This window comes from Streptomyces sp. NPDC058663 (genome assembly GCF_042716745.1).
Taxonomy (GTDB): Bacteria; Actinomycetota; Actinomycetes; order Streptomycetales; family Streptomycetaceae; genus Streptomyces.
On record NZ_JBHXRV010000017.1, the window covers coordinates 52,711 to 146,889 of the forward strand.

Sequence of the window (94,179 nt, forward strand, 5' to 3'; positions counted from 1 at the left end):
GTACCGGTCGCCCGCCTGGCCGCCGCGCTCGGCGAGGACACCGGCCCCGCGGCCACCGTCCGCCAGGGACCCGGCCGGGCCCCGCTCCTGCCGCTGATGCGCAGGCTGCTGGCGCGCGGCGGACGCACCGCCCAGTACCACCAGTCCCTGACCCTGACCCTGCCCCCGACCACCGAGGAACACCTCACCGAGGCCCTCGGGGCGGTGCTGGAGCGGCACGAGAGCCTGCGGATGCGGACCCTGGGCGCCGACGAGTTCGAGATCCGGCCCGTCGGACCCGAGGGCGCCACCGCCCTCGCCCGCACCCACCTCACCCGCATCGAGGTCCCCGCCGGCGCCACCGGGGCGGACCTCACCGCCCTGGTCGCCGACCGCACCTCCGCCGTCCGCGACCTGCTGGACCCGGCCGCCGGACGGATGCTGCGCGCCGTCTGGTTCGACCGCGGCACCGCGCTCCCCGGCAGGCTGCTGCTCGTCGTCCACCACCTGGCCGTCGACGGCGTGTCCTGGCGGATCATCGTGCCCGACCTCGTCCAGGCCTGGGAGGCCGCCGTGGCGGGACGCGCGAGCGGCCTGCCGCCGGTGGGCACCTCCTTCGCCCAGTGGGCGCACGACGTCAGCGCCCTGCCCACCGACGACGCGGACCACTGGCGCGAACTGCTCGCCGCGGGCGACCCGCAGCTCGGCTCCCGCGCCCTGGACACCGCACTCGACCTGCGCGGCGACGCCGGCCGGCTCACCCTGCGGCTGCCCGCCGACGTGAGCGCCGCGGTCCTCGCGGCCCTGCCCGCCGCCTTCCACGCCACCCCCGACGACGTGCTGCTGACCGCACTGGCCGCCGCCGTACCGCTGTGGCGCGGCGACCGGGAAGGACTGCTGGTCGACGTCGAGAGCCACGGCCGCCACGAGGAGCTGGTGCCCGGCGCCGAACTCTCCCGCACCGTCGGCTGGTTCACCGTCACCCACCCCGTACGGCTCGACACCGCACCGGCAGGACCCCAGGCCGTCCTCGACGGCACCGACGCCGCCGCAGACGCCGTGCGCGCCGTCAAGGAACGGCTGCGCGGCACCCCCCGCGAAGGCGTCGGCCACGGCCTCGCCCGCTACACCGACCCCGCCACCGCACCGCTCTTCGACGGCCTCCCGGAAGCACAGATCGGCTTCAACTACCTCGGCCGGGTCACCCTGGCGGGCGCCCTGAGCGCCGGCTGGGAACTGGCCGAGGTGGGCGCCGACGACGCCCCCGAGGTACCGCTCTCGCACGTCGTGGAGGTCAACGCGGCCGCCCACGAAGGCCCGCAGGGCCCCGAACTCGTCGCCACCTGGACCTGGGCCCGCGCCCTGGTCGACGACGCCGGGGCCGCCCGCCTCGCCGAACTGTGGTTCACGGCGCTGCGCGGCCTCGCCGCCTACGGCGAGCGCCCGGGAGCCGGCGGCCACACCCCCTCCGACCTGCTGCTGCCCCTGGAGCAGGCGGAGATCCGCGAACTGGAAGCGGCCGGCGACGTCGCCGAACTGCTGCCGCTCGCCCCGCTCCAGGAGGGCCTGCTCTTCCACCACCAGTACGGCGAAGGCGCCGACGACCCCTACGTCTCCCAGCTCAGCGTCGCCCTCACGGGCCCCCTGGACCGGGACCGGCTGCGCGCCGCCGCCACCGAGGTGCAGCGCCGCCACCCGGCCCTGCGCGCCGTCTTCCGCCGCACCTCGCACGGCACCCCCGTACAGGTCGTACTGGCCGACCCGCCGCTGGACCTCACCGAGGTCGAACTCTCCGGCACCGACACCCTCGACGCGCTGTGCGAGGCCGACCGCAGGCGCGGCTTCGACATCACGCGGGCACCGCTCATCCGCTGGACACTCGCCTCCGCAGGCGACTGCCACACCCTGGTCGTCACCGCCCACCACAGCGTCCGCGACGGCTGGTCGATGCCCGTCGTGCTCGGCGAGCTGATGTCCCACTACCTGGGCGAGCAGCTGCCGCAGGCCCGCCCGCACCGCGAGTACCTGGCCTGGCTGGCCCGCCAGGACCGCGAGGCGGCCGCCGCCGCCTGGCAGGACGCCCTGGCGGGGCTCGACTCGGGCACCCTGCTGGCGCACGGCCCCGCCCCGGCAAGGCAGCGTCCGGGACAGCACGACGTCGTCGTCGACGGGCTCGACGCCCAGGCCGCCGCCCGCCGGCTGGGCGTCACCGTCAACACCCTCGTGCAGACCGCGTGGATGCTCCTGCTGGCCCGCCTCACCGGCCGCGACGACGTGGTCACCGGCACCACCGTCAGCGGGCGGCCCGCGGACCTGCCCGGAGTGGCCGGCATGGTCGGCCTGTTCATCAACACCCTCCCGCTGCGGGCGGCCCTGCGCGCCGACGAGCCGGCCGGCGACCTCGCCCGCCGCCTCCAGCTCGAACAGGCCCGCCTGGTCGAGCACCACCACCTCGGCCTCGTCGACATCCAGCGGGCCGCCGGACACGGCGAACTCTTCGACACCTCCATGGTGTTCGAGAACTACCCCCTGGACACCGACGCCCTGCGGGACGTCGCCCGCCGGGCAGGACTGGAGGCCGGCGCCGTCGGCCACCACTCCGTCACCCACTACGCCCTCGCCATGGAGGCGAGCACCACCGCCGAAGGACTGCACCTGCGCCTGCACCACCGCCCCGACGTGCTGTCCGCGACGCGGATCGCCGAGATCGGCCGGCTGCTGCGCAGGGTGCTGCACACGCTGGTCACCGAGCCCACGACCCCGGTCGGCCGGATCGCCGCCCACGGCGCGGCCGCCCGCACCGCCCTGCTGGAGCTCGGCCACGGCGCCGCGGCCGCCCAGGACCCGCGCTCCTGGCCCGAGCTCTTCCTCGACCAGGCGCACCGCACCCCCGACGCACCCGCCGTGGTCTCCGACAGCGGCACCCTGACCTTCCGCGACCTGTCCGTCCGGGCCGGGGCACTCGCCCGGATCCTCGCGGACGCCGGGGTCGACGCCGAGCAGCGGGTGGCGATCGTGCTGCCCCGCTCGCCCGAACTGGTGGTGGCCCTGCACGCGGTCGCCCTGGCGGGCGGCGCGTTCGTCCCCGTGGACCCCGCCCACCCGGCGGAGCGGATCGCCCAGACCCTCACCGACGCCACCCCCGTCCTGGTCCTGACCACCTCGGACGTCGCACTGCCCGACACCGGCACCCGCCGCCTGGACCTCGACACCCGCGACCTGACCGCGGAAGGACCGGTGCCCGACCGCACCTTCCGCGCGGACCAGGCCGCGTACGTCATCTACACCTCCGGCTCCACCGGCCGCCCCAAGGGCGTCGTGGTCACCCACGGCGGCATCCCCTCCCTGGCCCGCGCCCAGCGCACCGCCTTCGGCCTGACCGAGGACAGCCGGGTCCTGCAGTTCGCCTCGCCGAGCTTCGACGCGTACGTCTCGGAGGTCGTCGTCACCCTCCTCGCGGGCGTCCCCCTCGTCGTGGCGTCCCGCGACGAACTGCTGCCCGGCGCCCCGCTGGCCCGCACCATGGCCGCCCACGGCGTCACCCACGCCACCCTGCCGCCCGCCGCCCTGCGCGAGATGAGCCCCGAGGACCTGCCGACCCTGCGCGGCCTCACCGTCGCCGGCGAGCAGTGCCCCCCGCAGGTCGCCGAACTCTGGTCGGCGGGCCGCCGCATGATCAACGCGTACGGGCCGACCGAGACGACCGTCTGCGCCACCATGAGCGCCCCGCTCTCCGGCCCCGGCGTCCCGCCCATCGGCTGCGCCCTGCCGGGACAGGCGGTCCGGGTCCTGGACCCGCACCTGCAGCCCGTCCCGGTCGGCGTCACCGGTGAGCTGTACGTCGCCGGGCCCGGTCTGGCCCGCGGCTACCTCGACCGGCCCGCACTGTCCGCGACCCGCTTCGTCGCCGACCCCTTCGGCGCCCCGGGCAGCCGCCTCTACCGCACCGGCGACCTGGCCACCTGGCGCGAGGACGGCCAACTGGTCTACGCGGGCCGCGCCGACCGGCAGATCAAGCTCCGCGGTTTCCGCATCGAACCGGGCGAGATCGAGGCCGCCGTCGTCCGCAACGCGGAGGTCGCCGCGAGCGCCGTCGTCGTCCGCGAGGACCGCCCCGGCGACCGGCGCGTGGTCGCCTACGCGGTGCCCGCACCCGGCGCCACCGTGCTGCCCGAGGTGCTGCGCGCCCGGCTGCGCGAGTGGCTCCCCGACCACATGGTGCCCGCCGCCGTCGTCGTACTCGACCGGCTCCCGGTCACCGTCAACGGCAAGCTGGACGAGGCGGCCCTGCCCGCCCCGCAGCTCGCCGCCCCGCTCGGCCGCGAGGCCGCCACCCCGGTCGAGGAGCTCCTCGCGGGTGTCTTCGGCGAGGTGCTCGGGGTGGACCGGGTCGGCGTGGACGACTCGTTCTTCGACCTCGGCGGGCACTCCCTGCTCGCCATGCGGCTGGTCGCCCGCGCCCGCGCCGTGCTCGGCGTGGAGCTCGGGGTGCGCGAGGTGTTCGAGACGCCCACCGTCCGCGAACTCGCCAGGGCCGCCACCGGCGTCCCCGGCGGGCGGACGGGCGCACCGGGCTCGCTGCCCCGCCCCGAGCGGCTTCCGCTGTCGTACGCCCAGCAGCGGCAGTGGTTCCTCGACCGCTTCGACGGACCGAACAGCGCCTACCACATCCCGATGGCGCTGCGGCTGACCGGCGACCTCGACGAAGCGGCGCTCACCGCCGCCCTCAACGACCTGATCGGCCGTCACGAGAGCCTGCGCACCCTGATCGCGGAGGACGAGGAGGGCCCGTACCAGCGGATCGTGCCCGCCACGCTCGACGTGGAGCGCACCGACGTCACCGCCGAGGCCCTGGCCGCGGCCCTGGCCGAGGACATCGCCCGCCCCTTCGACCTGACGGCCGAAGTGCCGGTCCGGGCACGGCTGTTCGCGGTCGTCGCGGAGGAGCGGGAGGAGTCTCCTGCGGGGCCCGCACAGGCCCGGCAGGAGTCGTCCCCGAGGTCCGCACAGGCCCGGGAGGAGTCTCAGGCCGGGGAGGAGTCCTCCCCGCAGGCCGCGCAGGCCGCGGGGTCCGCACAGGCCCGGGAGGAGTCCTCCCCGCAGGCCCCGAGGTCCGCACAGGCCCGGGAGGAGTCTCCTGCGGAGTCCGCGCAGGCCGCCCAGGCCGCCCAGGCCCGGGAGTACGTCCTGCTGGTCGTGGTCCACCACATCTCCGGTGACGGCGCCTCCGTGCCGGTCCTCGCCCGCGACCTCGTCGCCGCCTACCGCGCCCGCCTCGCGGGCACCGCCCCCGAGCTGCCCGCGAGCGCCGCGCAGTACCCCGACTTCGCCCTCTGGCAGCGCGACGCCCTCGGCGACGAGGACGACCCCGCCTCCGTCCTCGGACGCCAGCTCGACCACTGGCGGACCGTGCTCGCCGGGCTGCCCGAGGAACTCGCCCTGCCCACCGACCGGCCCCGCCCGGCAGCCGGACCGCACCGCGCCGGCCGCCACCGCTTCGAGCTGCCCGCCGCCCTGCACGGCGAACTGACCCGGCTCGCCCGGGAACTGCGGGCCACCCCGTTCATGGTGGTGCAGGCCGCGCTGGCCGCCCTGCTCTCCCGAATGGGCGCCGGCACCGACATCCCGATCGGCTCCCCGGTCGCGGGCCGCTCCCACGAAGCCCTGAGCGACGTGGTCGGCCTCTTCGCCAACACCCTCGTCCTGCGCACCGACCTGTCCGGCGAGCCCACCTTCGCCGAACTGGTCGGGCGGGTGCGGGAGGCCGACCTGGCCGCCTTCACCCACCAGGACGTGCCCTTCGAGCGGCTCGTGGAGGCACTGCGCCCCGAGCGCTCGGCCGGCCGCCACCCGCTCTTCCAGGTGGTCGTCGAATGGGGCGACGACGAGATGCGCGCCCTGGAGTCCCTGGAAGGGCTGCCGGGCCTGGCCGTCGAACCGCTCCAGCTGACCTCCGACACCGCCAAGTTCGACCTCGTCCTGCACCTGCGCCCGCGGCTGACGCAGGAGAACGCCCCCGCCGGGATCTCGGCCGGCCTGGAGTACAGCGCCGACCTGTTCGACGCGCGGACCGTCGAGGAACTGGGCGAGCGCCTGGTACGGCTGCTCGGCCAGGCCCTCGCCGACCCGGCGGCGCCCGTCGCCGACCTCGACGTGCTCGCCCCCGAGGAGCGCCGCCTGCTCGCCACCGACTGGGCACACACCCCGGCCGGCCCGGCGGCCCCCGTCGCCGCCGACGACTCGATCGTCCGCCGCTTCGAGGCCGTCGCCGCCGCCCGCCCCGACGCCGTCGCCGTCACCGGCGAGGACGAACACGGCGCACCCGCCGCCCTGACCTACCGGGAACTCAACCGGCGGGCCAACCGGCTCGCCCGCCTGCTGACCGAACGCGGCGCGGGACCCGAGCGGTTCGTCGCCCTGGCACTGCCCCGGGTGACCGACCTGGCCGTGGCCGTCCTCGCCGTCCTCAAGTCCGGGGCCGGCTACCTGCCCGTCGACCCCGCCTACCCCGCCGAGCGGGTGGCCCTCCTCCTCGGGGACACCCGGCCGGCCGTCACCGTCGCCACCCGCGTCACCGCCGCCGCACTCGGCGGCGACGACACATGGCTGGCCCTGGACGACGACAGCACCACCGCCGCCCTGGCCCGTCAGGAGGACACCGACCCGGCGCCCGCCGCCGCAGCCGACCACGCCGCCTACGTCATCTACACCTCGGGCTCCACCGGCATCCCCAAGGGCGTCGTGGTCACCCACCGCAACGTGCTGCGGCTCTTCGACTCCACCGACCACTGGTTCGGTTTCGGCGCCGACGACACCTGGACCCTCTTCCACTCCTACGCCTTCGACTTCTCCGTGTGGGAGCTGTGGGGCCCGCTGCTGCACGGCGGCCGCCTGGTGGTCGTCCCGCACGCCGTCACCCGCGAGCCGGCCGCCTTCCTCGACCTGCTGGTGCGCGAGAAGGTCACCGTCCTCAACCAGACCCCCTCCGCCTTCCACGAGCTGATCCGCGCCGACGAGGCCGCCGGCGGCGCCCCGCTCTCACTGCGCACGGTCGTCTTCGGCGGCGAGGCCCTCGACCCCGCCCGCCTGCTGCCCTGGTACGAGCGGCACGCCGACGACGCCCCCGCCCTGGTCAACATGTACGGCATCACCGAGACCACCGTGCACGTCACCTACCGCAGGCTGAGTGCCGAGCAGGTGCGCGCCGGAGTCGTGGGCGCCATCGGCACCGGCATCCCCGACCTCGGGGTGCACGTCCTGGACGAGCGGCTGCGGCCGGTGCCCGTCGGCGTCGTGGGCGAGCTGTACGTCTCCGGCGGGGGAGTGGCCCGCGGCTACGCCCACCGGCCCGGCCTCTCCTCGACCCGCTTCGTCGCCGACCCGTTCGGCGCGCCGGGCACCCGCATGTACCGCGCGGGCGACCTGGCCAGGCGCCGCGCCGACGGCTCACTGGAGTACCTCGGCAGGGCCGACGCCCAGGTGAAGCTGCGCGGCTTCCGCATCGAGCTCGGCGAGATCGACGCGGCCCTGCTCGCCCTGGCGCAGGTGGCCCAGGCGGCCGTCGTCGTACGGGAGGACAACCCCGGCGACCGGCGGCTGGTGGCCTACGTGGTCACCGAGGGCGAGACAGGACCCGGCACGGGGGAGCAGCTGCGCGAGGCGGTGGCCGGGGCGCTGCCGTCCCACATGGTGCCCTCGCACGTCGTCGTGCTCGAGAGGCTGCCGCTGACCGTCAACGGCAAGCTGGACCGCAAGGCGCTGCCCGCCCCGCAGGCCCCCGCCCGCAGCGCGGGCCGCGCCCCCGCCACCCCGGCCGAGGAACTCCTCGTGGACGCCTTCGCCGAGGTGCTGGGCGTCGACCGGGTCGGCGTCGACGACTCCTTCTTCGACCTCGGCGGCCACTCCCTGCTCGCGATGCGCCTCACCGCCCGGATCCGGGCCGCGCTCGGCGTCGAGATCGGCGTACGCGAACTCTTCGAGGCACCCACCCCGGCCGCGCTGGCCCGCCGCAGCGCCGGGGCGGCGGGCGCCGGCCTGCCCGCCCTCACGGCGCGCCCGCGCCCCGAGCGCATCCCGCTCTCGCCCGGCCAGCAGCGGCTGTGGCTGCTGGACCGGCTGACCGGGCCCGGCGCCACGTACAACATCCCGATCGCACTCCAGCTGACGGGCACCCTGGACGTCGGCGTCCTGCGCGAGGCCCTCGGGGACGTGGTGCGCCGGCACGAGAGCCTGCGCACCCTGATCGAGGACCCGTCCGGCAACGGCACCGACGCCCGGCTGCGGATCCTCCCCGAGGCCCCCCTCGACCTGCCCGTCCTGCCCGTGCACCCCGACGACCTCGCCGGGCGGATCGACGCGGGGGCGGCGGCGGGCTTCGACCTGACGGCCGAACTGCCCATCCGAGCACGGCTGTTCGCGGTCGGACCCGAGGAGCACGTGCTGCTGGTCGTGGTCCACCACATCGCGGGCGACGGCACCTCCATGCCGGTCCTGGCCCGCGACCTGGCCACCGCCTACACCGCCCGCTGCGCCGGAGCGGCCCCGGCGTGGGCACCGCTGCCCGTGCATTACGCCGACTTCGCCCTGTGGCAGCACTCCCGGCTCGGCGACGGCGCCGAAGGCAGCGAGATGCAACGCCAGCTCGACCACTGGCAAGGGGTGCTGGCGGGACTTCCGGAGGAGCTCACGCTGCCGGTGGACCGGCCCCGCCCCGCGGTCGGCCCGCACCGCGCGGGCCGGCACGCCTTCGCCGTGCCGCGGGAACTCTACGAGCGGGTCGGCGAGGTCGCCAGGGAACTGCGGGCCACCCCGTTCATGGTGGTGCAGGCCGCGCTGGCGGCCCTGCTCTCCCGCCTCGGCGCAGGCACCGACATCCCGATCGGCTCCCCGGTCGCCTCCCGCGGCGACGAGGCACTGGCCGACGTGGTCGGATTCTTCGTCAACACCCTCGTCCTGCGCACCGACCTGTCGGGCGAGCCCACCTTCGCCGAACTGGTGGAGCGGGTGCGGGAGGCCGACCTGGCCGCCTTCGCCCACCAGGACGTGCCGTTCGAGCGGCTGGTGGAGGTCCTGCGCCCCGAGCGTTCGGCCGCCCGCCACCCGCTCTTCCAGGTGGTGCTCAGCCTGGACAGCTCCGGCGGCACGGCCCTCGCGCAGCTGGCCGCCATGCCCGGACTGACCGCCGTGCCGCGCCAGGTGGACCCGACGGTGGCCAAGTTCGACCTCACCGTCACCCTCACCGAACGCCTCGGCGAGGCGGGCACCCCCGTCGACTGGAGCGGCGCCGTCGAGTACAGCGCCGACATGTTCGACGCCGCCACGGTGGACCGGATCGCCCGCCGCCTCGTCTCCCTCCTCGACGCCCTGACCGCCCGCCCGCAGACCCCCGTCTCCGTCCACGACGTCCTCGTGGACGGCGAGCGCGAGCAGATCCTCGGCAGCTGGCTGGACACCCCCGCCCCGCTCCCCGCGACCACCGTGCCCCGGGCCCTGGCCGGGCACCTGGCCGCCGACCCCGGCGCACCCGCGCTCCGGTGGGCCGGCAGCACCCTCAGCCGCGCCGAACTGGACGCGCGCGCCAACCGGTTCGCCCACACCCTGGTGCGCAGGGGAGTGAGGCCCGAGGCCCGCGTCGGCGTCCTGATGGAACGCTCCGACGCCCTCGCCGTCACCCTGCTGGCCATCGTCAAGGCGGGCGCCGCCTACGTCCCGCTCAGCACCGCCAACCCCGACGAGCGCCTCGACTGGCTCCTGGACCAGGTCCAGGCCCCCCTGCTGATCGTCGACGAGGCCTGCCGGGCCCGCGCCGAGGGCCTGGGCACCGACGCCGCGCTGGTGCTCGCCGAAACCGGCACCGACGGCATGCCCGACACCTGCCCCGCCGTGGACATCGCCCCGGAGAACCTCGCGTACGTGATGTTCACCTCGGGCTCCAGCGGCCTGCCCAAGGGCGTCGCCATCACCCACGGAGACCTCGTACAACTCGCCCAGGACCGCTGCTGGGACGGCGTCACCGACCGGGTGCCGCTGCACTCCCCGCACGCCTGGGACGGCTCCATCCTGGAGTTCTGGGTGCCGCTGCTGCGCGGCGGGCAGGTCGTCGTGGCACCGCCCGGCGACCTGGACGTGGCCGACCTGCGGGCACTGATCGAGGACCACTCGATCACCTCGCTGTTCCTGACCGCGGGACTCTTCCGGGTCCTCGCCCAGGAGATCCCGGAGGTCTTCGCCTCCGTCCGCCAGGTCGCCACCGGCGGCGACGTCGTCTCGGGCACCGCCGTCCGGCGGATCCTGGAACACGCCCCCGGCCTGCGGGTCGTCAACGCCTACGGGCCGACCGAGGTCACCGTGATGGCGCTGTCGCACCGCGTCGACGCCGCCGACCTCGACGCCCGCTCGCACAGCGTCCCCATCGGCCGCTCCCTGGACGCCATGCGCCACTACATCCTCGACGACGCGCTGCGGCCGGTGCCGCCGGGCGTCACCGGTGAGCTGTACGCCGCGGGCACCGGCCTGGCCCGCTGCTACTGGAACCGCCCCGACCTCACCGCGGGCCGCTTCACCGCCGACCCCTACGGTGCCCCCGGCACCCGGATGTACCGCACCGGGGACCTGGCCCGCTGGACGTCCCGCGGCCTCGTCGAATTCGCCGGACGCGCCGACGAACAGGTCAAGCTGCGCGGCTTCCGCATCGAACTCGGCGAGATCGAGGCGGCCCTGGCCGCCGCCCCCGGCGTCACCGCCTGCGCCGTGATCGTCCGCGAGGACCGGCCGGGGAACAAGCGCCTGGTCGCCTACACCGTCGCCGGCGACGGCTACGACCGGGCCGCACTCGGCGCCCACCTGGGCCGCACCCTGCCCGACTACATGGTCCCGGCCGCGATCGTCGAACTGACCGAGCTGCCGCTGACGCCCATCGGCAAACTGGACCGCAAGGCCCTGCCCGCCCCCGAGTTCGGCACCGCCGAAGGCCGGGCAGCCGAAGGCGCCGAGGAGGAGATCCTGGTCCGGCTGTTCGCCGAGACCCTCGGCCTGCCCGAGGGCTCCGTCGACCCCGACGGCGCGTTCTTCGACCTCGGCGGCGACAGCATCATGGCCATCCAGCTGGTCAGCGCCGCCCGCAGGGAAGGACTGCGGATCACCGGCGCCGACGTCTTCACCCACCGCACGGTCGCCGAACTGGCCAGGGCGGCCGCCGCGGCCGTCGACGCCGAGGAGGGCGAGAGCGACGAGCCCGTCGGCACCCTGCCCGCCTGGCCGATGCTGCACTGGCTCGCCGAACGCCGCGCCCCGATGGACCGGTTCAACCAGACCACCCTCCTGCGCGCACCCGCCGCCCTCGACCTGCCGAAGCTGCACGCCGTGGTGCGGGCCCTGCTGGAACGCCACGACAGCCTGCGCCTCCAGGTCTCCGTCGCCGACCCTGACGACGCCACCACCTGGACCGTCGAGGTGCACCCCGCCGGCGCCGTACGGGCCGAGGACCTGGTGCGCCGGATGGACGCCAGGGACCTCACCGAGGACGAACTGTCCGAGGCCGTACGGGTCCACGGCAAGGCCGCCGTCGGCAGGCTCGCCCCCGACGACGCCGCCATGGTCGAGATCGTCTGGTTCGACCGGGGCGAGGAGAGCGGTCTGCTCCTGGTCGCCGTCAACCACCTGGCCACCGACGGGGTGTCCTGGCGGATCCTGCTGCCCGACCTCTACCAGGCCTGGCAGGAGGTCCTGGCCGGATCGGAGCCCCGCCTGGGCTCCGGCGGCACCTCCCTGCGCCGCTGGGCCCAGCGGGCCGCGGAGCGCGCCGCGGAGCCGCGCACCCTGGCCGAACTCGACCACTGGACCGGCACCCTGCGACGCGCCCCGCGCCCGCTCGCCGCCCGCCCCCTGGACCCCGCCACCGACGTCCTGTCCGGCGCGCGCACCCTGCGCCGCACCCTGCCCGCGCAGACCACAGGACACCTGCTCACCACCGCCCCCGCGGTGGTCGGCGCGGGCGTGGACGACGTCCTGCTGGCCGGCCTGGCCATGGCCGCGGCCCAGCACCGCGGCGACGCCCACGCGCCCGTCCTCATCGACGTGGAGAGCCACGGCCGCGACACCACGGGCACGCTGGACCTCTCCCGCACCACCGGCTGGTTCACCGCCCTGTACCCGGTCCTGCTGGACACCGGCGGCGCCGACCTCGCCGAGGCCTTCGGCGCGGGAGCCGCCGCGGGCACGGTCCTCAAGCACGTCAAGGAACAGCTGCGGGCCGTCCCCGGTGAGGGCCTCGGCTACGGGATGCTGCGCCACCTCAACCCGGAGACCGCCGCCGCCTTCGAGGGACTGGCCGGCGCCGAGATCGGCTTCAACTACCTGGGCCGGTTCATCCCCGGCGAGAGCGGCGACTGGTCGGTGGCCACCGGCCTGCCCCGCCCCGACGGCGAGGACCCGGCGACCCCGCTGGCGCACGCCGTCGAGATCAACGCCTATGTCGAGGAGAGCGAGGAGGGACCCCGGCTCGGCGCCAAGTGGTCCTGGGCTCCCGGAGTGATCGCAGAGGAGGACGTACAGGCCCTGGCGGACGGCTGGTTCGAGGCGCTCACCGCGCTGGCCGGCTACGCGCAGCGGCCCGACGCGGGCGGCCTGACCCCGCACGACGTGGGGCTTATAGAGATCACACAGAGCGAGATCGAAGAGTTCGAGGACGAACTGGCCTCGGACTGGGAGAATTGAAGTGGCGCGAACCACCCGCACCGTCGAAGACATCCTGCCGCTCTCCCCGCTCCAGAGCGGCCTGTTGTTCCACAGCGTCTTCGACGAGGCGACGCCTGACATCTACACCGTCCAGTCGACCTTCCACCTGGCCGGCCCGCTCGACGCGGGCCGGGCCAGACAGGCCGCTGAGGCGCTGCTGCGCCGGCACGCGAGCCTGCGGGTGGCGTTCCGGCAGCGCAAGGACGGGGAGTGGGCACAGCTCGTCGCCGCCCGCTACAAGCTGCCGTGGACCGAGGTCGACCTCAGCCACCTCCCCGCGGAGGAGGCCGACACCGAGGCCCGCCGGGTCACCCTCACCGACCGGGAGACCCGCTTCGACATCGGGCGCCCGCCGCTGATCCGCTTCACCCTGATCAGGACGGACGAGCTCAGCCACCGGCTGGTGTTCACCATCCACCACACGGTGCTCGACGGGTGGTCGCTGCCGACCCTGCTCAAGGAGTTCCACAGGCTGTACGTCTCGGGCGGCGACGCTCGGCACCTGCCGTCGGTCGCCCCCTACCGCGACTACCTCACCTGGCTCTCCCGCCAGGACGCGGACGCCGCCCGCGCCTCCTGGGACGGCATGCTGGCGGATCTCGCCGCCCCCACTCTGGTCGCGGGCACCGGCGAGCACACCCCGCAGGACCCCGGGCGGCACGAGTTCGCTCTCACCGAGGAGCGGACCGCGGCGCTGACCGCGCGCGCCCGCGCCGCCGGAGTCACCGTCAACACCGTGGTGCAGGCCGCCTGGTCGCTCGTGCTCGCCGGCCTCACCGGCACCGACGACGTCGTCTTCGGCGTCACCGTCAACGGCCGCCCGGCCGAACTGCCCGGCATCGAATCCATGGTCGGCCTGTTCATCAACACCCTGCCGCTGCGGATCAGGCTGCGCCCCGAGGAGAGCGCGGGCGAGCTGCTGAGCCGGGTGCACCACGCCCAGGCGGAACTGATCAACCACCAGTACGTGGGGCTCTCCGAGATCCAGCACCGCACCGGGCTCGGCCCCCTCTTCGACACCTCCGTCGTCTTCGAGAACTTCCCCTTCGACTCCGCGCCGGCCGTCTCCGCCGACGCGGATCCGCTGCGTGTGGTGCGCGCCGAGAGCCACTCCGCGAACCACTTCCCGCTCAGCCTCGTCGGGATGCCGCAGGACTGCCTGCGCTTCAAGCTCTTCCACCAGCGCGACCTCTTCGACGACGAGGCGGCGGCGGAGATCTCCGAGCGCTTCCGTACCGTCCTGGACACCCTTCTCGACGCACCGGACCTGCCGCTGGGCCGGATCGACGTGATCGGCGCGGCACAGAGCGCCCTCGCCCTGGAGGCCGCGGCGGGCCCCGCGACGGACCCGGCCGCCCGCGCCACCCTCCCCGAGCTCTTCACCGCCCAGGCCCTGGCCACCCCCGACGCGCCCGCCGTGCGCGCGGGCGGCCAGGTGCTGACCTACCGTCAGCTCGACGCGCGTGCCAGCTTCGTGGCCCGCGAGCTCGTCGCGCGCGGGGCGGGCCCCGGCCGGAACGTGGCCGTCCTGCTGCCGCGCGGCACCGACCTGGTGGTGGCCCTGCTCGGCGTCGCCAAGTCGGGCAGCGCCTACGTACCGCTGGACCCCGAGCACCCGGCCGACCGGATCGCCGCCGTCCTCGCCGACGCGGACCCGCTGCTCGTGCTGACCGCCCCCGGCACCGCACCCGACGGCGCCCTCGACGGCATCGCCACCCTGGCGGTCACCGACGAGGAGGCCGCCTCCCACACGGCCGCCCCGCACCCGCACGACCCCGCCTACCTGATCTTCACCTCGGGCTCCACCGGCCGCCCCAAGGGCGTCGTCGTCGAACACCGCTCGGTGGGCGCCTACCTCGCCCGCGCCCGCCACGCCTACCCGGACGCCGCCGGCCTCACCCTGGTGCACTCCTCCGTCGCCTTCGACCTCACCGTCACCGGCCTCTACACCCCGCTCGTCTCCGGCGGCTGCGCCCACCTGTCGGACCTCCCGGACGCCGTCGGCGGCCCCCGCCCCACCTTCCTCAAGGGCACCCCCAGCCACCTCGAACTCCTGGACACCCTCCCCGAGGAGGTCTCCCCCTCCGGGACCCTCGTCCTGGGCGGCGAGGCCCTGCGCGGCGAGGCTCTGCACGGCTGGCGCACGGCCCACCCCGACGCCACCGTGATCAACGCCTACGGCCCCACCGAAGCCACCGTCAACTGCCTGGAACAGCGCATCGAGCCCCGCGCCGAGCTCGCCGACGGCCCCGTCCCCATCGGCCGCCCCTTCGCCGGTACCCGCGCCTACGCCTTGGACGCCGCCCTGCGCCCGGTCGCCCCCGGCGTCCCCGGCGAGCTGTACGTCGCCGGAGTGGTGCTGGCCCGCGGCTACCTCGACCGGCCCGGCCTCACCGCCGAGCGCTTCGTCGCCGACCCCTACGGCCCGGCCGGGACGCGCATGTACCGCACCGGCGACCTCGTCCGCCGCAGCCCCGACGGCACCTTCGTCTACGCGGGCCGCGCCGACGACCAGATCAAGCTGCGCGGCTTCCGCATCGAGCCGGGCGAGATCGAGACGGCCGCGTCGAACCACCCCGACGTCACCCGCGCCGTCGTCCTCGCCCGCGAGGACCGCCCCGGCGACATGCGCCTGGTCGCCTACGTGACCCCCGCCGCGGTCGACACCGACGCCCTGCGCGCCCACCTCGACCACGCCCTGCCCGGCTACATGGTCCCGGCCGCGATCGTCGCCCTGGACGCCCTGCCGCTCACCCCCAACGGCAAGGTCGACCGCAAGGCCCTGCCCGCCCCGGAGGAGACCGCCACCGCGCTGCCCGTCCAGCGGGCCCCGCGCGACCCCCGCGAGGAACTGGTCCGCGACCTGTTCGCCGGTGTCCTCGGACTGTCCGCCGTCGGCGCCGACGACGACTTCTTCGACCTCGGCGGACACTCCCTCCTCGCGATCCGCCTGGTCAGCCGGCTGCGCGCGACGCTGGGCGTCGAACTCTCCGTCAAGCACCTGTTCCAGAACGCCACCCCGGCCGGCCTGGTCCGCTCCCTCGCCGAGGCCGGCGAGGCCCGCCCCGCACTCCTGCGCCGCGAGCGCCCCGAGCGCATCCCCCTCTCGTACGCCCAGCAGCGGCTGTGGTTCCTGCACCGCATGGAAGGCCCCAACCCGGTCTACAACCTGGCCTCCGCACTGCGCCTGGACGGCCCCCTCGACCACGGGGCACTGCGCGCTGCCCACGCCGACGTCGTCGCCCGCCACGAGAGCCTGCGCACCGTCATCGCCGAGGACGAACAGGGCGCCCACCAGCGCGTCCTGGCCGACGTGCACCCCGAGCTGCACCACGTGCGCTGCACCGAGGACGAGCTGACGGACCTGCTCGCCGAGCACGCCCGCCACCCCTTCGACCTGGCCACCGAAACCCCGCTGCGGCTGTACCTGTTCGAGCTTGCCGAGGACCGCCACGAACTGCTCGTGCTGCTCCACCACGTGGCGGGCGACGGCTGGTCCACCCCGCTGCTCACCCGCGACCTGACCCGCGCCTACGCGGCCAGGGCCGCCGGGGACGCCCCCCAGTGGGCCGAACTCCCCGTCCAGTACGCCGACTTCTCCCTCTGGCAGCACGAACTGATGGGCTCCGAGGACGACCCGGCCAGCCGGTCCGCCCGCCAGCTCGCCTTCTGGCAGGAGACCCTCGCGGACCTCCCCGAGGAACTCGCCCTGCCCACCGACCGGCCGCGCCCCGCCGTCGCCTCCTACCGGGGCGACAACATCGCCCTCAGCATCCCCGCCGACCTGCACCGCACCATCGCCGAGCAGGCCCGCGCCGCCGACGTCACCGTCTTCATGCTCGTCCAGGCCGCCCTCGCCGTCACCCTCTCCCGGCTCGGCGCCGGCGACGACATCCCGCTCGGCTCGCCGGTCGCCGGCCGCCTCGACGAGGCGCTCGACGACCTCGTCGGCGACTTCATCAACACCCTGGTACTGCGCACCGACGTCAGCGGCGACCCCACCTTCACCGAACTCCTCGCCCGGGTACGGGAGGCCGACCTGGCCGCCTGGTCCCACCAGGACCTCCCCTTCGAGCGGCTGGTCGAGGTACTCAACCCCACCCGCTCACTGGCCCGCTCCCCGCTGTTCCAGACCCTCCTGGCGTTCAACAACACCGCCGCCCGCGACGAGGGCTCCCAGGCCGACGCAGCCGCGGGCAAGGCCCTGCTCGGCGAACTCACCGTGTCCGCACGCGGCGGCGTCGGCAGCGGCGTCGCCAAGTTCGACCTCGCCTTCAACCTCCGCGAACACCTCACCGCCGACGGCGCAGCCGACGGCATGACCGGCATCCTCGAGTACGCCGGCGACCTCTTCGACCACTCCACCGCCGCCCGCCTGGGGGAGCGTTTCCTCGCCGTCCTGGCCCGCCTCGCCGCCGCGCCGGGCACCCGGGTCGGCGCCGTCGACGTACTCCTCGAAGGGGAGCGGCCCGCCGCCCTCACCGGCCCCGCCGACACCGCCCGCCCCCTCCAGGAGCGCTGGTTCCTCGACCGGTTCGAGGCGCACGCCCACGTCCACCCCCACGCCCCCGCCGTGCACGCGGGCGACACCACGCTCAGCTACGCGGAGCTCAACTCCCGGGCCAACGCCATGGCCCGGCTGCTGACCGAGCGCGGCGCCGCCCCCGAGCGGTTCGTCGCGGTCGCCCTGCCGCGCACCGCCGACCTGCTCGTCACCCTGCTCGCCGTCCAGAAGTCCGGCGCCGCCTACCTGCCGCTGGACACCCACTTCCCCGCCGACCGCATCCGCCGGATGATCGCGGACGCCGCCCCGGCCGTCCTGGTCACCACCGGCGAACTGCTGCCCGCCCTGCCCGACGTCCCGGTGCCCACCGTCCTCACCGAGACCGCCGGCCTCACCGCGTACGACGACGCCGACCCGCAGCTCCGCGCCGCCGGCAGCAGCGCCGCCTACGTCCTGCACACCTCCGGCTCCACCGGCGTCCCCAAGGGCGTGGTGGTCCCCCGCTCCGCCCTCGACAACTTCCTGCGCTCCATGGCCGACCGGTGCGCCATGACCCCGGCCGACCGGCTGCTCGCCGTCACCACCATCGGCTTCGACATCGCCGCCCTGGAGCTGTACCTGCCGCTGGCCACCGGAGGCAGCGTCGTGCTCGCGGGCCCCGACACCGTCCGCGACCCCGACGCGCTGCGCGCCGCCGTCACCGCCCACTCCATCACCGTCATGCAGGCCACCCCGACCCTGTGGCGGGCCGCCACCGGCAAGGACGCCTCCTTCCTCGGCGAGGTCCGGGTACTGGCGGGCGGCGAGGCGCTGCCCGCCGACCTCGCCACCGTACTGACCGCGTCCGCCCGCTCCGTGCTCAACGTGTACGGGCCCACCGAGACCACCGTCTGGTCCACCGCCGCCCCCGTCACCGACCCCGCCGCCGTCCACCTCGGCACCCCGCTCGACAACACCGGCGTCTACCTGCTCGACGACCGGCTGCGGCCCGTCCCGCCGGGCGTCCCCGGCGAGCTCTACCTGTCCGGCGCGGGCCTGGCCCGCGGCTACCTCTCCCAGCCGGGACGCACCGCCGAACGCTTCGTACCCGACCCGTACGGCGCCCCCGGCACCCTGATGTACCGCACCGGCGACCTGACCCGCCGCACCCCGCAGGGCCGCCTGGAGTACGTCGGCCGCGGCGACCAGCAGGTCAAACTGCGCGGCTTCCGCATCGAGACCGGCGAGATCGAGACCGTGCTCGCCGCCCACCCGGACGTCACCGCCGCCGCCGTCGCCGTGCGCCCCGGCGCCAACGGCGAACCCCGCCTGGTCGCGTGGACCGCGGGCGACGCCGACCCCCTGGTGCTCCGCGCCCACCTGGCCGCTTCCGTCCCCGAGTACATGGTCCCCGGCGCCTTCGTCACCCTCGACGAGCTCCCCCTCACCGCCAACGGCAAGCTGGACCGGGGCGCCCTGCCCGACCCCACCGAGACCCAGGACACCACCGGCAGGCCGCCCCGCTCCCCGCAGGAGGAAATCCTCTGCGGCCTCTTCGCCGAGATCCTCAACCGCCCCCGGATCTCCATCGACGACGACTTCTTCGTCAGCGGCGGCCACTCGCTGGCCGCGATGCGCCTGGTCGGCCGGATCCGCTCGGTCCTCGACGTGGACCTGCCCATCAGCATCCTCTTCGAGGCGCCCACCGTCGCCGCCCTCGCCGCCCGCCTCCCCGGCGCCGCCGCGACCCGGGCCCCGCTGGTGGCAGGACCCCGCCCCGACCGCATCCCCGCCTCGCCCGCCCAGCAACGCCTGTGGTTCCTCGGCCGGTTCGAGGAGGCGGGCAGCGCCACGTACAACGTGCCCGTCGTCCTGCGGCTGACCGGAACCCTCGACGAGGACGCCCTGCGCGCCGCGCTCGCCGACGTCGTCGCCCGCCACGAGACCCTGCGCACCGTCTTCGCCGAGGACGCCGAGGGCCCCCACCAGATCGTCCTGGACCCCCTTCCCCTCCCGCTGGACGTCCGCCCCGCCACCGAGGAGGAGCTGCCCGCCCTGCTCACCGCGGCGGCCCGCACCGGCTTCGACCTCGCCCGCGACCTGCCGCTGCGCGCCCACCTGTTCGCCCTCGCCCCCGACGAGCACGCCCTGCTGCTGGTGATGCACCACATCGCCGGCGACGGCGGCTGGTCGGTCCCGCTGCTCGTCAAGGACCTCACAACCGCCTACGCCGCCCGCCGCAGCGCCGCCGCCCCCGCGTGGCGGCCGCTCGCCGTCCAGTACGCCGACTACACGCTCTGGCAGCGCGAGGTGCTCGGCTCCGCCGACGACCCGGCCAGTGAACTGGGCCGCCAGCTCGCCCACTGGCAAGGCGCCCTCGCGGACCTCCCCGAGGAACTCGCCCTGCCCACCGACCGCCCCCGCCCCCGCCGGGCCTCCGGCCAGGGCGCCGAACTGCGCTTCGACATCCCCGCCGAACTGCACGGCGCCCTGGAGACCCTCGCCCAGCAGCACCGCGCCAGCCTCTTCATGGTCGTCCAGGCCGCCCTCGCCGTCACCCTCTCCCGGCTCGGCGCAGGCGACGACATCCCGCTCGGCACCCCCAGCGCGGGCCGCGTCAACGAGTCGCTCGACGGCCTCATCGGATTCTTCGTCAACACCCTCGTCCTGCGCACCGACCTCTCCGGCGACCCCGCCTTCACCGAGGTGCTCGACCGGGTGCGCGAGAGTTCACTGGCCGCGTACGCCCACCAGGACGTGCCCTTCGAGCGGCTGGTGGAGACCCTCAACCCGGGCCGCTCGCTGGGCCGCCACCCCCTCTTCCAGACCATGGTCACCTGGAACAACGCGGACCACGACACCACCGGGTCGCTCGCCAAGGACCTGCCCGACCTGCGGATGCGCATCGGCGAGGTCGCCTCCGGGGTGGCCACCTTCGACCTCCTGTTCGCCTTCACCGACCTGCGCACCGAACGCGGCGCCCCCGACGGGCTCGCCGTCCGCCTGGAGTACGGCACCGACCTCTACGACCCCGCGACCGCGGAGCTGTTCGCCACCTCCCTGCTCGCGGCCCTCAATGCCGTCGCCGCCGACGCCGCACGCCCGGTGCACCGCATCGACGTCACCCCCGGGGCCGCCCCAAAACGGCTGCTCGCCGCGTCCCCGGCCGCCCGCACCCACCGGCCGCTCGCCGAGACCCTCGCCGAACAGGCCGCCCGCACCCCCGACGTGGTCGCCGTCACCGACGGCCAGAGCTCCCTCACCTACCGGGAGCTCCTGACAGGGGCCCACGCCCTGGCCGCCGAACTGCGCCGCCGGGGACTGGGCCCCGAGGACCGGGTCGCCGTCGCCCTGCCCAGAGGCACCGGCCTCGCCCTCGCCCTGGCCGCCACCCTCACCACCGGCTGCGCCTACGTACCCGTCGACCCCGAACTCCCGGCGGAGCGCGTGGAACTGATGCTCCGCGGCACCGCACCCGGGGCACTGATCAGCACCGCCGCCGTCGCGGCGCACCTCCCCGCCACCGGCGTACCGCTCCTCCTCGTCGAGGACCCGCTGCCCCCGGCGACGGCGGACGAGGCGTACGGACGGGCCCTGCCCGACCACCCCGCCTACGTCATCTACACCTCCGGATCCACCGGCACCCCCAAGGGCATCGTGATGCCGCACCGGGCACTGGCCGGACTGCTCGACTGGCACGAGCGGGCGGTACCCGGCGCACCGGGCACCGTGGTCGCCCAGTTCACCGCCGTCGGATTCGACGTCTCCGTACAGGAGATCCTCGGCGCGCTGCTCAGCGGCAAGACCCTCGCGGTCTGCCCCGAGGACACCCGCCGCGACCCCCGCGAACTGGCCCGCTGGCTGCAGGAGCACCGGGTGGCCGAGCTGTACGCGCCGAACCTGGTCATCGACGGGGTGCTGGAGGCGGCCCGCGAGTGCGGCGCCGACCTCTCCGTGCTGCGTCACCTCGTCCAGGCGGGCGAGGCCCTGACCCTGCGCGAGCCCGTCCGCGCCCACCACACCGCCCACCCCGCCGCCCTCCTGCACAACCACTACGGGCCCGCCGAGACCCACGTCGCCACCGGGTGGACCCTGCCCGCCGACGTGACCGACTGGCCGGCCACCCCGCAGATCGGCCACCCCGTCGACGGCGCCCGCGCCTACGTCCTGGACGCCGGCCTGCTGCCGGTCCCGCCCGGGGTCACCGGCGAACTGCACCTGGCGGGCGACCCGCTGGCACGCGGCTACCTCGGCCGCCCCGACCTCACCGCGGAACGCTTCGTCGCCGACCCGTTCGGTCCGCCGGGCGCCCGCATGTACCGCACCGGCGACCTGGCGAAGCGGACCGCCGACGGCGAGTTGCACTACGTCGGCCGGGCCGACCACCAGGTCAAGATCCGCGGCTTCCGCATCGAGCCCGGCGAGATCGAGGCCGTCCTGGCCGCCCGCGAGGACGTCCTGCGGGCCGCCGTCGTGGTCCGCGAGGACCGCTCCGGCGACAAACGCCTGGTCGCGTACGTGGTCCCGGCCACCCGCGGCACAGCGGCCCACGCCGCCTCGGACCGGAGCGAGCCCGCCCACGCCACCTCCGCCCAGGACTCCTCGGACCGGAGCGAGCCCGCCCAGACCCCGTCCGCCCACGCCCCCTCCGGCCGGGGCGCCGCCGCCCCGGCGCCCGGCACCGCCGAGCTGCGCGCCCACCTCGCGGGCCGGCTGCCCGCGCACATGGTCCCGGCCGCCTTCGTCATCCTCGACGAGCTGCCGCTGACCCGTACCGGCAAGCTGGACCGTGCCGCCCTGCCCGCCCCGGCCCACGAGGCCGCCCTCGTCCGCGCCCCGCGCACCCCGCGCGAGGAAACCCTGTGCGCGCTGTTCGCCGAGGTCCTCGGGACCCCGGCGGTCGGCATCGACCAGGACTTCTTCGACCTGGGCGGGCACTCCCTGCTCGCCACCCGCCTGGTCGCCCGCATCCGCTCCGTCCTCGGCGCCGAACTCGCCGTACGGGGCCTCTTCGAGGAGCCCACCCCGGCCGGCCTCGCCACCCTCCTGGACACCGCCGAAGGCGCCCGCCAGGCCGTCACCCGCCGCGAGCGGCCCGACCGCATCCCCCTCTCCTACGCCCAGCGCCGCCTGTGGTTCCTGCACCGCATGGAGGGCCCCACCGCGACGTACAACATGCCCAGCGCGCTGCGCCTGACCGGCGACCTGGACCACGACGCCCTGTGGGCGGCCGTCGGCGACGTGCTCGCCCGCCACGAGGCGCTGCGCACCGTCTTCGCCGACGACGCCGACGGCGGCCACCAGGTGATCCTCACCCCGGGCGACGCGCTCTCCCGGCTGGGCGCCCAGGCAGCCGTCACGGTGGCGCCCCGGGCCCTGGAGGAAGAGCTCGCACGGGCCTCGGCCCGGCCCTTCGACCTGGCCGAGGAACCGCCGCTGCGGGTCACCGTGTTCCGCACCGGCCCCGGCGAGCACGTCCTGCTGCTGCTCCTGCACCACATCGCCACCGACGGCTGGTCGGCCCCCGTGCTCGCCAGGGACCTCACCTCCGCCTACGCCGCCCGGCACGCGGGAGCAGCCCCCGACTGGGCCGAACTCCCGGTCCAGTACGCCGACTTCACCCTCTGGCAACAAGAGCTGCTCGGCTCCGAGGACGACCCCGACGGTGCCGTCCCGCGGCAGCTCGCGCACTGGCGGGACGCCCTCGCGGGGCTGCCCGAGGAGCTGACCCTGCCCACCGACCGCCCCCGGCCCCCGGTCGCCTCCCACCGCGGCGACACCGTGGCCTTCACCGTCCCCGCCGACCTGCACGCCGGCCTCGCCGGCCTCGCGGGCACCCACCGGGCCAGCCTCTTCATGGTCGTCCAGGCCGCCTGGGCCACCCTCCTCTCCCGGCTGGGAGCGGGCGAGGACATCCCCCTGGGCACCCCGATCGCGGGCCGCACCGACGAAGCCCTGGACGACCTGGTCGGGTTCTTCGTCAACACCCTGGTCCTGCGCACCGACCTCTCCGGCGCACCCGCCTTCACCGAACTGCTCGGCCGGGTGCGCGAGAGCTCGCTCGCCGCGTACGCGAACCAGGACGTGCCCTTCGAGCGGCTCGTCGAGGTGCTCAACCCGGCCCGCTCGATGGCCAGGCACCCGCTGTTCCAGACCGCGCTGATGTGGAACAACAACGACGACCTGCTGCCGGACAACGTGGCGGGCCGGTTCCCCGGCCTCACCGCACGGCCCCTGCCGCTGGGCTCCGGGGTCGCCAAGTTCGACCTCACCCTCGCGCTCAAGGAGGCCCACGCACCCGACGGCGCCCCGGCCGGCCTGCACGGGCACCTGGAGTTCGCCACCGACCTGTTCGACCGGACCACGGCCAAGGAGCTCGTGGAGCGGTTCGAGCGCGTCCTGCGCGCGGTGGTGGCCTCGCCGGACACACCGGTGCGGGACGTGGACGTGATGGCACCGGGCGAGAGGGAGAAGGTACTGAATGAGTGGAACGACAGTGGCACCCGGATTCCGGCGAGTTCGCTCCCGGAGCTCTTCGAGGCGCGTGTGGCGCTCTCACCTGAGGCGACTGCTGTGGTCTTCGGTGGCGTGGAGGTCTCCTACCGGGAGCTGAACGCGCGGGCCAATCGGCTGGCGCGCCAACTGGCGGCACGCGGGGCGGGCCCGGAGCAGCTGGTGGCCGTGGTGCTGCCGCGCTCGGTGGACCTGCTGGTGGCACTGCTCGCGGTGCTCAAGTCCGGTGCCGGATACGTCCCGGTGGACCCGGAGTTCCCGCAGGAGCGCATCGACTACATCCTTGCGGACGCCGACCCCGTACTGACCCTGACCGCAGCCGACCTCGCGGAGACCAACCCCGACACGTACGCCGACGACGACCTGGCACTCCCCGGCCGCTCCGCCGACCACGTCGCCTACGTCATCTACACGTCGGGCTCCACCGGCCGCCCGAAGGGGGTGGCCGTGCCCGGCGGAGCGCTGGTCAACTTCCTGACCGCGATGCAGGACCGCTTCTCCCTGACCCCGGCCGACCGGCTGGTCGCGGTGACCACGGTCGGCTTCGACATCGCCGGACTCGAACTCTTCCTGCCGCTCCTGCACGGCGCCCGCGTCGTCCTGGCCGACAAGGACACCGTCCGCGACACCGGCGCGCTCGCGGCCCTGCTCACCACCTCGCACGCGACGATCGCCCAGGCCACCCCGAGCCTGTGGCACGCGCTCGCCGAGACCGGCGGCATCCCCGCCGGACTGCGCGTCCTGGTCGGCGGCGAGGCCCTGCCCGCCCAGCTCGCCACCACCCTCACCGCCCAGGGCCGCCAGGTCACCAACCTCTACGGCCCGACCGAGACCACCATCTGGTCCACGGCCGCCACCGTCCCCGCCACCGGCGAAGTGTCCATCGGCGGCCCCGTCGCCAACACCCGGGCGTACGTCCTGGACGCCGGGCTCCGCCCGGTCCCCGTGGGCGTCGCGGGCGAGCTCTACCTCGCGGGCGCCGGTCTGGCCCGCGGCTACCAGCACCGCCCCGGCCTGTCGTCCGAGCGCTTCGTCGCCGACCCGTACGGGCCGGCCGGCACCCGCATGTACCGCACCGGCGACCTGGTCCGCAGGCGCGCCGACGGGCAGCTCGACTACCTGGGCCGCACCGACTTCCAGGTCAAGGTCCGCGGCTTCCGCATCGAACCCGGCGAGATCGAGGCGGCGGTGGCCGGCCACCCCGACGTCGCCCGCAGCGCCGTCGTGGTCCGCGAGGACCGGCCCGGCGACAAGCGCCTGGTCGCCTACTTCGTGCCGGTACCGGGGGGCGCCCCCGACGGGGACGTCCTGCGCAAGCACCTCTCCGCGGTACTGCCGGACTACATGGTGCCGTCCGCCTTCGTCACCCTGGACGCCCTGCCGCTGACCCCCAACGGCAAGCTGGACCGCGCCGCACTGCCCGCCCCCGACTACGGCAGCCCCGGCGAGGGCCGCGCGCCCGCCACCCCGCAGGAAGAGGTCCTCTGCGGCCTGTTCGCCGAGGTGCTCGGCGTCGCCCACGTCAGCGTCGACGACGACTTCTTCGCCCTCGGCGGGCACTCCCTGCTGGTGAGCCGCCTGGTCGCCCGGGTCCGCTCCGCCCTCGGCAAGGAAATGAGCTTCCGGAGCTTCTTCGAGAAGCCCACCGTCGCCGCCCTGGCCGCGAGCCTCGCGCAGACGAAGGCCACCACCACCCGCCCCGCGCTCCGCCGCCGGACCGGGACCACCGGCAACACCGGTAACACCGGGAACAAGGAGAACTCGTGACCACGCTGTCCTTCTCGCAGCGCCGCCTGTGGTTCCTCAACCAGCTGGACGGCCCGAGCGCGATCTACAACATCCCCACCGCCCTGCGGCTGACCGGCTCGCTGGACCGGGAGGCGCTGCGCGCCGCCCTCGCCGACGTCGTCACCCGTCACGAGACCCTGCGCACCGTCTTCGCCGAGGGCCCCGAAGGCCCCCGGCAGGTCGTCCTGGACGCCGCCGCGGCCGCTCCCGGCCTGCCCGAGACGCACCTCGACGAGGCCGGGCTCGAGACGGCCCTGGCAGCGGCCACCCGGCACGAGTTCGACCTGCTCGCCGAGACCCCGCTCCGCTGCACCCTGTTCACGCTCGGCGCCGGCGAGCACGTCCTGCTGCTGCTCCTGCACCACGTCTCCGGCGACGGCTGGTCGGTCCCCGTACTCGTCCGCGACCTGCTCACCGCGTACGCCGCCCGGCACGCCGGGCACGCCCCCGGCTGGGAGGAACTCCCGGTCCAGTACTCCGACTTCACCGTCTGGCAGCAGGAGCTCCTGGGCTCCGAGGACGACCCCACGAGCGTGATCTCCCAGCAGCTCGCGCACTGGCGCGCCGCCCTGGCCGACCTCCCCGACGAGCTGGACCTCCCCACCGACCGGGCCCGCCCCGCCACCGCCTCGCACCGGGGCGAGACCCTGCCCTTCGCGGTGCCGGCCGACGTCCACACGGCCCTCCTGGAAGTGGCCCGCGCCCACCGCGCCAGCCCGTTCATGGTCGTCCAGGCCGCCCTGGCCGCCCTGCTGTCCAAGCTGGGCGGCACCCAGGACGTGCCGATCGGCACCCCGATCGCGGGCCGCACCGACGAGGCTCTGGAAGACCTCGTCGGGTACTTCGTCAACACCCTCGTCCTGCGCACCGACCTCTCCGGCACGCCCACCTTCCGCGAGCTCCTCACCCGCGTCAGGGACGCCGACCTGGCCGCCTACGAGCACCAGGACGTGCCCTTCGAGCGCCTGGTGGAGATCCTCAACCCGCCCCGGGCGATGGCCCGCCACCCCCTCTTCCAGACCCTGCTGACCTGGAACGACAACGACCAGCGGCAGGCCCGCAGCGCGGCCGCCCAACTCCCCGGACTGACCGTCTCGGGCCACACGGCCGAGACCCGCACCGCCCGCTTCGACCTCTCCTTCACCCTCGAGGAGCGCCAGGACGAGGCCGGTGCCCCCGACGGCCTCACCGGGGCCCTGAACTACAGCACCGACCTGTTCGACCGGTCCACCGCCCAGGACATCGCCGAGCGCTTCGCCCGGCTGCTGGCCGCCGTGGTGACCGCGCCCGACACCCCCGTGGCCTGCCTGGACCTGCTGTCCGCGCAGGAGCGGCACCGGGAGCTGGAGACCTGGAACGCCACGGACCGTACGATTGCGGGCGATTCGCTCCCCGAGCACTTCGCGGCACAGGCCGCCCGCACCCCCGACGCCCCCGCCGTGGTCTTCGGTGGCGTGGAGGTCTCCTACCGGGAGCTGAACGCGCGGGCCAACCGGCTGGCGCGCTGGCTCACCGGGCGCGGGGCGGGCCCGGAGCGGCTGGTGGCCGTGGTACTGCCGCGCTCGGTCGACCTGCTGGTGGCACTGCTCGCGGTGCTCAAGTCCGGTGCGGGTTATGTGCCGGTGGACCCGGAGTTCCCGCAGGAGCGGATCGACTACATCCTTGCGGACGCCGACCCCGTACTGACCCTGACCGCAGCCGACCTCGCCGAGGCCGAGCTGAGCGCCCATGCGTCCGACGACGTGGCGGTGCCCGCCAGGTCGTCCGACCACGTGGCGTACGTGATCTACACGTCGGGCTCCACCGGCCGCCCGAAGGGGGTGGCCGTGCCCGGCGGGGCGCTGGTCAACTTCCTGACCGCGATGCAGGACCGGTTCTCCCTGACCCCCGCGGACCGGCTGGTCGCGGTGACCACGGTCGGCTTCGACATCGCCGGACTCGAACTCTTCCTGCCCCTGCTGCACGGCGCGTCCGTCGTGCTCGCCTCCCGCGACGCCGTCCGCGACGCCCCCGCACTGGCCCGCCTCCTGACGGAGTCGGGAGCCACCGTCATGCAGGCCACCCCGAGCCTGTGGCACGCGCTCACCGAAGCCGGCCCCCTCCCCGCCGGACTGCGCGTCCTGGTCGGCGGCGAAGCCCTGCCCGCCCAGCTCGCCCGCACCCTCACCGCCGAAGGCCGCCAGGTCACCAACCTCTACGGCCCGACCGAGACCACCATCTGGTCCACGGCCGCCACCGTCCCCGCCACCGGCGAAGTGTCCATCGGCGCCCCCGTCGCCAACACCCGGGCGTACGTCCTGGACGCCGGACTGCGCCCGGTCCCCGCCGGAGTCGCGGGCGAGCTCTACCTCGCGGGCACGGGCCTGGCCCGCGGCTACCACCACCGCCCCGGCCTGTCCGCGGAGCGCTTCGTCGCCGACCCGCACGGCCCCGCCGGCACCCGCATGTACCGCACCGGCGACCTCGTGCGCAGGCGCGCCGACGGCAGCCTGGAGTACATCGGACGCACCGACTTCCAGGTCAAGGTCCGCGGCTTCCGCATCGAGCTCGGCGAGATCGAAACGGTCCTCGCCGACCACCCCGACGTCGCCCGCAGCGCCGTCGTCGTCCGCGAGGACCACCCCGGCGACAAGCGCCTGGTGGCCTACGCGGTGCCGGCGCCCGGCCGCCCGGCCGACCACGCCCAGCTGCGCAAGCACGTGAGCGCCGCACTTCCCGAGTACATGGTGCCCTCCGCGTTCGTCACCCTGGACGCCCTGCCGCTCACCCCCAACGGCAAACTGGACCGCGCCGCCCTGCCCGCCCCCGCGTACGGTCTGGAGAGCGCGGGCCGCGCCCCGCGCACCCCGCAGGAGGAGATCCTGTCCGGCCTGTTCGCCGAGGTCCTGGGCATCGCCCGGATCAGCGTCGACGAGGACTTCTTCGCCCGCGGCGGCCACTCCCTGCTCGCGCTGCGCCTGATGACCCGGATCCGCTCCACCTTCGGGGTGGAGATCCCCGTCCGGCAGCTCTTCGAGACCCCGACCGTCGCCGGCCTGGCCGGCCTGATCGGCACCGGCGACGCGGCCCGTACCCCGCTCACCGCGGTGCGGCCCCGCCCGGAGCGCATCCCCGTCTCGTTCGCCCAGCGCCGCCTGTGGTTCCTGGGCATGCTGGAGGGCCCGAGCGCCGCCCACAACATCCCCACCACCCTGCGGCTGTCCGGCTCCCTGGACCGGGAGGCACTGCGCGCCGCCCTCACCGACGTCGTCACCCGCCACGAGACCCTGCGCACCGTCTTCGCCGAGGACGCCGAGGGCCCCCACCAGATCGTCCTCGCCCCCGAGCGGGCCGTACCCGAGCCGCTGGTCGTCAGCACCGACGAGAGCCGCCTCACCGGGGAACTGCAGCGGGCCGCCCGCACCGGCTTCGACCTGGCGGCCGAACCGCCCCTGCGCACCCACCTGTTCGAGCTCGGCCCCGACGAGCACGTCCTGATGCTGCTCGTGCACCACATCGCGAGCGACGGCGGCTGGTCCACCCCCGTCCTGGTCCGCGACCTCACAGGCGCCTACGCGGCCCGCTGCGCAGGCGGAGCCCCCGCCTGGACGCCGCTGCCCGTCCAGTACGCCGACTACACCCTCTGGCAGCGCGAGGTCCTCGGCTCCGAGGACGACCCCGGCAGCCCCGTGTCGAAGCAGCTCGACCACTGGCGCGAGACCCTCGCGGGACTGCCGGAGGAACTGGGCCTGCCCACCGACAGGCCCCGTCCCGCCGAGGCAACCTACCGGGGCGACACCGTGCCCCTCACCGTCCCGGCCGCACTCCACCAGCGCCTGGAGACCCTGGCCCGCGACCACCAGGCCAGCCTCTTCATGGTCGTCCAGGCAGGCCTCGCCGCCCTGCTCGCCAAGCTCAGCGGCACCACCGACATCCCCATCGGCACGCCCATCGCCGGCCGCAGCGACGAAGCCCTGGAAGACCTCGTCGGGTTCTTCGTCAACACCCTCGTCCTGCGCACCGACGTCTCCGGCGACCCCACCTTCACCGACCTCCTCGCCCGCGTCCGGCAGACCGACCTGGCCGCCTACGCCCACCAGGACGTGCCCTTCGAGCGCCTCGTGGAAGCGCTCAACCCGGTCCGCTCGATGGCCAGGCACCCGCTCTTCCAGACCATGCTGGCCTTCAACAACGTCGACCAGCGGGCGGCCCTCGGCGAGGGCAGGCTCCCGGGACTGACCGTCACCGGCAGCCAGGTCACCACCGGCGTCGCCCAGTTCGACCTGCTGCTCGCCGTCGCCGACGGCCGCACCGACAACGGCACCCCCGCCGGACTGACCGGCCACCTCGAGTACAACCTCGACCTGTTCGACAAGGCCACCGCCGAAACCCTCGTACGACGCCTCCTGCGTCTCCTGGAAGCCGTCGCCGGCAACCCGGAACTGCCGCTCGGCCAGGTCGACCTGCTCGACGACGAGGAGCGCGCGAAGATCCTCGGCGACTGGCTCGACACCGCACGCGAGATGCCCCGCGCGACCCTGCCTGCCCTCTTCGAGGCCCAGGTGGCCCGCACCCCCGACGCGCCCGCGGTGCTCTTCAAGGACCGCACCCTGACCTACGCCGAACTCAACACCCGGGCCAACCGGCTGGCCCACCTCCTCACCGAGCGCGGCGCGGGCCCCGAGGACTTCGTCGCTCTCTCCCTGCCGCGCACCGAACTGACCCTCGTGGCCGTCCTCGGCGTCCTGAAGGCGGGTGCCGCCTACGTCCCGGTCGACCCCGACTACCCGGCCGACCGCATCACCCACCTCCTCGGCGACTCCGCCCCCGGCCTGCTGCTCACCTCCACCGACGCCCTGACCCGGCTGCCGGGAACGGGCCCCGAGCGCCTCGTCCTGGACGAGGAGGACACCCGGGCAGCGCTCTCCCGGCAGTCCGCGCACAACCCCGCTGACAGCGACCGCACCGCGCCCCTGCTGCCCGCGCACGCCGCCTACGCGATCTACACCTCGGGCTCCACCGGCCTGCCCAAGGGCGTCCTCGTCCCGCACGAGAACGTCGCCGACCTGGCCGCCTGGGCGGCCGGGGAGTTCGGCCCCGAAGGCATGGCCCACGTGGTGGCCTCCACCTCGCTCAACTTCGACGTCTCCGTCTTCGAGATGTTCGGACCCCTGCTGTCCGGCGGCACCGTCGAAGTGATGCGCGACGTCCTGGAACTCGCCGACCCCGCCCACGCGGGACGCTCGTTCGGCCTGATCAGCGGCGTGCCCTCGGCGATGGCCCAGATCGTCGGGGACGGTGGCCGGCTGGTCACCGCCCGCGAGGTCGTCCTGGCCGGCGAAGGCGTCTCCGCACACGACGCGAACGCCGTCGTGCGCGCCGTCGGCGCCCGCAGGTTCGCCAACATCTACGGCCCCACCGAAGCCACCGTCTACGCCTCCGCCTGGTACACCCGCGACGAGATCACCTCCGTACCCCCGATCGGCGCACCCCTGCGCAACACCCGCCTCTACGTCCTGGACGCGGCACTGCGCCCGGTCCCCGTCGGGGTGCGCGGCGAGCTCTACATCGCAGGACCCGGCCTGGCCCGCGGCTACCACCACCGCCCCGGCCTGTCGTCCGAGCGCTTCGTCGCCGACCCGCACGGCCCCGCCGGTACCCGCATGTACCGCACCGGCGACCTGGTCCGCTGGAGCGCCGACGGGCAGCTCGACTACCTGGGCCGCACCGACTTCCAGGTCAAGGTGCGCGGATTCCGCATCGAGCCCGGCGAGATCGAGGCCGTCCTGAGCGCCCACCCGGACGTGGCCCGCACCGCCGTCGTGGTCCGCGAGGACAGGCCCGGCGACAAGCGCCTGGTGGCGTACGTGGTCCCTGTTCCGGCCGCCGCCGGCAAGGACCTCGAAGGGGCCCTGCTGCGCGGTCACCTGGCCGCCGCCCTGCCCGCCCACATGGTGCCCTCCGCGTTCGTCGCCCTGGACACACTGCCGCTCAACCCCAGCGGCAAGCTGGACAGGGCCGCCCTGCCCGCCCCCGACTACACCGGCCAGGAGGAGGGACGCGCCCCGCGCACCCCCCACGAGGAGCTGCTGTGCGGGCTGTTCGCCGAAGTGCTCGGCGTACCCCGGGTCTTCCTCGACGACGACTTCTTCACCCTCGGCGGCCACTCCCTGCTCGCCACCCGCCTCGCCGGCCGCATCCGCAGCACCCTCGGCGAGGAACTGACCATCCGGCAGTTCTTCGAGACGCCCACCGTCGCCGGACTCGCCGCCGTCCTCGGCGACGGCGGACCCGCCCGCACCCCCCTCGCCGCCGGGGCCCGCCCCGGGCGGATCCCGCTCTCCTCCGCCCAGCAGCGCCTGTGGTTCCTCGGCCGGTTCGAGGGCCGCAGCCACACCTACAACGTGCCCACCGGCCTGCGGCTGACCGGCAGCGTGGACACCGACGCCCTGCGCGCCGCCCTCGCCGACCTCACCGCCCGCCACGAAACCCTGCGCACCGTCTTCGCCGAGGACGCCGAAGGCCCCTACCAGACCGTCCTCGCCCCCGAGGCGGCCAGACCCGGCCTCCCGCTGATCCGCACCACCGAGGCCGAACTGGCCGGCGCGCTGGAGAAGGAAGCCACCTACGGCTTCGACATCGGCGCCGAACCCCCGCTGCGGGCCGCCCTGTTCCAGGTGGGGCCGAAGGAACACGTCCTGCTGCTCCTGGTCCACCACATCGCCACCGACGGCTGGTCGATGCCGCTGCTGGTCCGCGACCTCACAGGCGCCTACGCGGCCCGCTGCGCAGGCGGGGCCCCCGCCTGGACGCCGCTGCCCGTGAGTTACGCCGACTACACCCTGTGGCAGCGCGAACTGCTCGGCTCCGAGGACGACCCGGGCAGCCTCGCCTCCCGCCAGCTCGCCCACTGGAAACAGGCGCTGTCCGACCTGCCCGAAGAACTGGACCTGCCCACCGACCGGCCCCGCCCCGCCGTCGCCTCCTACCGCGGAGACACCCTGGACGTCGAGATCCCGGCCGCCACCCACGCCCGGCTGGCCGCGCTCGCCCAGGAACACCACGCCAGCCTCTTCATGGTGGTGCAGGCCGCCCTGGCGACCCTGCTCGCCAAGCTCAGCGGCACCGAGGACATCCCCATCGGCACCCCCATCGCGGGCCGCACCGACGAGGCCCTGGAGGACCTGGTCGGCTTCTTCGCCAACACCCTCGTCCTGCGCACCGAAGTACGGGCCGAGATGAGCTTCGCCGCCCTCCTGGACCGGGTGCGCGAAACCGACCTCACCGCGTACGCCCACCAGGACGTGCCCTTCGAGCGGCTCGTGGACGTCCTCAACCCGGCCCGCTCGATGGCCCGCCACCCCCTCTTCCAGACCATGCTGACCTTCGACAACGTCGCCGCCCGCGGCACCGCGGAGGCGGCCGGGGCCGCCGGGATGCCCGAACTGGCCGCATCCGGCCAGGGAGTCGGCACCGGAGTCGCCCGCTTCGACCTGATGTTCCGGCTCGGCGAGAGGCCGCCCGCCGACGGCGCACCCACCGGGATCGCCGGCGTACTGGAATACGCGGGCGACCTCTTCGACCGGTCCACCGCACGCGCCCTGGCGGACCGCCTGGTCGCCGTCCTGACCGCCGCCGCGGCCCGCCCGCACGCCCCCGTCGGCTCCCTCGACAGCCTGCCCGCCGCCGACCGCGACCGGCTGCTGGTGCAGTGGAACGACACCGCCCGCACCCTGCCGGCCGGCCACCTGCCCGCACTGTTCCGGGCACAGGCCGCCCGCACCCCCGGCGCCCCCGCCCTCACCTTCGAGGACAGCACCCTCGACTACCGCACCCTCGACACCCGCTCCGACCGGCTCGCCCACGCCCTGGCCGCCCGCGGCGTCGGCGCCGAGGACCTGGTGGCCGTGGCGCTGCCCAGGACCGCCGGGATGGTCACCGCCCTGCTGGCCGTCCTCAAGACCGGTGCGGCGTACGTGCCGATCGACCCCGAGTACCCGGCCGACCGCGTCGCCTACATGCTCGCCGACGCCGCACCCGTACTCCTGCTCACCGACCAGGAGACCGCCGCCGCCCTGCCCGCCTCCACCGCCCCCGAGGTCCCGCGCCTGGTCCTCGACGACCCGGCGACCGCACGCGCCCTCGATGAGGTCACCGACACCGAACTGGCACAGGTCCGCGCCCTCGCCCCGCCCCACCCCGAACACCCCGCCTACGTCATCTACACCTCAGGCTCCACCGGCCGCCCCAAGGGCGTCGTCGTCGGCCACGGCAACCTGCTCAACCTGCTCACCGCCATGCGCGACCACCTCTCGCTGACCGCCGACGACCGGCTGCTCGCCGTCACCACCATCGGCTTCGACATCTCCAACCTGGAACTGTGGACCCCGCTCGCCCACGGCGCCCAGCTCGTCCTGGCCGCCCGCGAAACCGTCAAGGACCCCCTCGCGCTCGCCCGGCTCGTCGAGGAGTCCGGCGCCACCGTCCTGCAGGCCACCCCGACCACCTGGCAGGGCCTGGTGACCGCCCGCCCCGAGGCCCTGCACGGGCTCACCAAGCTCGTCGGCGGCGAAGCCCTCCCCGGCCCCCTCGGCCGCGCCCTGCACGACCTGGGCGGCAGCCTCACCAACGTCTACGGCCCCACCGAGACCACCATCTGGTCCACCGCGGCCGTCCTCACCGCCGACACCTGCGAACGGCCCCCCATCGGCCGCCCCCTGGACAACACCCAGGTGTACGTCCTGGACGGCGGACTGCGCCCGGTCGCCCCCGGCGAGGCGGGCGAGCTCTACATCGCGGGCACCGGAGTGGCCCGCGGCTACCTCCGCCGCCCCGGCCTGAGCGCCGAACGCTTCACCGCCGACCCCTTCGGCCCCCCGGGCACCCGCATGTACCGCACCGGCGACCTGGTCCGCTGGACCCCGGACGGCATCCTCGAATACATCGGCCGCACCGACCACCAGGTCAAGGTGCGCGGCTTCCGCATCGAACTCGGCGAGATCGAGTCCGCCCTGACCGCCCACCAGGAGGTCGCCCAGGCGGTCGTCGTCGCCCGCGAGGACACCCCGGGCGACAAACGGCTCGTCGCCTACGCCGTCCCCGACCGGGACACCGGCCGCGACACCGAGCAGGAGGCCCGCCAGGTCCAGGAGTGGGAGGCCGCCTACGACGCCCTCTACGACGCGAGCGGCGCCGACACCTTCGGCGAGGACTTCGGCATCTGGCGCAGCACCTACACCGGCGACCCGATCCCGCTGGCGGAGATGCGCGAATGGAGGGCCGGCACCGTCGAGCGGATCCTCGCCGGCCAACCCCGCCGGGTGCTGGAGATCGGCGCGGGCACCGGCCTGATCCTCGCCCACGTGGCCCCGCACTGCGAGAGCTACTGGGGCACCGACCTCTCGGGCGCCGTCGTCGAACGGCTCCGCCGCGAAGTCGCCGCACGCCCCGACCTCGCCGGCCGGGTCACCCTCACCACCCAGGCCGCCCACGACACCGAGGGCCTGCCCCCCGGCACCTTCGACACCGTCGTCCTCAACTCGGTCGTCCAGTACTTCCCGAGCGCCGACTACCTCACCGAGGTCCTGACCAAGGTGAGCGCACTGCTGGCCCCCGGCGGCACCGTCTTCGTCGGCGACGTCCGCAACCTGCGCACCCTGCGCGCCCTGCGCGCCGCCGTGGCCCTCCAGGGCCAGGACCCGGCGGACCGGCGGACGGCCGACACCGACCAGCTGCGCGCCGAGACCGAGCGCACCGCGAGCCGCGAGAAGGAACTGCTGCTCGCCCCCGAATGGTTCACCGCACTGCGCGACACCCTGCCCGCCCTGGCCGGCGTGGACCTGCGGATCCGGCGCGGCACCCACCACAACGAACTCACCCGCCACCGCTACGACGTCGTCCTGCACACCTCCACCACCGCCGCCCAGGACGTCACCGACGCCCCCGCCCTGGCCTGGGGCGAACAGCTCACCGGCATCGAGGACCTGGCCGCCCACCTGACCGGGACCGCCCCCCGCCTGCTGCGCGTCACCGGCATCCCCAACCGCCGGGTGCTCGCCGAGGCCGAAGCCGTCCGCACCCTGTTCGGCCAGGACCCCGCCCCCGCCGCCGCACCCCTCGACCCCGAGGAACTGCACGCGCTCGGCGGGCGCACCGGCTACCGGGTGGCCCTCACCTGGGCGGGCGCGGACGCCGACGACGAGGCGGGCGCACTCGACGCGGTCTTCGTCGCCACCCACCCGCACGTCGCCCCCCACCCGCACGGCGCGGACCACCCGCACGGCACCACCGGCGCCGACACCGCCCGCGGGAGCGCCCCCGGCACCGCCGACGGGCTCGCACTGACCGGGCTGCACCGGACGGTCCCCGACGGCCGCCCGCACGCCAACGACCCCGCCCGCTGGCGCGGCGAGGCCGCACTGGGCGCCACCCTGCGCGAGCGCCTCAAGGAGCGGCTGCCCGCACACATGGTGCCCGCGGCCGTCGTCACCCTGGACGCCCTCCCGCTCACCCCCAACGGCAAGGTCGACCGCAAGGCGCTCCCGGCCCCCGACTTCACCGCCAGGACCGCCGGCCGCCCGCCGACCACCCCGCGCGAAGAACTCATGTGCGGCCTGTTCGCCGAGGTGCTCGGCCTCGCCAGGGTCGGCCTCGACGACAACTTCTTCGAGTGCGGCGGACACTCCCTGCTGGCCACCCGGCTGGTCGGGCGGGTCACCGCCGTCCTGGGCGTCGAGGTGCCGCTGCGCCGGCTCTTCCAGGCCCCCACCCCCGCCGAACTCCTCACCGCGCTCGACCCCGACGACGCCCAGGACGGGCACGGAGTCCTGGTACCGCTGCGCGCGTCGGGCGAGGGCACCCCGCTGTTCTGCGTCCACCCCGCCGCCGGACTCAGCTGGTGCTACCTGGGACTGCTCACGCACCTGGGCCCCCAGTACCCGCTGTACGGGCTCCAGGCCCGCGGCACCGACGGCAACGACGTCCTGCCCGCCTCGATCGAGGAGATGGCCGTCGACTACGCCGACCAGATCCGCCTGGCGCGCCCCCAGGGCCCCTACCGGCTGCTCGGCTGGTCGGTCGGCGGCACCGTCGCCCACGCCGTCGCCGCCGAACTGGAGCGCCGCGGCGAGCAGGTGGAGCTGCTGGCCATCCTCGACGCCTACCCGGTCGCCGACGCCGTCGGCTCCCAGCCCCCTGGCGAGGCCACCATCGTCGCCCACAACCTGCGGGCGATCGGCTTCGACTTCCACGAGAGCGAACTCACCGCCGAGACCTTCCCCATCGACCGCTACCGGGCCTTCCTGGCCCGCGAGAACAAGGTGATGGCCCGGTTCGAGGCGCACGAGATCCTCGCCATGAAGGACGTCTACGTCAACAACACCCAGCTCATGTGGTCGCACACCCCGGGCCACTTCAGCGGCGACGTCCTGTTCGTCACCGCCGAGCGCGACCGCGGGGCACTCGCCCTGGAACGCGGCCACCGGGCCTGGGAACCCCACGTGGGCGGAGTGGTCGACAACCACTCGGTCGACTCCGACCACGAGGGTCTGATGACCAGGCCCGGCCCGCTCGCCCAGGTCGGCAGGCTGCTCGCCGCACGGCTGGCAGCCCTCGACACCGCCGCCCCCGAGGGCCCGACCGTACGTAGAAACACCGTAGAGGCCGCGCCCAGGCTCGGCGCATGACCACAACGGACGAGAGCACGGCTGCGGCGCCCCCCCTGCGCCGCAACCGCGACTTCCTCCTGTTGTGGACGGGCAACTGGCTGCAGTTCTTCGGCGCCCGCATGAGCGGCGTCTGCTACCCGTTGCTCGCGCTCCAGATCTCCGGCGGGTCGGTCCGGGCCGTCGGCCTGGCCTCCGCAGCGGCGGTGCTCCCCTTCGCCGTCGTACAGCTGCCCGCCGGAGTTCTGGTCGACCGCTGGAACCGGCGCACCGTGATGCGCGTGTGCGCCGTCGGCCGGACGCTGGCGCTGGGCACGGTGGCCGTGACCGTCCTCCTCGACGCGCTCGCCCTCGGCCCGCTCCTCGCCCTGATCGCCGTCGACGTCTCCCTGTCCATCGTCGCCCACCTCGCCGAACGGGCCGCGATCCGTACCCTCGTCCCGGCGGCCCAGCTCACCACCGCGCTCTCCCAGAACGAGGCCCGCGTCCGGGTCGCCGGCCTGCTCGGCGGCCCGGCAGGCACCGTGCTGTTCACCTGGGCGCGCTGGAGCCCCTACGCCGGCGCCGCCGTCGGCGCCCTGTCCGCGGCCGTCGGACTCCGGTTCATCCGGGCCGACTTCCGGCCGAAGGCCAGGGCGGAGCACCGCCGCATCCGTGACGACCTCGCGGACGCCCTGCGGTGGCTGCGCGGCCAGCACGTGCTGCGCGCGCTGCTGCCCGTCGTCACCCTGGCCGCCGTACTCCTCCAGGTGGTCTCGCTCGCCCTCGTCGTGATCCTCGTCAAGGAACAGGGCCACCCGGAGTCCACGGTGGGCCTGGTGCTCGGCATCAGCGGATGCGGCGGCGTGCTCGGCGCGCTCTGCGCCCGCTGGTGGATGGCACGGTTCCCGCTGCCCGTCCTGCTGATCGGCGGCCTGGCCCTGTGGGCCGTGCTGATGACCGGCATGGCCTGGACGAGCGAACCGGTCGTCCTGGGCGCGCTGTTCGGCGTCATGAACACGGTCGGGGCGGTCTTCGGAGTGGCCACCGCCGTGTTCCAGATGACCACCACCCCCGAACAGCTCCAGGGCCGCGTCGCGGCACTGGCCGGACTCGTCACCGCCGCCGGCACCACGGCCGGCGCGTTCGGCGCGGGCAGCCTTCTCGCCGAATGGGGCGGCTTCCGCTCGCTCCTGGCCGCCGCCGCCGCCATGGCGCTGCTCGCCGTGACCGCAGCCCTGGTGCCGGCCGTACGCCGCGCCCGCAGCAGCACCCCGGAACCGGACCCGGACCCGGACCCGGAACCGGAGCCGGAGCCGGAGCCGGACCCGGGCCCGGCCCCGGCCCCCGAGCCCGAGCCCGAGAAGGCCCCCACGCCCTGAACCACCGCCCCCGCCCGTACTCCATCCACCCGGACCACCCGAAGGACCGTCCATGGACCTCAGCCTCTTCTACTTCGCGCACGACTCCACCGCGCCCGGCCAAGCCGGCCGCTACGAACTGCTGATCGAGGGGGCGAAGCTGGCCGACCGGTCCGGGCTCGCCGCCGTATGGACGCCGGAGCGCCACTTCGACCCCTTCGGCGGGGCCTACCCCAACCCGGCGGTGCTCGGCGCGGCCCTGGCCATGTCCACCCAGCGGGTGGGCATCCGCGCGGGCAGCGTCGTCGCCCCGCTGCACCACCCGGCGAGGATCGCCGAGGAGTGGTCGGTGGTGGACAACCTCTCGGGCGGCCGGGCCGGTGTCGCCTTCGCGTCCGGCTGGAACACCGTGGACTTCGCCCTGCGCCCGGAGAACCACGCCGAGCGCCGCACCCTGGTGCGCGAGACGGCGGAGGAAGTACGCAGGCTGTGGCGCGGCGAGTCCCTCGCCACCACCGACGGCCTCGGCCGCCCGGTCGAGATCAAGGCCTATCCGCCCGCCGTCCAGAGCGAGCTGCCGATCTGGCTGACCTCGGCCGGCGGCGTGGACACCTTCCGGGCCGCCGCCCGGATGCGCGCCGGGATCCTCACCCACCTGCTGGGCCAGTCCCTGGAGGAAGTGGCCGGAAAGATCGCCGAGTACCGCAGGGTGGCCGCCGAGGAGCACGACGGCTGGGGCGGCCACGTCGTCCTGATGCTGCACACCCTGCTCGGTGACGACCTGGAGCAGGTCCGCGAGCAGGTCCGCGAGCCCTTCACCAACTACCTGAAGAGCTCCGCCAACCTCACCGCCAAGTCCTTCACCGGCAAGGAGACCGACCTCTCCGAGATGAACGCCGCGGACATGGACTACCTCGCGGCCCGCGCCTTCGACCGCTACTTCGAGACCGGCGGCCTCTTCGGCAGTGTCGAGCGCGCCGCCGAACTGCTGCCCCACGTCCGGTCGCTGGGCGTGGACGAGATCGGCTGCCTGGTGGACTTCGGAGTCGACCCCCGGGCCGTCCTCGAAGGCATCGAGAAGCTCGGAAAGCTCAACGAGATCGTGTCCCGCTGAGCCGCCCGACCCCGTACGCCACGCGAGGTCCGTACCGCACGCGCGCCCCGCAGACCCCGCACGTCACGCAAGCCCCGCACGTCACGCAACCCACGTAAGTCACACGGCTCGGCTGAGTCGGACGACGAGACAGGAGACGTCATGAGCACGACCCTGCGGGCGGACCGGACCTGGTCCCCGCGCGAGATCACCGGTGCCGAGGCCCAGGGCCGCGACCTGGCAGACCACCTGACCGAGCTCGGCGCGCAGGGGCTCACCGACCTGCTGACCGAGCACAAGGCGCTCGTCTTCCGCGGCTTCGGCGTCACGCCCGAGTCCATCGAGCCCGTCCTCGACCGGCTGCTGCCCAACCGGCTGCCGTACGTGCACGGAAACTCCCCGCGCACCCGGGTGCGCGGCAACCTCTACACCTCCACCGAGTACCCGCAGCGCTTCACCATCTCCATGCACAACGAGCTGAACTACGCCCACCGCTGGCCGGCCAGGCTCGCCTTCTACTGCGAGACGGCCGCCGCCTCCGGAGGCGCCACCCCGGTCATCGACGGCGCGCTCTGGCTTCAGTCCCTGGACGCCGAGGTCCGCGAGGCGTTCGCCGGCGGCATCCGCTACGTGCAGAACCTGCACGACGGGTACGGCCTCGGCAAGAGCTGGCAGGACACCTTCGAGACCGACGACCGGGCCGAGGTGGAGCGCTTCCTGACCGCCTCCCAGGCCGAGTGGGAGTGGAACGCGGACGGCATCCGGGTCGTCCAGCACCGCCGCTCCACCACCACGCACCCGGTGACGGGCGCCGAGGTCTGGTTCAACCAGGCCGACCAGTGGCACCCGGCCGGCCTCGGCGACGAGACGTCCAAGGAGCTGTACGACATCCTCCCGCCCGAGGAGTTCCCCCAGTACGTCACCTTCGCCGACGGCAGCACCATCCCCGACGCGTACGTCACCCAGATCCGCGACCGCGGCCTGGAGCTCGCCGTCGACGTCGACTGGCGCGTCGGCGACGTCCTGCTGATCGACAACGTGCTCACCGGCCACGGCCGCCGCCCCTTCGAAGGCGCCCGCCGCATCCTGGTGGCCATGTCCGACTGACCTGCCGCCCCCCAGCCCGGTCCGCCGGGCCCCGCACCGTGCCCCCGTCCTCCCCCTTCCCCGGGAGGACGGGGGTTTCCTCACGACCGCAGGAAGGCGAGCACCGCCAGCACCCGCCGGTGCCCCTCGGTGGCCACCGGCAGATCCAGCTTCGCGAAGATGTTGCCGATGTGCTTGTTCACCGCCGCGTCGCTGATGAACAGCTCGCCCGCGATCGCGGAGTTGGTGCGGCCCTGGGCGATCAGCGCGAGCACCTCGCGCTCCCGGGGGCTCAGCCCCTCCAGCGGGTCCTTCCGCAGCCGTACGAGCTGTTGGATCACCTCCGGGTCCACCACCGTCCCGCCGAGGGCGATCCGGTCGATGGCAGCCGTGAAATCGGCCACCGCGGCCACCCGCTCCTTGAGCAGATAGCCCACCCCCGCCCCGCCGCCGGAGTCCAACAGGCCCAGCGCGTACGAGCGTTCCACGTACTGGGAGAGCACCAGCACCGGCAACCCGGGGAACTCCTCCCGGAGTTGGACCGCCGCCTTCAGCCCGTCGTCGCTCAGCGTCGGCGGCATCCGTACGTCGGTGACGATCAGGTCGGGCCGCTCGGCGCGCACCGCGGCCACCAGCGCGTCGGCGTCACCGACCGCCGCCACCACCTCGTGCCCGACCCGCTGCAACAGCCCGACCAGGCCTTCGCGCAACAACACAGCGTCCTCTGCCACGATCAGGCGTAGCGACACGGAACCTCCACATGCAAAAGGGTGGGACCACCGACCGGACTCGACACCCGCATGCGCCCGTCGAGCGCCTTGACCCGGTCGGCCAGCCCGGTCACCCCGCTGCCCGCTTCCGTGTCGACGCCGCCGTGGCCGTCGTCCGTGATGTCGAAGATCAACAGATCCGCATGGTATCGACCGCGCACCTCCGCTTTCGCGGCTCCGCTGTGTTTGGCGATATTCGTCATCGCCTCGTTGAGGAGGTAGTACATGGTCGTCTCCACCTTCCTCGGCAGCCCCTCGGGCAGCCGGAGGTCCACCTCGACCGGGATCGGGAACCGGGCGGCGTAGTCCTCGATCGCCGCCACCAGCCCGTGATCGGCCAGCACCGGGGGATTGAGCCCCCTGATCAGCGCCCGCAACTCCTGGTGGGCGGTGGAGAGCTGGGACTCCGCCTGGGAGAGCAGCTCCGCCTGCGGGGAGCCCGGCGGCGTGTCCAGGCGCAGCATCCCCAGCGTCATGCCCAGGGACACCAGGTGCTGCTGCGCACCGTCGTGCAGATCGCGTTCGATCCGCACCCGCTCCGCGTCGAAGGAGTCCAGCAGCCGCACCTGCGAGGCACGCACCTCGCGCAGCTCCTCGCCGAGCTCCCGGTCGCGCGGGGCCAGGAAGGTGCGCGCCATCGCCGCCCGCGCCCCCGCCCACGAGGTCACCGTGTACGGCGAGGCGAGCAGCACCACCGCCGCGAAGATCGCCCAGGGCCAGGTCTCGCTGTCCAGGGAACTGAGGAAGACGGCCGGCAGCCCGAAGCAGAAGAGCAGCACCATCAGGTCCACCCACCACAGCCCCGCCGACGAGATCAGCGTGAACACCAGCTCCCGCCAGGTCACCTGCTCCTTGATCCGGGTCGCCACCCACGCCCTGGTGCCCGGCTCGTTCGGACGCCGGTGCGGGTCCGGCAGCCGGTCCAGGTCCACCAGCCGCAGCCGCTGCCGCTCCAGCCTCGCCACCACCGTGGAGGCCATCACCAGCCCCACCAGAGGGGCGATCCCGATCAGCACCAGCAGCAGCGCCAGCCCGCCGGCCAGACCGACGGCGAAGATCACCACCGCTGCCGTGCCGACCAGAACACCGCTGCTCAAGTAGGCCAGGGAGCGCCAGGGCCAGCTCGATGTCAGAAAGCTCATGGGACGCTGAGCCATGGCCTGCCAGGCCGTTGTGGGACGCATGTGGCCACCGTAGCCCGGCAGTTCGGCCGACCGGGGTAGTGCTGGCACTACCCCGGAAGTAGAGAGCGGGTCAGTGCCCCGACCCCCCCTCGTGCGGTGAGATCAATGCATGACGACAACGAGGCAAACCTCCGTACAGGACGCGGTCGAACTCCACGGCGTGCGCAAGGTCCACGGCACCGGCGACCACGCGGTCACCGCACTGGACAGCATCTCCATCGGCTTCCCCCGCGGCACCTTCACCGCGATCATGGGCCCCTCCGGCTCCGGGAAGTCCACCCTGCTGCAGTGCGCGGCCGGACTGGAGCAGCCGACCGACGGACAGATTGTTCTCGCGGGCGTCGACATCGGCAAGCAGAACGAGAAGCAGCGCACCGAGCTCCGCCGCAAGCACATCGGCTTCGTCTTCCAGGCCTTCAACCTCGTCGAGTCGCTCACCGCGGCCCAGAACGTGGAACTGCCCTCCCGCTTCGCCGGCCGCAAGGTCAACCCGGAACAGGTCGCGAACGCACTCGCCTCGGTCGGCCTGGCCGACCGCGCCGCCCACCGGCCCAGCCAGCTCTCCGGCGGCCAGCAGCAGCGCGTGGCCCTCGCCCGGGCCCTGGTCACCCGCCCCGACGTCCTCTTCGCCGACGAGCCCACCGGCGCCCTGGACACCGTCACCTCCAAGGAAGTACTGCGGATGATGCGCATGCTGGTCGACCGGGAAGGACAGACCACCCTGATGGTCACCCACGACCCGGTGGCGGCCTCCGTGGCCGACGTCGTCGTCTTCATCAAGGACGGCCGGATCGCCGACCGCATCCCGCTGAACAGGGACCCGCAGAGCAACAACGCCGCTGCGATCGCCGCTCACATGGCCCGGCTGGAGGCGTGATGTTGATCATCGCGAACGTACGCGAACGCTGGTCCAGCTTCCTCGGAGCCTTCCTCGCCGTCATGGTCGGCGTGGCCCTCATCACCACCACCCTCGTCATCTACGACTCCTCCCGCCCCACCGTCCAGGACCGCTACACCGCCACCACCGCACTGGCCTTGCCCCACCAGGCACTCGACCAGGAAGGCAGCCCCGAGGACCGGATGCCGTGGAGCCCGGCCGAAGCCGCCCCGCTCCAGGCCAAGCTCGACGCCGTCCCCGGAGTCGCCGCCGTCGTGGTGGACCGCTCCTTCTACGCCCAGGCCCTGAAGGGCGACAAGCCCGTCACCGACGAGGGCGCCGCGGAAGCGGGACACGGCTGGGGCAGCGCGCAAATGGCGCCCTACTCGCTCGTCTCCGGCCGGGCCCCCAGCGGGAACGACGAGGTCGTGGTCGACCGCGCCCTGGGCGTGGCAGCGGGCAGCAAGCTCACCGTCAACATCACCGAGGGCCGCAAGCAGTTCACCGTCTCCGGCACCGTCGACGGCCCCGGCTACTACTTCAGCGACGCCTTCGCCGCCCAGCAGCAGCCCGGCGTCAGCTCCCTCGCCCTGATCGCGGACAAGGGAGCGTCCGCCGCGGCCATCGCCTCCGGCGCACAGCAGGCACTCGGCGACAAGGGCAACGTCCTGGCCGGCGAAGCCCGCTCCGAACTCCAGCCCCAGTACGTCGAGCACAAGCGCAACCTCGGCGTCCAGCTCATCGGTGCCATGGCCGCCCTCGGCCTGTTCACCACCGTCTTCGTCGTCGCCTCCATGCTGGTCCTGTCGACCGGCATGCGCCGCCGGGAGATCGGCCTGCTGCGCACCATCGGCGCCGCACCCAGCCAGATCCGCCGCATGATCCTCGGCGAGGCCGCCGTGATCGGCCTGCTCGGCTCGATCGTCGGCTGCCTGGCCGGCATCGCCGCCGCCCCGCTCCTGCGCAACATCCTCAAGGGGCTCGACGTCACCCCGCCCGGCATGGAGGTCTCCGTGGCCGCCTGGCCGCTGCTCGCCGCCTCCACGGTCGGCATCGGCGTCAGCGTCATCGGAGCCTGGGCCGCCGGCCGCAAGGCCGCCAAGGTCGCCCCGATCGAGGCCCTGCTCGACAGCCGCTCCGCCAACAACGGGATGGGGCGCGGCCGCTGGATCGCCGGCCTGTCCGTCCTCGGCCTTGGCGCCGTACTCGCCATCGCCACCGCCACCACCGGCGCCGACAGCCGCATCAGCATGGCGCTCTTCGCGACCATGACGCTCATCGTCGCCGCGGCCCTGCTGTCCCCCGCACTCGTCGGCCCCATCGGCCGCTTCCTGACCGCCCCCTTCCAGAAGCGAGGCACCGCCGGTCCCGTCCTGGTCCGCTCCGAGTTCACCGCCAACTCCCGCCGCGCCGCCTCCCTGGTCGCCCCCGTCATCGCAGCCGTCGGCTTCGCCGTCCTGCTCAGCGGAGCGGTCGAGACGATGCGCGTCGCCTACCCCGCCGGGGAGGCACTCAAGGTCGCAGGACAGACCATCGTCACCTCCGACGGCACCCCCGGAAACACCGACGAGGCCGTCGCCGCCAACCCGGTCGGCAAGGCATCCCTCCCCACCCGCGCCTACATCGGCGAGAAGCACACCGTCCTGGACGTACTCGGCACCCGCGACGCCAAGTGGAACAAGCCCGGCGAGGCCGTCCTCGGCCGGCGCACCGCCACCGAACTGGGCCTCGAGGAAGGTCAGAACACCCCGGTCCGGTTCGCCGACGGCACCACCGTCACCCTGAAGGTCAGCAAGGTCCTGCCCGACGACCCGGCCCGCGGTGACTTCGTGGTCGCCCGTGACCTGGTCCGGGCCCACGACCCGGCCGCCCTCACCGACGACATCTTCGTCCCCGCCGGACACAAGGCCTCCGCCGCGGTTCCCGGCACCGCCGTCCACGACGCCCTGCAGTACGCCCTCGACGACTACAACACCGACGCCAAGCTCACCGACAGCCTGGCCGCCATGCTCATCGCCATCGCCGTCGGCTACAGCGTCATCGCCGTCGCCAACAGCATGGCCATGGCAGCCCACGGCCGCCGCCGCGACTTCGCGGTCATGAAGGCCGCCGGCGGCACCGTCCGCCAGCTGCTCAAGCTGGCCGCCGGCGAGACCGCGATGCTGGTCGGCGTCGGCGCCGGACTCGGCATCCTGGTGACGCTGCCCCCGCTGGCCGGAATGGCCTCCGGCCTCTCCCAGGCCACCTCCTCCGACGTCGGCCTGCACCTCAACAACGGCGCCATCACCACCGCGGTCCTCGGCACCCTGGCCGCAGCAGTCCTGGCGGGGGTGATGGTCACCGGCAAGACGCTGAAGAAGTCCCGCTAGCCACTAGGGAAGTCACCGGAGCCCGCCCGAGTACGGAGGAAGAGGAAGGAGGCGAAAACACCGAACGACCACAGCGGGCAGGGAAACGGCGAAGGCGGCCCCGGGGAAACCCCCGGGGCCGCCTTCCGTCACGCCCGGCCCCGGAGGCTCTTTGGCCCGCTCCCGGTGGCACCCCTGCGCCCGCCCCCCCGAAGCCCCGCGGCCTGCTTCCGCCGGCCCCTCTGTGGTCGCAGCCGGTTGCACCTCGGAGCCACCTCGGCCGGGGCCGCCTCCCCGCCCGCCCCCGGTGGCACCCCTGCACCCGGGGCCCCGCCCCCGAAGCCCCCGCGGGCCCGCTTCCGCCGGTACCCCGGACCCGCCCCCACCCGCCCTCGCACATCCCCCGGGGCCGCCTCCCCGCCCGCCCCCGGCACACCCCCACCCCGTACGCCCCCCGCCACACTCCAGTCCCCGTACCCCCGCCACACTCCAGTCCCCGTACCCCCGCCACACTCCCGTCCCCGTACCCGTACCCTCGCCACACCCCCGTCCCCGTACCCCCGCCCCCCGTGCCCCCCCCGGGGCAACCTCGCCGAAACCGGGACGCACCACCCCCCGCCCCCGTCGCTTATAGAGCGCGGATAGCGCCACTGACTCTGCTGGTCGGCGCAAGCGCGATGGGAGGCGATGACAGTGACGATTCCGGACCTGCGTACGCAGTCACGGTGGCTCAGGCCGTTCCGCCAGGTGCCCCGGCCCCGGTGCCGGCTCGTGTGCGCCCCGCACGCGGGAGGCACCGCACACGCCTACCGGACCTGGCCCGCCGGCCTGCCGGCCGACGTCGAAGTGCACGCCGTGCAGTACCCCGGCCGCCAGGACCGGCTCGGCGAGCCCACCCCCACCAGCATGGACGACCTGGTGGGCCCGGTCGCCGACGCGCTGGAACCCTTCCTCGGCGAACCACTGGCCCTGTTCGGCCACAGCATGGGCGCTCTCGTCGCCTACGAGGTGACCCTCGAACTCGAGCGCCGCCACGGCCGGGTCGTCGACCTCCTCGCCGTCTCCGGCTCGCGCGCCCCCCACCACCGGGAGGAGCACGACCGGCACGAACTCGACGACGCCGCACTCATCGAGGAACTCCGCAGCCTGAACGACTCCTTCGACGACCTGCTGGCCGCCCCCGAGCTGCTCGACCTGGTCCTGCCGCCCATCCGGGCCGACTTCGGGGTCGTCGCCCGCTACCGCAGGACCACCCCCGTACCCGTCGGCGCCCCGCTGCTCGCCCTCGGCGGCACCACGGACCCCGACGTCAGCCCCGAGGAACTGCACCGCTGGCGCGACTGCACGAGCGGCACCTTCGGCACCCGGGCCCTGACCGGCGGCCACTTCTACCTCACCGACGAGCAGGCCGTCCTCGACGTGCTCGCCCCCTGGCTCCCCACCCGGCGCCACGTCACCCACCAGGTCTGACCCCACCAGGCCTGACCCGGCGACAAGGACCCGGCGACCCGGGCCCCGCGGTCCGGGCCCGACCCACGACACAGGAGTACGCGCAGCATGGCTGACCTGTCCGGCGCCTCGAACGTCGTCGAGATCCTCACCGAGAACGCCCGTACCCGCGGCGACTACAAAGTCCTCGCGATCGTAAGGGACCCCTCCGACCCCGCCTCCGCCCAGTGGGTGACCCACGAACAGCTGGACCGGGCGGCCCGCGTCTGCGCGAGCAGGCTGCTCAGCAGCTGCCGCACCGGCGACCGGGTGCTGCTCCTGCACCCCAACTCAGCGGAGTTCGTCGTCTCCCTCCTCGGCTGCTTCTACGCCGGCCTGGTCCCCGTGCCCTCCTCCATGCCCGGCCGCTACCAGCAGGACCAGCGCCGAGTGCGCGGCATCGCCCGCGACGCCGCGGTGAGCTGCGTCCTCACCTCCCCCGACGAGCACGCCGAGGTCAGTGCCTGGGCCGAGGCCGAGAACCTCGACGTCCCCGTACTCGTCCCGGACGTCGACCCGGCCCCCCTGGCCACCCCCTTCACCCCCCACGCGGCCGCCCCGGACGACCTGGCCCTCCTCCAGTACACCTCCGGCTCCACCAGCGACCCCAAGGGCAGCGTCACCACCCACCGCAACCTCCTCGTCAACGCCGGGAACATCGACACCTACCTCCCGGTCCGCGAGGGACAGCGCTACGGCGGCTGGCTGCCCAACTACCACGACATGGGCCTCATGGGGCACATCCTCACCCCGCTGCTGGCCGGCCACGGCATCGCCCTGATGACCCCGACGGCCTTCCTGCGCCGCCCCCGCGCCTGGCTGGAACTGGTCGACCACTTCGACATCGGGCTGTCCGCCGCACCCAACTTCGCCTTCGAGCTGTGCCTCACCCGCGTCCCCGACGAAGGCATCGAGGACCTCGACCTGTCCCGCTGGGAGCAGACGATCAGCGGCTCCGAACCGGTCAAGGCAAGCGTCATGGAAGCCTTCGCCACCCGCTTCGCCCCCACCGGCCTCGTCCTCGAACAGTGCACCCCCTGCTACGGCATGGCCGAATCCACCCTGCTCATCTCGACGACCTCCGGCCGCATCCCCGTCGTCCTGCACTGCGACCCCACCGAGCTGGAACAGGGCCGCGTGGTGCCCGCCGCCGACGGCACCGGGCGCGCCCTGGTCAGCTGCGGAGAGCCGCGCGACCTCGACGCCCGGATCGTCGACCCGGTCACCGGCCGCGCCCTGCCCTCCGGGTCCGTCGGCGAGATCTGGCTGCGCGGCCCCTCCGTCGTCGACGGCTACTGGCACAACACCGAAGCAACCGTTGCCACCTTCCACCAGTACGTCACCGGCGACGACCAGGACACCGGCGGCTGGATGCGCACCGGCGACCTCGGCACCCTCGTCGGCGGCGAGCTGTACGTCACCGGCCGCCTCAAGGAAATGATGATCGTCCGCGGACGCAACATCTACCCGCACGACATCGAACACGAACTGCGCCGGCACCACGAGGAGCTCACCGACACCTTCGGCGCCGCCCTCACCGTCCCCGACGCCCAGGGCACCGCGGAACGCCTCGTCGTCATCCACGAGGTCCGCCGCCGCGGCACCGACGAGGAACTCGCCCGCCTCGCCGCCCGCATGCGCAACACCGTGGCCCGCGAGTTCGGCGTACGCGCCGACTCCGTCCTGCTCATGCGGCGCGGCGCCGTCCGCCGCACCACCAGCGGCAAGATCCAGCGGTCGGTCATGCGCGTCCTGTACGCGAACGGCGAACTCGAGCCGCTGTGGTCCGACGGCTACCGCACCGCCCAGGCCGAACCGGCCCTGACCGCCGCGGGCGCCGAGTGATGAGAGCGGCCGGCCTCGACGCCCACCTCACCCGCTGGTCGCTGCCCGGCGGCCCCTTCGACCCCGAGCTGCTCGCCGCCCACGACGAGACGGAGACCTTCCCCGCGGAGGCGTGCGCCGCCCTCGACGCCTGGGGGATGCCCGAGCACTACGTGCCACTGCGCTACGGCGGCCGCATGGACGAGCTGGAGGAGACCCACGCCCTCCTGCGCAAAATGGCCGCCCGCGACCTGACGGTGGCCGTGGGCCACGGCAAGACCCTCCTCGGCGGCGCCTGCGTATGGGCCGCCGCCGAGGACGGACCCGCCGCGATGCTGGCCCGGCACGTCCTGGCCGGCGAACCCGTGGCCTGGGGACTCACCGAGCCCGGCCACGGCAGCGACCTGCTCTCCAACACCCTCACCGCCACCCGCCACGGCTCCGGCTGGCGCCTGAACGGCCGCAAGTGGCCGGTGAACAACGCCACCCGGGGCCGCCTGATGTGCGTCCTTGCCCGCACCGGCCCCGCCGGCGGAGCACGCGGCTTCACCGTCTTCCTCGTCGACACCCGCGCCACCGCCGCCGGCACCGTACAGCCCCTGCCCAAACTGCCGACCCACGGCATCCGCGGCGCCGACATCAGCGGACTCGAATTCCACGATGCACGGGTCCCCGCCCACGCCCTCGTCGGCACCGTCGGCGGCGGCCTCGAGCTCGTCCTCAAAGCCCTCCAGCTCACCCGCATCGCCTGCGTCGCCCTCTCCCTGGGCGCCGGCGACCACGCGCTGGCCCTGCTCCGCCGCTTCCTGCACGAACGACACCTCTACCAAAGGCCCCTGGCCGGGCTGCCGCACGCCCGCGCCGTCGCCGGCCGCGCCGTCGCCCGCCAGTTCCTCGCCGAAGCACTCGCCCACACCGCCGCCCGCGCCGCCCACGAGATACCCGAAGAACTCAGCCTGGTCTCCGCCGTCGCCAAGGCCTGCGTCCCCGGCATCATCCAGGGCCAACTGCGCCTGATCGGCGACCTGCTGGGCGCCCGCGGCTTCCTCACCGAAGTCGAGGGATACGGCGCCTTCGCCAAACTCGAACGCGACCACCAGGTGGTCCCCGTCTTCGACGGCAGCACCTGGGTCAACCGGGCCGGCCTGGCCGCCGCCCTGCCCCTGCTGCGCCCCGGCGGCCGCAGGGCCGCCGTCCCGCCCACGTCCCCGCCCGCCCACTGGCTGCGCGAGGAGCACGAGAGCACCCCGTTCGACGCCGACCGGCTGCGGCTGATGGCCCCCCGCGACTCCGTACTCGGCTCCCTGCCCGCACTGGTGGCCGAACTCGGCGCCGACGGCGGCCCCCACCCGGGCGCCGCCCCCGACGCCGCCGCCGAAACCGTCCGCCTGGCACGCGCGGTCCTCGCCGAGTACCGGCGCCTGGGCACCGACCTGGCCGCCGTCCGCCCCACCGGCGGCACCCCCGGCACCGCCGTCATGCGGCTCGCCGAACGCTACGAGTGGTGCTACGCCGCCGCCGCCGCGCTCGCCCTGTACCGCGCCCGGCCGCAGGCCCACCACCACCTCTGGTGGCGGGACGGACTGTGGCTGCGCGGCTGCCTCGCGCTGGCCCTGGAGAACCTGGGCGCACCGCCCCACGCAGCGGGAGCCGTGTACGACCGCCTCGGCGAGCTGCTGACCACCGACGCCGGCGCCCACGTCAGCGTCCTGGGCACCCATGCACCGGCGGAGGTGCCCGCATGAGCGACGTACGGTCCCGCACGGACCACCTGGAGAAGCTCCTCGGCGACCCCTGGGACGGGTCCAACCCCACCGGGTTCGCCGCGTCCGTGGCCGCCGACGAACGCGAGGAGACCGCGGCCGCCGCCGAAGCGGCCCTCGACGAGTTCGGCATCCTCGCCGAGTTCGTCCCCGAGAAGCTCGGCGGCCGGTTCGCCCGCGCCGACCACATGATCGAACTGATGCGTTCGGTCTACCGCAGGGACCCGGCCCTTGGCCTGGGGCACTGCGCCGGCCAGCTCCTCGCCGGGGTCAACGTCTGGACGTCGGGCTCACCCGGACAGCAGGACGCCACCGCGGGCCTCCTCCTGAACGGCCGCAAGATCGCCTGCGCCTTCCACGAACTCGCCCACGGCAACGACATCGGCGCCGCCGAGTTCGCCGCGGAAGCAGCCCCGGCCGGCCACGGGCTGACCCTGCACGGCCGCAAGGAGACCATCGCCAACCTGGACCGGGCCGACGCCCTCGTGGTGCTGGCCCGCACCGACCCGCGCGGCGGCCCCCGCTCCCGCTCCCAGCTCCTGCTGCCCGCCGACCGGCTCGACCCCCGGCACGTACGGTTCCTGCCGAGGTACCGCTCGGTGGGCATGCGCGGCGTGCGCCTGGGCGGCATGGAGATCACCGGCCTGCCGGTCGGCGACGACGTCCTGCTCGGCAACCCCGGCACCGGCGTCGAAACCGCCGCCCGCGCCTTCCAGCTGACCCGCATCGCCCTGCCCGCCATGAGCACCGGCCTGCTCGACAGCGCCCTGCGCGTCACCCTGCACCACACCCGCGGCCGCCGGCTCTACGGCAAGGAGGCGGCCGCCGTCCCCATGGTGCGCACCACCCTGGCCGAGGCCTTCACGGACCTGCTGATCTGCGAGGCCTTCTCCCGCACCGCGGCGCGCGCCCTGCACCTGACCCCCGAGGCCGGCAGCGTCCACGCCCCCGCGGTCAAGTACCTGGTCGCAGGGATGCTGCTGGACGCCATGGAGCGGCTCTCCCAGGTCATGGGCTCGGAGTTCTACCGCCGCGACGGCGAGCACGCCGTGTTCCAGAAGCTCGCCAGGGACGTCAAGCCGATCGGCTTCGGCCACATCGCCCGCGCCGCCTGCCTGTCCGCACTGCTGCCCCAGCTGCCCGGCCTGGCCGCCCGCTCCTGCCGGAACCCGGCAACGGCCCCGGCCGGCCTGTTCACCACCGAGACCCTCCTGCCCGCCCTCAGCCTGCCCGGGCTGCGCATGGCGTCGGGGGGCCGCGACCGGCTGGCCGCCTCGCTCGCCACGGCACTCGACGAGGACCTCCCGGCAGGGCTGCGTCCCCTCGTCGAGGAACACGTACGCCGCCTCGGCGCACTCGCCGACGCGGCGGCGGCCCTGCGGCCCAGGGACCTGTCGATCTCCGCCGACGTGGCCGTGCGCGACCTCGCGGCCGGCTACACGGTGGCGCTCGCCGCCGCGGCCTGCCTCGGGGTGTACCGCCACGCGCCGACCGGCGACTTCCTCTCCCGCCCCGAGTGGCTGGCCGCCGCACTCGCCCGGCTCGCCGGATTCGAGGAGGCGGCGCCCGTCGCCCTCCCGGCGGACGTGGAAGGTGCGCTCGTCGAGGAGCTCCTGGAGCGCGACGACCGCCGGCTGTCCTTCGGCCTGACCGCCCGGGAGTACGCGTGACAGCGGCCGCCGGGCCCCCACAAGCCTGCCCCCCACCTGCCCTTTCCTCCCTCCGTCCCGTTCCACGACCCGAGGAGACCCTCGTGCTCACACCCGGATTCGACTCCACCGTCCCGGCCGACCTGGAGACCTGGCTCATCGAGCGGGTCGGCGAATACCTGCCGGACCTCACCGAACCCATAGACCCGGACCGGGAACTGGGCGAGTACGGCCTCGACTCCATCGCCGTGGTGGCCTTCGCCGCCGACGTGGAGGAGCGGCTGGGCATCGCCCTCGACCCCACCGTCATCTGGGACTTCCCGACTGTCGCCCAACTGGCCAAGTACGTCCTGGTCGAGATGGACGAGCGGCGCCCACAGGCCGCCTGACCATCCCTGCGCGGACCCGGCACCCACCCCGTGCCGGGTCCGCGCAGGGCACACAAGGGAAGGGGGCCGCGGTGGTGATCCCACCGCGGCCCCCTTCCCTGTGCGCGGATCAGGCCGCGCTGCCCGCCATCGCCCGGACCAGGCTGAGCGGACGCATGTCGGTCCAGTTGTTCTCGACGTACTCGAGGCAGGCGGCACGGGAATCCTCCCCGTGCACGGTCCGCCAGCCCGATGGGATCTCGGCGAACGCCGGCCACAGCGAGTGCTGACCCTCGTCGTTGACGAGCACGTAGTACGACGCCTCTTCGTTCTCGAACGGATTGGCCACGGTGACACCTCACAAGTGCGCGCGGAATTGCGGTTGGTGAGAGCTTCGGCCGCCCGCCTACAGGATTCCTACGCCGCCGGGCCGGAACGATGCCCCGGCGGGGGCATGCCCGCGGCGCGGCGAGCCCACCGCCGCTGCCTGCGGTTGTGCCGTTCAGCCGGGTGCGCGGGGGGCCTCGGAGGCCCCCGGGGCGGCTGCTGTCAGTTTGATGCCAACGCAACAGGATGAAGGTTCTTTGCCTGGCGGTGGCCTGTTTGGGGCGGCAAGAATCCATCTCGTGGAAACACGGCAAGCACCGGCCGGGAATCCCGCCGAGGGGAAGACGGCGGACTTTCGGAAGTGTTTGGCGGTCCGAGTTCGAAAGACTTAGGGGAGTCCGGAAATGAAGTCCGCTGTATTCCAGAAATTTTCCGTCGGCATCGCCGCCCTCGTCGCGGTGGGCGCAGTACAGATGGCTGCCGGAACCGCATTTGCCAGTGACAAGGACCCGGGCTGGCAGACGCCGCCGGCCGGGGTGCAGGTGGCTGTCGAGGCGGTTCCCGACCCGGGCTGGCAGACGCCGCCCGCCGGGGTGCAGGTTGCCGTCGAGACGGTTCCCGACCCCGGTTGGCAGACGCCGCCGGCCGGGGTGCAGGCCGGTGACCCGGTGACGCAGGATCCGGGCTGGCAGACGCCTCCGGAAGGTGTGCAGGCCGGAGACCCCGTGACGCAGGATCCGGGCTGGCAGACACCCCCGGAAGGCGTGCAGGCGGACGCCGGTGCGGTTTCCGAGCCGGGCTGGCAGACACCCCCGGCCGGCCTCTCCGGATGACAGACTGAGTAATTCCACTGCCGCGCACCCTTCCTACGGCCGGGGAAGGGTGGCCTTATTTTGGACGTAATTACGTGTTATGCTACGCCGCGTCGTGGAGAGCTTACGGTGATTTCGTACGACAGGCGTGGGGGACGCGTGCTGGAGCCCATCGGATTGAGCGAGGACGCAACAGAGGTTTATCGAGCCTCCTTACTGAATTCGTGCGGCTCGATCGAGGAACTGACGCGGCTGGTCGGCCGCCCGATCGAAACGGTACGCAGCGCACTGGACGACTGCGTGCGGCTCGGCCTCATCCGGCCCTCCTGGGAAGTCCCGGGACAACTGCGCGCGACCAGCCCCGACGTGGCACTCCAGGCCCTGCTGGCCCGCCAGGAGTCCACCCTGCTCGCCCGGCAGCGCCAGATGGCCGAAGCACGGGTGGAGGTCGCCCGGCTGATGGAGGAGTTCTCCCTCTCCCGCAACCGCGGGCGCGGCGAGGTCGAACGGCTGGAAGGCATCGACCAGATACGCGACCGCATAGAGGAACTCACCCTCAACTGCGAGCGCAGCCTGATCACCCTGGCCCCCGGCGGCCACCAGAACTCCGACAACCGCAAGGCCAGCAGACCGCTCAGCCAGTCCCTCAGGGAACGCGGAGTGGCCGTGCGCACCATCTACCTGGACAGCATCTACAACGACCCCGCCACCCTCGAACACGCCCGCTGGCTGGTCGAGTTGGGCGACGACGTACGCACCGTGGCCTCGCTGCCCTCCCGCATGATCGTCTTCGACGGCGAAGCGGCCATCCTGCCCATGGACCCCGACGACAGCGGCACCGGCGCCCACCTCTTCCGCGGCCACGGCCTGCTCGCCTGCCTCCTTGAGCTCTTCCACCTCATGTGGGAGCGGGCCGCCCCCCTCACCACCGCCCGCAGACAGCGGACCAGCACCGACTCGCAGGGACTGACCAGCCAGGAGAAGGCCGTCCTGCGACTGCTCGGCGAAGGCTTCACCGACGAGGGAGTGGCCCGCAAACTGGGGGTCTCCGTACGCACCGGCCGGCGGATCACCGCCGACCTGATGGGCAGGCTCGGAGCCAAGAGCCGGTTCCAGGCAGGGCTGCGCGCCGCCCACCTCGGCTGGCTCGACGACATCCGGTCGCCGGACAACGAGAACGACTCCGACCACGCGCTCGAAAGCCTTCTGGACCAGGACCCGAAGACGATTCCCGCCGTCCCCGGTCCCCGCGCGGGCGCCAACTCCTGACGGACACACACCGGGCCGGCCGGGCCCCGAAGAGCGCAGGGCCAGACCGGACTCAGGCGCTGAGCACCCGCGGCTGCGGCGAACCGAGGAAACCACCCCGGTAGAACAGCAGCGGACCCGAATCCTCGGCGGCGTCCGCCACACTCAGATCCGTCACCCGGCCCAGCACGATCCGGTGGTCACCGGCCGGAATCACCGACTCGATCCGGCAGTCCACCCAGGCCAGGCCACCACCGATCCGCGGCGAGCCGGTCACCGCGGCCGGACTCCACCGCACCCCGGCGAACTTGTCGCCGCCGCTCCTGCCGAACCCCCGGCACAACTCGGCCTGGTCCGCGCTCAGCACGGTCGCGCAGAACGACCCCGCCCGCTCGATCCGGGGCCCGGTCGTCGAGGTGTTCGCCACCGCGAAGGACACCAGTGGCGGATCGAGGGAGACCGAGACGAAGGACTGGCAGGCAAAACCGACCGGCTGGCCCTCGTCGACGGCGGAGATGATCGTCACCCCCGTGCAGAACCGTCCCAGTACCTCTCGGAAGCGACGCTGGTCGAGCCGGATCGCGGTGGCGGTCGTATTCACGAAGAACCTCACAGGGCAGAAGGAACGACGGAGGCGGACGGTGGCGCACCGGCGCTGCCCCCCACCGGTTCTCCGCTGCCGTCGTCACCGCCCTCCAGGGAGAAAGCTCCAGGAGGAAGCAGGTGGCGTCTCCGTCACATCGTCGAGGGCAAAAGCTCCCCGCGGCCTCTACGCGCCGCCTATAAACCCCGGCCCGCCCCACCGCCCGGGCACCGCACAGCCACCGGCCCGCCCCGAGGGTGATCACGTCGTACCGGTCGCCGCCGGCCGTGCACCCCGGCCGCCCCTCGGACATCTGCGCCCCGGCCGCCCCTCAGGCATCCGCACCCCCGCCCCCCCACCAGGCGCAGGCATAGGAACGCAGTAGGCGACCCGCATTCGATGGGACACGTGCCGTAGGCGTCCGGCGCTCGCTCCCTCCTCCCCTCTCACCGGGCAACGGTCGGAGGCCGGCCGCCCGACCCCGACACAGGTTGCGGCTGCCACCCGGCAGCTCGGCACCCCGCTGAGACGCTGAAGAAAGGCCGCTATGGCGATGGAGGACTGGACTCCTCTGGAGATCGACCCAGAGGGAATCGGCGGCCCCGAAGAGCTCGTCGAGCGGCTGGAGGCAATGGGTCAGGACGAACTGACCGCCCTCCTCACCGAGGAGAAGGCCGTCGTCTTCCGCGACTTCGACATCACCGCGGACACCCTCGACGACATCCTCGGCCTCGTGCTGCCCAACCGGTTCCACCGCGCACGCCGGTGCGACCGCATCGCCGGCGACAGCCGGATCGCACGCGACGACCGGCCCCACGCCCTCGTCCCGCCGCACCACGAGATGAGCTGCAACCACGCCTGGCCCACCCGCCTCGCCCTGCACTGCCGCACCGCCCCCACCACCGGCGGAGCCACCGTCGTGGTCGACGGCGCACGCTGGCTCGCCGCCCTGGACCCCGAAGTGCGCGAACGGTTCGCCCCCGGCGTCCGGTACGTCCGCCACCTGCACGACGGCCCCGGCCTCGGCGACAGCTGGCAGGACACCTTCGAGACCAACCGGCGCGAAGAGGTCGAGGTCTTCCTCGACGGCACCGGTGACGAATGGTGCTGGAAGCCGGACGGAGGCATCCAGGTCTCACGCATCCGGCCCGCCACCGTCGCCCACCCCGTCACCGGCGCCGAGGTCTGGTTCAACCAGGTCCACCGCTGGTACCCGCCCGGCCAGGACGAGGACCCCGCCGGCGCCGCCCTCGCCAGGGTCCTGCCGGTCGACGCACCCCCCAGGAACGTCACCTTCACCGACGGCTCCCCGATCCCCGAGGAGTACGTCGTCCAGATCTCCGACCGGGGCTTCGCGCACGCCGTGGACATCCCCTGGAACCGCGGCGACCTGATGCTTCTCGACAACGTGGCACTTGCCCACGGCCGTCGCCCCTTCACCGGCCACCGATGCATCTGCGTGGCCATGTCGGACTGACGTCCCCCGACCCCGTCAAGGAAGCTGACCCATGCACGATGCCTCTTACGAAAGTCTGCGAAGGAACGACGCCGTCCACCTCTGGCAGGGCCGGGCCCGGGACGAACCCGACCCCGGGGAACTCGCCCTGCTCTCGGCGGAGGAACGGGACATCGCCCTGCGCCGCCCCGCACCCGTCGGCACCTGGTACGCCCACGCCCACGCCGAAGTCCGCCGCATCCTGGCCGGATACTGCAACGCCGACCCCAGGGAACTGCGCATGGGCCGCTGGCCGTGCCCGCGCTGCCCCGACCCCGCCCACGGCCGCCCCCGGCTGCTCTTCCCCCGCACCGGACTCGACTTCAACCTGTCCCGCTCCGGCCCGTACTGGCTGCTCGCCGTGGCCGCCGAACGCCCCGTCGGAGTGGACCTCGAAGCCGCCCGCGCCCTCGACGACATATGGAGCACCTCGCTCGTCGTCATGTCCGGAGCCGAACTGCGCCACCTCGCCCGGCTGCCCGACGAAGCGTCGCGCACCGCCGCGTTCTACCGCGCCTGGACCCGCAAGGAAGCCGTCGCCAAGGCGAGCGGCGTCGGCGTCGTGGCCGACCTGAGCAGCATCGACGTAGCTCCCCACCTGCCGGGCCCGGTGACCGTGCGCCACGTCGAACCCCGCGGCCCCGACCTGTGGCTCGTACGGGACCTGCCCATCGGACACGACCGGTACGCGGCGCTGGCCAGGGAACCGGAGAGCACCGGCCCCATCCTGCTCATCGACCCGGGCGGACCCCGCCTCTCGGTGCTGCCGCTCGCCGAACCTCTTCCCACCGGGGCCGGTCTGGCCCCCGCACCCCACCCGGGCGGGTGACGGCGGGGGGACGGACACGACCACCGCGGCAGCGCCACCCGGCCTCAGGCCACCGACTCCTCGGCAGCACAGCTCGTACCGGCGAACAGCCGCAGCAGCGCGTGCAGCCGGTACGCCGGCACGCCCGGCCCGTCGGAGACGGTCAGCAACCCGTCGTCCACCAGCGACTCCAGACCCTTCTCCACCGTGTCCGGCCGCCACCCGAACTCCCGGGCCGCCGACCGTGCGGAGAACACCTCCTGCCCCGACCGGGACAGGCGCATCAGCAGCTCCCGGTGCTCCGGGCCGAGCCGGCTGAGCGACACCTCCAGGCTGCGCGGGACCGAAAGCCCGCGCGCCTGGAGCTCCCGCAACCGCATCCGTGGATCCGCCAGCCGGCCCGCGAGACGACCCAGCGTGGCACCGGGCCGGCCCGCCAGCCGCGTCGACACGATCCGCAACGCCAACGGCAGCCCCGCACAGTGCCGCACAATTTCCTGCGCCGCCTGATGTTCGGCCGCGACCCGCGCCGGGCCCACCGAGGCCGACAGCATCCGCAGGCCCTCCTCGGCGTCCAGCGAATCCAGCACGAGCGTGTGCAGACCGCCCACGGGGCCCAGCGCGGTCCGGCTGGTGATCAGCACCGCCGGCTCCGGAGCGCCCGGCAGCAGCGGGGCCAGCTGCAGCTCATTGACCGCGTTGTCCAGCAGGATCAGCAGCCGCCGCCTGGCCGTCCGGGTCCGGTACAGCCGGATCAGCTCGTCCAGGTCCGGCTCGGCCGCGCCCACCGGCTCACCGAGCGCACGCAACAGAGCGACCAGCACGGTCCGCGGATCCTGCGGCGAACCGTCCGGATAGCTCAGGTTCGCGTACAGCTGGCCGTCCGGGAAGGCGTCCAGGCAGTCGTTGGCCGCCCGCACCGCGAGCGCCGTCTTCCCGCTCCCCGCCATGCCCGTCAGCAGAAACCGCCGCGCGTGCCAGGAACGGCCCTCCATCGGTGGCAACAGCCGCCGCAGCTGGTCGAGTTCGCCGACGCGCCCGGTGAAGTCCGGAATGTCCGGCGGAAGCATCGCCGGCGGCACCAGGGCGGACACCGGCCGGGTCAGCGTGTCCGGAATCGGTTCGCAGGACAGCACCGCCTGATAGGCCGCCGTCAGCTCGACCCCCGGGTCCACCCCGAGCTCCTCGGCCAGCACCTGGCGCCCGTCGTGGTACGCGGTGAGCGCGTCGGCCTGCCGGCCGCACCGGTACAGGGCCTTCATCAGCTGCGCCCGCATCCGCTCGCGCACCGGGAACTCCCCGACCAGCGCGGTCAGTTCGGGCACCACCTGACGGTGCCGGCCGAGCGCCAGGTCCACATCGATCCGGTTCTCCGTCGCGGCGGCCCTCGCCTCCTCCAGCCGGGGCAGCTCGGTGTCGGCCAGGAACTCCGCCACGTTCGACAGGGCCGAGCCCCGCCACAGCTCCAGCGCGTCCCGCAGATGCGTGTCCGCCCGTTCCAGCTCGCCCGCCTCCTGCGCCTTTGCGCCGAGCCGGGTCAGCCGCTCGAACTCCAGGAAGTCCACCCGGGCGTTCCCGGTGTCCATCGCGTAGCCGGGCAGCTGCCGCACGATGCGCACACCGTCACCGAGCTGCATCCGCAGCCGCGAGATGTACGTGTAGATCTGCGCGCTCATCGTCGCCGGCGGGCTCCACCCCCACAACAGGTGGCTCAGCCTGGCATCGGAGACCATCCGGCCCCGGGCAAGGAGCAGCGCGGCTAGGACGGTCTTCACCTTCGTTCCTGACAGGGGAATGTTCTCCCCGTCCCTGTGGGCCTCTACCGGGCCCAGAATGCGGAATTCCATGGCACCCCCGTTTGGCTGCTTTCCGGCCGTTCCAGTCTCGGACCGAATCAGTCGGCGTGGCAGCTTCCGACCTGTCAGGAGGTTGCGGCGGCAGGGCCCTGCAACTTCAGGCCACGCCCCGGCAATGCCGTGCACCGACCGGCGGCGGCAACGAGGTCCGACGGGGTGACCTCCCTTGACATGTATGTGCATGTGCGTGCAATCTTCTCGGTGTTGTGTGTACTCCCGGTCCGAAAGGCCGGGGTGTTGTTGCTTGCGAAATCAATTGTCTGGTGGGTGTGGGTATGGCTGAGCCGGTGCGGATCAGGGTCTGGTCGGACTTCGTGTGTCCGTTCTGCATGTTGGCGGAGGGGCCCCTGGAGGAGGTGGTCGCCGAGTTCGGCGCCGGGGTGGAAGTGGAGTGGATGCCGTTCGAGCTGCGTCCGAGCCCCCATCCGACGCTGCGGCCGGAGGACGACTACCTGCCGCGCATCTGGGAGAGCGCGGTCTACCCGATGGCCCGGCGCATGGGCGTGGACATCACGCTGCCGACCGTGTCCCCGCAGCCCTACACGGCCCTCGCCTTCGAGGGCTACCAGTTCGCCGCCGAGCGCGGACTGGGCACCGCCTACACCCGGCGGATGTTCCGGGCGTTCTTCCAGGAGGACCAGGACCTGGGGGAGATCGGTGTCCTGAGCGCACTGGCCGCAGGGATCGGCCTCGACGAAGCCGCATTCCGCACCGCGCTGGAGGACGGCACCCACCGGGCCCGGCACGAGGACGCGCTGCGGGAGGCGGCGGCCCACCAGGTGCGGTCGGTGCCCACGATCCTCGTCGGGGAGACCCGCATCGAGGGTGTGCCGCGTGCGGCCCAGCTGCGCAAGGCGGTCCTGGACGCCCAGGCCCACCAGGCCGGGGACGCGGCCTTCGGCGCTTCCTGCTCCGTCGACGGGGGCTGCTGACATGGGGGACACCCATCCCGCCCTCACCGCCTGCCACTTCGCGGGCCTCGATCTGCGCAACAGATTCGCCCTCGCCCCGATGACACGCGTGTCGGCCGCGAGCGACGGCGGCGTGACGCGGGAGATGGCCGACTACTACGCGGCCTTCGCCGAGGGCGGTTTCGGCCTCCTGATCACCGAGGGGACGTACACCGACACCGCCTTCAGCCAGGGGTATCTGCACCAGCCCGGCATCGCCGACGGCGCGCAGGCCGCTGCCTGGCGGCCGGTGGTGGAGCGGACGCATGCCGCAGGCGCGCGCATCGTCCTGCAGCTGATGCACGCGGGTGCGCTGGCGCAGGGAAACCGGTTCAGGGACCGTACGGTGGGCCCCTCCCCGGTGCGGCCGCTGGGTGAGCAGCTGTCGAAGTACCGCGGCGGCGGGCGCTGGCCGGTGCCGCAGGAGATGACCTGCGTGCAGATCGCCGAGGCGGTGGACGGATTCTCCGCGGCCGCCGTCCGGGCCAGGGACGCGGGCTTCGACGGGGTGGAGGTGCACGCGGCGAACGGATATCTGCTGGATCAGTTCCTCACCCCGTACACCAATGTGCGCTCCGACGGGTACGGCGGCAGCGCCGAAAGCCGCTTCCGGCTGGTGCGGGAGGTGATCGCCGGGGCGAAGGGGGCCGCAGGGCCCGGGTTCGCGGTCGGTGTCCGCCTCTCCCAGGGGAAGATCAACAACCCTTCGTGGCGGTGGCCGGGAGGGGAGGCCGCGGCGAGCGCGCTGTTCGCGGGGGCCGCGGCGGCGGGCGCGGACTATCTGCATCTGGCCGGGAGCGGGCGGGACTGGTCGGGGGACGGGCCGGCGCTCGGCGCCCTCGCCCGGGCGGTGACGGGGCTCCCGGTGATCGGCAACGGCGGCCTGCACCGCGATGCGGTGGCGCGGCGCGTCCTGGAGGAGGGGCAGGCGGACCTCCTGGCGATCGGGACGGGCGCGCTGGCCAATCCCGACCTTCCCCACAGGGTCGCCCGGGGTGGACAGCTGACGGCGTTCGACCCGGAGGTGCTGGAGCCGCTGGCGACGCTGGACAACGCCCGTGCGCGCGCCCACGCTTGACAGTTATTACATGCACATACAAGATTAGCCCTGCGGGCCGGGTTGCCGACGGCGGCCTCGTCTACGCAATTGCTTGTATGTGCAGCCAATTTATGGTTGTGGTGTTCTGGGAGGCGGCTGTTGATGGGTGTGCAGGAGAGCGGATTGCTGGAGTCCGCCCGGGAATCGGTCCGGCTCAGCAGCGAACACGTCGCGCAGGGGGGAATCCCCTTCTGCGGGCTGGTCGTGAACGGTGGGCGAGTGCTGGGCACGGGGTTCAACCGGGTGCGGGAGGACAGCGATCCGACGGCGCACGCGGAGGTGGTCGCCCTGCGCGAGGCCACTGCCCGGTACGGACTGGGCGCGGTGGCGGGGGCGACGCTGATCGCCTCCGGTGAACCGTGCGCCCTGTGCTACCTGGCGGCGCGGTACGCGGGCATCGGGCGTGTGGTGCATGCCGCGGACCGCCGGACCGCCGCCCGCTACGGCTTCGACTACACGGGTTCGTACACGCTCCTGGCCGAGGACCCGGCCGGCTGGCCCATGGAGGTCACCGCGTTGCAACTGCCGGAGGCGGAGCAGCCGTTCAAGGACTTCCTCACCCGGACCGGGGCCCGCCACTAGCGGCCCCCTGCGCCCCGCCCCCACGGCACGGGGCGAACGCCACGGGACCTGACGCTCCCCGCTCCCGTGGCCCCTGACTGATCTTCAACTCACTTCATTCACTGCACGGAAGGACCTCCCATGCACTGGCTCTACCTCGCGATCGCTGTTGCCTTCGAGACCACGGTGGCCATCGCCGCCGGCAAGGCCGAGGGTTTCAAGAACCGTAAGTGGACTGCCATCACCCTGCTCAGCGGGGCTGCCGCGACGTTCTTCCTCAGCAAGGCACTGCTGACCTTCGACGTCGGCGTCGGCTATGCGCTGTGGACGTCGGTGGCCGGTGTCGGCATCACCGTCCTGGGCGCGCTGTTCTTCGGGCAGCGTCTGAACCTCAACAAGGTGATCGGCATCGCCCTGGTCATCGGAGGCGTGGTCGGTCTCCAGCTGAGCGGCTCCGCCTGACCCCGGCCCGCCCCACCCCACTCCACCCCGGCCCGCACCCGGAACCCCCTCCGCAGCCTTCTGCGGCCCGGGGCGGCGCCCCCCCGCGTGAGTTGCCCGCGGCCTCCTGTGCCGTGCGTTCCGCCATCGTCTGATGATCATCTTTGAGCGAGAGGACTTACCTCCCATGTCCAATGCAGCAGCCCGGAGTTCCAGCAATGCCTGGCTCATGCTCCTTCTGGCGGGAGTTTTCGAGATCGGTTACGCGCTCGCCGTCGGCGGCAGCGAGGGATTCACCGTTCTGACCTGGTCCCTGGTCGCCGTGGTGTTCTTCCTCCTGACGCTCTACGCACTGAGCCTCGCCCTGCGCACGATCGATGTGAGCATCGGGTACGCGGTCTGGGCGGGCATCGGCGCCGTCGGCGCGGCGGTGTTCGGCCCGCTGTTCTTCGACGAGACCCTGACCGTGGCCAAGGGCCTCTGGCTGGCGGTGATCATCGCCGGGGTGATCTGGCTGAAGCTGGCCGACCGTACGAAGCCGTCCGAGGCAATCGCGGAGCCCGCCGCGCCGGAGCGGCTCGCGGACAGGCCCGGGGCGCTCCAGGTCTGAGGTGTACGGCCGCTGTGCCCGGGCCTTGGTGCCCGGGCCCGCTGTACCCGCTCCGGTGTGCGCGAGCCGCCTGCCACCCTGTGCCGTCGGTCGACGGGGGTGGCGGGCGGCTGTCGTGCGTACGGGCGCCTCAGACGGCGGTCCTGCCGCCGTCGACGGCGAGGGCGGCGCCGGTGGTGAAGGAGGCGTGGTCGGAGCAGAGCCAGGCGGCGGCGCGGGCGATCTCGGTGGGCTCCGCGAAGCGCTGCTGGATGGCTTTGGTGGCGAAGCGGGGGTTCAGGCCGGGGTGGGCGGTGAGGACGCCGTCCATCATCGGGGTGTCGGTGCTGCCGACGACGAGGGCGTTGACGCGGATGCCGTGGGCGCCGTACTCGGCCGCTGCCGCCCGGGTGAGGCCCAGGACGGCGTGCTTGGCGGCGATGTAGGGGGCGGATGCGGCGGTGGCGCGCTGGCCCGCGACGCTGGAGGTGTTGACGACCGAACCGGTGCCGGCGGGCAGCATGGCGGGTATCTGGGCGCGCAGGCAGTTCCATACGCCGCGCAGGTTGACGTCCATGGTGCGCTCGAAGAGGTCGTCGGAGAGCTCGTGGAGCAGGGTTCCCGTGGTGGCGTAACCGGCGTTGTTGAAGGCGCAGTCGAGCTTGCCGAAGTGGTCGACGGCGGTGGAGACGGCGTGTTCCATGTCGCAGGGGCGGGTGACGTCGCCGGGAACGGCGACGGCCTCCCCGCCGTCCTTCCTGATGTCTGCTGCGACCTCCTCGACCAGGCCGGCCCTGCGGGCCACGAGTACGACGGCGGCCCCTTCGGCGGCGAAGTGGCGTGCGGCCGCGGCGCCGATCCCGCTGGAGGCGCCCGTGATCAGTGCGACCTTGCCGTTCAGCAGTCCTGTGCCCGGTGTCATGCGTTTCTTTCCTGTCCGGCCGCGGCAGCGGCAGCTGTGGGGGCGGAGTCCCAGAAGGTGCCCGTGGCCATCTGCTGGTCGATGCGGTGCAGCAGACCCTCGTCGAGGGCGTCGAGGCCGTCGATCAGGTGGCGCACGCCGGCCTCTCGCATGAGGGTGCGCTGGTGGCTGTGGACGAAGGGGGAAGGGTGGCCGACGAAGGCGCAGCCGAGCGTGCGGGCCGCGTCGGCGACCCGGGCGACGTCGTCGACGAACAGGGCCTGATCGGGGCGGAGGGAGAAAACGTCCTGGGTGATCTCGCGGAGGCCGGGGCGGATGTCGTTCGTGCAGACGTAGCCGGGCCCGTCGAACAGGTCGGCCCAGTGGCCCAGGTGGCGGTCGAAGTGGTCCTTGCCCAGGCCGCCGTAGCAGACCGTGCGCAGGCCCGCGGCTCGCAGCCGCAGGAGCAGATCGCGGGCGCCCGGGGTGAGGGCGACCGGCCGGCGTTCGAGGTGGGCGGCGCGTTCGGCGAAGTAGGCGGCGAGCGCTTCTTCGCCCGTCATGCCGCCGCCCACGGCGGCCGCGAGGAGCCGCCCGGCGATGTGCTGGGGCTGGGAGAAGATGGAGCGTTCCAGCTCGGCGGAGTAGGTGCCGCCTCTGCTGACGACGAAGTGGTGGATGACCGGGCTGAAGGTGTCGTTGAGCAGGACACCGTCGATGTTCAGGGCGGCCAGGCGCAGGGAGTGCATGCGGCTCCGTAAGGATCGTCCGGAATCAGGCAGAACGGGCAGGACAGCCGGAACGGCCCGGCCCGCTGGTGCGGGCAGGACCGTGCGGGCGGACCGGACGGCCCGCCGGGGTGCGGGCGGGCCGTCGGGCCGGGAGGGACAGGGCGGGCCCTGCCCGGGTGAGCAGGCCCGCCGGGGCGGGTGGAACGGCTGGGGTCGCCGGGCGGTCAGGGCATCATCGCGGCCCCGCGGGCGGGGGTCGCCTCGGCGCGGGTGATCACGGACGGTACCGCGATGCCCGGCAGGAGCAGGTTCCACATCTGCTGGGTGCGCTCGGGGAGATCCTCGCGGCCGCTGACGACGTGGGAGTACATCTGCATCCCGGTACAGGCGGCGACGACGAACTCCGCGACCACGAACGGATCCACGCCCGGCTGCAGCTCGCCGTGGTCACGTGCCTCTTCCAGGTAACCGGCCATGATCCCGCGGAAGCTCTCGTACGGGCTGATGTCCAGGGAGCCGATGGAGGCCTGTTCGTTCGTCAGCCGTACGCCGGCGCGGAGCAACGGGTCGCGCTGCAGCTGCCACGACCACACCAGGGTGAGGTCGATGAGCCGCTGCAGACCGCCGGCGGCAAGCAGCGGCACGATGGTCTCGGGCTGACTGTTCATCACCGCCTTGGCCAGGCCTTCTTTCGAGTCGAAGTGGAAATAGAGCGCCCCCGCCGTCACGCCGGCGCGCTTGAGGATGCGGGCGATGCTGGCCCCCGCGTAGCCGAACTCGTCGAAGACCTCTGCGGCCGCGTGCAGGAGCGCGCGGCGGGTCTGCTCCGCCCGCTCCTGTTTCAGTTGCGCCATATCTCTCACCTTCTCAAAAAGAACGCTCCTTACGTTATCTGAGAGCACCAGGGTGCAAGCAAGTCCGTTTTATGCTCTTTGATTTGCCGATATCGCCAGATTCCCTAGCAAACAATCAAGAGGCAGTCCCCCTTGACTTGAGAAAACAAAAAGAACATTATTTTTTCCGGCCGGGTACGCGGAGTGCGCTTTTCCCACCTCTGCGTAGTCGACCGCTTTAACTACCGATCATGGGGGCGGAGTTGTCTGTTTCGGTTCTGAGCCTTGAGGCGCAGCCGGTCCATCAGTGGCGGGTGCACCAGTGGCAGGTGCACAAACTCCGGGGGGAGGAAGTCCTGCTCAGGACGTGGGCCGAGGTGTCGCCCGGCCATTACGTGCTCACCGCCCGCTGGCCGCGGGGGCACGACTTCTACCGGCCGTCGCAGGGCACGTACGACCCGATGCTGCTCGCCGAGAGCGTGCGCCAGGCGGTGCCGCTGCTCTCCCACGCCGTGCACGGCGTGCCGCGGGAATTCATGCAGGCGTGGGAACACTTCCGTTTCACGGTCGAGCCGCTGGCGTCGCTGGTGACCACCGCCGACGAGGAGGTGCGCCTCGTGGTGGCCGGATCGGACGTGGTCCGCCGCGGCACCAGGTTCGCCGGCATGACCATGGACATCGCCGTCCACCTGGGGGAGCGCCTGATAGGCACCGCGCACACCCGCTTCAACAACCAGCCCGCGGCCATATACCGGCGGCTGCGCGGAAGTTACGCGGACGCCGGCGCCGCACTCTCACGCTGCCTGCCCCCCGGCCCGCCCGTGGAGGCGCACCGGGTCGACCGGCACTCGGCGGCCGACGTGGTGCTCTCGCCCGCTCCCGGCGGCGGCAACGGGCGGTGGGAACTGCGGGTGGACCCGTCGCATCCGGTGCTGTTCGACCACAAGGTCGACCACGTGCCCGGCATGCTCCTGCTGGAGGCCGCGCGGCAGGCGGCGCACGCCGTCGGCGACGGCGCTCTGGCCGTCACCGGGATGAAGACGCACTTCGCCCGGTACGTCGAGTTCGATGCCCCCGCCCTCGTCCTGGCCGGCGAGCCGGTCTGCGACGGCACGGGCGGCCGCCGCGTGGAGGTGACGGTCGAGCAGCACGGCGTACGGGCCTTCACCTGCGAGGTGACCGTGGAACCGGCACTCGGCCTCTGACACCCCCCACGCGTCACCCGTACGCGGCACGGCGGGCGGCCCGTATCCCCCTCTTCCCCGGGGATACGGGCCGCCCGCCGCTCTCGTGACCCGCACCGGCTTCGACCGCTACCGGCTCAGACCGTTTCCGGCTCAGACCCGCACCGGCTCCCGCACCCGGCCCGCCTCCGGCACCCGGCGCGGTTCGGGCGCCGGCATGGGCTCGGGCAGTTCGTCGTGCAGGGTGACCTCGACGTGCACCGAGGCCGGGACCGCGAAACTGGCTTCGTAGCCCGGGGGTGCGAGCAGCTGCCTCACCCGCCACCCGAGCGGCTGCCCGGTCAGGTCCATGCGGTTCATGACGGCGGCCATCCCCGCTCCGGTCGCCTTGGCCATCGCTTCCTTGCGGGTCCACAGGCGGGCGAAGTCCCGGACGAGTTCACCCTCGGGACGGTCCTTGAGCCACTGCTGCTCCCTGGGGTGGAGGAAGGGCAAGTAGCCGGCGACGGCCTGGGGGGTCGGCCAGGACTCGATGTCGATGCCGATGGTGGCCTCGGCGACCGCGATGGCGACGTGGTCCCCGCTGTGCGACATCGAGAACTCCGGGGCGGGCGCGCCCGGTCCCACGTCGCGCAGGGCGGGCCTGCCGTGCGCCCCGCCGCAGCCGGGACACGGCCGGCGCTCGAAGCCGACGCTGGTGGCCGGGCAGCCGAGCGAGGAGCCCAGGACGCTCCGCAGCGCCCAGTGGGCGAAGAGGTAGGCGCTCTTGCCGGCCGGCTGCGGTATCGCGGCCAGCCTGCTCCTTTCCTTCTCGTCCAGCCAGTCGGGCGTGTGGCCGTCGGCCGCCGGAGGGGACGCGGGTGGGGCCCGGACGATCCAGATGCCGACCGGGTCGAGGACCTCCCCCGGGGGCGCGTCCAACCACTTGAGGTCGTGTGTCATGTCGATACGGCTCCTGGTGCGGCGGGGATCCGGCCGGTCCCCGCCCCGGGTCGGGTCAGGCGGTTGCTGCGAGCATCGCCCACGGGCCGGTCGTGGCGTACTGCTCGAGGTCTTCCACGGCGAGGTAGCGCCGGAAGCCCGGCACCTGCTCCGCGGGGCGCAGCGCTCCGCGGTAGAGCACCAGGCCGTGCACGCCGCTGCCGTTGTCGTGCCAGCACACGAGCGGCATGCGGTACTCGGGTGTGTCGCAGGTTTCCTGCACGGCCGCTTCGTAGCCGTGCCCGGGCAGCATGCTCATCGGGCCGCACCCACCGCCGCACCGCGGGCCGCGTCCGCGCCCTGGGGGAGGGCGCCGAACAGGGCACCGTACTGGGTGATCCGGGCGGCGGCCCCGCTGCCGCCCGCGAGGTGCAGCGCGTGCCAGAACAGCACCTGGTTCGCGGTGAGCACGGGGAAGCCGAGGCGCTCCTCGAGGCCGGCGATGGTGCCCACGGCGCGGATGCCGTTGCCGGCGACCAGCACCGCCTGCGGGCGCTGCGGGGCGACGGTGGACTCGATCCACTGCACCAGCGCCTCCGGCGTGATCAGTTTCTGGTTGCTGGGCAGGCCGCAGGGGGCGTGGTGGACGACGTCGAAGCCGCGTTCACCGAAGTAGGAGGCGCCCAGGGCGGAGAGCTCGTCGTCGAACCACGGCGGGTTGACGAGTGCGATCCGCTCCGCGCCCAGGGCGGTGAAGCCGGCCGCCGCGGCGTGGGTGGTGCCGGTGAGGGGGATGCCGCGGGTCCGCTCCGCGAGCCGCTCGAACAGCTTCTGCTCACCGTCGGCGCCCAGGACGTAGGCGGAGCTGGTGAACCCCAGGGCGATGGAGTCGAGCGGAGCGGCGGCCAGCAGCTCGACGGCGTCGTCGATGAAGGGCGGGTCGATGAAGGCACGCACCGGGTCGTGCGGGATCTTCGGATCCATTTCCCCGCCGGGGCGCATCGCCCCGAAGTGGACGCGTGAGCCGTGGATCGAGACGTCGTCGGGTGCCATCGCCTGAAGCTCGGACTCGGGCCCGACGTCCGCGTGCGGTACGACGACGCCGACGCGGGCGGCCGCGGCCCAGCCGTCCTCACGGGCCTGGAACTGCGTCATGGGGTGCTTCTCCTCTTCTGCTTCTGCTTTCGCTGCTGCTGCGGTGTGCGGGCGGGGGCCGGGGCCGGGCGCGGAGGTCAGGCCGCTTCGTCGGCGAGCGAACCGCCCTGGACGGTGCCGGTGCCGCCCTCGTTGAGGAACTTGGGGTGCTTGCGGCGCATGGTGGCCATCACGAACTCGTAGGGGACGTCGTCGAAGTCGCCGTGGTCGGTGAGGAACTCCATGCTCTGGCGGCCCTGTGCGTCGAAGGGGTGGTAGAGGCTGTCGGAGCGGCCGTCGAACTCCAGCGGTGCCATGCCGTAGAGCCGGCACAGGAGCTTGTTGAAGACAGGGGTCACCTTGATCCAGCGGCCGTCGAGGTACACGGTGGCCAGGCCGTGGAAGAAGACGTCACCGCCGATGTAGGTGCGCAGCCGGTCGGAAGCGAGGTGGTTGCGGACGTCGCTGTAGTGCAGCCGGGCGGGGATGCCGACGGCACGGCAACAGGCGGCGTACAGCACGGACTTGTGCAGGCAGAAGCCCATGCCGGCGGCGATGACGCTGGACGCCTTGAGGCCCTGCTCGGACAGGTCGGCGCCGTAGACCTCGTAGTGGATGCGGTCGCGCACCGCGTAGTAGAGGGCGACGGCGAGACCGGCCGGGCCGGCGGCGTCGCGGTCGATTCCGGCCAGGGCCTTGTCGACGAACGCCTGGACGCTTTCGTGCTCGTAGTCGAGGAAGCCGGTGGCCGCCGTGAGGCGGGCCCGCTCGACGGCGGCCGGCTCCTCGGGCGCGGCCGGCTGGGAGGTGGCGGTGAAGGTGTCGGTCACGGTCATGCGGATGCCTCTCGTCACAGGCCCATCAGGGCGGCGATGCAGTTGCGCTGGATTTCGTTGGTGCCGGAGTAGATGGAGCCGGCCGCGGCGTTGCGCAGCTCGCGCTCGATGCCCGTGTCCGTCAGATAGCCGCGGGCGCCGAAGATCTGGATCGCGTCCTGCGCGGTGCGCTGGTTGGCCTCGCTGACCACGATCTTGGTGATGGCCACGTCCGTCGAGGCGTCCTTGCCCTGCTCGACCTTGCGGCCGGTGTCGTACAGCCACTTGCGGGCCGTCTCCACGGCGATCTTCATGTCCGCGATCTTGTGGGAGACCGCCTGGTTCTTGCCGATGGCGCTGCCGAACTGCTGGCGGGTGGTGGCATGTTCGACGACGCGCTTGAGGCGGTGGGTCATCTCGCCGAGGTTGACGGCGAAGGAGAACAGGACCTCCCGCTTCATCACGTGGTCCATGATCAGGAAGCCGGCGCCCTCGCTGCCGAGCCGGTTGCCGACGGGCAGCCTGACGTCCTTCAGGGTGACCTCGCTGATGGGGGAGGTGCGCAGCCCCATGGTCTCCAGCGGCTCACCGACCTCCAGGCCCGGGGTACGGCGCTCGGCGAGGAAGGTGCTCAGCCCGAAGGCGCCCGGCTTGCCGGTGCGCACGTAGAGCAGGAACAGGTCGGCGACCGGGGCGTTGGTGATGAACATCTTGCCGCCGTTGAGCACGTACTCGTCGCCCTCGCGGACGGCCGTGGTCCGGATGTTCATCACGTCCGAGCCGTGGCCCGGCTCGGTGATCGCGTGCGCGGTGATGGCCTGCCCGGAGGTGACCTGCGGCAGGTAGCGCCCGCGCAGCTCCTCGGAGCCGAACGCCTGCAGCGGTATCCCGACGCTGACGATCTGCGTGGACGCCGAGAAGTTCAGGCCCGCGTCCCTGCTGGTGTACCCGAGGCCCTCCAGCGCACGCATGGTCTCGGTGAGCGTGCGTCCCGCCCCGCCGTACTCGGGGGCGAAGGGAAGGGTGAAGAGCCCGGAGCGCTGCAACGGCTTCCACTTGTCGTGCGGGAACTGGGCGGCGCGGTCCCAGCGGGCGACGTCGTCGTTCAGCTCGTCGCCGTAGGGAGCGGTGACGCCGTAGGTGTCTTCGGCCTTTTCAGCTGCCATGCGTGTTCTGCCTTGCCTTTCGCTGGGCACCGGGCGGGGCGCTGGGCGTGCCGGGTGCGGGGCACGGGGTTGCGGGGCGCTGGCGCGCGGCGCCGGGTGCGGGGCCGCGCGGACGCGGCCGGCACACCCGGCGGTGTGGTCAGTAGCGGGAGAAGCCGTCCTCGGAGAGCGAGTGCTTCTCGTCGCCGCGCAGCGCCGGGCTGAAGACGGAGACGAGCAGGAGGTCCTCGTCGTCGGAGGCGATGAGGTGGTGCGCGTCGTTCTTGTCCAGGGCGTAGATGGTCCCGGTCATGATCTTGTGGTGGTCGCCGTCGACGGTGACGACCTCGCCCGAGCCGCCGATGCAGTAACAGGCCTCCAGGTGGCCGAGGTACTGCAGCGCGCTGGAGGTGCCGCGGCGGACCAGCGTCTCGCAGACGGTGAAGCCCATGCCGTCGGCCTCGGTGAGCAGGCGGTGGCTGGTGCCGCTGCCCCACTCGACGGCGGGGACGTCGGAAAGGGAACGAACGATCATGGCGGTACTCCTGTCATCGCTGTGTACGGGACATGTGCCGGTTGCCGCGGGCGCGGCGGCTCAAGAAGGAAGGGAGTGCTCAGACCGCGGCGGGAGCGGCCTTGGCGACGAAGCCGCGGATGTCGGCGAGCGTGCGGTAGGCGGCCGGCTCCAGCGGGATGTCGTCGACGGGGATGCTGTACGTCTCGGATATCCAGGAGATGAGGCGGACCAGGCCCAGGCTGTTGACGACGGTGCTCTCGATGAGGTCGAAGTCGTCGGTCAGGTCCTCGGTGTCCTCGCCGGACAGGAAGTCCTGGACGATGTAGTCGCGGATCGGGTCGTGGGTTGCGGTGCTCATGAAGAGGCTCCGTTCAGTTGGCTGTTCAGAATCGACTTGCGGTCCGGCTTGCCGGTCGGGGTCTTCGGCAGTTCGATGCCGGTGAGTCCGACCGAGCTGGGCACGGCGTGGCGCGGCAGGTGCTTGGCCGCGTACGCCCGCAGGCCCAGCGAGCTCAGGGGGGCGTTGTCCCGGCGCACCACTTCGGCGTGCAGCCGGGTGCCGGCCTCGGGGCAGGGCAGTGCGACGACGGCGGCCTCGACGACGTCCGGGTGGGCCTGCAGGACGGTCTCGACCTCCAGGGTGTTGGTGCGCACGCCGCGCACCTTGACCTGGAAGTCGGTGCGGCCCTGGAGGAAGTAGTGGTTGCCGGCGTCGCGGTGGACGAGGTCGCCGGTGCGGTAGAACAGGGCGCTGCCGCCGCGCGGGTCGCTCAGGAAGGCGTGCGCGTTGCGCGCCTGTTCGAGATAGCCGTGGGTCTGGAAGGGGGTGCGCACCAGGAGCTCGCCCGTGCCGGGGCCCTGGAGGACCTCGGGGCCCTGTGGACCCTCGGTCAGGAGCACGGCGTCGGTGCCCTCGATCGGCGAGCCGAGGGGCAGCGGGTGCGTGTACGCGCCGGGGTCGATGTCGTAGAGGAAGCTGTCGTTGGTCTCCGTACAGCCGAAGACGTTGTGGAAGCGGGCGCCGGGGCAGGCGGCGAAGGTGTCCTTGAGTCCCTGCTCGGACACGGCCTCGCCGGTGAACACGACGGTGCGGACCGCCGGGTAGCGGGCGCCTTCCGCGGCCAGCAGCCGGTGCAGCAGGGGCACTCCCTGGACGAAGGTCACCTCGTTGCCCCGGGTGAGCTCCCGCAGGTAGCCGGCGTTGCCGCTGGCCCCGGCGTCGGCCAGGACGACGGTGCCGCCGGCCTGCAGCACCGCCCAGACGTCCAGCAGCGCCAGGTCGAAGTTGAGCGGCGAGAAGCTCAGCGACCGGGTGTCCGCGTCGAGCCCGAACTTCTCCGTGGCCCAGGCGCCGAAGCGGTCGAAGGCCCGGTCGCCGATGGGGACGAGCTTGGGTACGCCCGTGGACCCGGAGGTGGTGAGAGTCAGCAGTGACTGCGCGGGGTCGGGGGCGCTGAAGCCCTGTGCCCGTGCGGGGTCGGCGTCCTGGCGCGAGAGGATCACGCCGCCGCCGGACGGGGCCGCGGCGAGCAGCGGGCCGTGCGCCTGAGCGGTGAGCGTCGCCAGGGCGGCGTCGCCCAGACCGGGCGACGGGACCAGGGTGTTGATCTGCTGCCGCCATGCCGCCAGCAGCAGCGCGATGGTCTCCGGCGTCTTGTGGGCCGGGACGCACAGGGCACGTACGGCGTCGAATTCGGCCCCGTCGAGGTCGGCGGCGGCCCGGCGGGTCAGCCGCTCCAGGTCCGCGTAGGTGACCTGCCGGCCGGCGATGACGAGCGCGGTGGCGTCGGGCTGTTCCTGCACGTGCCGGCTGATTGCCTGCAACAGGCGAGGCGAAGGCAACGGTCCCCCCTCGGTGGATTTGGCGTCTTGGCTACGAGAGAGAACTTACGGGCTCTTGTTTGCATGGTCAAGCATATAAATTCGAGGAGGGAGTGATCCAGGTCACCACCCCGCCCGCCCCGGAAGAAGCCCGGACATGCAAAAGACGGCGGGAGGCCGGGTCACCCCGGACGCCTCCCGCCGTCTGCCGTGATCGCGTCAGGCAGCGCTGCGCAGCGCCTGCACAGCCCGGGCGAACTGCTCATCGGCACCCGCCGTGTTGAGGGCCGAGCTGAGGACGTCGGCGTACGTGGCACGGGCATCCTGGTAACGCTTGCGCCCCTCTTCGGTGATGACGGCGAACACCCCGCGCCGGTCGTCGGCGCAGCTGTCCTTGTGGGCGTAACCGGCACTGTCCAGCCGCCCCACCAGGCGAGTCACCGAGCTCTGGCCCAGACCGATGTGGTCCGCGAGCTCCTGCATGCGGCGCTCGCCCTTCTCGGCGCCGGTGAGGGCCTCCAGGGCCCGGTACTCGGACAGGCCGATGCCGTAACGGCGCTGCAGGGCGTGCGCGAGCTGGCGCTCCACGAAGGCGTGCAGGCCCAGGACGGCCTCCCACATGGCCTGATCGGAGGCGGCGCGCGGCTGTTGGTGGATCGTCATGGAACGGCTCCCCTTCTCGACTGCGATGACAACAAGATACATGCCCATGCAATTATTTGGGGAGTATTGGTGCCCTCGAGGAGAAGCCTCTTCCGCTATGTACTTGTCGACACAAACAAATAGGTCAGCGTCCCGCGCCCCCCAGGGTCCCGCAGGCGTACGCGGCCGAGACCAGCGTCATGTGCCGGTGCCAGCCCGGGAACGAACGGCCCTCGAAATCCAGCAGACCGAACTCCTCGCCCATGCGGCTCACCGCGGCCTGCGCCCCCCGGGGCGAGCCGGCCAGCTCCAGCAGCTCCGCCGGGTGACGGCCGGTGATGTTCGTCAGCCAGATCCGCCCCGGACGCCCGATGCCCGCATCCCACTCGGCCACCAGCCGCCCGGCCCCCCGGCACGTCCCGCCGTCCGCACGCACCCCGCGCACCGGAATGTCGTACGAGACGACCTGCCGGCCCGCCCCCGCCGGATGCCGCACCCCCCGGCGCACCAGCAGGGCGCGCACCGACTCCCGCTCACCTGGCGGCAGCCCCGGATCCGCCAGGGTGCTCTGGCCCGGGAGAGCGAGGACGAAGGAGTGCCCGCCGCCCTGCAGCCGCTGCGCCAGCGGCACGACGTCGCACAGGGCCGTCAGATCGGCCACCACCGGCGCCGCATGCCCCTGTGACCGTGCCGCCATCTCCTCGACCAGGTCCAGGGCGTGCGCCCACAGGGGCTGGGCCCGGGCCGTCACGGGGATCTTCGCCTGGTCGCGCACCGCCTCGTCACGGGTGAACCGGGGCGGCAGGAAGAGCCTCCAGTCGACCGGAAGGTGCGCCTGCCCCACGTCCAGGAACAATCCCAGACCCAGCTGGCAGTTGACGGTGCGCCCGGACTCCGCCAGGAAGCGCCGGTGCACCCCCGCCGAGCAGTTGCCGCGCTTGGGCAGTACCGCCGGCGCCAGCGTCCAGGCCCGTACCGGCAGCGACCGGGCCGCCCAGCGGGCCAGCTCCCCGCGCGCCGGGGCCCACTCCCACGGGCTGGCGTTGACGAACTGATGGAGCGACGCGGAGGCCGCCTCCGAGCCGGTCACGACCGCCGCCATCCGCCGCACGGTCTTCTTCCCCTGCGTCCGCAGCAGCCCCTGCAGATACACCTGCCCCCAACGCTGCTGGTCGGAGCGGTGCAAATGGCCGAACAGGCGCCCGGGCAGGTCGCCCGGCGGCCGACCCGTCGTCATGCCGGGCGTCTCGTGCGTCGTCGTCACTGCAGGTCCCTCCCAGGTGAGCGTCGCTGTGCACACTAACAAACATAGAGAACGTTCGTTATATTTTCCCGAGAGAACGACTACTTACCGAGGTCCAAGGAGAAGGCGCATGCAGGAACGGGCGGCCAGAACGCGCCAGGCCGTATTGGAAGCGGCCGCCGAAGAGTTCGCCGAACGCGGCTACCAAGGAGCCTCACTGCAACGGATGGTGTGGCGGGCAGCGACCTCGATCGGCGCCCTGACCTTCCACTTCGGCACCAAAACCGCACTGGCCCACGAAGTACGCACCACCGGGCGCGCCCACCTGACGCACTGCCTGCAGGACCGTGCGCCCACCGCCGACCCGCTGCGGGAACTGCGCACCCTGATCGGCCGACTGGCACACCTGGCCCGGGAGGACCCCTTCGTACGAGCCGCCCGCCGCCTGGAAACCGACCGCCACCCCAGCGAACCACCCCTGGCCCAAACCTGGCTGCCCGCACTCCGCGACCTGCTCGACCGGGCCCACAGCACACACCGCCTGCGCCCGGGCGTGTCCCGAGAGGACGCCACAACCCTGCTGACCCACCTCGCGGAGGGCGCCATGTCCGCCCACGACACCACCCGGGAGGATGCCCACCACACCCCCCACGAGGATGCCCACCACACCACCCAGGACAGGGCCCACGACACCGGCCGCGCCACGCCCCGGTCCCCGGCCCCCGCCCCCGACACGCCTCAAGACCCGCCCCCCACCCCCGCATGGGACTCACTCTGGGACGTCGTCCTCCACGGCCTCGCCGCCGACCGACCGACCGAGCCACACCAGATGTGACAGCACCGGCCAAGCAGGGGAGCCCCCTAAAAACGGGCTCCCCCCGTACCGGCCACTTCTCGGTCGACCGGCCCGCGGTACCCCCGCCACCCCGGCCAGCCCTCGACCGGCCGGCCCGCGGTACTCCCGCCACCCCGGCCCCCCTCAACCGGCCGGCCAGCAGTACTCCCGCGCCCACCCCAGCCACTTCCCGGCCGGCCGACAGCGCTCCCGCGCCCACCCCGGCCACCTCCCGGCCGGCTAGCGCCCACCCCGGCCACCTCCCGGCCGGCCCACAGAACTCCCGCGCCCGCCCCCGCCACCGCCTCTCAAACGGCCCGCAGCGCCCCCGCCACCACACCCGCGACCTCGTCCAGGACCCGAGCCCCCGGGCCCGCCGTCAGCCGGTTCCGGACCAAGGCAGCCCCGGCCCTGGCCTGCGGCCACGCCCGGTAGGCCACCCCGCCGGGGCCCTGATGGCCGAAAGCACCGGAACAGACGGCCGGGTGGAGCCCCTCGTCGAGAAGCTGGAGACCGCCCTCGCCGTACGCGCTGACCCCGCCGAGCAGCGGATCCAGTCCCTCGACCCAGAAACTCCGCGCCTGATCGAGCGTCCGCCGCGACAGCAACAGCGGCTCCTCACCCGGAGCCCGCACGGCATCCGCCGCCAGGATCCCCTGAAGCCGGGCCAGACCACGGGCCGACGCGTACACCCCCAGCGAAGGGACGACCGCATAGCGCCGCCGGCTCTCGCTCCACACCCCGGCATCCGCGGGGAACGGCGACGGGTTGTTCCACACCCGCCCCAACAGGTCCGCCCCACCGTCGTCCGCCCCGCCCCGCAGCACCGGGAAACGAGCGCGGAAGTCATCGCCGTACGAAATCCGCGCGGCGTGCGGCAGCTGATCGGGCACCAGGCCGAAGTGGACGTCGAGGCCCAGCGGACCCGCGATCTCCTCCAGGAAGAACAGATCCAGATCGCGGCCGTCGACCCGGCGCACCACCTCCGCGGCGATCCACCCGGCGGTCCACGGCCCGTGCAGCACACCCCCGGCCCGGGAATCCTCCTCCAGACTGTGCAGTTCCAGCAGCGCGGCCATCATGTGCGGGTTCTCCACGTCCCGCTGGTCGAGGTCCGCCGCCATGCCCGGCAACCGGGCAGTGAACGTCAGCACGTCCCGCAGCGTCACCCCGCCCTTGCCCCGCACCGCGAACTCCGGCCAGTACTCGGCGACAGGCCGGTCCAGCGCCAGCGCACCCATGTCGGCGAGCAGCAGGACGGACGTGGCCAGGATCCCGTGGGACCCCGTCAGCACCGGCTGCAGGGTGTCGCCCGACCACGGTGTCCCGATGACCGGATCGGCGGTGCCCTGCCACAGGTCGACGACCAGCTCACCCTCCTGTACGACCGACAGAGCGGCGCCCTGAGCACCCGGCGGACCCGCCTCCCGGCAGGCCCGTTCGAAGAAATGACGCACGGAAGCGAACCCGGGGGCCGTGGTGCCCTGCACGCCGGACGCCACCGCCCGCGGCTGCGGAAGAACCTGCCGTACCAGAGAGGTCGTCATGGGAAGAACTCCAGAAGAGAAAGAGGAGGGAAGCCAGGAACAGCGGTGCACGAGGTGAGCCGGGAGAGGCTCACACCTCAGGAGCACCCGCCGGATAGGGGAGGAACTCGAGATCGGTCAGGTCCTGCTCGGTCAGCCGAAGCCGGTCACCACCGAGGTTTTCCGCGAGGTGCTCCGCCGCCCTCGTACCGGGCAGCGCCACCACGTGCTCACCGAGCCGCAGCAGCCACGCCAGGGCGACCTGCGCGGGAGTGGCCCCGTGCCGGGCCGCCACCTGCGCAACGGCCTGCGTGAGCGCGTAGTTGTGGCGGATGGCCCGCGGAGCGAAACGGGGCTGACCGCGCCGCCAGTCGTCCAGAGGAAGGTCGTCGACCCCGGTGAACGCACCGGTCAGCAGACCGCGGCCGAGCGGGGCACCGGCCAGCAGCGCGATCCGGCGCTCCACCGCGTACGGCACGACGTCGTCGAGACCACAGCGCGTGAAGAGCGACACCTCGGCGGCCATCGCCGCCGCCTCATGCACCGCCTCGGCCGCCCGGGCCTGCTGCACGGTCACCACCGGCAGCCCCAGCATGCGGATCTTCCCCGCCCAGACCTGCTCGGCCAGCGCACCCCAGCTCTCCTCCAGCGGCACGCCCGGATCGACCTGCCGCAGCAGATAGAGATCGATGTGGTCCACGTGCAACCGCCGCAGACTGTCGTCGACCGCATCCCTCAGCGCCTGCGGACCTCCCGCGGGCCGCAGCACACCCTGCGAGTCACCCAGCAGCCCACCACCGGTGCACAGCACCACCTCGTCCCGGCGCCCCTGGATCGCCTCACCGATCAGCCGCTCGTTGTCCCCGGCTGCGTAAGCACCCGCCGTCTCCACAAGGTTGACCCCGAGATCCACCGCCTCCTGGACCAGCGAAACAGCCTTGGTCCTGTCCCTCAGAGCCGGCGCGTAGCGATACGAAAGGCCCATCGCCCCCAGCCCCAGCCGGCCGACAACCGGCCCGTCCCTGCCCAGCGTTGTGGTCCGCATCCCGCGAGAACTCCCTACTCCACAGAGGAAAGCAACCACTCCATGGCACCAGCCCGTCCCCCCAAAGCCCAGCAACCCACTCCTACTTGCCGATCTCCGACGACTTCGCCAAGTCCCCCACACCTGGAACACTCCGGCGTGCGGGCAAGAGGAGGGCAGACACAGGGGCCGGACCCACGGACGGTTTCCGGCCCCGACGGCACAGCCAGGACAACCTCACGGCCCGGAAACTCACATTCGGCGGTCCACCCCCGGCGACCGGGACTGTCCTCCCCGAGAGCCCCAGTCGTTCACCCGGTCTCCAAGTTGGTGCCCCGCAACCGCCTCAGCGGTGCGACCGAACAGGGCATCGTCGCCTCCGCCGACACGAGCGGCAAGCTCCACCGCTACTTCACCGACCAGGACCTCGCCGGGCAGCAACCAGTCTTCCCCCGCGACGGAACTCGCCATCCGCGACGAACCGCACGACATCGGCCCCCACGTCGAAAACAGGCTGGCCGACACCATGGCGGGTACCGCCGTGCGGGCAGCGCGCAGGGTCTGGTGGAGGCGGCGCAGTCCCGGCTCTACGCGGTGGCCCGCCAGCGTGGTGAGGACTCCACCCAGCACGCCTCGGACGGCATGGACGCCGCCTTCGACGCGGTGGAGGCCGCGGGGCGCAGGGCACCGGGTGAGCTGACCGGGGTGCCCACCGGCTTCATCGACCTGGACAGCCTCACCGAGGGGGTTCCAGCCCGGGCAGGCCATCCTGATTGCCGGACGCCCGGCCATGGGCAAGTCGACCCTGGGCCTGGACATCGCCCGTGCAGCGAGCATCCGCGACCGGCTCCACACGGTCGTGTACTTGCTGGAGATGAGCCGCCAGGAGCTGCAGATGCGGCTGCTGTCTGCGGAGGGGCCCGTCGGCCTGCACTGCATCCGCTCCGGCGCCCTGGACGAGGACGCCTGGACACGCATGGCACGCGCCAAGGCGAGGATCGACGCCTCGAACCTGTACCTGGACGACTCCCCCGAGCTGACCGCGATGACGATCCGCACCAAGGCCCGCCGGCTCAAGCAGCAGGGGAAGCTGGACCTGGTCGTCATCGACTACCTGCAGCTGCTCCAGTACGGCGGCCGCCGCCCCGAGAGCCGCCAGCAGGAGGTCTCCGACATCTCCCGCCAGCTCAAGCTCATGGCCAAAGAGCTGGAAGTGCCGGTGATCGCGCTCTCCCAGCTCGACCGCGGGCCCGAGCAGCGCACCGACAAGACTCCGCAGGTCTCCGACCTGCGCGAGTCCGGCTCTCTGGAGCAGGACGCGGACGTGGTGATCCTGCTGCACCGGCCCGACCAGTACGACCCGGACACCCGCCGGGGGGAGGCGGACATCATCGTGGGCAAGCACCGCAACGGCCCGACGGCGCGAATCTCGGTGGCGTTCCAGGGGCACTACTCGCGCTTCGTGGACATGGCCAAGACCTGAGAGCCATCCGTAAAGCAGCCTGTACGCCGCCGTGGGCGCCGATTTCCCCCTCCGGGCCCCTCCCCGGTCCAGCGAGGCCGATTTCGTCGCTCACGGCGGCGTATGACGATCACTCACCGAAAGGGCCTGCATGGTCTCCCTGGTCCGCTACCGTCCCCGGTCCGAACTCGCGGTGCTTCCGGCGGGGCCCCACGACGGGCCGTGCGATCACGGGCCCTGCGCCTGGCCGGCGCTCCTGGCGATAGGCGCGCTCGCGGATCCACGCTGCTGCGGTGACCACCACCCGGAAGCCGTCTCCGACCCCGCCTGATCAAATCGATCTGTCCCGTGTCCCCTGTCCCGTGAATTCCGGGGCGCACGCGCACGCGTGACGCGCGCAAGGGGCAAGGTGCCCCTCCCGGAGGGGACACGCGACAGGGCAGGGGACAGCCGAGGGGACCCCGCCGGCGCCTCCGCTGCGTGCCGCACATGCCGCGTGCCTCGCGTACCGCGTGCACCCGTGCACGTGCACCCGCGGGCACGGGAGAGGGTCCCGTTGGCCTAGGAGGGGCAGCGTTCGGGGCAGCAGCGTGCACCCCAGGGGTCAGCCGGTGGCCGGCCCGGCCCCGAGAGTGCGGCGTCCGGCCGGACGGGCCACGGGCACGGCCACCGGGGAGGCCCCGCTGGGGAGGCCTTCGGCGGCGAGCGGGGCGCGCGGCGCGGCGTCCTGGGTGAGGGAGGCGGCGTTGGTGGTGCCAGTTGGTCCTGTGCCCAATGGGCGGCGCACGGTCATACCGCCATCATCACCGCGGCCCGGCCAGGAGAGCCCCGTTCAGGCCGCCGGAGACGTCGGCATCGGGTCTCGTCTCTTCCGCTTCGGGCCAAAGACCCTCTGTGAGAAGAAGTCGGCGTGATGGGTACCCCTTGACCACGTTGCTGATCTGCGGTGCTCTCCTGCTCGCCCGGCGCCTGGGGCCCGTCGTAGGTCAGTTCCCGTTGGAGTCGCGCTGGAGTTCGCCGGCGGCGGCGAGGGTCTGACCATGAACCTCACGGTGGATAGCAGTTCGCCGGTGGCGGGCGGTGAGGTCCATCGCGGAGAACGCGCCGTCGTGGATGCGTACCGCGACCTGGTCGCGGTGGGGGACGACGCTGCCCGACCCCTGGGTGCCGAGAGCAGGCTCGACTGCCTGAACTCCTCCTGCAGTGTCCGGGGCCACCGCTCGATGCCGCCTCAGCTCCTTACACACCTGCGGCACTCCGTGGGGCCGTCGGCGAGGCGGGCTCGTCAGGGCCCTTCGAGTACCTCGTCTGTGTGATTCGAGGGCAAAATTCTCACGCTTCGGCGTAGCGACTTCGTCGCACTGCGTGACCTTTAGTGCCTGGTCACGAAGCCCGCGCAATGACTACCGGTGAGTACGCACAGTGAGTGGAAAACCTCGAAGTGTATACCCGCAGCTACCCGTCACCGCAACTTCAAAGGTGTCCGGTTTTGCTGGTATTTGCGCCTTATATTGTTCAACTAAGAGTGACATCTTCTAGAGCTGGACAAGGGCGCCTGGCGGTCTGGAGGGCGTCGATACCGGGCGGTATGTCTAGACCGCCGGCCGCCGACGCAGGGGGAGAGGCGCCGCCTTGAGCTGCGCAAACACTGAGGGCCCCGCCAGATGGCGGGACCCTCAGTGACGTTTGACATCGGGCACCCGGAGGGGGCCACCCTCCGGGCGAAGCCCGATGATGCCGAGCGAAGGCCAGTCCAGGGCCCATGTTCAGCACGGGTCATGTAACCGAATCTGATGCTTCGATATGCCGTAATCGGAGGGATTCCGTTGGTGCAACGGAGCAAAACCCGTCTCAGTACGGCTTTCCGGCGAGGCAATTAATCCTGTCAAGCCGGACAAATGAGCTCAAGACCGGGATGTCGGTCTTCTGAGGGATCATCAAATCCCTACGGGGAAGCGTTAGTTGGGCACGTTGTCGGATGTAGGTACTCTCTTCGCCTAACCGGTCGATGACGCCTGGACCTTCGGACGCACGCCCGGTTGCTGCAAGAGCGAAGACAGTCCAGCGGTAACCGGCACGGCAGCCACCCGTGAGCGGGCGCGGCCCTCCTCCGACTAGGCCCCGGAGGAGGGCCGTTGCAGCAGACACCGCACCCGTCTGCCAGTACACCGGAGATGCCCCGTGTCAGCTCTCATTCCCTTCCTCACCGTGGTGGCGGTGTTCCTGATCGTCTTCGGGACGATCGCTTTCGTCGTCGCCAGGATGCATGCCCAGCCCGCCCGCACCGCCGTGATCATCATCGCGATGGGCGGCATCATCGGGGCCCTGGTCCCGGTCACCCGGATCCTCATGGAGCCGCAGCAGCCGCCGGCGGCGCCCGCCCCCGCCGCGGCCCTTCACCGCGTCGTCCCGAACCCGGAGATGCCCGGGGTGACGCCATGACATCGCCACGGAAGACCGAGACCGCCATGCGGCCCCAGGGCGAGGCCCGACCGCGGATCACGAAGCACCTGGAGCCCGCGTACGAAGTCAGTGGCGGCGGCACCATGGGTCCGCGCACCTCGCGCACCCAGCAGGTCCTGCACCACTACTTCATGCAGCAGGGCCTGACCACCGAGGTCGCGGCCGAACTCGCCGAACTCAGCCGGCTCCAGCGCCATCCCCGCACCGCGAAGCAGGTCCTGCTCGGCCGGCGCTACATCGAGTTCGTCGTGTGCGGCACGATCCTGGTCAACGGCAGGATCTGGGGCGGGAACTACGTGCTCGGCAACCTCGACATCTTCACCGAGGTGCCCTCCATCGGGCAGCGCGAGCGGGTCCAGTTCCTCGCCGCGACCGTCACCATCCGGATCCCGCGCGACGCGCTGCGCAGCCGCGCGGTACGCGACCTGTCCGTGGTCCGGATGGTCCACCAGCGGCTCATGACCTACGTCAACGAGTTCGAGACGCTGTACGGCACGAACCCCCTCGCGCCGATATGCCGTGTCGCCCGCCTCCTGCACCATCTGAGCTTCCAGCAGGAGCTCGGCGCGGAGATCCTCATCGGCGTCCTGGACCCGAACATCGTCCAAGGCCCCAGCCAGCGCGACTTCTCCGAGGCACTCGGGCTGGGACTGGCCACCGTGGAGAAGAGCATCCGGGCCCTGCGCGACCACGGCATCCTCGGCTCCAACACCGGTACACGCACCAACCGCGCCTACAAGATCAAACAACGGGACCGGCTCCACCAGATCGCCATGGGAGCCACCCTCAACGACTGACCTGTCACCTGGCTCCATGATCGGCACCCTCCTCCGGGGGCGTCGGCGCCTCGACGGCGGGGTCGCCGGCGAGTGGGGCCGGTCGTGGAGCGCAGTCGGCCCGCGCATCCCAAGACCCCCGCAGGGGCCTGCACCACGGCGTGCGGCCAGCCCGGCGAAGCCGTCCTTCGCCGGGCTTGCCCGTGCCCGGCTCAGGCCCGCCAGGGGCGGTTGCCCGAGGCGTGGTGCGTAGGCGGGGTGGCCCGGTCCGGCTATGGCGGACGGCTGCTTCCCGCTGGTTGGCTGGTGGTGCGCAAAGCACCGACCAGGACGCGCCACACAGCCCGGCTCCGGCGCCCGTCATCCCGTTTCCCCGCTCTACCCCCGATCGGCCGGGAAGCCGACCCCGACGGCGCGGACTCGGCCCCGGCCCCGGCTACCAAGGACTACAGCGCTGACACGGCCAAGCGGTGAGGCGTTGCCCGCTGCCCGAGGGGCCCGGCGCCGCGCGACGCCGGGCCCCTCGCGCGCGTTTGACGTGCACACGCGCCCGTGTACACGTGTGCACGCGAGGGAGCGCTGTTCCCCCGGGGAACAGCATGGGTACATCGGCCGCCAGCCGGGGAGGTTGCGGGGCTTGTCCGGCGCCAACCGCACGCCCTCTCTGACGGGTGGGAGGCGGAGCGGCCCGGCGGTTCTGCTCCTCTGGGCACCCGACCTGACCTGCACGTCCCGTGCACCGGTCCTTGAGCCCCGGTGAGACGGGCTACTTCGTGATGAACTTGTATGCCCGGATTTCGGTTTTCGTCCATACGTAGAGGTGGGTGGGACTGGCGGCGAGCCAGGAGGCGCCGGGTACGGGGGAGAGGGTGGCGATGCGCTCGCCCGTCGAGACGTCGAGAGAGGTCACGTTCCCGTTCTCACGGTCGGAGTAAAAGACCTGACCGGCGGCCGTCTGCATCATCACGGTGCCTGCCGTCAGGTGCTTCCACTGCTCCCGGCCGGTCTTCCGGTCGAGAGCGTGGATGTAGTCACCCTGTGAGGTGATCAACATGTTCCCGATCAGGCGTGGGGTGGAGAGCGAGCCCTGCTCCAGCTTGGTCGTCCAGGCCTTCTGCCCGGTGGCCAGGTTCACGGCGTACATGGATCCGTCGTGGGAACCGAAGTAGACGATTCCGTCGGCGATCGTGAGGTCGCCGGAGGTCCTGGCGTGCGTAGGCGTGACGTACGTCCACACCAACTTGCCGGTTTCGCTCGAGAGCGCTTTCGCCTTTCCGTTGCGGGTCAGCAGGACGACAGTAGTGCCGGAAGATCCGACCCTGTCGGCCCATAAGTCCAGGTCTTCCTCGTGCTGCCAGATCTTGCGTTCCAATGACTTGTCCACGGTGACAATGTCGCCGGTGTTTTCAATGTGTATGCCTGAAGTTGTTTCTACCGGAGCCATGGACACCGATATTCCATCGGTGTCCATGGCTCCTTTTTCCTTTCCTGAATCCAGATCGAGGGCGGTAATCCACCCGTGGTCGGAAGCGACGTAGACGGCTTCCTTCGTCACCAGCGGGCATGCGATGTCGCCCACCTTGTGTGTCCACTTGATCTTTCCCGTGTTGGCGTTCCGCATGGTTACGTCGGAATTTCCTGCATCGATGACGGCGCTGCCGGTGTACTTGGGGCAGAACCGTTCTCCGCTGGTGCGCGCGGTCCAGGCGGGATCTTCGGAGATAGTGACGACCTTCTTTTCCGTTGGCTTGTCGTCAGTCGGATTCCGGGCAGGGGGTGAGGCGTCACAGGCAGACATCGACAGGGTGAGAACCGCCGCGACGAGAAGGCTCCTCGCTTGCACTCTCAGTGGTGAGGCGCTCATCCGAATGCCCCCTTCTGGAAGAAGTAGAGGCGCTGGTTGTAGCTGGTGACGTAGACCCCGTCGGCAGTGGCCGTGATGTCGGCCAGGGTGTTGTCGATCGTGAAACACTCGACGAGAGTGCCCTCGGCGACGGTGTGGGCGCAGAGCTTCTGACTGTCGTACGCGACGTACAAGCGGTCAGCGAAGGCAGACAGCGCAAGAGGTTGTGCGTCGCTCTTCTCCCTGTGCTCGACGACCCACTTCAGGCGCTTTTCCTTCAGGTCTACGGCGGTGAGCGCTCTGCCGTCCTTGCCTGCTTCGGTGAAGATCAGCACATCGCTTGCCGCCTCCATGGCGGACATGTAGACGTCGATGGTGTGGCTCCGGCGCCACAGCTCCCTTCCGCTGCGGGTGTCGAGGGCGACGATCTCCTTGTCGGCGTTCGCGATGACCGCACCGCCGGCAATGAATGGGCCGCGGGTGGCGTCCTTGCCCGAGACGTCCTTGCGCCATCTGACCGCTCCGGTCTCGGCGTTCAAGGCATAGAGCAGACCGGTACGAGCGGACACATAGACCGTGTCCTTCGTCAGCACGGGGGAACCAATGGCCTGGGCATCCAGCTTGGTGGACCACAGGACCTTGCCGTCGTGAGGGCGCAGGGAGACGACCTCGTTCCCGACGGTCTTCACCAGCAAGCCCGGAGCGGCGGCGAGAGAACCGGCGAAGTCGGGGTCCTCCCACCGCACCTTGCCACTGCGGGAATCGACCGTCTTCAGCTCGTTGTAGGAACTACGGACGTGCGCGAGCCCTCCGGACGTCACCGGCGGTCCGCTGATGTTCTTGGTGAGCGGTACCGTCCACAACCGCCGGCCAGTGGTGGCGTCGATCCCGTAGGCCGCGCCTTGCCACGCAGTGGTGATCACCACCGTGCCGTCCAGGACGGGCTTGTTGTTCAGCGGGTACGGGAGCACCGAAGACCACTGCGGTCCTACTTTTTTCGTCTCCTCACCGCCGTTCCCGTCGTCCTGCGACAGGTTGTCCTTGGCGCCGCTGGTGTCGCGCGGCCACCAGCCCTGCGGCCACAGCGTGGTGATCAGGAAGACCAGCAGAACAAGGCCCCCGAACATCGCCCATGCCGTGAGGTCCACGTGCTTGACGGAGCGGACGGTGCCGCCCGAGGCCGACCCGGTGTCCCCGGTCGACGCTGCCACCGGCCTCACGCGCGGGCGCCGTTCCCGTTCCCGCTCCGGCGGCGCACTTGGCGGCTCGCCGCCTTCTTCCGTGGCCTCGGTCGCGGCAGCCGGGGCAGCGCCCTCCTCATCTGCGGATTCATTGGTTCCGGCAGGAGAAGCGGTCGTTGTTCCGGCGGGAGAAACAACCACGTGCTGCTCGATGCGGGAGATCTCCCCTTCGTACGACTGCCAGGCCGCATCGACTGCTTCCACCGCCTCGGCGACCACCCGCTCAGGCGCGGCAGGATCCTCCAGCAGCGCGTCCCGGGACCGGAACGCGGCCACCAGCCGGGCCTCCAGATCCGCCACCCGCCGCTCGGCCGCCGTCAGCTGCCGCATCGTGACAGCCTCCCGCTGCACCAGAGCGGCCTGCTTGTCCTCCAGATCGCGGCGCTGGACGCGCGCCAGAGACAACCTCTTACTCACCACCGCCCGCGAACGCAGGACTACCGCGTACCGGGAAGCCAGCTCGCCGCTGCGCACTTCCGCCTGCTCCAGGGCCGCCGTGACCTGATCGAGCTCGGCACGCAGAGCCTGCTCACTGTGCTCCAGCTTCTCCGACCTGACCGCGGCCGCCGACACCTCGGCAGCCAGCCCCGCGTTCTCGTCCTTCAGCCCGGCCTCGGACCGGGCCGCCTCCTGGGCCTGCTGCACCAGCAGACTTTGCAGACGCTGGATCTCCCTGCGCGCCGCCTGCTGTTCGCTCCGCGCACGGCGCACCGCCCGCAGCAGCTGCTCCTGCTCCTCCTGCAGCCGCACGACCTCGTTTTCCGCAGCGTCCTCACGTTCCTGACGCCGCAGCTCTTCACGTTCCGCCTGCTTCACCTCGGCGTCCAGCCGCTTCACCTGGCCCAGCGCCTGCTCCAGACTTGACCGGCACTCCACCAGCTGGTCGCGAGTACGCCGATGCTCCTTGCGCGCCACATCCCGCTCGGTGACCATCTGTTCGCGCTCGTCCAGCAGCTCGTAGAAGTGATGCAACTGGGGGTTGGTCTCGCGCAGGACAGCGGAGTACTTCTCCAACACCAGCTCGCGCACGCCCTCCGGCAGCGGCTGGTCCGCGACCTCCTCCGCATAGGCAAGCAACCGCAGTAGCTTGTCCCGGTCGGGAATCCGCTCCCCGGAGCGGTACTTCGATAAAGACGGCCCGCTGAACCCCTCACTCTTCTCGTTGAGCGCGGCGGAAATCTGGGCCGTGGTCACGCCCAAGCGGGAAAGCCGGTCGAAGAACTCCTTGCGGATGATGTCCGCGAACTCCCGCTGTGCACCCCCCAGCCCAGTCAGGTCCTTCGGCGGGCGGCCCTGCTTACGGGAGGGAACCCCTGGCCGCGGAACTCCCCTGTGACCATCCTCCGCCATCCCCTCACCCCCTATGCCGACCACTTCTTTCTTTCGTGCCGTGAACAGCGCTTTTCACCATGGCGGTACAAATTTCTGTCCTCAACAGTGGCTCTTCAACGCCGAACACAACGCCAAAAATCCAGTTGGGGAATCAGGAGAACATCATGCTGTACCGCACCCGCACAGGTCACCCGAACAGCAGCGACCGACCCGCAATGCGAGCACGGCGCCTCATCACCACCGTGGCGACAGCGTTCTTCGTCCTCACTGCCCCCGCTCCCCTTGCCGTGGCCCTCGTCGAACCTCCGGCACCTGCCTCGCAGACCGCTGCCCCCGCCCCGGCCGCTCCTCCGTCTGCTGCTCCTGCCCCGCCGGCCGGCCCCAACGAGCCTGTGTACGACACCCAGCCGCCCGGCGTCAGCGCCTACCTGCCCGCCGAAACCCTCATCGTCATCCTCACCCTCACCGCCGTCTTCATCCTCGCCCTCCGCTACGGCCCGGCCCTCGCCGCAGCTGGCATCAAGGCGCTGATCCGCCTCTTCCAGAACACGCCCCCTGCCCAGTGACCCCGCACCGTGCCGCCTCGGGGACGGCACGGACACCACAGTCCGGACGTTCCAGGCCTGCGACGGCGGAAGCGGGGGCATCGTTGCACCGCATGACGACACCCCCGCTCTCCTCCGGCCCGGTGTCCGCCCTCGCCGACGCAGCCGCCGACGGCCGGCCCGACATCCACCGCGTCAGCGCGCAGGACGTGGGCGAAGGACTCGACGCCCTCCGCGGCGCACTTACAGCCCGACACCGACACCGCCCGCCTCTTGGCCCCGGCCACACTCGCGGCTGTCCGGCTGCGACACCACCTCGACCCGGATGCAGGCACCGTTGCCGCGACGTCAACCAAAACGCTGCGGAGCATCCTCCAGTGCCTGACGTTCCGCGTGTCGTACTGCTTCGGGCGCAGCGCGGGCGAATCCCCCAAGGCGCGGCCTCTGCCCCGGATACCGAGGCCTGCGCCCCCGCCCCGGGCCTGCGGCCGATCTCCGGCCAGAGGCCCGTGAGGAGCCGCGGTGAGTCGCATGGTTGGCTGCGTGGATACCCCGGGCGGGGAACCAACCATGGAACCAACCACGGCGGGGCTCGTCCCAGCATTCTGGAACGAGCCCCGCCGTCGGCGCTACCTCGATGAGTCAGGTCGTCTGCTGTGCGGGCACCTTGATCTCAACTTCTATGCCGACGGAAGCGGACAACGCTTCGATCAGCTCACGCACCATCGTGCGGGTGCCCTCAGGGTTGTGCTTCATCGCTGCCCGGAGTGCGTCCGCGTCCAGCTTCTTGCTGGCCCGGGCCAGCGCCTTGTACGGGTCTGCGGCCTGCGGCAGCGAGGCCGCGCCCTCTGTACTCGCCAGGTAGGCGAGCACCGCCTCCTCGGTGGCCTTCTTCTTGCCGGCCGCTTCCGGCGGGAGCGCCTGGACGGCACCCTTCACCATGGCGGAGGTGACGCCCAGCCGCTGCACCTGGATCAGTGCGATGTACAGCAGGGCTGCGGCGTCGATGCTGTGTTCCTCGGCGAGCGAGACCAGCTCGCGAGCCTGGGCGATGCCGAGCTTCTTGGAAACTACAGTTTCCAGATCGTTCGATTTGTCACCGACCAATTCGAACAGCTTCTCCGTGATCCTCCACGTCTTGATCAGCTGGTTCCCGTACTGCGGCGTGATGTCCCACAGCTCGTTGCAGTAGTCCTCGAAGCTCTTGTGTGTCGCCCGGTACAGCCGCCCGTCCCGCACGACCTGCAGCGCCTTGCCCGCAGCCCAGTACGCGATCCGCAGGTTCTCCAGCGCGGCCTCGCAGCGCACCAGGAGCTCGCGCTCCTGCGCGATGAGCACCGGGGTGTCGGAGAGCTGCTTCGTCGGCAGGTGGTCGATGGCCCGGGCCAGCGCCACCGCCGTACCCGGCTTGCCGGGCCCCTGCGGGCCCCCCGTGGGGTTGATCTGGCGTCCCATCAGAGCATCTGCTCCATCGTCAGGGCCACGCGCATGAAGTCCTCGCGGGCGTTCAGCGCGGTGCCGCTCATCTTGTACTCGGTGACGAGCGTCCCGTTCTCGTAGGCGTGCTCGTGAATCGTGTACCGCCGGATCGGATCCGAGACGCGCGGATAGGCCCGCTCATCGATCCACACCTTCACCTTGTCCAGCTGCACCTCGCCCCGGTCCTTCCCGGGGTCGTGCATGTTGATCACGACCAGAAACGGGATGCCCCGCGGCTTGAGGACCCGCTCGATCGTGAACTCGCACTCGTCCCAAGTGATTTTGGACGGGGTGATCGGCACGATCGCCAGGTCCGCCACCTCAAGCACCTCGCGCAACGCGTCGGCGGTCCGGCTCTCCCCCAGCGGATCCGCACCCCACTCGGCATCGGGATCGATATCCAGGAAGCCCGGGGTGTCGACGATGATGCGACGCCGCTCCGGATCGTCCACGATGGCGGGCAGGATGCCCAACTTGCTCTTGGTCACGACGTAGTCGAACGGCAGCGCCGCCTCACGCACCCCCGCACACCACTTCTCCAGGGTGCCCTGGACATCGATACCGGCCGCGACGACCGGGGAGCCGGCCTCCTCGTCCGCCGACTTCACCGCGGAGCGGCCCGCGCACGCAGCCGTGTTCACCGCGATCGTGGACTTGCCCGCGCCGCCCTTCTGCTGGATGACAACGATGACCTTCGCCGTCCGGCCGTCGCGGACTGTTGTCTCCGCGGCATGGCGCACGGCTGTGGATGTACTCATCCGGTGACCTCTCACTTGTCCGTTGGTTTCACCGCCCAGTGCGGCTACTCAGACAGCTCAGATGTTGTCAGAGTCGAGGGGGACTCCTCCGCGCGCCCCGCCGCAGGTCACCGCAAGCAGTCATACAAATCAGATGGGCCTGGTGCTCTGTACCGCGAGCGGCCGGGTGTCTCGCAGTGAGAGACACCCGGTGATGTCGGGTCCGTCTGCACGCCGCTGACCTGCCGTGGTTAGTCCGTCAAGAGCCGTGGTTAGTGCCGTGGTTAGCACCATGGTTAGTACCGCGCTGGACTTACCACGGCACTAACCACGGGATCAGACCGGCAACGCACTGGCCCGCGCTTTCGGCCGCCGGTCGACGCTCGGGCAGGTCCCGGGAGCACCGGTTACCGGTTACAGGCGCTCCCGAGACCTGCCGTCTCCCCCTGAGCAGCGCGAAACCGTGTGCGCGGGGCCGGTAACCGATAACCGGTAACCCCTCAGCGGGGCGGCACCCGGCTCCGGCAGCGTCGGGCTTGTGACGGGACGGATGCGTGCCGTTACGGTGATCGTCCGCGTAGGTGATCACCCCGGGGGTGGCTGGTACATGGGCACGACGGCACGGCTGACGGCGGCAGGCGGCGCGCTCGCGCTCGTTCTGGCCCTGGCGGGATGCGGGGGAGACGGCGGTGCTCCGGCGGCGTCTGAGGCCCCCTCAGCGGCTGCGGTGCCCCCTGCCCGGTCGTCGGCTCCGGCCGACCCGGATGCGGCGCATAAGACGGCGGCGCTGGCTGTGTACCGGGCGATGACGCGGGCGCAGACGGCCGCGTACCGGAAGGCGGATCCGGCCGGTACGGACCTGGAGCGGTACGCGACGACGCAGGCGCTGGGGAAGATGCGCATGGACCTGCGGCAGATGAAAGCCGCGGGGACGGTCGTGCGGGGCGGTGCCGGGCACACCCCGGCGGTGTCCAGCCTGGACATGCGGGCGAAGATCCCGACTGCCACGGTGTCCGACTGCATCGACCTGTCGGAGTACGAGACCTACGACGTCAAGGCGGGCAAGCCGATCCCGCTGCCCTCGGCTCAGCCGCTGCGCTACACGGCCACGGCCTCGATGGAGCGCTGGGACGGGCGGTGGATGGTGACCGACCTGGACCCGCAGGGCGGCGGGACATGCTGAGGCGCCGGGCCGCGGGGGCGCCCCTGGTCCTGGCCATGGCCCTGGTCGGGGCCCCCATCCCTGCGGCCTGGGCGGACGGGCCGGATCCGGGGTGCATGGGGTCCAGCTCGATTTTCGTCCGCGTCTGCGCCGCTGACGGCGGCAGTACCGAGGGCAAGCCGGGCGGCGCCGGTTGGGCCGGCTCCCCGGTGGCGGCCGGGTCCAAGGGTGGCAAGGGCAAGCCGGGCAAGCCCGTCTGCCGGTACACCCGGGTCGAGCCGCAGCCTCCGGTGGGCAGTCCGCTGTGGGGCGGGCACAAGCCGGGCGACAAGGGTGCGGTGTTCATCGCGGAGTGCGACGACACGCAGACCGCCCGCCCGGTCTGGATCGCGGACGGCGCCGCCCCGGCCGCGCCCGCCATCGACCCTGAAGTCGTCGCGCACCAGGCGATCGACCAGGTCCGCCTCGACGGCCCGAAGGTGGCCGCCCCGCGAGCGGGGCGGCCGTACCTGATCGGGCTGCCGGTGTGGATGTGGGTGGAGCCGACCGAGTCGACGTACGGGCCGACCACCGCGACCGCGACGGCCGGCGGCGTGACGGTCTCCGCGACGGCCACGGTCACCTCGATCGCCTGGACCATGGGAGACGGCACCACGGCCACCTGCGCCGGACCGGGCACCCCGTACTCCCCGGCCCGGGGCACCTCCCCGTCACCGGACTGCGGTCACCGGTACACCCGCCTCGCGCGCCCTCTCGGGCAGCCCTACCGGGGCACCGCCACCTCGACCTGGACGGTGGACTGGCAGGTCGTCGGCGGCACCGGCGAGACGGGCACCTTCACCGAAACCCGGCAGACACCGTTCACCCTGGGCCTCCACGAGATGCAGGCCGTGGGCACAGCCCCCTGACAGAACCCCTGCCCCAACACCTGACAGAACCCCTGACAGAACCCCTGACATGGGTTCCGCGACGGCGGGACGTTTGTGCTGGTCAGCCCCCGTGGTCAGTACGTCGGCGAATCCTGACAACCCCCTCACAGCCTCCTGTACCGCCACCCCTGGGGAAAAAGGGCGGGGCAGCAGTACAGGACGCTGCTCGGGGGTCGGGCGGCAGGTTCTTCTTCCGGGCCGGGCTCGCGGGGCTCGCCCGCGCCGCAAGCAATCGCCCCGGGCCTGCCCGCCGCGCCCGTTGCTTTAGGGGTTGCTTTAGCCCTTGCCTTACCCGTTGCGCGCCTTTCTGGGCAACGGCGCGTTTCCGCAGGTCATCCCCCGTGGTTGGCGCCTGAGAGAACCCTGACAACCCCCTCACAGCCTCCTGTACCGCCACCCCTGGGAAAAAGGGCGGGGCAGCAGCACAGGACGCTGCTCGGGGGTCGGGCAGCAGGTTCTTCTTCCGGACTGGGGCTCGCAGGGCTCGCCCGCTGCGCCGCACCGCCCTGCGTGCGACGGCCCGGGGGCGGCCGAGTCGGGGCACGGGGCCGGGGCCCTGGGGTCACCCCGGCGGTGCCTGTGGCCCGAGGTGCTCGCCCCCGGGCGCGGTGAATTCGGGGCGTGAATTGGGGCTGCATTTCCTGGGCTGTTTTGCTCGGGGGGTGCGGCCCTTTTTCGTGGGTGGTGTTCGGGGGCGATCGGGTGTTTGTGTTCGGGGTGCTGGATTCGACTCGTAGAGGGTCGGAATTCGGTTCTGTTTCCTGACGGACTGTCAGATCGGGGGTGTGGGGGCGGGCCACCGTGTGGGTTGCTCGGGTGTGGTGGGTGTTGGTGCAGGTCAGAGGGGGTGAGCGGGTGTGGTGTTGCGGGGGAGGGCCCGGAGAAACGGGAGCGAGCGGCGGGGGAGGGGATGCCCGATCCTGAGCTTTTCCAGCGGGGTGCCAGAATGACGCACACTCAGCAGGCAGGCCGGAGCGACCCATTCAGCTTCTTACGCTCAGTCACGTCGGGTAGCCGACTCACACGGGCCCGGGCCACCCTCTCGCGTAGCCAGCCCCCGCGAAGCGGGCCAACTCGACTGCGGAGCAGGCGAGTTGCTGGTGCGGAGCACCAGAGTCCGGGAGGCCGCGAAGCGGTCGCCCGGACACGCAGGGCCACGGAGTGGACCGGCGTGTCGGGAGCGGAGCGACCGAGGGAAGTGCCGCGTAGCGGCACCGCGTCGCGTCCTGTCTCTTATAA

55 protein-coding genes and 1 pseudogene are annotated in these 94,179 nt (G+C 72.6%); 30 read left to right on the forward strand and 26 right to left on the reverse strand.

Annotated elements, in window-relative coordinates:
• The first annotated feature begins 96 nt into the window (after positions 1–96).
• The 6 genes from ACFWVV_RS14935 to ACFWVV_RS14960 all read left to right on the forward strand — a co-directional run bounded on the left by ACFWVV_RS14935 (position 97) and on the right by ACFWVV_RS14960 (position 40,680).
• The gene (locus ACFWVV_RS14935; protein WP_384353713.1) at positions 97–12,693 is read left to right on the forward strand and encodes an amino acid adenylation domain-containing protein; all 12,597 of its coding nucleotides are present in this window, start codon (positions 97–99) and stop codon (positions 12,691–12,693) included.
• 1 nt (position 12,694) lies between these two features.
• Positions 12,695–25,477 (forward strand): amino acid adenylation domain-containing protein, encoded by a 12,783-nt coding sequence (locus ACFWVV_RS14940; RefSeq protein ID WP_384353711.1) that lies wholly within the window; start codon positions 12,695–12,697, stop codon positions 25,475–25,477.
• Entirely contained in the window at positions 25,474–37,161 is an 11,688-nt protein-coding gene (locus ACFWVV_RS14945) for an amino acid adenylation domain-containing protein (protein WP_384353709.1), read from the forward strand. The genes ACFWVV_RS14940 and ACFWVV_RS14945 overlap by 4 nt, the downstream gene beginning before the upstream one ends.
• Positions 37,158–38,501 carry an MFS transporter gene (locus ACFWVV_RS14950; RefSeq protein WP_384353707.1) on the forward strand — a complete coding sequence of 448 codons (1,344 nt, stop codon included), beginning with the start codon at positions 37,158–37,160 and terminating at the stop codon, positions 38,499–38,501. Before ACFWVV_RS14945 ends, ACFWVV_RS14950 begins: the two co-directional genes overlap by 4 nt.
• A gap of 52 nt (positions 38,502–38,553) precedes the next feature.
• The gene (locus ACFWVV_RS14955; RefSeq protein ID WP_384353705.1) at positions 38,554–39,594 is read left to right on the forward strand and encodes a MupA/Atu3671 family FMN-dependent luciferase-like monooxygenase; all 1,041 of its coding nucleotides are present in this window, start codon (positions 38,554–38,556) and stop codon (positions 39,592–39,594) included.
• 141 nt (positions 39,595–39,735) lie between these two features.
• Entirely contained in the window at positions 39,736–40,680 is a 945-nt protein-coding gene (locus tag ACFWVV_RS14960; protein WP_384353703.1) for a TauD/TfdA family dioxygenase, read from the forward strand.
• Between the two features lie 80 nt (positions 40,681–40,760).
• Here the strand turns inward: ACFWVV_RS14960 and ACFWVV_RS14965 are convergent, their stop codons facing one another.
• Together ACFWVV_RS14965 and ACFWVV_RS14970 are read right to left on the reverse strand one after the other, a co-directional pair.
• The gene (locus ACFWVV_RS14965; RefSeq protein ID WP_384353701.1) at positions 40,761–41,408 is read right to left on the reverse strand and encodes a response regulator; all 648 of its coding nucleotides are present in this window, start codon (positions 41,406–41,408) and stop codon (positions 40,761–40,763) included.
• The gene (locus ACFWVV_RS14970) at positions 41,393–42,613 is read right to left on the reverse strand and encodes a sensor histidine kinase (RefSeq protein ID WP_384353699.1); all 1,221 of its coding nucleotides are present in this window, start codon (positions 42,611–42,613) and stop codon (positions 41,393–41,395) included. Before ACFWVV_RS14970 ends, ACFWVV_RS14965 begins: the two co-directional genes overlap by 16 nt.
• A gap of 109 nt (positions 42,614–42,722) precedes the next feature.
• On the opposite strand from ACFWVV_RS14970, the gene ACFWVV_RS14975 reads away from it, so the two are divergent.
• The 7 genes from ACFWVV_RS14975 (at position 42,723) to ACFWVV_RS15005 (ending at position 52,951) form a co-directional block, all read left to right on the forward strand.
• On the forward strand, positions 42,723–43,490 hold the full coding sequence (locus ACFWVV_RS14975; RefSeq protein ID WP_384353697.1) for an ABC transporter ATP-binding protein: 768 nt from the start codon (positions 42,723–42,725) through the stop codon (positions 43,488–43,490).
• A complete protein-coding gene (locus ACFWVV_RS14980) occupies positions 43,490–45,859 on the forward strand; it encodes an ABC transporter permease (RefSeq protein ID WP_384353695.1) in 2,370 nt (789 codons plus the stop codon). The genes ACFWVV_RS14975 and ACFWVV_RS14980 overlap by 1 nt, the downstream gene beginning before the upstream one ends.
• A 666-nt stretch (positions 45,860–46,525) precedes the next feature.
• The gene (locus tag ACFWVV_RS14985) at positions 46,526–47,308 is read left to right on the forward strand and encodes a thioesterase II family protein (protein ID WP_384353693.1); all 783 of its coding nucleotides are present in this window, start codon (positions 46,526–46,528) and stop codon (positions 47,306–47,308) included.
• Positions 47,309–47,395: 87 nt separating this feature from the next.
• Positions 47,396–49,171, forward strand: coding sequence for a fatty acyl-AMP ligase (locus tag ACFWVV_RS14990; RefSeq protein WP_384353691.1), 1,776 nt, complete (start codon positions 47,396–47,398; stop codon positions 49,169–49,171).
• Entirely contained in the window at positions 49,171–50,895 is a 1,725-nt protein-coding gene (locus ACFWVV_RS14995; protein WP_384353689.1) for an acyl-CoA dehydrogenase family protein, read from the forward strand. The genes ACFWVV_RS14990 and ACFWVV_RS14995 overlap by 1 nt, the downstream gene beginning before the upstream one ends.
• Positions 50,892–52,583 carry an acyl-CoA dehydrogenase gene (locus ACFWVV_RS15000; protein ID WP_384353687.1) on the forward strand — a complete coding sequence of 564 codons (1,692 nt, stop codon included), beginning with the start codon at positions 50,892–50,894 and terminating at the stop codon, positions 52,581–52,583. The genes ACFWVV_RS14995 and ACFWVV_RS15000 overlap by 4 nt, the downstream gene beginning before the upstream one ends.
• Positions 52,584–52,666: 83 nt before the next feature.
• Entirely contained in the window at positions 52,667–52,951 is a 285-nt protein-coding gene (locus ACFWVV_RS15005; RefSeq protein WP_384353685.1) for an acyl carrier protein, read from the forward strand.
• Between the two features lie 109 nt (positions 52,952–53,060).
• Here ACFWVV_RS15005 and ACFWVV_RS15010 read toward each other — a convergent pair whose 3' ends face one another.
• Entirely contained in the window at positions 53,061–53,279 is a 219-nt protein-coding gene (locus tag ACFWVV_RS15010; protein WP_384357201.1) for an MbtH family protein, read from the reverse strand.
• Between the two features lie 382 nt (positions 53,280–53,661).
• Here ACFWVV_RS15010 and ACFWVV_RS15015 point away from each other — a divergent pair, with 382 nt between their 5' ends.
• Complete coding sequence (locus tag ACFWVV_RS15015; protein ID WP_384357203.1) at positions 53,662–54,090, forward strand: hypothetical protein; 429 nt, start codon at positions 53,662–53,664, stop codon at positions 54,088–54,090.
• A gap of 138 nt (positions 54,091–54,228) precedes the next feature.
• Positions 54,229–55,338, forward strand: coding sequence for a LuxR C-terminal-related transcriptional regulator (locus ACFWVV_RS15020; protein ID WP_384422701.1), 1,110 nt, complete (start codon positions 54,229–54,231; stop codon positions 55,336–55,338).
• A gap of 52 nt (positions 55,339–55,390) precedes the next feature.
• Here the strand turns inward: ACFWVV_RS15020 and ACFWVV_RS15025 are convergent, their stop codons facing one another.
• Positions 55,391–55,918 (reverse strand): flavin reductase family protein, encoded by a 528-nt coding sequence (locus ACFWVV_RS15025; protein WP_384357207.1) that lies wholly within the window; start codon positions 55,916–55,918, stop codon positions 55,391–55,393.
• Positions 55,919–56,447: 529 nt separating this feature from the next.
• Between ACFWVV_RS15025 and ACFWVV_RS15030 the strand changes: the two genes are divergently transcribed.
• Positions 56,448–57,377, forward strand: coding sequence for a TauD/TfdA family dioxygenase (locus tag ACFWVV_RS15030; protein ID WP_384357209.1), 930 nt, complete (start codon positions 56,448–56,450; stop codon positions 57,375–57,377).
• Positions 57,378–57,408: 31 nt separating this feature from the next.
• On the forward strand, positions 57,409–58,224 hold the full coding sequence (locus ACFWVV_RS15035; RefSeq protein WP_384357211.1) for a 4'-phosphopantetheinyl transferase family protein: 816 nt from the start codon (positions 57,409–57,411) through the stop codon (positions 58,222–58,224).
• 44 nt (positions 58,225–58,268) lie between these two features.
• Here the strand turns inward: ACFWVV_RS15035 and ACFWVV_RS15040 are convergent, their stop codons facing one another.
• Entirely contained in the window at positions 58,269–59,978 is a 1,710-nt protein-coding gene (locus tag ACFWVV_RS15040; RefSeq protein WP_384357213.1) for a BTAD domain-containing putative transcriptional regulator, read from the reverse strand.
• Positions 59,979–60,334: 356 nt separating this feature from the next.
• Here ACFWVV_RS15040 and ACFWVV_RS15045 point away from each other — a divergent pair, with 356 nt between their 5' ends.
• From ACFWVV_RS15045 to ACFWVV_RS15065, 5 genes are all read left to right on the forward strand, one after another.
• Positions 60,335–60,991, forward strand: a complete 657-nt coding sequence (locus tag ACFWVV_RS15045; protein ID WP_384357215.1) for a DsbA family protein — start codon at positions 60,335–60,337, stop codon at positions 60,989–60,991.
• A gap of 1 nt (position 60,992) precedes the next feature.
• Positions 60,993–62,087 carry an NADH:flavin oxidoreductase gene (locus tag ACFWVV_RS15050; RefSeq protein ID WP_384357217.1) on the forward strand — a complete coding sequence of 365 codons (1,095 nt, stop codon included), beginning with the start codon at positions 60,993–60,995 and terminating at the stop codon, positions 62,085–62,087.
• Positions 62,088–62,210: 123 nt separating this feature from the next.
• Positions 62,211–62,690: a nucleoside deaminase gene (locus ACFWVV_RS15055; protein ID WP_384357219.1), complete on the forward strand. Its 480-nt coding sequence runs from the start codon at positions 62,211–62,213 to the stop codon at positions 62,688–62,690.
• A 120-nt stretch (positions 62,691–62,810) separates the two neighbouring features.
• Entirely contained in the window at positions 62,811–63,131 is a 321-nt protein-coding gene (locus tag ACFWVV_RS15060) for a DMT family transporter (protein ID WP_384357221.1), read from the forward strand.
• Positions 63,132–63,297: 166 nt separating this feature from the next.
• Positions 63,298–63,720, forward strand: a complete 423-nt coding sequence (locus ACFWVV_RS15065) for a DMT family transporter (RefSeq protein ID WP_384357223.1) — start codon at positions 63,298–63,300, stop codon at positions 63,718–63,720.
• A gap of 130 nt (positions 63,721–63,850) precedes the next feature.
• On the opposite strand, the gene ACFWVV_RS15070 is transcribed toward ACFWVV_RS15065, so the two are convergent.
• From ACFWVV_RS15070 to ACFWVV_RS15080, 3 genes are all read right to left on the reverse strand, one after another.
• Positions 63,851–64,621, reverse strand: a complete 771-nt coding sequence (locus ACFWVV_RS15070) for an SDR family NAD(P)-dependent oxidoreductase (RefSeq protein WP_384357225.1) — start codon at positions 64,619–64,621, stop codon at positions 63,851–63,853.
• Complete coding sequence (locus ACFWVV_RS15075; protein ID WP_384357227.1) at positions 64,618–65,349, reverse strand: HAD family phosphatase; 732 nt, start codon at positions 65,347–65,349, stop codon at positions 64,618–64,620. The genes ACFWVV_RS15070 and ACFWVV_RS15075 overlap by 4 nt, the downstream gene beginning before the upstream one ends.
• 206 nt (positions 65,350–65,555) lie before the next feature.
• The gene (locus tag ACFWVV_RS15080; protein WP_384357229.1) at positions 65,556–66,185 is read right to left on the reverse strand and encodes a ScbR family autoregulator-binding transcription factor; all 630 of its coding nucleotides are present in this window, start codon (positions 66,183–66,185) and stop codon (positions 65,556–65,558) included.
• A 242-nt stretch (positions 66,186–66,427) separates the two neighbouring features.
• On the opposite strand from ACFWVV_RS15080, the gene ACFWVV_RS15085 reads away from it, so the two are divergent.
• A complete protein-coding gene (locus ACFWVV_RS15085) occupies positions 66,428–67,369 on the forward strand; it encodes a ScbA/BarX family gamma-butyrolactone biosynthesis protein (protein ID WP_384357231.1) in 942 nt (313 codons plus the stop codon).
• 132 nt (positions 67,370–67,501) lie between these two features.
• On the opposite strand, the gene ACFWVV_RS15090 is transcribed toward ACFWVV_RS15085, so the two are convergent.
• The 10 genes from ACFWVV_RS15090 to ACFWVV_RS15135 form a co-directional block, all read right to left on the reverse strand.
• Positions 67,502–68,290 carry a 4'-phosphopantetheinyl transferase family protein gene (locus ACFWVV_RS15090; RefSeq protein WP_384357233.1) on the reverse strand — a complete coding sequence of 263 codons (789 nt, stop codon included), beginning with the start codon at positions 68,288–68,290 and terminating at the stop codon, positions 67,502–67,504.
• 55 nt (positions 68,291–68,345) lie between these two features.
• On the reverse strand, positions 68,346–68,588 hold the full coding sequence (locus ACFWVV_RS15095; protein ID WP_384357235.1) for a DUF6253 family protein: 243 nt from the start codon (positions 68,586–68,588) through the stop codon (positions 68,346–68,348).
• Positions 68,585–69,424 (reverse strand): maleate cis-trans isomerase, encoded by an 840-nt coding sequence (locus ACFWVV_RS15100; RefSeq protein WP_384357237.1) that lies wholly within the window; start codon positions 69,422–69,424, stop codon positions 68,585–68,587. Before ACFWVV_RS15100 ends, ACFWVV_RS15095 begins: the two co-directional genes overlap by 4 nt.
• A 77-nt stretch (positions 69,425–69,501) precedes the next feature.
• Positions 69,502–70,239: a transglutaminase family protein gene (locus tag ACFWVV_RS15105; RefSeq protein ID WP_384357239.1), complete on the reverse strand. Its 738-nt coding sequence runs from the start codon at positions 70,237–70,239 to the stop codon at positions 69,502–69,504.
• Positions 70,240–70,253: 14 nt separating this feature from the next.
• Positions 70,254–71,384 (reverse strand): acyl-CoA dehydrogenase family protein, encoded by a 1,131-nt coding sequence (locus ACFWVV_RS15110; RefSeq protein WP_384357241.1) that lies wholly within the window; start codon positions 71,382–71,384, stop codon positions 70,254–70,256.
• A gap of 139 nt (positions 71,385–71,523) precedes the next feature.
• Positions 71,524–71,898 (reverse strand): ectoine synthase, encoded by a 375-nt coding sequence (locus ACFWVV_RS15115; RefSeq protein WP_384357243.1) that lies wholly within the window; start codon positions 71,896–71,898, stop codon positions 71,524–71,526.
• Between the two features lie 79 nt (positions 71,899–71,977).
• Positions 71,978–72,238, reverse strand: coding sequence for an acyl carrier protein (locus tag ACFWVV_RS15120; RefSeq protein ID WP_384357245.1), 261 nt, complete (start codon positions 72,236–72,238; stop codon positions 71,978–71,980).
• Entirely contained in the window at positions 72,235–73,704 is a 1,470-nt protein-coding gene (locus ACFWVV_RS15125; RefSeq protein WP_384357247.1) for an AMP-binding protein, read from the reverse strand. The genes ACFWVV_RS15120 and ACFWVV_RS15125 overlap by 4 nt, the downstream gene beginning before the upstream one ends.
• A 216-nt stretch (positions 73,705–73,920) precedes the next feature.
• The gene (locus ACFWVV_RS15130) at positions 73,921–74,364 is read right to left on the reverse strand and encodes a MarR family winged helix-turn-helix transcriptional regulator (RefSeq protein ID WP_384357249.1); all 444 of its coding nucleotides are present in this window, start codon (positions 74,362–74,364) and stop codon (positions 73,921–73,923) included.
• A 124-nt stretch (positions 74,365–74,488) separates the two neighbouring features.
• Positions 74,489–75,607, reverse strand: coding sequence for an IS701 family transposase (locus ACFWVV_RS15135; protein ID WP_384357251.1), 1,119 nt, complete (start codon positions 75,605–75,607; stop codon positions 74,489–74,491).
• Positions 75,608–75,716: 109 nt separating this feature from the next.
• Here ACFWVV_RS15135 and ACFWVV_RS15140 point away from each other — a divergent pair, with 109 nt between their 5' ends.
• The gene (locus tag ACFWVV_RS15140) at positions 75,717–76,421 is read left to right on the forward strand and encodes a TetR family transcriptional regulator (protein WP_384357253.1); all 705 of its coding nucleotides are present in this window, start codon (positions 75,717–75,719) and stop codon (positions 76,419–76,421) included.
• Between the two features lie 308 nt (positions 76,422–76,729).
• On the opposite strand, the gene ACFWVV_RS15145 is transcribed toward ACFWVV_RS15140, so the two are convergent.
• Together ACFWVV_RS15145 and ACFWVV_RS15150 are read right to left on the reverse strand one after the other, a co-directional pair.
• Positions 76,730–77,968: a serine hydrolase domain-containing protein gene (locus ACFWVV_RS15145; RefSeq protein WP_384357255.1), complete on the reverse strand. Its 1,239-nt coding sequence runs from the start codon at positions 77,966–77,968 to the stop codon at positions 76,730–76,732.
• Between the two features lie 70 nt (positions 77,969–78,038).
• Complete coding sequence (locus ACFWVV_RS15150) at positions 78,039–78,992, reverse strand: aldo/keto reductase (protein ID WP_384357257.1); 954 nt, start codon at positions 78,990–78,992, stop codon at positions 78,039–78,041.
• Between the two features lie 510 nt (positions 78,993–79,502).
• Between ACFWVV_RS15150 and ACFWVV_RS15155 the strand changes: the two are divergent.
• A pseudogene (locus tag ACFWVV_RS15155) lies at positions 79,503–80,454 on the forward strand (replicative DNA helicase); the annotation flags it as partial.
• Positions 80,455–81,037: 583 nt separating this feature from the next.
• On the opposite strand, the gene ACFWVV_RS15160 reads toward ACFWVV_RS15155, so the two are convergent.
• The gene (locus tag ACFWVV_RS15160) at positions 81,038–81,226 is read right to left on the reverse strand and encodes a hypothetical protein (RefSeq protein WP_384357259.1); all 189 of its coding nucleotides are present in this window, start codon (positions 81,224–81,226) and stop codon (positions 81,038–81,040) included.
• 193 nt (positions 81,227–81,419) lie between these two features.
• Positions 81,420–81,650, reverse strand: coding sequence for a hypothetical protein (locus ACFWVV_RS15165; protein WP_384357279.1), 231 nt, complete (start codon positions 81,648–81,650; stop codon positions 81,420–81,422).
• A 964-nt stretch (positions 81,651–82,614) separates the two neighbouring features.
• Here ACFWVV_RS15165 and ACFWVV_RS15170 point away from each other — a divergent pair.
• Both ACFWVV_RS15170 and ACFWVV_RS15175 read left to right on the forward strand, forming a co-directional pair.
• The gene (locus ACFWVV_RS15170) at positions 82,615–82,875 is read left to right on the forward strand and encodes a hypothetical protein (RefSeq protein ID WP_384357261.1); all 261 of its coding nucleotides are present in this window, start codon (positions 82,615–82,617) and stop codon (positions 82,873–82,875) included.
• The gene (locus tag ACFWVV_RS15175; RefSeq protein ID WP_384357263.1) at positions 82,872–83,693 is read left to right on the forward strand and encodes a hypothetical protein; all 822 of its coding nucleotides are present in this window, start codon (positions 82,872–82,874) and stop codon (positions 83,691–83,693) included. Before ACFWVV_RS15170 ends, ACFWVV_RS15175 begins: the two co-directional genes overlap by 4 nt.
• Before the next feature lie 745 nt (positions 83,694–84,438).
• Here the strand turns inward: ACFWVV_RS15175 and ACFWVV_RS15180 are convergent.
• Both ACFWVV_RS15180 and ACFWVV_RS15185 read right to left on the reverse strand, forming a co-directional pair.
• Positions 84,439–85,536 carry a PQQ-binding-like beta-propeller repeat protein gene (locus ACFWVV_RS15180; RefSeq protein ID WP_384357265.1) on the reverse strand — a complete coding sequence of 366 codons (1,098 nt, stop codon included), beginning with the start codon at positions 85,534–85,536 and terminating at the stop codon, positions 84,439–84,441.
• A complete protein-coding gene (locus ACFWVV_RS15185) occupies positions 85,533–88,106 on the reverse strand; it encodes a PQQ-binding-like beta-propeller repeat protein (protein WP_384357267.1) in 2,574 nt (857 codons plus the stop codon). Before ACFWVV_RS15185 ends, ACFWVV_RS15180 begins: the two co-directional genes overlap by 4 nt.
• A 197-nt stretch (positions 88,107–88,303) precedes the next feature.
• Between ACFWVV_RS15185 and ACFWVV_RS15190 the strand changes: the two genes are divergently transcribed.
• On the forward strand, positions 88,304–88,654 hold the full coding sequence (locus ACFWVV_RS15190; protein ID WP_384357269.1) for a hypothetical protein: 351 nt from the start codon (positions 88,304–88,306) through the stop codon (positions 88,652–88,654).
• A 621-nt stretch (positions 88,655–89,275) separates the two neighbouring features.
• Here ACFWVV_RS15190 and ACFWVV_RS15195 read toward each other — a convergent pair.
• Positions 89,276–90,088, reverse strand: a complete 813-nt coding sequence (locus ACFWVV_RS15195; protein WP_384357271.1) for a hypothetical protein — start codon at positions 90,086–90,088, stop codon at positions 89,276–89,278.
• A complete protein-coding gene (locus ACFWVV_RS15200; protein WP_384357273.1) occupies positions 90,088–90,870 on the reverse strand; it encodes a ParA family protein in 783 nt (260 codons plus the stop codon). The genes ACFWVV_RS15195 and ACFWVV_RS15200 overlap by 1 nt, the downstream gene beginning before the upstream one ends.
• Before the next feature lie 586 nt (positions 90,871–91,456).
• On the opposite strand from ACFWVV_RS15200, the gene ACFWVV_RS15205 reads away from it, so the two are divergent.
• Together ACFWVV_RS15205 and ACFWVV_RS15210 are read left to right on the forward strand one after the other, a co-directional pair.
• A complete protein-coding gene (locus ACFWVV_RS15205; protein WP_384357275.1) occupies positions 91,457–92,032 on the forward strand; it encodes a hypothetical protein in 576 nt (191 codons plus the stop codon).
• Positions 92,026–92,919 (forward strand): ATP/GTP-binding protein, encoded by an 894-nt coding sequence (locus ACFWVV_RS15210; protein ID WP_384357277.1) that lies wholly within the window; start codon positions 92,026–92,028, stop codon positions 92,917–92,919. The genes ACFWVV_RS15205 and ACFWVV_RS15210 overlap by 7 nt, the downstream gene beginning before the upstream one ends.
• The last annotated feature ends 1,260 nt before the right edge of the window (positions 92,920–94,179 follow it).

What these genes read in the sequence shown, in the direction of transcription:
- ACFWVV_RS14935 (WP_384353713.1), top strand. Translation starts at nt 97, where the DNA reads ATGCGCAGGCTGCTGGCGCGCGGCGGACGCACCGCCCAGTACCACCAG.
- ACFWVV_RS14950 (WP_384353707.1), top strand. Translation starts at nt 37,158, where the DNA reads ATGACCACAACGGACGAGAGCACGGCTGCGGCGCCCCCCCTGCGCCGC.
- ACFWVV_RS14955 (WP_384353705.1), top strand. Translation starts at nt 38,554, where the DNA reads ATGGACCTCAGCCTCTTCTACTTCGCGCACGACTCCACCGCGCCCGGC.
- ACFWVV_RS14960 (WP_384353703.1), top strand. Translation starts at nt 39,736, where the DNA reads ATGAGCACGACCCTGCGGGCGGACCGGACCTGGTCCCCGCGCGAGATC.
- ACFWVV_RS14970 (WP_384353699.1), bottom strand. Translation starts at nt 42,613, where the DNA reads ATGCGTCCCACAACGGCCTGGCAGGCCATGGCTCAGCGTCCCATGAGC.
- ACFWVV_RS14975 (WP_384353697.1), top strand. Translation starts at nt 42,723, where the DNA reads ATGACGACAACGAGGCAAACCTCCGTACAGGACGCGGTCGAACTCCAC.
- ACFWVV_RS14980 (WP_384353695.1), top strand. Translation starts at nt 43,490, where the DNA reads ATGTTGATCATCGCGAACGTACGCGAACGCTGGTCCAGCTTCCTCGGA.
- ACFWVV_RS14985 (WP_384353693.1), top strand. Translation starts at nt 46,526, where the DNA reads ATGACAGTGACGATTCCGGACCTGCGTACGCAGTCACGGTGGCTCAGG.
- ACFWVV_RS14990 (WP_384353691.1), top strand. Translation starts at nt 47,396, where the DNA reads ATGGCTGACCTGTCCGGCGCCTCGAACGTCGTCGAGATCCTCACCGAG.
- ACFWVV_RS14995 (WP_384353689.1), top strand. Translation starts at nt 49,171, where the DNA reads ATGAGAGCGGCCGGCCTCGACGCCCACCTCACCCGCTGGTCGCTGCCC.
- ACFWVV_RS15000 (WP_384353687.1), top strand. Translation starts at nt 50,892, where the DNA reads ATGAGCGACGTACGGTCCCGCACGGACCACCTGGAGAAGCTCCTCGGC.
- ACFWVV_RS15015 (WP_384357203.1), top strand. Translation starts at nt 53,662, where the DNA reads ATGAAGTCCGCTGTATTCCAGAAATTTTCCGTCGGCATCGCCGCCCTC.
- ACFWVV_RS15030 (WP_384357209.1), top strand. Translation starts at nt 56,448, where the DNA reads ATGGCGATGGAGGACTGGACTCCTCTGGAGATCGACCCAGAGGGAATC.
- ACFWVV_RS15035 (WP_384357211.1), top strand. Translation starts at nt 57,409, where the DNA reads ATGCACGATGCCTCTTACGAAAGTCTGCGAAGGAACGACGCCGTCCAC.
- ACFWVV_RS15045 (WP_384357215.1), top strand. Translation starts at nt 60,335, where the DNA reads ATGGCTGAGCCGGTGCGGATCAGGGTCTGGTCGGACTTCGTGTGTCCG.
- ACFWVV_RS15050 (WP_384357217.1), top strand. Translation starts at nt 60,993, where the DNA reads ATGGGGGACACCCATCCCGCCCTCACCGCCTGCCACTTCGCGGGCCTC.
- ACFWVV_RS15055 (WP_384357219.1), top strand. Translation starts at nt 62,211, where the DNA reads ATGGGTGTGCAGGAGAGCGGATTGCTGGAGTCCGCCCGGGAATCGGTC.
- ACFWVV_RS15060 (WP_384357221.1), top strand. Translation starts at nt 62,811, where the DNA reads ATGCACTGGCTCTACCTCGCGATCGCTGTTGCCTTCGAGACCACGGTG.
- ACFWVV_RS15065 (WP_384357223.1), top strand. Translation starts at nt 63,298, where the DNA reads ATGTCCAATGCAGCAGCCCGGAGTTCCAGCAATGCCTGGCTCATGCTC.
- ACFWVV_RS15070 (WP_384357225.1), bottom strand. Translation starts at nt 64,621, where the DNA reads ATGACACCGGGCACAGGACTGCTGAACGGCAAGGTCGCACTGATCACG.
- ACFWVV_RS15075 (WP_384357227.1), bottom strand. Translation starts at nt 65,349, where the DNA reads ATGCACTCCCTGCGCCTGGCCGCCCTGAACATCGACGGTGTCCTGCTC.
- ACFWVV_RS15080 (WP_384357229.1), bottom strand. Translation starts at nt 66,185, where the DNA reads ATGGCGCAACTGAAACAGGAGCGGGCGGAGCAGACCCGCCGCGCGCTC.
- ACFWVV_RS15090 (WP_384357233.1), bottom strand. Translation starts at nt 68,290, where the DNA reads ATGACACACGACCTCAAGTGGTTGGACGCGCCCCCGGGGGAGGTCCTC.
- ACFWVV_RS15095 (WP_384357235.1), bottom strand. Translation starts at nt 68,588, where the DNA reads ATGAGCATGCTGCCCGGGCACGGCTACGAAGCGGCCGTGCAGGAAACC.
- ACFWVV_RS15100 (WP_384357237.1), bottom strand. Translation starts at nt 69,424, where the DNA reads ATGACGCAGTTCCAGGCCCGTGAGGACGGCTGGGCCGCGGCCGCCCGC.
- ACFWVV_RS15105 (WP_384357239.1), bottom strand. Translation starts at nt 70,239, where the DNA reads ATGACCGTGACCGACACCTTCACCGCCACCTCCCAGCCGGCCGCGCCC.
- ACFWVV_RS15110 (WP_384357241.1), bottom strand. Translation starts at nt 71,384, where the DNA reads ATGGCAGCTGAAAAGGCCGAAGACACCTACGGCGTCACCGCTCCCTAC.
- ACFWVV_RS15115 (WP_384357243.1), bottom strand. Translation starts at nt 71,898, where the DNA reads ATGATCGTTCGTTCCCTTTCCGACGTCCCCGCCGTCGAGTGGGGCAGC.
- ACFWVV_RS15120 (WP_384357245.1), bottom strand. Translation starts at nt 72,238, where the DNA reads ATGAGCACCGCAACCCACGACCCGATCCGCGACTACATCGTCCAGGAC.
- ACFWVV_RS15130 (WP_384357249.1), bottom strand. Translation starts at nt 74,364, where the DNA reads ATGACGATCCACCAACAGCCGCGCGCCGCCTCCGATCAGGCCATGTGG.
- ACFWVV_RS15140 (WP_384357253.1), top strand. Translation starts at nt 75,717, where the DNA reads ATGCAGGAACGGGCGGCCAGAACGCGCCAGGCCGTATTGGAAGCGGCC.
- ACFWVV_RS15145 (WP_384357255.1), bottom strand. Translation starts at nt 77,968, where the DNA reads ATGACGACCTCTCTGGTACGGCAGGTTCTTCCGCAGCCGCGGGCGGTG.
- ACFWVV_RS15150 (WP_384357257.1), bottom strand. Translation starts at nt 78,992, where the DNA reads ATGCGGACCACAACGCTGGGCAGGGACGGGCCGGTTGTCGGCCGGCTG.
- ACFWVV_RS15160 (WP_384357259.1), bottom strand. Translation starts at nt 81,226, where the DNA reads ATGACCGTGCGCCGCCCATTGGGCACAGGACCAACTGGCACCACCAAC.
- ACFWVV_RS15175 (WP_384357263.1), top strand. Translation starts at nt 82,872, where the DNA reads ATGACATCGCCACGGAAGACCGAGACCGCCATGCGGCCCCAGGGCGAG.
- ACFWVV_RS15180 (WP_384357265.1), bottom strand. Translation starts at nt 85,536, where the DNA reads ATGAGCGCCTCACCACTGAGAGTGCAAGCGAGGAGCCTTCTCGTCGCG.
- ACFWVV_RS15185 (WP_384357267.1), bottom strand. Translation starts at nt 88,106, where the DNA reads ATGGCGGAGGATGGTCACAGGGGAGTTCCGCGGCCAGGGGTTCCCTCC.
- ACFWVV_RS15190 (WP_384357269.1), top strand. Translation starts at nt 88,304, where the DNA reads ATGCGAGCACGGCGCCTCATCACCACCGTGGCGACAGCGTTCTTCGTC.
- ACFWVV_RS15195 (WP_384357271.1), bottom strand. Translation starts at nt 90,088, where the DNA reads ATGGGACGCCAGATCAACCCCACGGGGGGCCCGCAGGGGCCCGGCAAG.
- ACFWVV_RS15200 (WP_384357273.1), bottom strand. Translation starts at nt 90,870, where the DNA reads ATGAGTACATCCACAGCCGTGCGCCATGCCGCGGAGACAACAGTCCGC.
- ACFWVV_RS15205 (WP_384357275.1), top strand. Translation starts at nt 91,457, where the DNA reads ATGGGCACGACGGCACGGCTGACGGCGGCAGGCGGCGCGCTCGCGCTC.
- ACFWVV_RS15210 (WP_384357277.1), top strand. Translation starts at nt 92,026, where the DNA reads ATGCTGAGGCGCCGGGCCGCGGGGGCGCCCCTGGTCCTGGCCATGGCC.